At 47.6% G+C, this 115,343-nt stretch carries 101 protein-coding genes and 1 pseudogene (2 of these 102 running past the window's edge); 30 read left to right on the forward strand and 72 right to left on the reverse strand.

Going from position 1 to position 115,343, the window contains the following annotated elements; all coding sequences use genetic code 11:
- The 8 genes from rplB to JS578_02340 all read right to left on the reverse strand — a co-directional run.
- Positions 1-232: the start of a 50S ribosomal protein L2 gene (gene rplB, locus JS578_02305; GenBank protein QRX64113.1), read on the reverse strand. The gene continues 596 nt to the left of window position 1, outside the view; 232 of the gene's 828 nt are visible here — the first part of the coding sequence; the start codon lies at positions 230-232; its stop codon lies beyond the left edge, outside the window.
- Positions 233-237: 5 nt separating this feature from the next.
- The gene (gene rplW / locus JS578_02310) at positions 238-531 is read right to left on the reverse strand and encodes a 50S ribosomal protein L23 (protein QRX64114.1); all 294 of its coding nucleotides are present in this window, start codon (positions 529-531) and stop codon (positions 238-240) included.
- A gap of 3 nt (positions 532-534) precedes the next feature.
- On the reverse strand, positions 535-1,173 hold the full coding sequence (gene rplD / locus JS578_02315; GenBank protein QRX64115.1) for a 50S ribosomal protein L4: 639 nt from the start codon (positions 1,171-1,173) through the stop codon (positions 535-537).
- Positions 1,174-1,176: 3 nt separating this feature from the next.
- Positions 1,177-1,794, reverse strand: coding sequence for a 50S ribosomal protein L3 (gene rplC / locus JS578_02320; GenBank protein ID QRX64116.1), 618 nt, complete (start codon positions 1,792-1,794; stop codon positions 1,177-1,179).
- A 58-nt stretch (positions 1,795-1,852) separates the two neighbouring features.
- Positions 1,853-2,158 carry a 30S ribosomal protein S10 gene (gene rpsJ / locus JS578_02325; GenBank protein QRX64117.1) on the reverse strand — a complete coding sequence of 102 codons (306 nt, stop codon included), beginning with the start codon at positions 2,156-2,158 and terminating at the stop codon, positions 1,853-1,855.
- Positions 2,159-2,187: 29 nt separating this feature from the next.
- Positions 2,188-4,317, reverse strand: coding sequence for an elongation factor G (gene fusA / locus JS578_02330; GenBank protein ID QRX64118.1), 2,130 nt, complete (start codon positions 4,315-4,317; stop codon positions 2,188-2,190).
- 22 nt (positions 4,318-4,339) lie between these two features.
- The gene (gene rpsG / locus JS578_02335) at positions 4,340-4,816 is read right to left on the reverse strand and encodes a 30S ribosomal protein S7 (protein QRX64119.1); all 477 of its coding nucleotides are present in this window, start codon (positions 4,814-4,816) and stop codon (positions 4,340-4,342) included.
- A gap of 163 nt (positions 4,817-4,979) precedes the next feature.
- Positions 4,980-5,393 (reverse strand): 30S ribosomal protein S12, encoded by a 414-nt coding sequence (locus JS578_02340; GenBank protein QRX64120.1) that lies wholly within the window; start codon positions 5,391-5,393, stop codon positions 4,980-4,982.
- A 498-nt stretch (positions 5,394-5,891) separates the two neighbouring features.
- Between JS578_02340 and JS578_02345 the strand changes: the two genes are divergently transcribed.
- Genes JS578_02345 through JS578_02355 form a run of 3 tightly spaced genes read left to right on the forward strand, consistent with a single transcriptional unit; the run spans position 5,892 to position 7,645 of the window.
- Entirely contained in the window at positions 5,892-6,446 is a 555-nt protein-coding gene (locus tag JS578_02345) for a sigma-70 family RNA polymerase sigma factor (protein QRX64121.1), read from the forward strand.
- Positions 6,447-6,479: 33 nt separating this feature from the next.
- On the forward strand, positions 6,480-7,136 hold the full coding sequence (locus tag JS578_02350) for a hypothetical protein (GenBank protein QRX64122.1): 657 nt from the start codon (positions 6,480-6,482) through the stop codon (positions 7,134-7,136).
- Complete coding sequence (locus JS578_02355; GenBank protein ID QRX64123.1) at positions 7,133-7,645, forward strand: DUF4252 domain-containing protein; 513 nt, start codon at positions 7,133-7,135, stop codon at positions 7,643-7,645. The genes JS578_02350 and JS578_02355 overlap by 4 nt, the downstream gene beginning before the upstream one ends.
- A gap of 108 nt (positions 7,646-7,753) precedes the next feature.
- Here JS578_02355 and JS578_02360 read toward each other — a convergent pair whose 3' ends face one another.
- Both JS578_02360 and JS578_02365 read right to left on the reverse strand, forming a co-directional pair.
- Positions 7,754-8,881, reverse strand: coding sequence for a hypothetical protein (locus JS578_02360; protein ID QRX64124.1), 1,128 nt, complete (start codon positions 8,879-8,881; stop codon positions 7,754-7,756).
- Positions 8,882-9,000: 119 nt separating this feature from the next.
- A complete protein-coding gene (locus tag JS578_02365) occupies positions 9,001-11,181 on the reverse strand; it encodes a S9 family peptidase (protein ID QRX64891.1) in 2,181 nt (726 codons plus the stop codon).
- A 222-nt stretch (positions 11,182-11,403) separates the two neighbouring features.
- Between JS578_02365 and JS578_02370 the strand changes: the two genes are divergently transcribed.
- From JS578_02370 to JS578_02430, 13 genes are all read left to right on the forward strand, one after another.
- Positions 11,404-13,422, forward strand: a complete 2,019-nt coding sequence (locus tag JS578_02370; GenBank protein ID QRX64125.1) for an oligopeptide transporter, OPT family — start codon at positions 11,404-11,406, stop codon at positions 13,420-13,422.
- Positions 13,423-13,463: 41 nt separating this feature from the next.
- Complete coding sequence (locus JS578_02375) at positions 13,464-15,677, forward strand: GH92 family glycosyl hydrolase (GenBank protein QRX64126.1); 2,214 nt, start codon at positions 13,464-13,466, stop codon at positions 15,675-15,677.
- Positions 15,678-16,609: 932 nt separating this feature from the next.
- Positions 16,610-17,533 carry a transposase gene (locus JS578_02380; GenBank protein QRX64127.1) on the forward strand — a complete coding sequence of 308 codons (924 nt, stop codon included), beginning with the start codon at positions 16,610-16,612 and terminating at the stop codon, positions 17,531-17,533.
- Positions 17,534-17,665: 132 nt separating this feature from the next.
- Positions 17,666-19,009, forward strand: a complete 1,344-nt coding sequence (locus JS578_02385) for a C10 family peptidase (GenBank protein ID QRX64128.1) — start codon at positions 17,666-17,668, stop codon at positions 19,007-19,009.
- Between the two features lie 18 nt (positions 19,010-19,027).
- A complete protein-coding gene (locus tag JS578_02390) occupies positions 19,028-19,687 on the forward strand; it encodes a hypothetical protein (protein QRX64129.1) in 660 nt (219 codons plus the stop codon).
- A 228-nt stretch (positions 19,688-19,915) separates the two neighbouring features.
- Positions 19,916-20,224, forward strand: a complete 309-nt coding sequence (locus JS578_02395; protein ID QRX64130.1) for a transposase — start codon at positions 19,916-19,918, stop codon at positions 20,222-20,224.
- A 3-nt stretch (positions 20,225-20,227) separates the two neighbouring features.
- Positions 20,228-21,004, forward strand: a complete 777-nt coding sequence (locus JS578_02400) for a transposase (GenBank protein QRX64131.1) — start codon at positions 20,228-20,230, stop codon at positions 21,002-21,004.
- A 29-nt stretch (positions 21,005-21,033) separates the two neighbouring features.
- The gene (locus tag JS578_02405; protein QRX64132.1) at positions 21,034-21,891 is read left to right on the forward strand and encodes a GLPGLI family protein; all 858 of its coding nucleotides are present in this window, start codon (positions 21,034-21,036) and stop codon (positions 21,889-21,891) included.
- A 510-nt stretch (positions 21,892-22,401) separates the two neighbouring features.
- Positions 22,402-22,596 carry a hypothetical protein gene (locus tag JS578_02410; protein QRX64133.1) on the forward strand — a complete coding sequence of 65 codons (195 nt, stop codon included), beginning with the start codon at positions 22,402-22,404 and terminating at the stop codon, positions 22,594-22,596.
- Between the two features lie 64 nt (positions 22,597-22,660).
- A complete protein-coding gene (locus JS578_02415) occupies positions 22,661-23,512 on the forward strand; it encodes a GLPGLI family protein (protein QRX64134.1) in 852 nt (283 codons plus the stop codon).
- 25 nt (positions 23,513-23,537) lie between these two features.
- A complete protein-coding gene (locus JS578_02420; GenBank protein ID QRX64135.1) occupies positions 23,538-24,392 on the forward strand; it encodes a GLPGLI family protein in 855 nt (284 codons plus the stop codon).
- A gap of 67 nt (positions 24,393-24,459) precedes the next feature.
- A complete protein-coding gene (locus tag JS578_02425; protein ID QRX64136.1) occupies positions 24,460-27,060 on the forward strand; it encodes a TonB-dependent receptor in 2,601 nt (866 codons plus the stop codon).
- Positions 27,061-27,180: 120 nt separating this feature from the next.
- Positions 27,181-28,716: a peptide MFS transporter gene (locus tag JS578_02430; protein ID QRX64137.1), complete on the forward strand. Its 1,536-nt coding sequence runs from the start codon at positions 27,181-27,183 to the stop codon at positions 28,714-28,716.
- Between the two features lie 67 nt (positions 28,717-28,783).
- Here JS578_02430 and JS578_02435 read toward each other — a convergent pair whose 3' ends face one another.
- The 16 genes from JS578_02435 to JS578_02510 form a co-directional block, all read right to left on the reverse strand.
- Positions 28,784-29,305, reverse strand: a complete 522-nt coding sequence (locus JS578_02435; GenBank protein QRX64138.1) for a DUF4625 domain-containing protein — start codon at positions 29,303-29,305, stop codon at positions 28,784-28,786.
- Positions 29,306-29,376: 71 nt separating this feature from the next.
- Complete coding sequence (locus JS578_02440; protein ID QRX64139.1) at positions 29,377-31,758, reverse strand: TonB-dependent receptor; 2,382 nt, start codon at positions 31,756-31,758, stop codon at positions 29,377-29,379.
- A gap of 61 nt (positions 31,759-31,819) precedes the next feature.
- The gene (locus JS578_02445; GenBank protein ID QRX64892.1) at positions 31,820-32,227 is read right to left on the reverse strand and encodes a transcriptional repressor; all 408 of its coding nucleotides are present in this window, start codon (positions 32,225-32,227) and stop codon (positions 31,820-31,822) included.
- Positions 32,228-32,464: 237 nt separating this feature from the next.
- Positions 32,465-33,598 carry a GDP-L-fucose synthase gene (locus tag JS578_02450; protein ID QRX64140.1) on the reverse strand — a complete coding sequence of 378 codons (1,134 nt, stop codon included), beginning with the start codon at positions 33,596-33,598 and terminating at the stop codon, positions 32,465-32,467.
- Between the two features lie 11 nt (positions 33,599-33,609).
- The gene (gene gmd / locus JS578_02455) at positions 33,610-34,662 is read right to left on the reverse strand and encodes a GDP-mannose 4,6-dehydratase (GenBank protein QRX64141.1); all 1,053 of its coding nucleotides are present in this window, start codon (positions 34,660-34,662) and stop codon (positions 33,610-33,612) included.
- A 171-nt stretch (positions 34,663-34,833) separates the two neighbouring features.
- Entirely contained in the window at positions 34,834-35,910 is a 1,077-nt protein-coding gene (locus tag JS578_02460; protein ID QRX64142.1) for an OmpA family protein, read from the reverse strand.
- Between the two features lie 9 nt (positions 35,911-35,919).
- Positions 35,920-37,839: a hypothetical protein gene (locus JS578_02465; GenBank protein ID QRX64143.1), complete on the reverse strand. Its 1,920-nt coding sequence runs from the start codon at positions 37,837-37,839 to the stop codon at positions 35,920-35,922.
- Positions 37,840-37,999: 160 nt separating this feature from the next.
- Positions 38,000-38,788: an IS3 family transposase gene (locus tag JS578_02470; protein QRX64144.1), complete on the reverse strand. Its 789-nt coding sequence runs from the start codon at positions 38,786-38,788 to the stop codon at positions 38,000-38,002.
- Positions 38,789-38,805: 17 nt separating this feature from the next.
- Complete coding sequence (locus JS578_02475) at positions 38,806-39,111, reverse strand: transposase (GenBank protein ID QRX64145.1); 306 nt, start codon at positions 39,109-39,111, stop codon at positions 38,806-38,808.
- An 11-nt stretch (positions 39,112-39,122) separates the two neighbouring features.
- Positions 39,123-39,602: a hypothetical protein gene (locus JS578_02480; protein QRX64146.1), complete on the reverse strand. Its 480-nt coding sequence runs from the start codon at positions 39,600-39,602 to the stop codon at positions 39,123-39,125.
- A gap of 343 nt (positions 39,603-39,945) precedes the next feature.
- A complete protein-coding gene (locus JS578_02485) occupies positions 39,946-41,517 on the reverse strand; it encodes a sulfatase (GenBank protein QRX64147.1) in 1,572 nt (523 codons plus the stop codon).
- Between the two features lie 172 nt (positions 41,518-41,689).
- Entirely contained in the window at positions 41,690-43,057 is a 1,368-nt protein-coding gene (locus tag JS578_02490) for a Gfo/Idh/MocA family oxidoreductase (GenBank protein ID QRX64893.1), read from the reverse strand.
- A 128-nt stretch (positions 43,058-43,185) separates the two neighbouring features.
- A complete protein-coding gene (locus tag JS578_02495) occupies positions 43,186-44,484 on the reverse strand; it encodes an ATP-binding protein (GenBank protein ID QRX64148.1) in 1,299 nt (432 codons plus the stop codon).
- 134 nt (positions 44,485-44,618) lie between these two features.
- Entirely contained in the window at positions 44,619-45,335 is a 717-nt protein-coding gene (gene pflA, locus JS578_02500; GenBank protein QRX64149.1) for a pyruvate formate lyase-activating protein, read from the reverse strand.
- A 301-nt stretch (positions 45,336-45,636) separates the two neighbouring features.
- Positions 45,637-47,877, reverse strand: a complete 2,241-nt coding sequence (gene pflB / locus JS578_02505; protein ID QRX64150.1) for a formate C-acetyltransferase — start codon at positions 47,875-47,877, stop codon at positions 45,637-45,639.
- 277 nt (positions 47,878-48,154) lie between these two features.
- On the reverse strand, positions 48,155-48,940 hold the full coding sequence (locus tag JS578_02510) for a formate/nitrite transporter family protein (protein QRX64151.1): 786 nt from the start codon (positions 48,938-48,940) through the stop codon (positions 48,155-48,157).
- Between the two features lie 312 nt (positions 48,941-49,252).
- Here JS578_02510 and JS578_02515 point away from each other — a divergent pair, with 312 nt between their 5' ends.
- A complete protein-coding gene (locus JS578_02515) occupies positions 49,253-50,338 on the forward strand; it encodes a Fic family protein (GenBank protein QRX64152.1) in 1,086 nt (361 codons plus the stop codon).
- A gap of 25 nt (positions 50,339-50,363) precedes the next feature.
- Positions 50,364-51,470, forward strand: coding sequence for an AraC family transcriptional regulator (locus tag JS578_02520; protein ID QRX64153.1), 1,107 nt, complete (start codon positions 50,364-50,366; stop codon positions 51,468-51,470).
- Here the strand turns inward: JS578_02520 and JS578_02525 are convergent, their stop codons facing one another.
- The 18 genes and pseudogenes from JS578_02525 to JS578_02610 all read right to left on the reverse strand — a co-directional run bounded on the left by JS578_02525 (position 51,471) and on the right by JS578_02610 (position 70,185).
- The gene (locus JS578_02525; GenBank protein ID QRX64154.1) at positions 51,471-51,938 is read right to left on the reverse strand and encodes a hypothetical protein; all 468 of its coding nucleotides are present in this window, start codon (positions 51,936-51,938) and stop codon (positions 51,471-51,473) included. It abuts the gene before it with no gap.
- A gap of 162 nt (positions 51,939-52,100) precedes the next feature.
- The gene (locus JS578_02530; GenBank protein ID QRX64155.1) at positions 52,101-53,102 is read right to left on the reverse strand and encodes a hypothetical protein; all 1,002 of its coding nucleotides are present in this window, start codon (positions 53,100-53,102) and stop codon (positions 52,101-52,103) included.
- Between the two features lie 109 nt (positions 53,103-53,211).
- Positions 53,212-53,478, reverse strand: coding sequence for an RES family NAD+ phosphorylase (locus JS578_02535; protein ID QRX64156.1), 267 nt, complete (start codon positions 53,476-53,478; stop codon positions 53,212-53,214).
- A 135-nt stretch (positions 53,479-53,613) separates the two neighbouring features.
- Positions 53,614-54,237: a hypothetical protein gene (locus JS578_02540; GenBank protein QRX64157.1), complete on the reverse strand. Its 624-nt coding sequence runs from the start codon at positions 54,235-54,237 to the stop codon at positions 53,614-53,616.
- A complete protein-coding gene (locus tag JS578_02545; GenBank protein QRX64158.1) occupies positions 54,237-55,178 on the reverse strand; it encodes a sce7725 family protein in 942 nt (313 codons plus the stop codon). The genes JS578_02540 and JS578_02545 overlap by 1 nt, the downstream gene beginning before the upstream one ends.
- Positions 55,179-55,180: 2 nt before the next feature.
- Entirely contained in the window at positions 55,181-56,044 is an 864-nt protein-coding gene (locus JS578_02550) for a sce7726 family protein (GenBank protein QRX64159.1), read from the reverse strand.
- Between the two features lie 193 nt (positions 56,045-56,237).
- The gene (locus JS578_02555) at positions 56,238-56,642 is read right to left on the reverse strand and encodes a hypothetical protein (GenBank protein ID QRX64160.1); all 405 of its coding nucleotides are present in this window, start codon (positions 56,640-56,642) and stop codon (positions 56,238-56,240) included.
- Positions 56,643-56,827: 185 nt separating this feature from the next.
- Positions 56,828-57,205 carry a CPBP family intramembrane metalloprotease gene (locus JS578_02560; protein QRX64161.1) on the reverse strand — a complete coding sequence of 126 codons (378 nt, stop codon included), beginning with the start codon at positions 57,203-57,205 and terminating at the stop codon, positions 56,828-56,830.
- A gap of 183 nt (positions 57,206-57,388) precedes the next feature.
- Positions 57,389-57,631: an ATP-binding protein gene (locus tag JS578_02565; GenBank protein QRX64162.1), complete on the reverse strand. Its 243-nt coding sequence runs from the start codon at positions 57,629-57,631 to the stop codon at positions 57,389-57,391.
- 155 nt (positions 57,632-57,786) lie between these two features.
- Positions 57,787-58,386: a hypothetical protein gene (locus tag JS578_02570; GenBank protein QRX64163.1), complete on the reverse strand. Its 600-nt coding sequence runs from the start codon at positions 58,384-58,386 to the stop codon at positions 57,787-57,789.
- Positions 58,387-58,617: 231 nt separating this feature from the next.
- On the reverse strand, positions 58,618-61,446 hold the full coding sequence (locus JS578_02575; protein QRX64164.1) for a UvrD-helicase domain-containing protein: 2,829 nt from the start codon (positions 61,444-61,446) through the stop codon (positions 58,618-58,620).
- Positions 61,447-61,584: 138 nt separating this feature from the next.
- Positions 61,585-61,890 (reverse strand): hypothetical protein, encoded by a 306-nt coding sequence (locus JS578_02580; GenBank protein ID QRX65020.1) that lies wholly within the window; start codon positions 61,888-61,890, stop codon positions 61,585-61,587.
- A pseudogene (locus tag JS578_02585) lies at positions 61,820-62,170 on the reverse strand (DUF4143 domain-containing protein). The gene JS578_02580 and the pseudogene JS578_02585 overlap by 71 nt, the downstream one beginning before the upstream one ends.
- Before the next feature lie 200 nt (positions 62,171-62,370).
- The gene (gene istB, locus JS578_02590) at positions 62,371-63,111 is read right to left on the reverse strand and encodes an IS21-like element helper ATPase IstB (protein ID QRX64165.1); all 741 of its coding nucleotides are present in this window, start codon (positions 63,109-63,111) and stop codon (positions 62,371-62,373) included.
- Between the two features lie 29 nt (positions 63,112-63,140).
- A complete protein-coding gene (gene istA, locus JS578_02595) occupies positions 63,141-64,694 on the reverse strand; it encodes an IS21 family transposase (protein ID QRX64166.1) in 1,554 nt (517 codons plus the stop codon).
- A gap of 622 nt (positions 64,695-65,316) precedes the next feature.
- Positions 65,317-66,663 (reverse strand): outer membrane beta-barrel protein, encoded by a 1,347-nt coding sequence (locus JS578_02600; GenBank protein ID QRX64167.1) that lies wholly within the window; start codon positions 66,661-66,663, stop codon positions 65,317-65,319.
- 356 nt (positions 66,664-67,019) lie between these two features.
- A complete protein-coding gene (locus tag JS578_02605; protein ID QRX64168.1) occupies positions 67,020-69,374 on the reverse strand; it encodes a polysaccharide biosynthesis tyrosine autokinase in 2,355 nt (784 codons plus the stop codon).
- 1 nt (position 69,375) lies between these two features.
- The gene (locus tag JS578_02610) at positions 69,376-70,185 is read right to left on the reverse strand and encodes a polysaccharide biosynthesis/export family protein (protein ID QRX64169.1); all 810 of its coding nucleotides are present in this window, start codon (positions 70,183-70,185) and stop codon (positions 69,376-69,378) included.
- 253 nt (positions 70,186-70,438) lie between these two features.
- Between JS578_02610 and JS578_02615 the strand changes: the two genes are divergently transcribed.
- Both JS578_02615 and JS578_02620 read left to right on the forward strand, forming a co-directional pair.
- Complete coding sequence (locus JS578_02615) at positions 70,439-71,032, forward strand: hypothetical protein (GenBank protein QRX64170.1); 594 nt, start codon at positions 70,439-70,441, stop codon at positions 71,030-71,032.
- A 47-nt stretch (positions 71,033-71,079) separates the two neighbouring features.
- Positions 71,080-71,511 (forward strand): nucleotidyl transferase AbiEii/AbiGii toxin family protein, encoded by a 432-nt coding sequence (locus JS578_02620; GenBank protein ID QRX64171.1) that lies wholly within the window; start codon positions 71,080-71,082, stop codon positions 71,509-71,511.
- A gap of 88 nt (positions 71,512-71,599) precedes the next feature.
- Here JS578_02620 and JS578_02625 read toward each other — a convergent pair whose 3' ends face one another.
- The 25 genes from JS578_02625 to JS578_02745 form a co-directional block, all read right to left on the reverse strand.
- A complete protein-coding gene (locus tag JS578_02625) occupies positions 71,600-72,577 on the reverse strand; it encodes a glycosyltransferase family 4 protein (GenBank protein QRX64172.1) in 978 nt (325 codons plus the stop codon).
- 56 nt (positions 72,578-72,633) lie between these two features.
- Positions 72,634-73,047, reverse strand: coding sequence for a hypothetical protein (locus JS578_02630; GenBank protein QRX64173.1), 414 nt, complete (start codon positions 73,045-73,047; stop codon positions 72,634-72,636).
- Positions 73,048-73,068: 21 nt separating this feature from the next.
- On the reverse strand, positions 73,069-73,455 hold the full coding sequence (locus JS578_02635; GenBank protein QRX64174.1) for a helix-turn-helix transcriptional regulator: 387 nt from the start codon (positions 73,453-73,455) through the stop codon (positions 73,069-73,071).
- Between the two features lie 44 nt (positions 73,456-73,499).
- Positions 73,500-73,994, reverse strand: coding sequence for a hypothetical protein (locus tag JS578_02640; protein QRX64175.1), 495 nt, complete (start codon positions 73,992-73,994; stop codon positions 73,500-73,502).
- A gap of 141 nt (positions 73,995-74,135) precedes the next feature.
- Positions 74,136-75,083 (reverse strand): NAD-dependent epimerase/dehydratase family protein, encoded by a 948-nt coding sequence (locus tag JS578_02645; protein ID QRX64176.1) that lies wholly within the window; start codon positions 75,081-75,083, stop codon positions 74,136-74,138.
- A gap of 69 nt (positions 75,084-75,152) precedes the next feature.
- Complete coding sequence (gene dgt / locus JS578_02650) at positions 75,153-76,415, reverse strand: dNTP triphosphohydrolase (protein QRX64894.1); 1,263 nt, start codon at positions 76,413-76,415, stop codon at positions 75,153-75,155.
- 17 nt (positions 76,416-76,432) lie between these two features.
- The gene (locus JS578_02655) at positions 76,433-77,881 is read right to left on the reverse strand and encodes a transposase (GenBank protein QRX64177.1); all 1,449 of its coding nucleotides are present in this window, start codon (positions 77,879-77,881) and stop codon (positions 76,433-76,435) included.
- Between the two features lie 260 nt (positions 77,882-78,141).
- A complete protein-coding gene (locus JS578_02660; protein ID QRX64178.1) occupies positions 78,142-78,828 on the reverse strand; it encodes a hypothetical protein in 687 nt (228 codons plus the stop codon).
- A 307-nt stretch (positions 78,829-79,135) separates the two neighbouring features.
- A complete protein-coding gene (locus JS578_02665; protein QRX64179.1) occupies positions 79,136-79,840 on the reverse strand; it encodes a hypothetical protein in 705 nt (234 codons plus the stop codon).
- The gene (locus JS578_02670; GenBank protein QRX64180.1) at positions 79,840-82,857 is read right to left on the reverse strand and encodes an N-6 DNA methylase; all 3,018 of its coding nucleotides are present in this window, start codon (positions 82,855-82,857) and stop codon (positions 79,840-79,842) included. The genes JS578_02665 and JS578_02670 overlap by 1 nt, the downstream gene beginning before the upstream one ends.
- 149 nt (positions 82,858-83,006) lie before the next feature.
- The gene (gene fkp / locus JS578_02675; GenBank protein ID QRX64181.1) at positions 83,007-85,862 is read right to left on the reverse strand and encodes a bifunctional fucokinase/L-fucose-1-P-guanylyltransferase; all 2,856 of its coding nucleotides are present in this window, start codon (positions 85,860-85,862) and stop codon (positions 83,007-83,009) included.
- A 17-nt stretch (positions 85,863-85,879) separates the two neighbouring features.
- Complete coding sequence (gmd, locus tag JS578_02680) at positions 85,880-86,971, reverse strand: GDP-mannose 4,6-dehydratase (protein ID QRX64182.1); 1,092 nt, start codon at positions 86,969-86,971, stop codon at positions 85,880-85,882.
- A 16-nt stretch (positions 86,972-86,987) separates the two neighbouring features.
- Positions 86,988-87,734 (reverse strand): glycosyltransferase, encoded by a 747-nt coding sequence (locus JS578_02685; GenBank protein ID QRX64183.1) that lies wholly within the window; start codon positions 87,732-87,734, stop codon positions 86,988-86,990.
- The gene (locus JS578_02690; GenBank protein QRX64895.1) at positions 87,731-88,693 is read right to left on the reverse strand and encodes an NAD(P)-dependent oxidoreductase; all 963 of its coding nucleotides are present in this window, start codon (positions 88,691-88,693) and stop codon (positions 87,731-87,733) included. The genes JS578_02685 and JS578_02690 overlap by 4 nt, the downstream gene beginning before the upstream one ends.
- A 2-nt stretch (positions 88,694-88,695) precedes the next feature.
- On the reverse strand, positions 88,696-89,805 hold the full coding sequence (locus JS578_02695; protein QRX64184.1) for a glycosyltransferase family 4 protein: 1,110 nt from the start codon (positions 89,803-89,805) through the stop codon (positions 88,696-88,698).
- Positions 89,806-89,815: 10 nt separating this feature from the next.
- Positions 89,816-90,838, reverse strand: a complete 1,023-nt coding sequence (locus JS578_02700) for a hypothetical protein (protein QRX64185.1) — start codon at positions 90,836-90,838, stop codon at positions 89,816-89,818.
- Entirely contained in the window at positions 90,807-92,006 is a 1,200-nt protein-coding gene (locus JS578_02705; protein QRX64186.1) for an O-antigen ligase family protein, read from the reverse strand. The genes JS578_02700 and JS578_02705 overlap by 32 nt, the downstream gene beginning before the upstream one ends.
- 3 nt (positions 92,007-92,009) lie before the next feature.
- Positions 92,010-93,140: a CapA family protein gene (locus JS578_02710; GenBank protein ID QRX64187.1), complete on the reverse strand. Its 1,131-nt coding sequence runs from the start codon at positions 93,138-93,140 to the stop codon at positions 92,010-92,012.
- Positions 93,140-94,303: a glycosyltransferase gene (locus tag JS578_02715; GenBank protein QRX64188.1), complete on the reverse strand. Its 1,164-nt coding sequence runs from the start codon at positions 94,301-94,303 to the stop codon at positions 93,140-93,142. The genes JS578_02710 and JS578_02715 overlap by 1 nt, the downstream gene beginning before the upstream one ends.
- Before the next feature lie 2 nt (positions 94,304-94,305).
- The gene (gene murB, locus JS578_02720; GenBank protein QRX64189.1) at positions 94,306-95,163 is read right to left on the reverse strand and encodes a UDP-N-acetylmuramate dehydrogenase; all 858 of its coding nucleotides are present in this window, start codon (positions 95,161-95,163) and stop codon (positions 94,306-94,308) included.
- 149 nt (positions 95,164-95,312) lie between these two features.
- Positions 95,313-96,611 carry an oligosaccharide flippase family protein gene (locus JS578_02725; GenBank protein QRX64190.1) on the reverse strand — a complete coding sequence of 433 codons (1,299 nt, stop codon included), beginning with the start codon at positions 96,609-96,611 and terminating at the stop codon, positions 95,313-95,315.
- 18 nt (positions 96,612-96,629) lie between these two features.
- Positions 96,630-97,862: a UDP-N-acetylglucosamine 1-carboxyvinyltransferase gene (locus JS578_02730; GenBank protein QRX64191.1), complete on the reverse strand. Its 1,233-nt coding sequence runs from the start codon at positions 97,860-97,862 to the stop codon at positions 96,630-96,632.
- Positions 97,863-97,878: 16 nt separating this feature from the next.
- Positions 97,879-99,162 (reverse strand): nucleotide sugar dehydrogenase, encoded by a 1,284-nt coding sequence (locus JS578_02735; protein ID QRX64192.1) that lies wholly within the window; start codon positions 99,160-99,162, stop codon positions 97,879-97,881.
- 234 nt (positions 99,163-99,396) lie between these two features.
- Positions 99,397-100,371, reverse strand: coding sequence for an SDR family oxidoreductase (locus JS578_02740; GenBank protein QRX64193.1), 975 nt, complete (start codon positions 100,369-100,371; stop codon positions 99,397-99,399).
- A gap of 323 nt (positions 100,372-100,694) precedes the next feature.
- On the reverse strand, positions 100,695-101,096 hold the full coding sequence (locus JS578_02745; GenBank protein QRX64194.1) for a hypothetical protein: 402 nt from the start codon (positions 101,094-101,096) through the stop codon (positions 100,695-100,697).
- A gap of 544 nt (positions 101,097-101,640) precedes the next feature.
- Here JS578_02745 and JS578_02750 point away from each other — a divergent pair.
- The 8 genes from JS578_02750 (at position 101,641) to JS578_02785 (ending at position 109,476) form a co-directional block, all read left to right on the forward strand.
- On the forward strand, positions 101,641-102,795 hold the full coding sequence (locus JS578_02750) for a hypothetical protein (protein ID QRX64195.1): 1,155 nt from the start codon (positions 101,641-101,643) through the stop codon (positions 102,793-102,795).
- Positions 102,796-102,904: 109 nt separating this feature from the next.
- On the forward strand, positions 102,905-103,117 hold the full coding sequence (locus JS578_02755; GenBank protein ID QRX64196.1) for a helix-turn-helix domain-containing protein: 213 nt from the start codon (positions 102,905-102,907) through the stop codon (positions 103,115-103,117).
- A gap of 224 nt (positions 103,118-103,341) precedes the next feature.
- Entirely contained in the window at positions 103,342-104,718 is a 1,377-nt protein-coding gene (locus JS578_02760) for a DNA primase (GenBank protein ID QRX64197.1), read from the forward strand.
- Positions 104,719-104,750: 32 nt separating this feature from the next.
- Positions 104,751-105,923 (forward strand): hypothetical protein, encoded by a 1,173-nt coding sequence (locus tag JS578_02765; GenBank protein QRX64198.1) that lies wholly within the window; start codon positions 104,751-104,753, stop codon positions 105,921-105,923.
- 216 nt (positions 105,924-106,139) lie between these two features.
- Complete coding sequence (locus JS578_02770) at positions 106,140-106,784, forward strand: hypothetical protein (protein ID QRX64199.1); 645 nt, start codon at positions 106,140-106,142, stop codon at positions 106,782-106,784.
- Between the two features lie 149 nt (positions 106,785-106,933).
- Positions 106,934-107,446: a hypothetical protein gene (locus JS578_02775; GenBank protein QRX64200.1), complete on the forward strand. Its 513-nt coding sequence runs from the start codon at positions 106,934-106,936 to the stop codon at positions 107,444-107,446.
- Positions 107,447-107,898: 452 nt separating this feature from the next.
- Positions 107,899-108,492 (forward strand): hypothetical protein, encoded by a 594-nt coding sequence (locus JS578_02780; GenBank protein QRX64201.1) that lies wholly within the window; start codon positions 107,899-107,901, stop codon positions 108,490-108,492.
- A gap of 411 nt (positions 108,493-108,903) precedes the next feature.
- Positions 108,904-109,476 (forward strand): hypothetical protein, encoded by a 573-nt coding sequence (locus tag JS578_02785; protein ID QRX64202.1) that lies wholly within the window; start codon positions 108,904-108,906, stop codon positions 109,474-109,476.
- A 710-nt stretch (positions 109,477-110,186) separates the two neighbouring features.
- Here JS578_02785 and JS578_02790 read toward each other — a convergent pair.
- Entirely contained in the window at positions 110,187-111,443 is a 1,257-nt protein-coding gene (locus tag JS578_02790; protein ID QRX64203.1) for a hypothetical protein, read from the reverse strand.
- Positions 111,444-111,585: 142 nt separating this feature from the next.
- On the opposite strand from JS578_02790, the gene istA (JS578_02795) reads away from it, so the two are divergent.
- Both istA (JS578_02795) and istB (JS578_02800) read left to right on the forward strand, forming a co-directional pair.
- Positions 111,586-113,163: an IS21 family transposase gene (gene istA, locus JS578_02795; GenBank protein ID QRX64204.1), complete on the forward strand. Its 1,578-nt coding sequence runs from the start codon at positions 111,586-111,588 to the stop codon at positions 113,161-113,163.
- Complete coding sequence (istB, locus tag JS578_02800; GenBank protein ID QRX64205.1) at positions 113,129-113,884, forward strand: IS21-like element helper ATPase IstB; 756 nt, start codon at positions 113,129-113,131, stop codon at positions 113,882-113,884. Before istA (JS578_02795) ends, istB (JS578_02800) begins: the two co-directional genes overlap by 35 nt.
- Before the next feature lie 9 nt (positions 113,885-113,893).
- Here istB (JS578_02800) and JS578_02805 read toward each other — a convergent pair whose 3' ends face one another.
- Positions 113,894-114,793, reverse strand: coding sequence for a hypothetical protein (locus JS578_02805; GenBank protein QRX64206.1), 900 nt, complete (start codon positions 114,791-114,793; stop codon positions 113,894-113,896).
- Position 114,794: 1 nt separating this feature from the next.
- Positions 114,795-115,343, reverse strand: partial view of an IS982 family transposase gene (locus JS578_02810; GenBank protein QRX64207.1) — the 3' portion only. It continues 363 nt past the right edge of the window; only the last 549 of its 912 coding nucleotides appear in the window; its start codon lies beyond the right edge, outside the window; it ends in the stop codon at positions 114,795-114,797.

The following is a 115,343-nucleotide window of genomic DNA, read 5'->3' on the forward strand; positions in this document are numbered from 1 at the left end:
CAACGGCCGGGATACCATCTTTTGTTCTCTTGAAGTCGATGATGCGGTAACGTCTTTTGTGTCCGCCACCCAGGTAACCCATGGTCATCTTACCCTGGTGGTTGCGTCCACCCGTTGCCTTCTTTCCAACTACAAGAGATTTCTCCGGTACACTTGCAGTGATTGTTTCAAATGAACCGATAATCTTGTGTCTTTGCCCCGGTGTAGTGGGCTTTAATTTACGTATTGCCATGTTGTTTAAATGTTGCTAAATAGATCGATCGTTTCACCTTTTCGCAAGGTGATGATTGCTTTCTTGTATGCGGCTGTCTTGCCGAAAACGACACCCGATTTGGTGTAACGGCTCTTCACTTTGCCATCATACTTCATCGTGTTCACACTCTCTACATGTACGTTGTAGAGTGCTTCCACTTCGTTCTTGATCTGAACCTTGTTGGCAGAAGGAGACACGATGAAGCCGTAACGGTTTTCATACTTGTCCGTCAGGGCAGTCTGCTTTTCCGTGAATATCGGTTTTACTAATACACTCATCTTTTATTCTCCTTTTGCGTTAAAGAGGTTATCAATCGCAGTCAGCGACGACTCGGTCATCACCAGGCTGCCACAATTCATAATAGCGTATGTGTTTATTTCAGAAGCTGTTATCACATTCACTTTCTGTAAATTTCGGGCCGACAAATATACGTTTTTATTTTGACCTGGCAAAACGAAAAGTAGCTTTTTATCAGTCAGTTGCAGATTCTTTGTCAGCGAGGCAAATTCCTTGGTCTTCGGCGTGTCGAACGACAGGTCCTCCACAACGATGATGCTGTTGTTCTTTGCCTTGAGCGAGAGGGCCGACTTGCGTGCCAGCGCCTTCACCTTCTTGTTGAGCTTGAAGCTGTAATCACGGGGCTTGGGACCGAACACGCGGCCTCCACCCACCAACACGGGTGATTTGATGTCACCCCTGCGGGCACCACCACTACCCTTCTGACGAATCAGCTTGCGGGTACTGCCGGCGATCTCGTTTCTCTCTTTCGACTTGTGAGTACCCTGACGCTGGTTGGCCAGGTACTGCTTCACATCGAGCCAGATAACATGTTCGTTCGGTTCAATGCCGAAAATGGAATCGTCGAGATTCACCTTCTTGTCTGTTACCTCTCCTTTGCTATTGTAGATACTTAATTCCATTTCTTACTTCTCAATTAATACGATTGAACCTTTCGCTCCCGGCACCGATCCCTTCACCAGAAGGAGATTGTGTTCGGGGATTATCTTTACCACCTGCAGGTTCTGAACGGTCACCCGCTCGTTACCCATCTGTCCGGCCATGCGTGTTCCCTTGAATACCTTTGCGGGGTATGAAGCGGCTCCGATGGAACCGGGGGCACGAAGCCTGTTGTGCTGTCCGTGTGTGGCCTGACCCACACCTGCGAATCCGTGGCGTTTCACCACTCCCTGGAAACCTTTTCCCTTCGAGGTGCCGATCACATCCACGTAAACGGCATCATTGAAAAAGTCAACAGTGATTTCGGATCCCAACTTGTAGTCGTCTCCTAATCCTTTGAACTCGGCCAAGTGTCTCTTGGGGCTTACTCCTGCTTTCTTGAAGTGACCCTGTTCAGCGTTGGGGGTGTGCTTGTCTTTCTTGTCCACGAACCCGAGCTGAATGGCGTCGTAGCCGTCATTGTCGACTGTCTTCACCTGAGTAACCACGCAAGGACCTGCTTCGATAACAGTGCATGGAATGTTCTTTCCCTCGGCACTGAAAACGGATGTCATTCCGATTTTTTTTCCTAATAATCCTGGCATTTCTCTGTTGTTTATAATAATTATTCTTAGCTTTTAGCTTTTTAGCTATTCGCTTTTATCACACTTTGATCTCTACTTCCACACCGCTGGGCAGCTCAAGCTTCATCAGGGCATCAACGGTCTTTGCTGTTGAGCTGTAGATGTCGATAAGCCGTTTGAAAGAGGCCAGCTCGAACTGTTCGCGTGACTTCTTGTTCACGAAGGTAGAACGGTTCACGGTAAAGATGCGCTTGTGTGTTGGCAGGGGTATGGGACCACTCACCACAGCACCCGTAGCTTTTACGGTTTTTACGATTTTCTCAGCAGATTTGTCCACGAGGCTGTAATCGTAAGATTTCAGTTTGATTCTGATTTTTTGGCTCATATAATTTTATGCGTAAAATTTGTTTGCTCTTACTTGATCAAATCCACACGTCCCTTCACCTCTGTCAGCACTTGTCTGGCAATCGATGAGGATACCTCTTCGAAGTGAGAGAATGACATGGTCGATGTGGCGCGTCCCGATGTGACGGTACGCAGCGAAGTTACATAGCCGAACATCTCGGAGAGGGGGGTCTTGGCCTTCACCACACGGGCACCCGAGCGGTTCGATTCCATTCCTTCCACCTGTCCGCGACGCTTGTTCAGGTCGGAGATCACATCCCCCATGCTTTCCTCGGGGGTCACCACCTCAACCTTCATGATCGGTTCCAGCAAGACGGGTCCTGCCTTTTCAGAAGCACTCTTGAAGGCCTGCATGGCGCAAATCTCGAACGAGAGCTGATCGGAGTCGACCGGGTGGTATGAACCATCGAGCACGGTCACCTTCAGCTTGTCGAGTGCATATCCTGCCAGCACACCATTCTTCATGGCGCGATGGAATCCTTTCTGGATGGAGGGGATATACTCCTTGGGGATGTTACCGCCCTTCACCTCGTCTACGAACTGCAGATCGCCCTCGAAGTCGGCATCGGCCGGTTCCACGCGCACAATCATATCGGCGTACTTACCACGACCACCGGTCTGCTTCTTGTAGGTTTCACGCAATTCAACCGTCTTGGTGATTGCCTCTTTGTAAGATACCTGGGGACGACCCTGGTTGGCTTCCACCTTGAACTCACGTTTCAGACGGTCGATGATGATCTCGAGGTGAAGCTCACCCATACCGGAGATCACAGTCTGGCCGGTCTCATCGTCAGTCTTCACGGTGAAGGTGGGATCCTCCTCGGCCAGCTTGGCCAGACCGGTCGACAGCTTGTCGAGGTCCTTCTGCGTCTTGGGCTCTACGGCGATACCAATCACCGGATCCGGGAAGTCAATCGCTTCGAGGATGATCGGATTCTTCTCATCACAGAGGGTATCACCCGTACGGATATCCTTGAAACCTACACCGGCACCGATGTCACCCGTGCCAATGAACTCTTTCGGGTTCTGCTTGTTGGAGTGCATCTGGAACAGACGCGAGATACGTTCTTTCTTTCCCGAACGGGGGTTGTATACATACGATCCGGCTTCAATCTCTCCCGAGTAAACGCGGAAGAAACAGAGACGTCCCACGTAGGGGTCAGTGGCGATCTTGAACGCCAGGGCGCTCATCGGTTCTTCCGGATTGGGATGACGTACCACTTCCTTTTCAGGATCGTCGGGCAGCGTGCCGCTGATTGCCTCGGTGTCGATCGGACTGGGCAGGTAGGCACATACCGCGTCGAGCAGTGTCTGTACACCCTTGTTCTTGAACGATGAGCCACAGATCATGGGGTTGATCTGCATGGAGAGTGTTCCCTTGCGGATGGCTTTTCTGATCTCCTCCTCGGTAATCGTGTCGGGATCGTCGAAGAACTTCTCCATCAGTGCATCGTCGCACTCGGCAACGATCTCGAGCATCTTCTCGCGCCACTCCTGAGCCTCCTCCAGCAGGTCGGCCGGGATATCCCTCACGTCGTAGTCGGCACCCATGGTCTCGTCATGCCAGTAGAGCGCTTTCATCGTGACCAGGTCGACCACGCCCTTAAAGGTCTCTTCAGCCCCGATGGGGATCTGGATGGGACATGCGTTGGCACCCAGCATCTCCTTCACCTGGCGAACCACGTCGAAGAAGTTGGCACCCGAACGGTCCATCTTGTTCACATACCCTACACGGGGTACCTTATATTTGTCAGCCTGACGCCATACAGTCTCCGACTGCGGCTCCACACCACCTACAGCGCAAAACGCCGCTACCGCACCATCCAGCACGCGCAGCGAACGTTCCACCTCTACCGTGAAGTCCACGTGTCCCGGGGTGTCGATCAGGTTGATCTTGTATGTCTGGTCGTCATATTTCCAGCTCGTAGTGGTGGCAGCAGAGGTGATGGTGATCCCACGCTCCTGCTCCTGCTCCATCCAGTCCATGGTAGCCGCGCCGTCATGCACCTCCCCGATCTTGTGCGTGAGTCCCGTGTAGAACAGGATACGCTCAGAGGTGGTGGTCTTGCCGGCGTCGATGTGCGCCATGATACCTATGTTACGAGTGAATTTTAATGCTTCTTTTGAACCCTTAGCCATCTTTTTTACCTTCTATCTTATGTTAAAATCTAAAGTGGGCAAAAGCACGGTTCGCCTCTGCCATTCTGTGCATATCTTCTTTCCGCTTGAATGCTCCGCCCTGACCGTTGAATGCATCTACGATCTCGGCAGCCAGCTTGTCGGCCATCGTCTTGCCTCCTCTCTTGCGCGCATAGAGAATGAGGTTTTTCATTGAAACGGATTCTTTTCTGTCGGGTCTGATCTCGGTGGGTACCTGGAAAGTGGCTCCGCCAACACGGCGTGATTTCACTTCAACCTGGGGGGTAATATTGTCGAGGGCAGCTTTCCAAATCTCGAGGGGAGATTTCTCTTCGTTCGGCAATTTAGCCTTTACATTGTTCAATGCGGAGTAAAAGATATCGTATGAGATACTCTTCTTACCGTCATACATCAGGTGGTTAACAAACTTTGTTACCCTCACATCACCATAAACAGGATCCGGGAGGATCTGTCTTTTCTTAGGTTTTGCTTTTCTCATTGTTTAATAAGATTTTTGTGTTGTTTGGTTGCCTTTTATCGTCTTCAACGAACTCCTCTGAGTTCATTTACTCAACCGGTCATAAAGTAGCAATGTCCAAAAATTTCAACAGCGATTTTACAATTTTACTTCTTAAATGAATTGCGTACCGGAAGGAACAAACTTACTTCTTACCTCCCTTTGCAGGTGCGGCATTCTTTGCTCCCGGTTTGGGGCGCTTGGCTCCGTACTTGGAACGTCTCTGGGTACGGCCGTTCACACCGGCAGTATCAAGTGTTCCGCGCACAATGTGGTAACGTACACCCGGAAGGTCTTTCACACGTCCACCGCGCACCAGCACAATAGAGTGCTCCTGCAGGTTGTGTCCTTCACCCGGGATGTAAGCATTTACTTCCTTCGAGTTGGTCAAACGCACACGAGCTACCTTTCTCATCGCTGAGTTCGGTTTCTTCGGTGTGGTGGTGTAAACTCTCACACATACACCCCGACGCTGCGGACAGGAATCCAACGCAGGCGATTTGCTCTTTTCTGTAAGAGTGGTACGTCCTTTTCTTACTAATTGTTGAATTGTAGGCATTTTCTGCTTTCTTTTTTTTAACTTATTCTTGTTTTTTAATCATTTCCCGTAAAGGCGTTCACACACCATCTGCATATAATAATGGCTTGATTATCATTCAATAACCAATCAGTTGGAGTGAAAAACGGCACAAAATTACAAAGAATCAACAAGATATGCAAGTGTTTGAAGATGTTTTTTTCAAAACCTGCGCACGATTATAGGTTATTAGGTTTTTAACGTTATTACGTTATTACGTTATTAGGTTGGTTGATTTATGGTTTGATGTGCTTGGTTCATTTTTCTTAGTTCATGCTTTTATGTTCGATATTCTCGGTTTGCTGTCCGTGCGCGGATATAGTTCCAAGACCTCAGCTTGTTGTCGGGGCACCCGTTCGCTGCAACAAGCGCAACCTGACAAGCTGTTTAAGCGTAGCGAGTTCTTGTCAGGTAGCTTGTAAAAAACAACTATTTTTGCATCAAGCTGTAACTTTTCCCCACTTCATCCGTCATTATAAAATGAAAGTTGATTCTTTTCACACCCTCATCCTGCCGCTCAGGGAGAAGTTGTTCCGTCATGCGCTCGGCATCGTAAGGGACCGCGCAGAGGCGGAAGACATTCTGCAGGACCTGCTGTTGAAGCTCTGGAGCCGGCGTGAGGAATGGGAAGAGATCGACAATCCGGAGGCATACTGCTACAGGGCAATCCGAAACATGTCGCTCGATCGTCTGGCAGTGGCATCGAACAGGAAGAGTGCATGGTCCCCTGTCGAGGAGGAGGAAAAAAACCTGATCGACAGCGAATCACCCCACAGCAGGCTAGTGAGAAAAGAGCAACAGGCGCTGATTGCGCAATGTATCGCACAACTTCCGGAAAGGCAACAAACCCTGTTCCGCCTGCGTGAGATCGAGGAGATGAGTTACCGGCAAATCGCCGACACCCTACAGATCAGCGAGGAGCTGGTGAAGGTAACGCTCTTCAGGGCCAGGAAGAAGCTGCAGGAGCTTTTGTCGGGTGAGGCGTTGAAGGAGAAGAGTCGGATGGGAACCTCACGGGATCAGAACGAAAGATAAAAAAAAGAGCACAAACTGCTGAATCGTCACACAATGGATAAAGAGATGAAAAGGGATCGGATCATCGAGCTGCTCAACAAATATTGGAACTGCGAGACCAACCTGGCTGAGGAGCAGGAACTGCGCCGCCTCTTTGCGGAAGAGGAGCTGCCGGAGGAGCTGCAGCGCTACGCTCCCCTGTTCAGCTACATCGAAGAGGAGCAAGCCCCACGGTTAAGCGCCAATTTCGAGCAGAGGCTGCAGGAATCGCTCCGCAAAGCAGATACTGCGGTCATTCCACAGCATATGCCTCGCCGCACAAGGCTGATGCGCATTGCCGCCTCCATCTTGTTACTGGTGGGCATGGGGGTCAGTCTCTATTTCATCACCCGCCAACAGAACAACCCTCAGTACGCTGAAAAAGGTGTCGAGGAAACAGAGGTGTTGGAGCAAGCCACCGATGCACTGGAGAAACTGGCCGACGCCCTCCGGTTGAGCGAAGAGGCCTCTCGCGAAACCCTTCGCCAGTTAAACGCAATGGAGATCGACTGGGAGATGATAGACTCGCTCAACAGCGAAACAGCAGCGGCAGACAGGGACCCCGATGTTGAGACGGAGGATGCCGGGGAGCTCTTCCCTTCCGGTGACACCATTCAGGAGGGAGTGACGTCAGGATACCCTGAATCGATTAACGAAGAAGAGAAGATATGAAGAAAACAATATTGATTGCCTGGCTCATTGCCCTGCCCACCCTGCTCTCTGCATCCGATTTCGTGACGCTCTTCATGGAACAGTGCGCCGAGGAGAAACGTCCCCTCAACAATGTCAACATTGGCGAAACCATGTTGGAGAAGATGGCTGAGAACGCCCTTGATGAGGAGCTGAAAGAGACCTTCAGCAAGCTCAACAGCATCCGTATCGTCAGCAGCGACAACAGGCGCGACTCGCGTCATTATTTCCGCAAGGCAGACGAGCTGATCAGGGATTCTTTTGCCGATTACCGTGAGGTGGTATCTGTCAACGAAGAGGAGTCACGCATCTCCGTATGGATGAAGGAGGTCAGTGAAAAGGAACAGGATCTGATTCTGCTCTCGCTCGATGAAGAGGGGTTATTCACAGTCATCAACGTCAACGGCGAGATCGACTTCAACTCAATATCCAGGCTTTCCGGCACACTGAAGAATGAACCGGAGCTGTTGAAACAAAATGAAACCGAATAAAGATGAGATAACTGCAAATAACTTTTTTCTTTTTTATATTTAAACGATAAATAGGCAGCCGAACGTGAGTTTAGCTGCCTATTGCCTTTGTATCCGGTTGATCTCCCGTCAGCCCTTATTATCCATGCGGCTGCGGAAGCGATGCGCCAGAAGGATGGTGTTCTTGAGGTATTCAAACTCCAGCTCGAAACACTCCGAGAAGAGGCCTGTTCCCATGTTGTCCTCAATCTGCGCCTCAGTCCACAGCTTCCCGCCGCTGAGACGAAGGCTGTTGAAGAGCTCCTCATCCTCTATATCTGAGACATAGAGGAAGATAAGCCGCTTGGTGCTCTCGTTCTCGAAGGTGTACTTCAGCAGGAACCGCAGGGGGACATGCTTGGTGCCGCACTCACTGCTGATGCTGTTGTGCACGCTCTCATCGATCTCATGGTCGTACTGCATGTACTTCTCGAAGGGATAATCAAGTAAGCCGGGATTAAGCAGTCGCGATTCATCCCGCTCCTTCAGGTAAATCGTCCCCTTGTATATCAGTGCCACCCGCACCACGGGATGCATGAAGCGATTCTTCAGATCCTTGGTGATCGACTTGGCTACCTTTCCTGTCACGTCGCCGCTCTCGTTCACCACCGGCAACCACTCCTCCTTGTGAAGTTTTTTTGTGAGCAGATGCAGCCGTGCGCTCTCCAGCAGTATCACCGCCAGCAGCACCCCCTGTGCGGTGAAGAGGATCCAGCGTTGGTGCAGCCCCTGCGGACCGGCAGCACCCAGCAGGAGCAGCAACATCACCACAAGGAGATGTATGGAGAGCCCGTATTGGGTCTGGAAAGCCACGCGCAGCGTCTCTTTCATGTAATTGCGCGTCAGTACGTTCTCCTTCTTTGCCGAACGTGAGACGATGCGGCTGCGCGAGAGGCGCGCGATGATGAGCGAGAGCAGGAAGATGATCTCCACGATCACGAAGCTGTTCACATGTGTCTGCAAGGTGAAGAAGAGGGAGAGGATGAAGGCGATGAAAAAGGTGATGAGCGATATCTGATAGATGAGCCCCACAGGCTTCTTCACCCAGAGAAATCCCGCGAGCGACAACAACAGGACAGCCCCCGTTGCCAGGGACATCTCCAGGATGCCGGCAAGGAACGAAAAGAGGAGCAACGGTATCAAACCGAACGCCGGATTCCTGCTTATTTTTTGTATGAAGGACAACTCTCCCATATTGATGTGTGGTACACCTTTCATTTATTCCCCTATCATAACAACAAAACCGGTTTTTTGTTTAGCGTAGAAACAACTGATGCCGCCCGGATCATCTCCGAACGGCATCAGCCTGAATCATACCGGGGGCCTCTCCTACCCGCTCAAAGCTCCTCGCTGAAGAAGCGGATCACCTTCTCATAAAGGTACTCCCGCGCGTTGCCTCCCACAATGGAGTGGTCGAAGTCGGGGAAGTAAAACATCTCAAAATGTTTGTTGGCACGGATCAGCGCGCGACTGTACTCAATGGAGTTTTGCAGGTGCACATTGTCGTCGGCGGTACCGTGCACCAGCAGCAGCTTCCCCTCCAGCTGCGGGGCCAGCGCCAGGGCCGATCCCTGCGCGTAGCCGTCATGGTTCTGCCCGGGGGTGCGCATGAAACGCTCGCTGTAAACGGTGTCGTAAAAGCGCCAGTCGGTCACCGGTGCAATGGCCACACCTGCCTTGAACACTCCGTTGCCGCGGCTCATGCTCATCAGCACGTTGTAGCCGCCGTAGCTCCAGCCCCAGATGCCGATGCGGCTGCCATCCACATAGGGCAGGTTCCCCAGGGAACGGGCTGCTGCCACCTGGTCGTCCGACTCCAGGATGCCCAGCTTCAGGTAAGTTCCCTTGCGGAAAGCCTCCCCGCGCGCGGCGGTGCCGCGCCCGTCCACCGCGGCCACCAGGATCCCCTCGCGGAGGAGGGCGTGGTACCAGGAGACGTTGTACTTGTCCTGCACCTCCTGTGAGTTGGGGCCGCTGTACTGCACCATCACAACAGGGTACTGTTTCGCCGGGTTGAAGTCCGCCGGCTTCAGGATCCAGCCGTTGAGCTGTGTGGTCCCATCCGCCGCCGGCAGGGTGATGAACTCACGCTGCGGAATGTTGACAGAAGCAAGGGTGCTGCGCAGGGCACCATTCTCTTCCAGCAGGCGCAGCTGCTTCCCGGTGCCGTCGTGCAGCGTGATCACCGTGGGTGTGCTGGCATCGCTGTGCCGCAGCACGAAGTAGCGACCATTCTTACTGAAGGAGGCGGTGTTGAATCCCGGCTGCGGGGAGAGCTTCTGCGGCTCCCCCTTGTTGATGTTGAGGCGGTAGATGTTGCGACGCAGGGGACTCTCGTCCGCCGCCTGATACCAGACGGTCTGTGAGGCCTCATCCACGGCCAGCAGGTCGGTCACGTCGTAGCTTCCCCGCGTGAGCTGCTTCTGCAGGGTACCGCTCAGCCCGTAGAGATAGATGTGGCTGTAGCCGTCCCGCTCCGAGACCCAAGTGAACGTGTCGCCCATGAAGCGGATGGAGCTGAGCCACTCCGAGTCGACATAGCTGTCGCTCTCCTCGCGGAGGATCAGCTTGGCGACCGTAGAGCGGGGGTTCACGAAGTACATGTCGAACCGGTTCTGGTTCCTGTTGAGGGTCATCACCGCCAGCTGTTCCTCGCTGGGCGTAAAGGCAATGCGGGGGATATAGCCATCCGCGTCGAGCGGCACCTCCATGGTGCGGGTGGTGCGGGCGGCGATGTCGAACACGCGGCACTCCACCGTGGCGTTGGCCTCACCCGGCTTGGGGTACTTGAAGCGGCGGAAGCCGGGGTAGAGCTCCTCGTTGTAGGTCTGGAAGGAGAACTCCTTCACGGCGGTCTCGTCGGTACGCACGAAGGCGAGCAGCTTGCTGTCGGGCGAGAACTCCATCAGCCGCGTCACGGCGAACTCCTCCTCGTATACCCAGTCGGTGGCACCGTTGATCACGCTGTTGAGCGCTCCGTCGTCGGTCACCTGCGACTCGGTGTCGAAGTCGAACTTGGTGAGGAAGATGTTGTTCTCCACCACGTAGGCCACCATCCTGCTGTCGGGCGAGAAGACCGGCACCATCTGCTTTGCCGGCTGATCGCTCAGCCGCCGCACCATGTTGCGCCGCACGTCGTGGTAGTAGTAGTCCGCCCGGAACGAGTGGCGGAAGATCTGCTCCTTGTCACGGTATACCAGCACCCTGTTCTCGTCGGGACTCACCAGGAAGCCCTGGAACGTCTCGAAGGTGCAGTTGCGCGCCGTGCGGGTGTCGAACAGTGTGTCCACTGCCTCGCCGGAGGCGTAGGCAACCTTCACCACCGCCTTGCGCTCCCCGTCGGCCTTGTAGTAATGGTTCCCGTCGTGCGACGAGGTGAAGGTGGCCACGCCACGCTCACTGAACTTACCCCCCACAATATCCTGCAGGGTGTAATCCTGGGCCTGCGTCCTGCCATCCAGCGACTGGAACAAACACATTGCCGCTGCTGTCAGCAGGACAAAAAGAGATCTGCTTATCTTCATATTTTTATTATTTTCCTGAGTGACTCCTTTCAATAGCCGGGGCACCCCATCCGTCTGCCGGGAAGGCTCTCTGTTCCTTCTTTTACGAACATCCCCAATCCGTCATTTTCACGCAAAGTTAACAAAAACGGCTTTCCATATCGGCTTTTTTTTGTATTTTCGTCAAAATTTGAAAACGTTAGCACTGAATATCATTTCAACTGACAACTGATCACTATGCAACCAAACGAAGTAGAAAAGAAAGCAATGGAACTGCCCGGCAACGCGTACAGCGAGCTGCAGCCGGGAGAGGAGTACAAGCCGGTGCTGCCGGAAGACAAACCGGTACAAGAGGTCACCTCCTGGTCGGTGGGCATGGGACTGCTCATGGCGGTGATCTTCTCCGCCGCGGCCGCCTACTCGGGACTCAAAATCGGGCAGGTGTTCGAGGCAGCCATCCCCATCTCCATCATCGCCGTGGGGGCCTCCGCAGCCTTCCGCCGCAAGAATGCACTGGGACAGAATGTCATTATCCAGTCCATCGGCGCCTCCTCGGGCGTCATCGTGGCGGGTGCCATCTTCACCATCCCGGGGCTTTACATCCTGCAGGCCAAATACCCGGAGATACAGATCAACTTCTGGCAGATCTTCTTCTCCTCCCTCTTTGGCGGCTTCCTGGGGATCCTCTTCCTCATCCCCTTCCGCAAGTACTTCGTCAAGGATATGCACGGCAAGCTCCCCTTCCCCGAGGCAACCGCCACCACCGAGATCCTGATGACCGGTGAGAAGGGGGGCAACCAGGCCAGGCTGCTGATCACCAGCGGACTCATCGGCGGGCTGTTCGACTTCTGCTTCTCCGCCTTCCGTCTCTGGAGCGAGGAGATCACCACACGCATCATCCCCGCCGGGGCGGTGCTGGCCGACAAGTTCAAGATGGTGTTCAAGTTCAACGTCAGCGCCCTCATCTTCAGCTTCGGCTACCTCGTGGGACTCCGCTTCGCGGTGATCATCACCGTGGGGTCGCTGCTCTCCTGGCTGGTGCTGATCCCGCTGGTGAATGAGATCGGTGCGCTGGCAGCTGCCAATGGCGGCATGAACCCCTTCGCCGCCCTCTCGGCAGAGGAGATCTTCGCCACCTACGTGCGCCCCATCGGCATCGGCGCCATCGCCATGGCCGGCATCATCGGCATCATCAAGTCCTCCGGCGTCATCGGCAGCGCCTTCAAGCTGGCCGTCAGCAAGAAAGGGGTGGCCGGTGGTGTCAAGGAGCAAGGGAAACGGACGCAGCGCGACCTGGCAATGTCGTTCGTGATGCTCTTCCTCTTCCTCACGCTCATCGCCGTCTTCATCTTCCTCCTCTTCGGCGTGGAGATCACACTGGTGCAGGCCATCGTGGCACTGCTCACCGTCACCATCATCTCCTTCCTCTTCACCACCGTGGCGGCCAACGCCATCGCCATCGTCGGCTCCAACCCGGTGTCGGGCATGACGCTCATGACACTGATCCTCTCCTCCGTCATCCTGGTGGCTGTAGGCCTCGAGGGATGGCAGGGCATGGTGAGCGGTCTGATCATCGGTGGCATCGTCTGCACCGCCCTCTCCATGGCGGGCGGCTTCGTCACCGACCTCAAGATCGGGTACTGGATCGGCACCACACCCGCCAAACAGGAGTCCTGGAAGTTCCTCGGTACCCTGGTGTCGGCAGCCACCGTGGGAGCGGTCATCTTCATCCTGAACGAGGCCTACGGCTTCGTCGCGACCCCCGAGCACCCCAACCCGATGGTGGCCCCGCAGGCCAACGCCATGGCAGCCATCATCGAACCGCTCATGGCCGGCAGCGGTGTCAGCTGGATGCTCCTCGGCATCGGCGCCATCATCGCCATCCTGGTCAACTGGCTCGGCATCTCACCCCTCGCCTTCGCCCTCGGCATGTTCATCCCGCTGCCGCTCAACACACCCCTGGTGGTGGGGGGACTGCTCAACCACTGGATCAACAAGAGCAGCAAGGACAAGGCGCTCAACAACGCCCGTCACCAGCGCGCCATCCTCATCTCCTCCGGCTTCATCGCCGGGGCGGCGCTCTTCGGCGTACTGGGTGCCCTGATCATCTTCCTCACCGGCAACGGCGAAGTGCTCAACCTCAACCTGTGGGCAGACCCACACGGCACCGGTGCACAGGTAGTGGCCCTCTTTGCCTTCATCGGCCTCCTCGCCTACTTCGTCTGGGAAACCAAACGGGCGAAGAAAGAGGATTAGAACGGTAGAACGTTAGAACGTTGGTAAGTTAATACGTTAATATGAAAAAAAATATACTCCTTTTCACTACCCTTCTGCTGGCACTGGCCTGCACGAAGAAGAGCAGCAATTCGACCCAAAATGACGAGGGCGACCTGACGCAATATGTGAACCCCTTTATCGGGACTGCCTTCACGGGACATACCTTCCCGGGTGCCACCTACCCGCTGGGCATGATGCAACCGGGACCGGAGACGGGCAACTTCTCCTGGGAGTATTGCTCCGGTTACTTCTACGACGATGAGCGGATCAACGGCTTCTCGCAGAACCGACTCAACGGCACCGGCTGTGTCGACCTGGGGGACCTGCTCATGCAGCCCTTCGCCGGCGAGAAACGGGCCGACCTGAGCAGCCGCTTCGACAAGTCCACCGAGAAGGCCTCTCCCGGCTACTATGCCGTGGAGCTGCCCGAGAACGACGTGAAGGTGGAGATCACCACCACCCCGCACGTGGCGTTCCACCGCTACACCTTCGCGGAGGGGAAGCCGGCCAACGTGCTGGCCGACTTCCAGAGCGGACTGGTGTGGCAGAAGGAACGGCTCTACACCCATGTACTGGACAACGAGGTGACCATCGAGGGTGACCGCACCCTCACCGGCCACACCCGCCGCACCGAGTGGGTGGAACGCACATACTACTTCGTCATCGAGTTCGACAAGCCGATCCTCACCTCCGAGAAGCTCGACCCGCAGGACCCGCGCGAGAAGGCACCGCGTTACATCCTCACCTTCGACATGGGCGACGACACCACGCTCAACATGAAAATCGCCATGTCCACCACCGGCGTCGAGGGGGCCAAAGCCAACCTGGCTGCCGAGGTGAGCGGATGGGATTTCAATGCGGTACACCAACAGGCAAAGGATGAGTGGAACAGAATCCTCAGCCGCGTGCAGGTGGAAGGGACACACGATGAGAAGACCAACTTCTACACCTCGCTCTACCACCTCTACATCCAGCCCAACAACATCGCCGACGTGGACGGTCGCTACGTGGGACCGAACGAAGAGATCACCCAGTCGCCCACCGGCACCTACTACTCCACCCTCTCGCAGTGGGACACCTTCCGCGCTGCCTTCCCCATGTACACCATCCTCTCACCCGAGATCATCTCCGAACTTGTGAACGCGATGACCGACTACAGCGGACAACAGGGTCACCTCCCCATCTGGGCACTGATGGGCAAGGAGACCTTCACCATGATCGGCAACCACTCCATCCCGATGATTGTCGATGCCTTTCTCAAAGGGTTCACCGGCTTCGACGCGGAGAGGGTCTACGGCGAGATCAAAAAAACACTTACCGGGAGCACACACCACAAAACCAACTGGGATCTCTACGACAAACATGGCTACTACCCCTACGACCTGATTCCGCTGGAGTCGGTATCCCGCACGCTGGAGTGCAGCTTCGACGACTACTGCGCCGCGCTGATGGCCCAAAAGCTGGGGCATGAGGATGATTACGCATTTTTCATGAAACGCGCCGGGTACTACAAAAACCTGTTCGACAAGGAGAGCAACAGCATGCGGCCCAAAGATGCCAACGGCAATTGGCTCTCCCCGTTCGACCCCTATGAGCTGGCACATGCCGACTCCAGCGTGGGCGGCCACTACACCGAGGGGAACGCCCTGCAGTACACCTGGCACGTGATGCAGGATATCCCCGGCCTCATCGAACTGATGGGAGGGAAAGAAAAGACCGGTGAGCAACTCGACTACCTCTTCAACACCACGCAGGCCACCACCGGCAAGCTCTCCGACGTGACCGGCCTCATCGGGCAGTACGCCCACGGCAACGAACCGAGCCACCACGTGGCCTACCTCTACAACTGGCTCGACCGTCCCGAAGAGACACAACGACTGGTACGGCAGATCACCACCGACTTCTACAAGAACAAACCCGACGGGCTGATCGGCAACGACGACTGCGGGCAGATGTCCGCCTGGTACATGTTCTCCGCCATGGGCTTCTACCCTGTGAACCCGGTCAGCGGCGAGCTGGTGTTCGGTGCACCGCAGCTGCCCAAGGTCTCCATCACGGTGGGTGAAGGAAAGAGCTTCACCATGGAAGCGCTGAACCTCTCCGCGGAGAATATGTATGTCGATAAAATCGAGTGGAACGGGGCGCCCTACAAAAAGAATTTCATCACCTACGAACAGATTATGGACGGAGGCACCCTCCTGTTTCATATGACCGACACGCCAAAAGATCGGTAGGCTTGTAAAAAAACAGCAACTTTTGCAGGAGGAGAGAGATTGGATTCGGCAAGGACTGGACTGGTGCCCCTCCAAGCCCACTCCCAGCCCACTCCCAAGCCCCTCCAATAGAAATTGGAGGGGCAGAGGCCGAATCCTTTCCCATGTCTAGCCAAATTGGTAAACAGTTTTATCAGAAACAAAAATCTACATGGGCAATCCAGGTGCACATATCTCCAACACAGGACAGCTTTTTACAGAGCTGCCTCAGTCCGCTTATCGTTCGAAACCCTACAACCCCATCGAGCTGAGTGAATAAGCGTTAAACAAGTCAATATGAATAAAATAGAGTTAACAACAAGAGCTCAACCAGCGTTAAATCCACTTCATTTATTTCTTTGATATTTTGATGCTTAGACATTAATCTCCCGTTAAATTTCAGATGACCTCTTGTGGATTACATTTGGGAAGAATATATTTGTATCACAATATATGTGTGTATGTATTTATTATTTAAGTTTTGCAAGTCGTATGATTTCAACTAGAGCGTTCGTCTGACGATGTTTCGTGACCCATTATAGCTCTCGTTAGCTAAAAGAGAAGAACTCGCTTCGCTCGGACAACTCCTCTTTTTTAACGCTGACTTCGAGCCATGGGTCCCCACGAAACATCCAAATGCCTTCGCTTTAGTTGAATACATATTAAAATTAACATGCGAAACTTGAGCTTGTTACTATCAGATTGCGCAGAATAAAGGATAGGGAGGAGTAAAGATGTAATAAATTTGTTAGAATATATTTTTTGTATTATTTGCGTTGCCTCATTAGATCATAGATATTATTTAGAGTCTGCTGAATAATAGATATTTATTCTGAAAATCAGCAAATTAAACGATATAAAATATGCATAACTGTAAGAAATTGAGTATTTTTACTTCATAAACCTTGCATTTTATGATACGATACAAGAGCTCCAGACAGCTTTCAATATCCGAGTTCAAGATGCCCTTCGAGGCAAAACTGGATGAGAATAACCGATGGGTTGTTCTTTCAAAAATAGTACCCTGGGAAGAGTTTGCCCGGCTTTATTACAAGAACTTCAAGAGCAAGCGTGGTGCCCCCACCAAGGATGCCAGGCTTGTGCTGGGAGTGATCATCATCAAACACATCATGAAGACTGACGACCGTGGAGTGATCGAGATGATACAGGAGAATCCATACATGCAGTATTTTCTTGGACTCGAAACTTTCACTTATGAACAGGTAATGACGCCCTCGCTGCTGGTTTCCATCAGGAAGCGCATTGATCTGGATGTCTTTGAATCATTGACAGATGATTTGATAAGGAAGGGGTTGAAGCTGAAATATTTTTTTGTTATCCAGCATCTGCTGGAACAACAGGAGAGCATGTACAAGAAGAAGAGCCATCAAGTAGAAGATCGCATCGTGAGCATTCATCAGCCGCATGTTCGCCCCATCGTCCGTGGCAAAGCCAAGGCAAAAACAGAGTTCGGGGCGAAGATAAACATCAGCCTGTTGGAAGGAATCCGCTACACCGGGGAGCCACTGGAGCGAAAACCGGTAAAAGAGATCAAGAGCAGATGCCAGAAACGTAAAGAGCGACGAGAAGCGGCTGAACGCAATCAGGTTGAAGGGAAGTTTGGTCAGGGCAAGCGCGGATATGGTTTAAATGATATCCGCGCCAGACTCTCCTCGACGTCAAACAGTTGGATAGGGGCAATCATATTTGTGATGAACCTGATCCGGCACATGAGGGATATTCCCCTTCCTTATTTTGTCTCGTTACTATTGAAACTGATGAAAGTGAGAAATATAAACATTTATCCACTCGGGCCACAAATGAAATTGTGTGCCTGATTGGGATTTAATAAGCAGACCCTATTTAAAATTGAAATATTACATTAACTTTACCGAGTAGTAAGTAAGTTAATTTTTGATCTGATTTGATCAGATATTTAGTCTGTCATTTTTAATTTAAATCGAATTAGCATGAAAAATTTATGTAAGTTATTCATTGTTTTTTTTATTGCTCACTTTATCGCATGTAGCAATGATGAAGTTGATGAAAAGAGTTTCTTTACAGAAGACAGCACTGTCGCAAACGTGTTTAAAGTTTCAGAAGATGAAGCTAAGGAAACGTTAATGTCCTTTTTGGATCAATTTGATTCCAATTCTTCAAATGTGGTGCGAAGCACATCCAAAAGAACAATTAAGGATATTCAGGCTTACAATGTCAATCCAACTACAAGGTCTTCATCAGATTATGATTACGAAATACCTGATGATGTGGAGACATTATTCTACCTGATTAATTTTGATAATGATCAAGGATTCGGGATTGTGTCCGGCGATAAGCGGACTACGCCTGTCCTTGCTGTTGTCGATGAAGGTTCTTTGTCATTAGACACTCTTTCGAGAGTTAAGAATACTGGTTTTTTAATGTTTTTAGACCAAGCAGTAGAAATGCAAATGCAAGAAATAGTAATGATTGAAGACGATGGCGGCGGTGGCGGTAGCGGCGGTTCATCCAATTCTACTCCTACTGTCATTTTGGATCTTCCTATTAGATTGAAAACAAAATGGAGCCAGCATTCACCTTATAATAAGTTTGCTCCTAATGGCGTTAACGGGTGTGTGATGACAGCTGCTGCGCAGGCATTAAGTTTCTTTCAAACAGTAGGGTATGTTCAATGGCAAGACAATAATTCATACGGATCAAGTGTATTAAATTGGAGTCAAATTATTGCAGACTGTGAAGATCTTGATGGATGGTATAGTGGTTATAGTGGTTATGGAAAACTTATAGATTCACGTCATTTTCAATCTGCATTACAAGTTTCTCATTTGATGCGCTTTTTGGGTGTAGTCTTAAATGCTGATTACAAAAGTAATGGACAAACAGGTGCGGATACCGGAGATGCTGTAAAATATTTAAAAAATTGGTGCGACCTTTCATCATCAACTGTTTTATATAACTACGATGCTACTGGAGTTCGCAATGCACTCATACAAAATTCAAATTGTCTTATAATGGCAAGAAGCCATGCCAATAGGACGAATAGATTCTTAGGTATAATATATACATACGAAGACGGGCATGCCTGGATCATTGATGGATTAAGAAGAATACGGTATGGCAGTAGTAGTAGTAGTAGTATAACGGACTACGTGCATTGTAACTGGGGATGGGGCGGCATATGTGACGGATACTTTGTAAGCGGAAGCTTTAACACACAAGTAAACCCTAATTTTTTAGGTCCAAACGACGAAAATATGGGAACTGGAAATTATAATTTTAGATATAATAAGGAGTATGCTGTCCTTTCCAGATAACTTTTAAAAAATGAAACTATGAAATTTAGTAATAAATTTATTAATGGAATATTATTAGCCGGATTACTCCCTTTCTTGTTCGGATGTGACAAGAATGAATCCGTATTTGCGTACGCAAAAGGAATAGGAATTCAATATGTTGATAAGGAAGGGAATATTTTATATTTCGATAAGGATGGAAGTATCTCATATTTTGACAAAGCTGATTATTATTCGCAGAATTTGAACGAAGAAGACTTTTTAAAGACCTGCCCGATGGAGATTATATCATTTACGAACGAAAGTGGTATCCCTATAGAATATAAATTTAGTTATAAAGTAGGTCATTTGTTCGGATTTGGCATTATAGAAAATGAGGGACGGAAAAGAGAATACAGTTATATCGTTAAATATAAAATTCCGCCTATTAGCGGAGAGTCTATCGAAGAATTAAGGGTCACCCTCAAAGAGACCGAATACGGTATTCCGGACGGATGGTTTAACTGCCAATATAATGGTAAAAATATTCGCATTATTACGACAGAAGAACTTTTCCCAGATTATCATAATCCCCAACAAGTTATTGATGAAGAAGAACATACTCACAGATTGATAGAAATGCTGAATAACGGAGATTTGGTGGCGCATGAAGCAGATGGATCTATTCTTATAATAATACCTGTTGATATTGTACAGTAAAAACATTTGTAATGTAGTTAAGAGGGAGCATGAGTTTCTTATAAAAGTGATAAGAAATGCTGGTACACACTATAGATTAATAGTAGATTTGAGTTTTTGATTATAAAGTGGTTTAATTCGGGTCTGCTGAATAATAGATATTTATGCTGAATATCAGCAAATTAAACGATATATAATATGCATAACTGCAAGAAATTGAGTATTTTTACTTCATAAACCTTGCATTTTATGATACGATTCAAGAGCTTCAGGCAGCTTTCAATTTCTGAATTCACGATGCCCTTCGAGGCAAAACTGGATGAGAATAACCGGTGGGTTGTTCTTTCAAAAATAGTTCCCTGGGAAGAGTTCGCCCGGCTTTACTACAAGAACTTCAAGAGCAACCGTGGTGCCCCCACCAAGGATGCCAGGCTTGTGCTGGGAGTGATCATCATCAAGCACATCATGAAGACGGACGATCGCGGTGTGATAGAGATGATCCAGGAGAATCCCTACATGCAGTATTTTCTTGGACTCGAAGCTTTCACTTATGAATAGGTAATGACGCCCTCGCTGCTGGTTTCCATCAGGAAGCGAATCGACCTTGATGTCTTTGAATCATTGACGGACGATTTGATAAGAAAAGGGTTGAAGCTGAAATATTTTTTTGTTATCCGGCACCTGCTGGAACAACAGGAGAGCATGTACAAGAAGAAGAGTCATCAAGTAGAAGATCGCATCGTGAGCATTCATCTGCCACATGTTCGCCCCATCGTGCGTGGCAAGGCCAAGGCAAAAACAGAGTTCGGGGCGAAGATCAACATCAGCCTGCTGGATGGATATGCCAGGGTGGATCATTTCCACTGGGATGCCTTTAACGAGGGGCAGGATCTTCAGGCACAGGTCGAACGCTTTAGGGAGCTGACAGGGAAATACCCGGAGCTGGTTCAGGTGGATAAGATTTATCTCACCCGGGAGAACAGACGGTTTTTGAAAGAGAAAAGAATCCGCTACACCGGGGAACCACTGGGGCGAAAAGCGGTAAAAGAGATCAAGAGCAGATACCAAAAACGTAAAGAGCGACGAGAGGCGGCGGAACGCAATCAGGTTGAAGGAAAGTTTGGTCAGGGGAAACGTGGATATGGTTTAAATGATATCCGCGCCAGACTGTCCTCGACATCAAACAGTTGGATAGGGGCTATCATTTTTGTGATGAACCTGATCAGGTACATGAGGGATATTCCCTTGCCTTATTTTGTCTCGTTACTATTGAAACTGATGAAAGTGAGAAATATAAACATTTATCCAGTCAAGCCACAAATGAAATTTTGTGCCTGATTGGGATTTAATAAGCAGACCCTAATTAAATGAATAAGAAAACAATTTACTTCTTTTTAGTTTTTACAGTAGCAACAACAAAGATTAATGCCCAGTCGCCGGTCGCAGAGGCACAACTGGTGCTGGCTCCCTCTAATCCTTATACCCGACTCGATCACTCCACCATGAGATGTCAATACAGGCAGACAATTGTGAACGACCCCCGGAATCCGGAGAAGTCCACTCGGGAAAATATCATGTTACTGCAGATCGGAAAGGATGTTTCCAGGTATTCCGATATAAAGAAAATAATGGGCGACTCACTGATGCTTGCCTTGGAGAAACAGGGAGCAGACAACAACACCATCATCCGTAAATTACTTCCGCTCGAACGAGGACGTTCTTCCGAGGTGATCCTCAAAAACTACCCGAATGGAAAAATCACTTTTACCAATTACCTGATGGCATCCTACCTCTACGAAGAGGTGTATAAGTCCCCCAATTGGAAATTGGGCCAAGACACCACTACCATACTCGGGTACCCCTGCAGGTTGGCCACCACCAATTTCAGGGGAAGGAACTACAGGGCTTGGTTTGCACCGGATATTCCAGTAGATGACGGACCCTGGAAACTCAGGGGACTTCCGGGATTGATCCTGAAAGCAACGGACGACAAGAACGAAGTTTCTTTCGAATGTATATCCATTGAAAAAGTTAGTTGGCAAGATGATATCTATCTCTCAAATCCGAACCTGGGATATATCAGAACCGCTAAATCGGCCTATGAAAAGCTGGTGCGTGATTTTCAAGAGAACCCGGCCGGATACATCCAGCCTGTTCTGCAAACTGAACTACCGGCAAGTGCAAAGCGAAAAAGGGCCTACAACCCCATTGAGTTGAGTGAATAAGCGTTAAACAAGTCTACATGCGTATAATAGAATTAATAAGAAGAGATCAACCAGCGTTAAATCCACTTCATTTATTTCTTTGATATTTTGATACTTAGATATTAATCTGCCGTTAAATATCAGATGACCTCTTGTGGATTACATTTGGGGAGAATATATTTGTATCACAATATATATGCGCATATATTTATTATTTTACAGACTCAGACTCAGAACCTGTACAATAATCGAAAAGGTGAAATCACTGAGTAGAAAAATGCCTTCCCTTGCCAGGAAAGCGAACAATCAAATTGAGACCAATCAATCCGGGAGTAACACTAAACCAACAAAGAAAGGCACTGCAAAAATAACATAAAAATTGTACCGTTCAACAGATAAAGTATCTGATTTGAATATGAAATGAAAAATGCAATATGGATTATAGCAATATTGAATTGCGTATTCATGCATCCATTACCCTGAATAAATTATTAATTTTATTGTAAAAGCCTTTTTTGATTAAAAATAGAAATGATAAAAAAAAAGATTTCTATTATTTTATTGATCCTTCTTGTTTCTGCACAACTTGGATTTACTGCAACTTATAGAACTGAATGTGGTGTCGTTGTACAAACAATTAGTCGAGTAGAAGCTTATATTGATGGTTGGTCAATGGACGAATTTGAAGAATATCTATTAGATTTGGATGAAATTTTCTGTCCATAAATAATTTTTTACGACACATGTTGAATTAATTTCAACATGTGTTGTTCATAATATATTATAAGTTATGAAACGATTCATTATTTCTATTTGCATTGTCATCACCATCAAAACTGTATCTGCTCAATACAGTGACAATGATCCGATCGTACAACTGAAGAGTAATGAAACCGAAATACTGGGTGAAATAAGCTATCGATTTCTTTATGAACAGACTGAAACACCGGACATATTGGCGCCGGATGAAAAAAACAGGTATGCGATGTATCTTGAGGTGAGCGATGAATCCTCTAAATATGTGGATCAAAGGCGGGTAATGGTCGATTCAATCAGGTATGAACATGCACAGCAGAAGATACATCCCGATAAGACGAGTTCCCTCACGATCCCTCTTCTTAGAAATAGCAATAAAGAGATTATCCATAAGAACTACCCCAAAGGAAAAATCACAACCATCAACCGGATTCCGTTCAATTTCTATATCTTCGACGAGGAGTTCATCACACCGGAATGGAAACTGATAGCTGGTGACACCACCGTTTGCGGTTACAGATGTCGAAAAGCTTCCACCAAGTTCCGGGGTAGGAACTTCACTGCCTGGTATGCTCCCGATATTCCAATCAGTGACGGACCCTGGAAGTTTGCAGGGTTGCCCGGACTCATCATGAAAATTTCCGATAAAAAAAATCATTACTCATTTGTCTGCATTGGAATCGAGAAGTTTAACAAACCCACCAACCTCTACATCAGTATAAGTCCCAACATGATAAAAGTCACAAAGCAACAGTTTTATCAGAAACAAAAAATCTACATGGGCAATCCAGGTGCACATATCTCCAACACAGGACAGCTTTTTACAGAGCTGCCTCAGTCCGCATATCGTTCGAAACCGTACAATCCCATCGAACTGAGTGAATAGCATCTCGCTGCTTAAACAAAATAGTATGAAACGATTATCCACCCTACTATTGCTGCTAACCCTGATTGGTGCCTCAATCGAGGCACAGTCTGTCCGTTTCCCCTATGACCCGCGTCCGGCGAAAGAGATTGTGTTCCCGGTGCTGGATACCACCTTGTTGCGGCTACGGTATCAGATGACCTGGGTGCCCGACACCCTTAAACCTGATGAAACACGGGAGAATATCATGATGCTGCAAATCGGTCACACCATCTCAAAGTGGTCTGATTATCATATTTTTATAGGGGATTCCACATGGAATGCGATGGTGCGCACAAAAAGTGCCCGTTCGGAAGTGTTGACACGCGTCACGTCGATAGAGGCACGTGCTATTCCAATCAAGATATTTAGGAACTTACCAAAAGGAAGAACAACAACGCTCGACAGGATACCATTCAACACCTACCGTTATGAGGAAGATATCCTCGAGCCTGTCTGGCAGTTGAACAGCGGAACAGAGATGGTATGTGGTTATCACTGTAACTTGGCCACCACAACATTTTTGGGTCGGAATTATACAGTCTGGTACACTCCTGAAATTCCCGTTGGTCAGGGTCCCTGGAAGCTGGGCGGACTCCCCGGCATGATCCTGAAGGCTGTGGATGACAAGGGACACTACACTTTCGAATGCATTGCCATCGAACAACCCTCCTGGATCGATCCTATCTACACCATCGACTATACTCCCTTCGACATCCGGAAAGAACAGTTTTTCAGGTTGCAAAAAAGGTATTACGACAACCCTGCCGCACAGGTTGAGAACACGGGCATGATCAAAAGCGAGCTGCCTGCCTCTGCACGCAAAGCACGCCCCTACAACCCCATCGAGCTGGGTGAGTAATTAATCATTGCCACTTGGTTCAAGTAAAACAACGCGAGGAGAGACAAAGCACGGTTAATAGGAAAGCATGATTAGATTCCGATACATACTCCTGCTCTTGCTGATTGCATCCGGTGGGGTGAACGCCCAGACGGTGATCGGCGGCAAGATAGTCGACAAGGAGAACAGAGAGCCGATCAAAGGGGTGGTGATCACCCTTCTCGACGGTGCGGGTGAGATCATCACCTACGACATATCCAAACAGGATGGCTCCTTCAACCTCCGGGTGAAGAGCGACCTTGCCCGCCTCACACTCCATGCACGGCTGTTGGGTTACAACGACGAGAAACGGGAGATTGAGAACAGGGAACAGCAGCTCACCATCGCGATGTCGTTCGGGGAGACGGTGCTGCGTGAGGTGGTGGTCAAATCGGATGCCATATGGAACAGGAACGACACCCTGGTCTACAGCGTGAAGGCCTTCCGCAATACCGGCGACAGGAGCATAGGTGACCTGCTCCGCCGACTGCCGGGTGTGGAGGTGAGCGAGAGCGGCGGCATCAAGTACCAGGGAGAGTCGATCAACCGCTTTTATATCGAGGGGCTCGATCTGCTGGAGAACCGCTACGGCATCGCCACCAACAATGTACCGGTAGATGCGGTGCAGAACGTGGAGGTGCTGGAGAACCACCAGCCGCTCAACGCCCTGCGCGACCTGGTGCCGAGCGAAAAGGCAGCCATCAACCTGCGCCTGAAGAAAGAGCGGATGTCGCGCCCGGCAGGCACTGTCACCCTTGGAACGGGTGATGCTGACGGACTGCTCTGGCTGGCCGAAGCGTTTGCCCTCAGCGCGGGGCGGAACAGGCAGTACATCGTCATGTACAAGGGCAACAATGCTGCCATGGATATAGGCCGGGAGCTGACAGAGCAGTCACTCACCGGTGGTGACGCAGCTGATGCGGCCTCCGGCTACTCACCGGTCACGCTCCTCTCGGCAAGATCGTTCAGTCCTCCTCCGCTGGAGCGGAAACGGTACCTCTTCAACAAATCGCACACTGCCTCCATCAACAACCTCCACAAGACGGGTGAACACAGCCAGCTGCGTCTCAACATCCAGTACCTGCACGATGAACGGGAGGAGAGCATCTTGCGTAACAGCGAATACTACCTCCCCGGTGGCAACCTGCTGATCAGCGAGAGCAGCGCCCTCACCCACCGAACCCACAAGATCGATGCCGCGCTGACATACAGCGACAACAGCCCCGGCCATTACCTCAACAACGCCCTCCGCTGGAGCGGCGGCAGCGACCGATCCGCCTCTGCGATCAACCTGAACGGTATGGGCGTGACGCAGGATTACCGGCTGCCGGCACAGCTGATACGCAACAACCTGCAGTATGTGAAACGATGGGGAGAGCGTCTCTGGGACTTCAGCTCGTTCATGGCCTACTCATCGCAACCGCAACAGCTCACGGTAGAGATTGACACCACAGAGACAGCGCAGCAGCAGGATGTAACCCTCTCCGGCTTTTACACGCGTAACAGCACCTACTACAGCCTGGGCTGGGGCAGCTCCAGCGTCACCCTCACGGGAGTAGCAGAGGCCTCCCTCGACAGGTATGAATCAGCAATTATCCACCCCCTGCTCAGTGACAGCACCGTGGGGGAAATACGATCGTCGCATCTCCTCCTGGAGCTGGCTCCCTCCTACCTCTACCGCGGGGAGAAGCTCACCATTCAGGCCGATCTCCCCCTGCGCAGGCAGGTAATGCAATTTGGTGAGGAGCAGCTCACCTACCTGCATGCCGACCCCTCACTGCGTTTCAACTACCGCTTCAACCCGATGTTGAGAGCACACCTCGCCTACCGGTCGTCACACTCCCTCGGTGATTTCACCGACATGACAGGCCTCTGGCTGTTGTCGGGATATCGAAGCCTCAGCAAGCGGGGCGGGTTGTTGCCGGAGTCGCGACGCTCCTCCTACAGCACGGGATTCCAATACCGCAATCCCATCAGCAGCTTCTTCCTCAACTCCACTCTTGCCTATGCCCCCTCACAACGGAACAGCCTCACCAGTCAACGCTTCATCGGCAACGAGTCGGTCACCGGCATCACCGCCCACTCCACCCGCACCGAACAGTTGCTCTGGTCATTGTACGCCGGCAAGTACATCCCCGCAATCAGGACCAACCTGTCACTCAACATCAGTTACAACAGCATGCAGGGCGAGCGGCTGCAGCAGGGAGTGCTCTACCCCTTTCGTGCAGCAGGATGGGTGCTGATGCCCAAGCTGAGCATCAAACTCTCTGACGATGCCTCCCTCACTTACCAGGAGGCGGCAACCCTTCACACTACCGAGATTGGGACAAAGGAGGAGTCGCTCCGTTCCTCCCTCTGGCAGGTGGTACGACAGCTCTCCGCCTTCTGGCAGGTCGACAAGCGGTGGCAGCTCAACGGGCGACTGGAACACTCCATGAACGAGATACGAGAGGGTGAAAAGGTGAAGCGCTTCTTCGCCGACGCCGGCATCAGCTACCGCCATTCGCGGCTGGAGCTAAGCCTCACCGCCACCAACCTCTTCAACCAGTCCGACTATTCCTACACCCTCTTCAACGGACTCGACCGCTTCGAAACACGCTACACCCTACGGCCCCGCATGTTGCTGCTCAGCCTCAGCTATCACTATTGAAAAACTACAATCAGGAATGTTACAGAGACAACAAGGTGAGATTTGACAATCGATTCTGTTTTTTTGGAAAGTCAATTTTGCTATTTTTGTGCTTGATTGATATTTCACAAAAAACAACACATGAAAGAAGCAGCCACCAACGTACCGCGATATCCCGATCTGTTCGGACACCCGAGGGGACTCTCCCTCCTGTTTTTAACCGAGATGTGGGAGCGGTTCTGCTACTTCGGCATGCGGGGACTGCTGGTGCTCTACCTCACCAAGGCACTCTTCCAGGGCGACGACCAGGCGTTCGCCATCTACGGCGCCTACACGGCGCTGGTATACATGGCACCCGTGCTGGGGGGCCGCCTGGCCGACAGCATCCTGGGTTACCGCATCGCGGTGATACTGGGCGCCGTGATGATGGCCATCGGTGAGTTCCTGATCCTGGGCGGCAGCCAGACATGGCTCTACGTGGGCATGGCGGCCATCATCGTGGGAAACGGTTACTTCAAGGCCAACATCTCCAGCCTGGTGGGCAAGCTTTACGCTGCCGACGACCCGCGTCGCGACTCCGGCTTCACCATCTTCTACATCGGTGTCAACGTGGGGGCCCTGCTGGCCACCCTGGTCGTCGTCTGGGTGGGTGAACGCTTCGGCTTCCAATATGGCTTCGGACTGGCCGGCGTCGGCATGCTGCTGGGACTGCTGATCTTCGCCGCGGGACAGAAGTACTACAAGGAGGAGGGGCGTCCGCCACGACCGGAGAAGCTGCACTCAAAAGTGCTCGGGCCACTCACGCAGCTGCAGCTCACCGTGCTGCTCTCCTTCCTGGCCATCCCGCTGCTCTACCTCCTCATCATCTACAACGGTGTCATGGGCATCCTGCTCATCCTCACCTTCCTCTACGTGGGATATACCCTCATGCGCGAGGGGATCCGCGGTGGCCGCATCCTGCGCGACCGGATGATCATCTTCATCATCCTCTGCCTCTTCAACATCCTGTTCTGGGCGCTCTTCGAACAGGCGGGCTCCTCGCTCACCCTGTTTGCCGACCGCAACGTGAACCGAAACGTCTTCGGCATCTTCGAGATGACTGCCGGGCAGACGCAGTTCTTCAACCCCTTCTTCATCATCGTCATGGGATCGCTCATTTCCATGCTCTGGGTGAAGCTGTCGGAGCGTAACCTCAACCCCAACATCCCCGCCAAGTTCGGCTACGGCATCATGCTGCTCGGCATCGGTTACCTCATCACCCGCTTCGGCCTCTACACCTATAACGAAGCATTCCTGGTACCGCTCTGGATCATCGTCGGCATCTACTTCTTCCACACCGTGGGCGAGCTCTTCATCTCCCCCATCGGCCTCTCCATGGTGACCAAGCTGGCACCCGAGAAGCTATCCGGTACGCTGATGGGTGCCTGGTTCCTCTCTTTCTCCGGCTCCAACTTCCTCGCGGGGCAGCTTGCCAGGCTCACCGGCAGCAGCAAGGAGGTAGTCGAAGCAACTGCAAGCGTAGAGACAGCCGTGGGCACTGCAGGTCCCTCCGCTTTGGAGTCTCTCAGCCGCTATATCGATGTCTACACCAGCTTCGGCCTGATTGCCGTCGCCACCGGCCTCCTGGTGCTGATCCTTTCACCCCGGCTCAACAAGCTGATGCACGGGATAAAATAGCGGTAAGGTATAAGCTTAAAGCTTAAAGCTAAAAGCTTAAAGCTAAAAGCTTAAAGCTGATCCCTTCTCAATGCAGATGCTCCCCCGCCTCATGCGTGATCTCAACCTCGCGGGCGATGAAGGACTCCTGCCCGGAGCTGTCGGTACAGTAGACCGTGAAGTGGTAATGCCCTTCCTTCACCGGGCGGCCCTCAATGCTGTCGGGGATCACCATCAGCCGGTGATTGATGATGACCTGCTGCTTGCCGGCGATCGGCTCCTCACCCTGTGCGATGAACTCACTCTCCATCCAGGTACGCTCAAAGGGGTGTGGCTCCGCATCGGTTGCCCGGGTTAAAGAGGGTTGCACTGCACTGTGCGTATGCCCGTCGAACGCGCCGTGGATGTTCACCTTGTAGGATGCCAGCGCCACGTTGTCAGAGAGGGTCACCACGAAATGAATCGCACTCCCCGGGGCATATGCCTCCTCCTCTGCCGGCTCGCTCAGCAGGATCTGTGGCTTCGCGGTATCAATCTCGTTACTGTCGCACCCGCTGAATGCGGTCACTGCCGCCAGCATCAGCAGTACAATGATATGGTTTGTTTTCATTCTTATTATGTTATTACGTTATTAAGTTAGTATGTTAGTATGTTTACAGGTTTGTTGTTTAAACTGATCACTCACCCAATCGGCACCCGCACGATCAACTGCACATTGCGTCCCGGCTCCGGAATGTTCAACCGCCGGTAGAAGCTCAGGTGGTTGAGGAAGGGCCTGTCGAAGATGTTCTGCACCTGCAGGTCGGTGATCACCCGCCGCCGGCCGATTCGCCATTGCAGGTGCGCAGAGAAGTCCCACAGCGATGTCCCCGCCGTCGCTTCCTCGTTCTTCGCCACCCGTTGCTGATCCCACACATGCCGGTACTGCAGCCGCAGTCGGTATTGTGCCATCGTTCCAGGGCTGAACCCCCTGTAGGAGAGGTCGCCCGTCGCCATGTCGGGCGGAGAGAAGGGAAGGGCGTAGCCATCCTCCAGGTTGCGGTTGCGCACCACCTCCAGGTCGCCCCCCAGCTGCCAGTGCGCGTCGAGACGATAGGTTACGGCCAGCTCACCGCCCCCCGTCACCGCCCTCGCCTGGCGGTAGCGGTAGATCTGCCCCGTGTGGGGCAGCATGGACCAGATACCCGACGGCTCCAGAAAGATATAGTTGCCGAAGTGCGACAGGAAGGGGCTCACGGTCACCTCCCAGCGGTGGTCATGGTAGCGGTACTCCCCGTCCCACTGGATGCCCCGCTCAGGGTTGAGCGTGTTGTTTCCCTGCTCGTGGCGGAAAGCACCATGGTGCACCCCGTTGGATGCCAGCTCGGCGGCCGTGGGGTAGCGGAAGCTCTTGCCGACATTCATCCTGAAGGCATGCCTCTCCGAGGGTCTGTAAACGATTCCCAGGGCTCCGGACCAGTCGCCGAAGCGGCGCTGCAGCGCCTCCGCCCGTTGTGCGTATTGAGCCGCCTCGGCGGCGCTCAGCTGCTGCGAGAGCAGGTAAGCCTCCAGCAGCGGATCATGGAAGCCCTCCACCGTGAGTGAGCCGATATCGTATCGAAGGCCTCCCGACAAGGTGAGCCGATCGTTCACCACAAATTCGTTCATCCACCAGGCGCCCCCCGTGATACGGTCGTATGCCGGCAGCAGGAAGGAGTAGCCCCCCACCCTGTTGTGTTGCAGCTCCGCGGCGATGCCCGCCTGCTTGCGCCACCGCTTCTCCTGGTCCCACAGAATGCTGCTGTTCAGCGTGTAGGTGTTGAGCAGGAACTGCAGCTCCAGATCCGGGTCTACTGCCGGCGGCGGTTGGCTGCCGTAGTGCGTGTGGAAGGGCGACCGCTCGGCGCGGCGGTTCTGCTGCACCCCCAGGTCGGCCTGCAGCGTCGCCCCTTTCAGTTTGATCCTGTTGTTCGATATCAGCTTGAGGTGTCCCGAGCTACTGTAGGGCATATCCAGGTTGCGTACCGATCCGTCCGGCAGCAGGCGATCGAGAGAGGGTATGCCGTGTGCCCCCGGGAAGAAACCGTTTCTGCCGGAGACGTATGAGGCATGCAGCCAGCTCTCCAGGCTGTCTCCCCCGTAGTTGACCGAGAAGGAGAGGTTCTGCTCCCTGCCGGCGGTGTTCTTCATCCGCCGCCCATGCAGCGGCAGCTGGCGCGTGAGGTAGGTCACCGTGTCTGCCGGCACCCGGTAGTCGCCGTAGTGCTGCAGTGTTGCCCGTCCCCGCAGGTACCAGCGTCCGCTCTTGGCGGCAACCGCCGCCGAGACGCCCATCAGGTCGTTGTTGCTCTTGGCGGTCAGCGTCAGGTCGCCCCGCACCCCCTCCTGCTGCGGCACCTGTGGCGGGAGGATCTCGATCACGCCCCCCATGGCGTCGGAGCCGTGGTGGAGCGACATAGGCCCCTTGTAGACCCGCACGTTGTCCACGTCGTACTGGTCGATCTCCAGCCCATGGTCGGCCCCCCACTGCTGGCTCTGCTGCACGATCCCCCTGTCCGACACCGCCACACGGTTGAAGCCCAGCCCCCTGATCACCGGCTTCGAGAAGCCTGCACCGATGTCCATCGAGGCTACCCCCGGCAGCGTGGCCAGCGTCTTGGCGAAGCTCTCACTGTGCTCCTGCATCAGGAAGTGGCGCCCCAGCTCCTCCACCGCCAGCGCGGGCGCCAGCGAAGGTTCTTTCGGCTGCTCTCCCTCAATCATCACCTCCTTCAGGAGCAATGCCGAAGGATGCAGGTGGATGTGCAGCAGGGTGTCCTGTTGCAGCGACAGGGAGAGGGTAAGCGGCTCGTAGCCGATGTATTGCACCGTGAGCAGGTAGTTGCCCCGCGCCAGCTCATCCAGCGCGAAGAAACCATTCTCATCGCTCTGCAGGTGCCGCTCTCCCGGCTGCAGCAGGATGGAGGCCGCCGGCAGGTAATGATCGTGCTCGGCGCAATGCACATACCCCTTCATCGAGACTCCCTGCCCGTTGATACCTAAAACAACTGCCGTCAGCAACAGCAGCAATATCATTTTTTTCATCTGTTCATCGTTATTCCAAAGTGCCCGAAACAGGCTGCTCCTCACCAGGTGTGAGAAGCAATCAGGCATTCACACTGCAACCGGCACAGATCCCTTCAATTACCACGAACACCTCCCGTTGGCTGTACCCTTCCGGCAGCTCCGCCTCAAAGCGGGTCTTGCCGCGCAGGCAGAGCACCTCGTCGCACCGCTCGCAGTGGAAGTGCGAATGGATGTGGGCTTCTCCCTGCTTCTGCCGCGTGAGGGCATACTTCACCGTGTTGTCGTTCAGCACGATGCGGTGAATCACCCCATGCTCCTCCAGCGTTTTGAGGGTCCGGTAGAAGGTAACCCGGTCGAACAGGTCTGAACTCCCCTTCAACTCCTGTTCCGACATCGCCGCCCGGCTCTGCAGCAGCTCTCCCACAATATATTTCCTGCAGGCGGTATTCTTCAACTCATTCTGTTGGAGGATCTCCTCTACGGATATCATAATATCAATTTTAATTGTTCGATATGCGTTTGCATTGAATTACAGTGTCTGGTAACTGCAACGTGCGATTTCATCCTTCAAGAGGAATCTACACACGCAACACACTTTCAAATGCAACAATGTTGCAAATATAAGGCAAAAAAAACAGCCTGCATCATGCAGACCGTTTTTTTAATCTTTTTTCAGTAGTTGCAGTTAGTTGTTATCTAAAAGCTAACAGCTAATAGCTAATAACTACTTCAAATACCACTCGTACATGCGGCGCACCCCCTCGTCAATCTCTACCTGGTGCTGCCACCCAAGGGCGTTCAGCTTAGAGGGATCGGTCAGTTTGCGCATAGTGCCGTCAGGTTTCGAGCTGTCGAAATCGATCCTGCCCTTGTAGCCGACGGTGCCGGCAATCAGCATCGCCAGGTCGCGTATCGAGATCTCGTGTCCTGTGCCGATGTTGATGTGGCAGTTGCGCACCTCCTCTTTGCCGGCTGCGAGGTCGGCGAACTCCACCCGCTCCATGATGTAGACGCAGGCATCCGCCATCTCCTCGCTCCAGAGGAACTCACGCAGCGGCTGCCCCGTACCCCAGAGCGTCACACCCTCAGGTGTCACGCCATATTTCTTTAACAGCTCCAGTATCTGCCGGTCGGTCACCGGTTCAGGCAGATCGGCATGAGTTACCCCTTCGAGCGGACTTATGTCTATAACCGGGCCCTTCAAGCGGGCACCAATGCCTTCAACCGGACGTCGGCGCAGATCCTCCCGTATCGCCTCCATGTCGCCCTCCATGAGGCACTTCGCCAGGTGGATCTTGCGGATCATTGCCGGCAGCACGTGGCTCCGTTCCAGGTCGAAGTTGTCATTCGGACCGTAGAGGTTGGTCGGCATCACCGCGATGAAGTTGGTGCCGTACTGTATGTTGAAGCTCTCGCACATCTTCAGGCCCGCGATCTTGGCGATTGCGTAGGGCTCGTTGGTGTACTCCAGCGGTCCTGTCAGCAGCGTATCCTCCCCCATCGGTTGCGGCGCCTCTTTCGGGTAGATGCAGGTGCTCCCCAGGAAGAGCAGCTTTTTCACGCCTTGGCGCCAGCTCTCGCCAATCACATTGTTCTGTATCTGCAGGTTGCGGTAGATGAAGTCCGCCCGGTAGGTGTTGTTGGCCATGATGCCCCCCACGTGCGCCGCAGCGAGGAAGACATACTCCGGCTGCTCCTCCTCGAAGAAGCGTGCCACCGCTGCCCCGTCGGTCAGGTCCAGCTCCCGCTGCCTGCGTCCCACCAGGTTGGTGTATCCCTTCGCTTTGAGGTTCTCCCAGATCGCCGATCCCACCAGTCCCCCGTGGCCGGCAACGTAAATTTTTGAATCTTTGTTCATGTTATGGTTGATCACTGATAACTTTTCAAATCATGTCGCACCATCTGCCTCACCAGCTCCTCGAAAGTCGTCTGCCGCGGGTTCCAGCCCAGCAGCGTGCGCGCCTTGGTAGGATCGCCCAGCAGCTGTTCCACTTCGGCGGGACGGAAATATTTCCGGTCCACCTCCACCAGCACGCGTCCCGTGGCACTGTCGATTCCCTTCTCGTCGATGCCGGCACCCTCCCAGCGGAGGGTCATTCCCGCCTCGGCGAAGGCCAGCGTGCAGAACTCGCGCACCGTGTGCATCTCACCGGTAGCAATCACGAAGTCCTCCGGGGTCTCGTGCTGCAGCATCCGCCACATGCACTCCACATAGTCGCGCGCGTGTCCCCAGTCGCGCCGGGCATCCATGTTACCCAGGTAAAGCTTGTCCTGCAGTCCGTGGGCAATGCGTGCCGCCGCCAGGGTGATCTTACGGGTGACGAAGGTCTCACCGCGCCGCTCACTCTCGTGGTTGAAGAGGATGCCGTTGACGGCGAACATGCCGTACGACTCGCGGTAGTTCTTGGTGATCCAGAAGCCGTAGAGCTTGGCCACGCCATAGGGGCTGCGCGGGTAGAAGGGTGTCGTCTCCCGCTGCGGCACCTCCTGCACCAGTCCGAACAGCTCGGAGGTCGATGCCTGGTAGATGCGTGTCTTCTTCTCCAGACCGAGGATACGCACCGCCTCCAGCAGTCGCAGCGTCCCCACCGCGTCGGTCTCGGCAGTGTACTCCGGCACGTCGAAGCTCACCTTCACGTGGCTTTGTGCCGCCAGGTTGTAGATCTCATCCGGCTGAATGGTCTGGATGATGCGGATCAGCGAGCTGGAGTCGGTCATGTCCGCATAATGCAGGTTGATGAGCCGGCGCTGTTTCATGTCGCGCACCCACTCGTCGAAGTAGAGGTGCTCGATGCGTCCCGTGTTGAAGGAGGAGGAGCGACGGAGCGTGCCGTGCACGGTATAACCCTTCTCCAGCAAGAGCTCTGCGAGGTAGGAGCCGTCCTGACCGGTGATCCCGGTGATGAGTGCCACTTTGTCCATAATCCAATGTATTACATGTTGTAAAAGAATAGGATGCAGGAAACGATTCAGCTCCAACCAATTGTCTGCTGAGACAGGTCCGGCATCACATAAAAAGAAAAGTTAAAGATAGCACAAAATATTTTCAATCAAGGTGCGTGCGGCAGAAAAAGTGCGACAGCAACGCTTCCGCTATTCAATCCTCACATCCACCCGGCGGCCGTAGCTCTTCATCTCCGACTGCCGATCCACCCCCTCGGGTATCACCCGGATGCGGTCAGTCGCAATGCCTTGCTCACGAAGGAATGCCGCTGCAGCCGCGGCCCGTTGTTTCGAGAGGCGCCGGTTGTAGTCGCGGTTCCCCTCCGGACTGGCATAACCGGTGAGGGAGACCTTCAATGCCGGTTGCTGCTTCAGCAGCGCTGCCACCTCCTCCAGTGCGCCTTCCGCCTCTGTGGAGAGTTTGTCTGAGGCGACCGGAAAGAAGAGCTGCCGCTGATAGAGGGCAGCCAGCATGTCGCTGAAACCTTCCTCATCGCTTTGTGTCTCTTCGGATAACACTGTGGGGGTTGCACCACCCGCTGCGGGCTCACCTGAGGCAGCGACCTGCTCCTCCGCCAGGAAAGCCCGGAAGAGGCTGTCCGCCCGTTGGTTCTCCACCGCGAGGATGCGCGACTGTTCGGCACGCACCTGTTGCAGTCGTTGCATCTCATCGCGCAGCGACTGCAGGCGCAGGGCATTGTGCTCCGTAGCGGTTGTTTCGGGACTTCCACCCTCACCTGCATCCGCAATCTGTTGCTCCAGCAAGACGATCTGCTGCTGCAGCAGCTCCACCTGCCGCTGCAAGAGAGGATCCTCCGCCGGCTGTGCTGCCACTGCCGGATAGACCGGGTAAGGCACCACACTGCTTCCGTCAGGCATCACAATCAGGTTGCGCCGCTCCGTCACTGAAGGCGTGTAACCCAGTCGCCCCGCCATGCCGTAGAGCAGCCGTTCCAGCCTGTCGAACCGCTCCTCGTAGCGCCGTTCTGCAGCGGGCGCACCCAGCTGCTGCTGTGCCGCCATCTCCGCCACCATTCGCTGCAGCTCATTCAGCTGCACCGCGCGGGCGATCTCCTGCAACGCCGCCTGCAGCTCCCGCTCGCTCACCTCAATCGAGTCGCCTGCCGGCGTCCCAATCTCATCCTGCGTCATCCTCTCATCCTGCTGCGCCCGCAACCCCGCAAAGGGAAGCAGCATCAGCAGGGAGGTTAATATCAGCGTTCTCATCGTCATCCCTTAAAATACAAATCGGTAACCCAGTGCCAGCTGGTTCTGTTTGAAGAAGCTGCGAATGGAGTAGTCCGCAAAGAGGGCGCCACTGCCCAGGTTGAGGGTGCTGCCCACGATGATGTTGGTGCCTGTGTGTGTCTCCTCACCGTGGAAGATGCCGAGACCCAACCCCAGGTAGGGTGTGAAGCGTGTGGAGATGCTCTCTAGGTTCCACACCACGTTGCCCGAGATGCCAATGCCGCTCTTGCTGCCCATCGCCGCATAGAACTCCGGCATGAAGTCGAGCGCTGTATTGCTGATCTGCATGTGACCGCGCACCCCGATGTTCCAGGCCGAGAGGTCACCGAAGCCGGGACCGGTATAGAAGGAGAGGCGGTTCCACTTAAAGGTGCGGTTGTCGTTTGCCGACCTGCGACTGCCGGTGTAGCCCGTGACGGGTGATACCACGGGTGTCGCCGTACTGCTCCCCCTGTCGGTGATGACGATGGTCTCACTGGAAGATCCCCCCCTGCGTGAAGCCTCATCAAGACGGATGGTCAACTCATCGAGGCGACGGGCCAGCTCACTGTTCTGCTGCTCCAGGCGGCGCATCTCTTCTCTGCGGAGCTGTTCCTGACGACTCTCCTCCTGCGTGGGCAGAGCCTGCTGACGTGCATCGGCCACCGGCTGCACCCCGTAGTAAGGCACATGGCGGGTCTCGCTCCGCACCTCATCCACCACACGCTCCACAAGCTGTGCCAGATCGTCGCTGCTCATCCGCAGGACCCTGTCACCCCTGTTCGCGTGCAGCTGCATCTGCAGCTCCTCGTCCAGCCGCTCCTCATCGATTGTGAGGTCGCCCACCATGCGGTCGCGTGGCACCTGCCCCTCGTTCTCCAGTACCCGGAGCGCCTGCTCCATGCGGTTCTTCTGCTGCACGGTGCGACTCTGTTCCGCCAGCAGAGCCCTGGCCCTGAGGCTGTCGCCCTGTGCCTCCGCCAGCTGTCGCTCCTCATCGAGAGCCGCCAGCTGCATCTCATATTCCTCACGCATCGCGTTGATCTCCTCGTTCCGGGCCACACGCTCCTCCTCCATTGCGGCGTCGAGACGCGAAGAGAAGAGTTCGTCGGCGCCATTGCGTGCCGAACGACCCAGGTTGAAGCGCAGGCCTGCATTGTAGAGCATGCTCGTCTTCACCTGTGAGGGATGGTTCAGGTCAACCGCCTCCACCCCGTTCTCTGAGGTGAACATGGCGCTGGCGTTCCCGAAGAGCGCCACGTAACGCGACAGCGGGATCTCCAGTCCCACGCCGCCAAAGGCGAACGCCTGGCTCTCTGCGGGGGCGAAGCCCAGTCGCACCGTATAGTCGTCCGCCACCTTCATGTATCCGGCGCCCAGCAGCAGGTAGGGGTTCACCCCGCGCGGCTGGTTGAGACGGGCAATAAGGTTGGCGCCGTAGAGCGATAGCTGGTCTCCCAGGCTGAGCGACATCTTGTTTGCCTCCTCGGTGGAGCGATAGTAGAAACCACGGATCCCCACCAGTGAGGTGAAGTCGATCCCTGCGTTAAGACCCAGCAGGTAATGGTTGTAGAGGGGCGATTCATCGTGGAAGTTCACGTAGGCAGCCGCCGGTTCCAGCACGAACTTCAACCCGCGGAAGCCGTCCGTCAACAGATGCTGATAGGCCTCCGCCACCGATCCCTTGTCGGGGTTGCTACCCCCCAGGTAGAAGTCGAGCGTGGCAGCTGCCGACCAGTTGTTGAGCCTTCCTTCCTCGCCATTCTCACGGTAAGCCGCCGTGAGCAGCGGTGAGTTGTCGTTCATGCCGAAGAAGCTGTTCCTGGCCTCCAGCGAGAGGGCTACCCTGTCGGAGAGGTGGAACTTGGTGCCCACACCCAGGGTGCCGAAGAGCTGCTCTTCCTCAATGGTGAGTATTCTACTCCCCACTTGTCAGACCATAGGATCTCGTTTTTAAGTTTAGTTCGTTTCCATTGTAAACCACTCTCTGTGCCTGGAACGGGTTCTGTCAAGGCCGACCTTTAGGTCGCTTGTCACAGCCTTGACAGGTTCCGGGACAGGCATTACCTTTGTTTGCAATGGAAACGAATCAGGCTGCATACTCATACCAGGAAAAGGGCGTTTTTCTATCAAGGCTTTGATGCTGTCGCCGGTTGTTGTAATAGGTGATAAACTTAATCAACCCCTTTCGCAGTATGTTGCCGTTCCCGGCCGGACAAATATAGACATATTCTTGTTTGAGTGTATGCCAGAAGCGTTCTATCCAGACGTTGTCAAGTGCCCTGCCTTTCCCGTCCATGCTGATGGTGATCTCTTGGCTTTCAAGATACGCTATCCATCCTGGACACGTAAATTGAGATCCCTGGTCAGAGTTTACAATCTCCGGCTTGCCATGCACGGCGATTGCTTTACGAAGCACATTCAGGCTGTTTTCGGCATCCAGCGTATTGTGAATGTCCCAGCCAACAATATACCGGCTATATACATCAATGATAGCCGTCAAGTAAAGGAATCCTTTTGCCATTGGTATGTACGTGATATCGATACACCATACATGATTCGAGTGCGTGACCTCAAGACCTCTAAGTCTGTACGGCTGAATGTATTTGGCCAACCCCAGCTTACTCAGGTTCCGTTTCGGATAAATGGCCATGATGCCCATTTTACGAAGCAATCGGCGGACACGCTTCGGACCTGCCGGGATACCCATTGCACGCAGAAAATCAACCATCCCCAAAACACCTTTTGTTGGATGTTCCATGTATTCTTCGTCCATCAGACGCATCAGTTCGAGGTTTGCAGGATCCTCTACGGCAGGCTTGTAATACTGCATGCTGCGATTCAATCCGAGAAGCTCACACTGGCGTCGTTGGCTCAAATCATCTCTCGGGGATACTATTTTTTTGAGGACTTCAGTATCCCCAATTGCTCTGAGGCCCTCCTGCAAAAATCCACTTCTACCTCCAAACGGCCTATTTTCTCATACAATTCCTTCTCCCGTTTGGCAACCTCCTCGTCTGGGGCCTTGGTTGAGAATATCTCTGCTCCTCGGGCCAGGAACTCCCGTTTCCAGTTGGAGATCATTTGTGGATGCACATCGAACCGCTTGGCCAGCTCGCTAAGTGTTTCAGCTTCCTTGATTGCCTCTATCGCAACCTGGGCCTTGAAAGCTGCACTGTGTTTCTTTCTTCTTGTTGACATAATGAGCAAATTTAATCGTTTTTTATTAAACTTACCCTGTGGTCTGAATTATTGGGAGTATTATAGAGAGCCTCCGGTTCGTCCAGGGCAGGAGGCAGGAGGTGATCCATCTGCTGCACACCACCACCCAGCGTGATGTAGGGAGCGAGGAAGCCCCCCTGCGCAAGGTTCACCCTCATCTCCCCGCCATAGCGGATGAGGTCGCTCTGTCCGGTCGCCGCCGCGGGAAGGATCGACTCCACCGTAGGCATGAAGAGCTGGCTCTCCACGTTGCTGACCCTTTGGTAGAAACCGCGCAGCTCAAAGAGGGGTCCGAAGCCGAAGCCTGCCTTAAGACCCATCCAGCTGTTGTTCTCCAGCGAGAGGTTTTCATTCCACCAGGTGTATTCTGCCACCGGCGACACGGTAAAGGTGATGTCTCTCACCTGTGAGGCTGCCTTTCCGCCCATCAGGGCCAGCAGCAGGGTAATCAGCAATAATCGTCTGTTCATTGTAAGGGTTATGGTTATGGTTTTGATATATTCTGTTTAGGTCGATAAAACAGCTTTGGCCGCTCAACGACACAACAATTCGCGTCGGGTGAGAAATCGGCATCCCCCCGACAGCGCTGTACCGGTAATCGAAAAACAATCCTGACTGTGATTTATCAATAATGATTCTGATTTACAGGTCAAATATACTAAAATTATTTCAACCATGATCCATCCCTGCCCAATCATTCCACAATGTCGTAAGGTTGGGGGGATGATACCGACCACTGAAAGAAAAAACGTCCGGATTGCTCCGGACGTTTCAATCGATGTCGCTTTAAGCCCATCATGTTCTTCTTACAGCTTACAACTCTTCCCTTATCGGATCATCGTACTGCAGCTGAAGCCGTTCCAGCTCCTCGTGCAGCTCGGCGGTGATCTCCTCATACCCCTCCTTGCCGTAGAGGTTCTGCATCTCCGTCGGATCCGTCTCCAGGTCGTAGAGCTCCCACACGTCAATGTCGTCATAAAAGTGGATCAGCTTGTAGCGATCCGTTTTCACGCCGTAGTGTCGCTTCACCGCATGCTCGCCAGGGTACTCGTAGTAGTGGTAGTAGAGCGACTTGCGCCAATCCTTCGGCTCCTGTTGTGCTTCCAGCAGAGGCAGCAGCGACACCCCCTGCATCTCTTCGGGCACCTCAAGACCCGCCAGCTCCAGCATGGTGGGTGCGAAGTCGATGTTCTGCACCAGTCCCTCAATTGCTCCTCTTTTCTTGAAACCCTCCGGCAGCTGCATCACCAGGGGTGTGCTGAAGGACTCCTCATACATGAAGCGCTTGTCGAACCAGCCATGTTCACCCATGTAGAAACCCTGGTCGGAGGTGTAAATGATCACCGTATTCTCCGTCAACCCTTCCGCCTCAAGGTAATCGAGCACGCGCCCCACGTTCTCGTCGAGTGAGCGGATCGTCTTGGCGTAGTCACGCATGTAGCGCTGGTACTTCCACTCTGCCAGCTCGTCGCCCTGCAGGTTCGCCTCGTAGAAGGCATCGATGATCGGCTGGTAGTGGGCATCCCATGCCGCTTTCTGGGCTGAGTCGAGACGGGCGTACTCACCATGGATGTAGGTGTTGGAGAGGCGCGTCTCCACCCCCTCGCGCAGCATCTTCAGGTCGTTCACGATATCCATGTCGTGGTCGCTGGCGATGCTCAACTCCTGTTGTGCCGCCGCGGGGCGACCTGCATAGTCGTCGTAAAAGTTCTCCGGCAGCTCGAACGTCTTCTCCTCATAAAGCGACAGGTGGGGCGTGTCGGCCATCCAATTGCGGTGAGCCACCTTGTGGTGGAGGAAAAGCACAAAGGGCTTCGTGTTGTCGCGACCGTTCTCCAGCCACTCCAGGCTCAGGTCGGTGATGATGTTGGTGGCATATCCCTTGTAGTGAGTCCTTCCCTCTTTGGTGATGAAGTCGGGGTTGTAGTAACTCCCCTGCCCCGGGAGAATCTCCCAATGATCGAAGTGTGTAGGCTCGCAGTCGAGGTGCCACTTGCCAATCATGGCGGTTTGGTAGCCACCCTCTTGCAGCAGCTGCTGTACCGTCAACTGAGCACTGTCGAAGGTGGTATGATTGTCCAGCTTGCCGTTCTTGTGGCTGTGCTTGCCGGTGAGCAGGCAAGCGCGGCTCGGTCCCGAGATGGAGTTTGCCACGTAAGCGTTCCGAAAGATCACCCCATTGTCGGCAATCCGGTCCAGGTTGGGTGTCTCGATGTGGCGGTTGTCGTAGCAACTCATCATCTGCCGCGTATGGTCGTCGGTCATGATGTAGACGATGTTGAGAGGTCTCTCAACCTCTGCCTTTCCTCCACCGGTGCAGGAGGCCAGCAGTGCCGTTCCCGCCAGGGGATAAATAATATTTGAATGAAGTGAAGCTTTATTCATACAGATTTTGAATTAGAATTCAAAAGTACACAAAGAACTTAATATATGCAAAGAGGAAAATGATGAACCGGTTACCACGACTCATCACTCAGTGATGAAAAAAGCGGGGCAAATGTTTCAAACATTTACCCCGCTTCCATCTTAACACTTTCAGCTGATCACTGACAACTGATCAATAGGCAAACTGCAGCCCCTGCACCTTGTTCCAGGCACCACGGGTGAAGTCGGGTATCTCTACCGGCATGCTGCCGTTGTCGAGCGAGATCTCTGTGAGCGGCACCAGGCTGCACCACTCTGCCAGGTCATAGACATCCATATCGAGCGGTAGTCCGTTCTGCAGGCAGTATACCAGGCGATAGTCCATGATGAAGTCCATGCCGCCGTGGCCACCCACCTCCTTGGCTTTCTCCTCCAGCTCCTGGTGGATGGGGTGCTTGTACTGCTCCATGAGCGCCTTCCTCACATCATCGGGAACTAAGCTGTGTGCGTTGAGATCCTCATGATTGGGCGCAGCCTCGGCGGTGAGGTCGGACGACTCAAGCGCGTAACCCTGTACCGGGTACTTGTTGGCGAAACCCTTTGTGCCCGTGAGCTGGTACATCCGAGAGTATGGACGGGGAGTCATCACGTTGTGCTGGATCTGCATCGTCTTCCCTTTCTCGGTGCGGATCATGGTCATGGTGTGGTCGCCATTGCGGAAGTCGGGGGCCTCGCGGCCGGTGAGCTCCTTCACGATCTGGGGACCCATCACCGGCTTGGTGTCAACCGAGACCAGATAGTTCATCTTGTCGCCCCGGTGAATGTTGAGCAGCTGGCAGGCCCGGCCGATGCCGTGCGTGGGATAGACATCCCCGCGGTGATGCTCGTTGAAGTCGAGGCGCCAATTGTCCCAGTAGCTATCCCAGAAGTCGGACAGCTGGTGAATGTACGATCCCTCGGCATGGAGCACCTCGCCAAAGAGACCCTGCTGCGCCATGTGGAGCGTGGTAAGCTCAAAATAGTCATAAACACAGTTCTCCAGCTGCATGCAATGCTTGCGCGTGCGCTCGGAGGTATCAACGAGGCGCCAGATATCCTCCATGGTCATGGCTGCCGGCACCTCAATGGCCACGTGCTTACCCTGCTCCATGGCATAGACCCCCATGTCGGCATGGCTCTTCCAGTCGGTCACCACGTATACCAGGTCCAGGTCGTCGCGCTCCACCAGCTCCTTCCAGGCATCAGCGCTACCGGAGTAGGCGGCCGCCTCGGGTAGGCCTGCCTCACGCAGGATCTCCTGCGCCACCTCCACCCGCTCGGGGCGGATGTCGCAGAGCGCCTTGATCTCCACACCGGGGATGTGGGTGAATCGTTGTACGGCACCGGGACCGCGCATACCGAGGCCGATGAAGCCTACCCGTACCACGGGGATGGGATCGGCTGCATACTGTACCATGTCGGTCTGGCCGGCCGGACGTGCCGGCGCGGGGGTCTGAATCATGCCACTCTCCTGCTGCGGTGAAGCGCAGCCAAAAAGGAGTAGCAGCAGACTGAATAACATCAGTTGAAATGTTTTGGTGTTCATGTTCTCTTCTTTTGTTCTAGTGAATGTATATGTGAATATTCTTGTGTCTGTTCTTTATGCAGACAAAATTAGTAAAAAATATACACGGAACATATTGAATATTTTTATTTTCCTACTGCATTTATCGCATACAAAGGTAAATTGATCAACCAGGATTCCACTTTATAATCAGCCAGGGAGGCACGAATAGCTTTTCCGGGACTGTTTTTCTGACAGAAAAGCCTAAAGCTGTTAGACTTCACATTTACACCCGATTTCACTTCGATTGGGATCACATCATCGTTGGCAGTTTGAATGAGGAAATCAAGCTCATACTTACTGTTACCGAATGTATGATAATAGAGTGACAATTCGCTATCTTGAATCAGTTGCTGGAATACAAATTGTTCTGTCAATGCACCTTTGAACTCCGAGAAAATTGCCTTTCCATCTGCAACCGTTTTGGCATTGAGCTTCGACATCGCCCCCAGGAGTCCCACATCGTTGTGAAATAGTTTGAAGGCGGATAACTCCTGATATGCAACCAAAGGCAAAGCAGATTTGCTTGTGTTGTAAATTTTATGCAGTAGACCAGCATCAGTAAGCCATTGGATGGCTAACTCAAAATCTTTGGCTCTGGCACCCTCTTTTATCACACCGTAGATGAATTTTTTGTTTTCTTTCGATAGTTGCGATGGAATACTATCCCACACCATGTTGATTCTCGGCAAAAGTTCCTTTGGTGCATGTTTTGAAAAGTCGTTCCGATAGGAGTCTATGATTTGATTCTGGATGATGCGCACCTGTTGCCAATCCCGGTTTTCTACAAAATCGCCAACAGCCTCAGGCATTCCACCTATATAGAGATAATAGCGCAGGTAATTGATTAGTTTATTTTTAAAAAAGGAGAGATTTTCAAGATCATTTTTTTCCAGGAGATCAGTGATGCCCGGTTCATCCATAGCCAGCAAGAACTCGTAAAATGACATGGGATACAATTTCATCAACTCCACTTTTCCAACCGGAAATGACTCTTCGGGGTGTATACCCACCCCAAGTAGAGAGCCAGCAGCGATAATGTGATATTGGGGTGCATCTTCATAGAGATACTTCAATGAGGTGATGCCTTTACGTGCCACCTGAATCTCATCGAAGATGATCAAGGTATCCGCTGCATTGATCCTGAGATTACAATATGCGTTCAGCACCGTTACAATCCTGTCAGCATCAAAATCAACTTCAAAAAGATGAACCGGTGCACCCGGTCTTTCAAAATTGATGTAAGCCACCTGCCTGTAATGCTTTTTGCCAAATTCCTGCAGTAGCCAGGTCTTTCCCACCTGCCTGGCACCAAGAAAAACAAGTGGCTTCCGTCTTTTAGAGGTCTTCCACTTAACCAACTCTTCAACCTTTGTTCGATACATATTTACCGGATTAAACAATGTAATTGAACACTTTTCTCCTTAAATAATCCGATAAAAATACACTTTTCTCTCAATATATCAAAGAAAAACTACATTTTTCTCCCATTTTCTGCAGGCACAACCACACTTTTCTCTCACGACACTACAAACCGCTTAAAAAACTCCCTCGCCCGCTCCAGTCGTTCGGGCGACAGCTCCGGGGTGCCCTCCAGGCGATATTTCAACCCCAGCTGTTCATACTTGTGCGCCCCCATGCGGTGGTACGGCAGCAGCTCCACCTTCTCGATACAGCTGTAGGGCCTCAGGAAGTCCGCCAGCTGCTGCAGTCGCCCGTCGTCGTCCGTCCACCCGGGCACCACCACGTGGCGTATCCAGGTGGCAATCTGCTTCTCCTCCAGGTAGTCCAGGCAGCGCAGCGTGTTGGTGATCTTAGCCCCCGTCAGCTCCTTGTGCTGCTGCGGGTCTGCCGTCTTCACATCCAGCAGCACCAGGTCCGCCGCCTCCAGCGCCTCGCGCACCGCAGGCGACCAGAGTGCGCCCGAGGTATCCAGCGCCGTGTGGATCCCCTTCTCGCGACAGAGCACGAAGAAGTCGCGCACAAACTCCGCCTGCATCAGCGGCTCGCCCCCCGTCACGGTCACGCCCCCCTTTGCGATGAAGCTCTTGTAGCGCATCACCTCCTCCAGCAGCTCCTGCGGCGTCATCTGGTAGCTGCCGCTCCCCTTCTCCCAGGTGTCGGGATTGTGGCAATAGAGGCAGCGCAGCGGGCATCCCTGCAGGAACACTACGAAGCGTATCCCAGGCCCGTCGACCGTGCCGAAGCTCTCGAGAGAATGTATATTACCTGTCATACTCTTTATTGTTTGTGGGCGCAATATCCCTTCGGTTATTGCTGATGCATATTTCTGCATCTAGAAATACTATATCAGCTGTGAAGAGGGGATATTTTCTTGCTCCTCAGTTATTCGCTGGGAACCTGTCCGACGAAGGTTATGTGAAAAAGAGAAGTTGCTTGAGCGAAGCGAGTTCTTCTCTTTTCATAACCGAGTCGCTGACAGGTCAGGGAATAAGTGCAGACAAGAAAACATCCCCTTTCTAAAAGCGATAAGCTATAAGCTATAAGCTAAAAGCTATAAGCTTACAGCTAAAGACTCAAAGCTTCTGATTGATCGTCCTCGAGATCACATCCAGCTGCTGTTCACGCGTCAGCTTCACGAAGTTCACCGCGTAGCCGGAGACACGAATCGTCAGCTGCGGATAGTTCTCCGGGTGCGCCATGGCATCCAGCAGCAGCTCCTTGTCGAAGACGTTCACGTTCAGGTGCTGCCCACCGTCGGCGGTGAAGTAGCCATCCAGCAGCCCCACCATGTTCGAGACACGCGTATCACGCTCCTTGCCCAGCGAACCCGGGGAAACAGCGAAGGTGTAGGAGATGCCGTCGTGCGCATGCTGGAACGGCAGCTTCGCCACCGATGCCAGGGCCGCCACGGCCCCCTTCTTGTCGCGCCCGTTCATCGGGTTGGCCCCCGGAGCGAAAGGCTCGCCTGCCGGGCGACCGTCTGGAGTGGCACCCGTCTTCTTGCCGTAGACCACGTTCGAGGTGATCGTCAGGATCGACTGAGTCGGCTTCGCGTTGCGATACGTCTCGTGCTGACGGAGGTACCCCATGAACTTGCGGGTGATCTCCACCGCGATCTGATCCGTGCGGTCGTCGTTGTTGCCGAAGGGCACGTACTCCCCTTCCCGCTCGAAGTCCACGGCGATGCCCCGCTCGTCGCGGATCACCTTCACCCGTGCGTCACGAATCGCCGCCAGCGAGTCCGCAACGATCGAGAGACCCGCGATACCGGTCGCCCTGATGCGCTCCACATCCCCGTCGTGCAGCGCCATCTCGAACGCCTCGTAGGCATACTTGTCGTGCATGTAGTGGATGATCTTGAGCGCATTCACATAGACTTTCGCCAGCCAGCGCATCGAATGGTCGAACTTCTCCATCACCTCCTCATAATCCAGATACTCCGATGTGATCGCCTCATACCTGGGTGCCACCTGCACGCCCGACTTCTCGTCGCGGCCGCCGTTGATGGCATAGAGCAGACACTTCGCCAGGTTGGCGCGCGCCCCGAAGAGCTGCATCTGCTTACCGATCTTCATCGGCGACACGCAGCAGGCAATGCCGTAGTCGTCGCCATAGTCCGGCCGCATCAGGTCGTCGTTCTCATATTGAATCGCCGAAGTGTCCACCGACACCTTCGAGCAGAAGCGCTTCCAGTTCTCAGGGCTCTGCTGCGACCAGAGCACCGTCAGGTTGGGCTCCGGTGCAGGCCCCAGGTTGTAAAGCGTATGCAGGTAGCGGAACGAGGTGCGTGTCACCAGCGTGCGGCCATCCAGCGTCTGTCCCCCCAGCGCCTCGGTCACCCACACCGGGTCGCCCGAGAAGAGCTCGTTGTAGTCCGGTGTGCGGAGGAAGCGCACGATGCGAAGCTTGATGATCAGCTGGTCCACCATCTCCTGCGCCTCGCTCTCGGTGATCAGGCCCGCCTGCAGGTCCTTCTCGATGTAGATGTCGAGGAAGGTCGAAGTACGTCCGATCGACATCGCCGCACCATCCTGGTCCTTCACGGCCGCCAGGTAGGCGAAGTAGAGGAACTGCACCGCCTCGCGGCTGTCGCGTGCCGGCTGGCTCACGTCGAATCCGTAGCCCGCGCACATCTTCTCAAACACCTTGAGCGCCTTGATCTGCTCGCTCACCTCCTCGCGGTTGCGGATGCTGTTCTCGGTGAACTCCTGGATGTCGAGCCGCAGCATGAAATCCTTGCGCTCCTCGATCAGGGCCGTGGTACCGTATAGTGGCACGCGGCGGTAGTCGCCGATGATGCGCCCGCGTCCGTAGGCGTCCGGCAGACCGGTGATGATACCCGACTTGCGTGCCGCCAGCATCTCATCGTTGTATGCCGAGAAGACACCCTCGTTGTGCGTCTTGCGGTAGCGCGTGTAGATCTCCTTCGTCATCGGGTCCAGCTCAAAGCCGTAGGCGTTGAGAGCGTTCTCCACCATGCGGATGCCCCCCTTGGGGAAGATCCCCCTCTTGAGTGGTGCATCGGTCTGCAGCCCCACAATCACCTCGTTCTCCTGGTCAATGTAACCCGGCCCGTAAGTATCTATCTGCTGCGGCAGCTTCGTCTCCGCGTCGTAGACCCCCTTCGCCTGCTCCTCCTTGAACATCTCCGTCAGTCTGTCCCACACCTTCTGCGTCCGCTCGGTGGAGGGTGCCAGGAAAGTGTCGTCCCCCTCGTAGGGCGTATAGTTGTTCATGATGAAGTCCCTCACGTTGATCTCTTTCTTCCAGAGCTCCCCGCGGAACCCTTCCCATGCGTTTTGATTCTTTACCATAATTCTTTATGTTAGTACGTTAGTATGTTATTTCGTTATTACGTTAGTATGTTGATACGTTAGTATGTTAGTATGTTAGTATGTTTGTATGTTAATACGTTTGTAAATTCAATATGCTTGGTTTGATTGTTGATTTGTTAGAGACCTCAGCTTGTTGTCGGGGCACCCGTTCGCTGCAACAAGCGCAACCTGACAAGCTGTTTGAGCGAAGCGAGTTCTTGTCAGGTAGCTTGTAAAGCCTAAAACGGGTCGACAAGAAGCAGCAGTTGAGAAAAAATCAACTTTCAGCAAGATACAACCAGCCGTACACCATCCCTACCAGACCCATGCCGCCGACGATGTTGCCCAGCGTGGCAGGGATCAGGTTCTGCAGGATGAAGGCACCCCAGGAGATCTCCGCACCTGTGTAGATCGCTGCCGGGATGAAAAACATGTTGGCGATGGAGTGCTCGTATCCCAGTGTCACGAAGAGCATGATCGGGATCCAGATGGCGATGCTCTTGCCCGCGATATCCTTTCCCGCGAAGCCCATCAGCATGCCGAGGCATACCAACCAGTTGGCACCGATACCCTTCACGAATACCGGCCAGAACGCCTGGTCCACCTTCGCCCCTGCAAGGTTGTGCAGGTAAGAGTGCCAGGGCTCCTTGTCCAGCATTCCCACGTGTGCGGAGAGCAGCCATGCCACCAGTTGTGCACCAATGAAGTTGAAAAGGTAGGATATCAGCAGCAGCGCAGCCACGCGGCGCAGTGTCAGCTCCTTGCGCAGTAGCGGGAAGCCGAAGCCGGCGCAGTCGCTCGTGAAGAGATCCGCACCGGTGACCGACACCATGATCAGTCCTATGGGGAACAGCGCCCCTGCCATGAACTTCACCAGCCCCGGGTTGGCTACCGCCACGCCCGGCATGCCACCCGCCACCATCACCGTCAGCAGACCGCCGAACGCGATAAAGGCCCCACCCAGCACCGCCATCAGGGCGAACTGCGGGAAAGGCCGCTTCTCTTTCTCAATGGCTGCCCGTCTGAATGCGTCGGCAGCCTCCGTAGGAGTCAAATAGTTCATGCTTGTAACAACCTAAAACAGAGCCGGGGGAACATCCTAAAACCAATCAATCCGAATCACTGATCCGGAACCTCCACCGTGATCTTGTTAAACAGGCTGCAAAGATACGAAACTCTCCCCAATTAAAGAAATATTTCCATAATAAATATCAGGAAATTTGATTCGTTGATTCGTTGATTCGTTGATTCGTTGATTCGTTGATTCGTTGATCCGTTTGTAAGTAATTTTTACCCTCATCATGCAAACGAGAGTAATTTTTTTGTATTTTTGCCCTTGTATTAACAACGAGAGTAATACTTACACTTGAAAGTTATGAGCAAATTTGATCGTAAGCAACCCTATAATAACTTGCCATTGCTACCGCCAAAGGCAGATATTGAAACGAAAGAAATACTTCGCAAAACCATTTCCGCCGGTAGGGCACTGGCACAACTCAACGGTACTTTGTTGAATTTGCCCAATCCCACCCTGTTTCTGGACACGATCTACCTGCAGGAAGCAAAGGCGAGTTCCGAAGTGGAAAATATCATCACAACCAATGACGAACTTTACAAATCTTTTGTAGCAGACAAGAAAGTGGAGAATTCTGCTACGAAAGAGGTGCTGGGTTACAAAGAAGCACTTTGGTCAGGGTTAGAACAGCTCAAGACCAAGCCTTTTATCACCACCAACCTATGCATACGAATTGTGCAGTGTATCAAACAAAACAACGCCTCAATCCGGGTTACTCCGGGTACAACGTTGAGCAATACACAAGGCGAAGTGATTTATACCCCGCCAAGTGGAGAAACCGTTATCCGGGAGAAATTGGCAAATCTGGAAAAGTTTATCAATGGAGATGAAGGTATAGACCCCCTCATCAAAATGGCGTTGATGCACTATCAATTTGAAGCCATTCACCCATTTGCCGACGGTAATGGACGAACAGGCCGTATTTTATTACTGCTCTACCTCAAACTTTCGGAGTTATTAGACACCCCGGCCATTTATTTGAGTGAGTACATCATCAAAAATAAAACGGAATATTACCAAAGATTACGTGGTGTAACTGAAAATAATGAGTGGGAAGAATACATCCTTTTCATGTTGGATATGATAGAACAGACCTCTGCAAAAGGTCTGGAACGGCTAAACAAAATAACAAAATCAATCGATATAACCGCTGAAGAAATAAAAACAAGATTGCCAAAAATCTATTCCAAAGATTTGGTTGAGATATTATTCCGGTTGCCATACACCAAAAGGCAGCACCTGATTGATGAAAATATTGGAAACGCCAAAACAGTCGGAAATTATTTAGCAACGTTAGAAGAAAATGGATTTTTGAAATCGGTTAAAGTAGGAAAAGAAAAATTGTACTTGAATGAAAGGCTGTTGAAGATTCTAGAAGAAAAATAATTACATTTGTGCAAGTAAAAAACACATGCAATCCATCTATTTAGCCACAATCTTTGCCGGAGCGCTGGTATGCCTGCTTTCCTCGTTGTTGTTGATAGCCCGCCGCAAGTCGGGAGAGCGCTCACGCCTCATACTGGCCATCATCGTTTTCTTCTCCGTGTTGAATTACATACCACGATTCATTGCCGTGAGCAAAGGACTGGATCCGGAGCTTGTTGTCTCCACGAAGATGTTGCTGATTGGGAACTTCATGGTCATCTCCTACATCATGTATCCCATCGAAGTGGTCCGTCCCGGGTGGCTCAACTTCACACGCATCGTACAACTATATGCCATTTGGCTGCTGCTGCTCATGCTCTATCTGACCACCCAACTTGCAGGAGTCAACTATGCCTCCTATTCATCGCTTCCGGAGATGATGCTCAATGTGAATCAATTTGATATGTGGTTTACTCTCATTCTTTGCCTGCTACTCTTCGCACCTGTCGTGCTGGTCATCTTCATCAAGCGCATCGAACACAACAGCAACACCGACACTGCCTGGTTGAAGAAATATGCTTTCACTTTCATTATCAACATCTTCGCCTACCTCATGTTGCTCACGTTCAACCATCCACTGGTCCATATCCTTTACTACTATGTCAGTGTCGGATGCAGCCTTTACATCGTCTACATGGAGCTGTTCGACCGGTTGCTGGCAACAACAGTTAAAAAGAAGACTCCTGATGAACCTCTCTTGCAGGATGCATTTTTGAAGCCCACCACTCCCTATGCAACAGCCATCCCGGCATCCAGGAATGTAGTGCTGGCAGAACGGCTCGATGCCTATATGAGGGACAACAGCACCTGGCGCGATCCCGATATCTCCCTTACCCTATTGGCATCCGCGCTCAATACGAACCGCACCACCCTGTCACAAACAATACAGGAGTGCGGGTATGAGAACTACACCCATTACATCAACAAGTTGCCCATCCAGGATTTCATACAGCAGACAAGATCCGGATTATCGTCCAACTACCTTGACACCTTCTTTCTTGTCGGTTTCCGTTCACACAACACGGCCCTCCGCAACTTCAAGCAGATCACCGGCACAACCCTGTCAGAATATTTCTCGACAGCTCATAGCTGACTACCGGAAGGCAGAGCTCGTTCTAATTTCAACCTGCATCCATACCGCTGCATCCGTTGAATCGGTGAAAGTCATTGTATACTTTGTCCACCCTTTCGTGGTTGTTCCCGTAAGAACGCTCCCCTTGTCATCTTTCGGTGTCAGTGTAAGCAGAGGCCAGGAAAAACTATACGCATAACTGGCCGTAGTATCCTTCCTGGCAACATAATCATATCCGGTAAACAAGCAATCAGATTTGTTAAATTCAACCCACAGCGAATACTCATCCGATACACCCTTCCAGGTCGATCCCGAGAGGTTGTTCGTCTGTGGCAGCTCATCGCTACCGTCACCCATGTAATTCGGCCGGGAAGCATCCAGCAGCTCCTCCTCATCACCCGTCTCATCATCCACATCGTCGCAACCGCTCATCAGCAATCCCCCCGTCAACAGGAGCAGCATCAACCAAAACCACTTCTCTTTTTTCATGGTAACTCAGATTTTTCTATTTCACTCATTTCCCCATGCTGATCACCTGACTGGCAACATTTCCCAGGTTGTGAGAAACGAGCACCAATCAACTTTATATGCAAGCATACATCTTCCCCTGCCATTCTTTTCCCATTGGAAATTGATTTTTTAATTAACTATTTATTCTTTCTGTATTAAATTCTCCAAATCATTATTCCATTTCTCTAGCAACAATTGCTTTATCCCTTGGTCTAAGTTATTAAAATCAGACAATTCGTCCCCTAAATAATTCAAAGCTTGTTTAAGAAACAGTGGTTTACTGATGGGCATCTTACATCCATTATTCTCATACAAAATATCTACTTGCTCCGCGAGTTTCAATTTATCTTCAGAAAAATTGAATAGCTTGTTATCAGCCAAATCCTTTAAGAAAAGATTACACTTTGGATCAAACACAGATTTTTCCAATACTTCCTTCATTTCATCTTTAGCGTTTTCCCTGTTACAAAAGTTAATTGAATTGTGTAGATATGGAGTGATCAAACAATTGAAGACCTTCGAAAAATAGGGCTTTGCTGCAGGAAAACCATGTCTTTGAATGAAAATACAAAGATCGAGATCTTTATTGAGTTCTATGATGACATCAGAATATAGCTTCGCCGAAGTAAAGCAATTTACGATGTGTTTTTTATTTCGGATATAAAGTATCAAAAGATATGTACCAGTTTCATCAAAAAAATCATCGTTTTCACATATATATGATGTTTCTCCCGATTTTAATGTTGGAACAAGACATGATTTATTGAAAATATCCATTCTGCGAATTGCGATATTTAATATCGGCTGAAAATCTTCAATCGCATCTGTTCGCACCCACCTTTCTCCTTGACCGTAGGGATTAATGTATTCAGGCTCTGGATTATCATTAATCTTATGCAGAAAGCTGCCATCTTTATGGTATGACATTTCTGCATGACTCACAATTCTCGATTCTTCCAATTCTTCCACGGTATAGTATCCTTTGTCATCCAACGTGCTTTTTGCTATCTCAACAAAATTATTATAAAAACCCGTGATCTTTAAATCCACCTCACCATCTTTACCCAACTGTATTACATTGAATAATTTATAGCATCTACCGTCTCTTTTAAAGTAAATTTTTACCTTTTCTCCTCTTTTCATACTTCGTAAAGAAATATTATTTACTTTCTTTGATTGCTGAGCCTCTCACGTGTCATGTCTAAATCATTGGATAGGCGGTGAAACATTGGATCATCAGGTGGATCGCCAATTAAATTGATATCAAAACTTTGCTAACCTTAACCTTTTCAACCGATTCACAGAGCATGATGTTCTGATCGAAAATAACCATATTGTTTCCTTCTGAATGAAGTGAACTTCTGAATTTTATACCCTGTGCCCCGGAAAAGTTCTTGATGAACTCACAAATAAACTGTGTTGGGATATAGTCAATCTCAGAATCGTACCTCCTCATTGGTTTCGATAAATCGCTACTTATCAAGTCCTTCAATAACTTCTCTTTTATAATATTTGCCACCTCATCAAAATTCTCACCTTGACTGAATATTGAAGGATTTTCAGTGAAGTCAGCAATATCAATTTCATTGCAGACCGATGGATTGACACCAAATGTGCCGATCGAAATTTCATCCAGGTAAGAAGCCCTTATTTCTTACAATACGGTTTCTTTATTATCACATGAATAAAGGAAGGGAATTCCGGCCGGATTGGCTCTACCCGCAGTAGCATTCAATGGCTTTGGTCCATACATTTCTTCTGGAGAGTATGGATCCAAACTTTCCCTATGATGCAAGCGGGCTCTGTAAAACTTCTTTTTGTTGTCTATAGTATTTGTTCTGCTTAGAAGCCTGTCCCATCCTAAATCATCAGTTAAATAGTTGATGTTATGTACATATCTCTTCTCCCATTTTATTATCTCTTTCAGCCTATCCCAGTAATAGACAACTTCTAAAATTTCAGGTGAAAAGTACACTAACTCATAGGCATTATGAAGAGTTGTATCCAGCTGTCGAACAATAAAATTCACCACTGAAGCTCCAACCTCCTCAGTGCTAAAAATGTTCCAATGATATTGAATCAATTTTATAAAGGGTTCTCCTTTTGTTGTGGGCTGGAAATTATTAGTGAGTCCTTTGAAAAAGTCATACAGTTCTGAGATATCTGTTATACCTACATCTGTAGAACCACAAAAATCACATTGCCCCACAGTGGTTGAACGTGAAGTCAGAAAACCTATGATCTCTTTGTCAGAAAAACAGGAACTACAAACCTTCATTACCCAACAATATTCAGATAATCACTTACAATAATCAAATGATTTTTGATTGAAATTTTCTTTACGGTGCCCAATCCGGGGTACTTCTCCATTCCAAAATAGCTCTTCAGCTCAGAAATGGCAGCATTATCACGTCCCTGATTAGTTACGAATCGAATTGCTTTTGATGCCGCTTCAGCAAACTTTAGTTGTACATTAACGATAGAATCGTTCGTGTTGGAGGTGAAATGTCTAACCCAAATTTCATCGTTGGAATCCTCGTTGATATAACTCAAGTGAATGACCACTGCTCTTGGTGTACTTCCTCCATCAACAAATTCACCGGGTAGTACCGTGAAGTCAGAAAAACCGGCAAATCCCTCCTCTTTATAGAAAAGATGCTCTTCAGTAAATTTGTGTGCTTCTATATCAAGATAATCAGCATTTTTCTCTTTTTTATCAAACACATCATCGAGTCGGATATAAAATTTACCAAGTCCTTTTATAAACCTGTCCAGATGTCGGTTTTTATGAGGATTCAGAACCATTATATGACTGATTCGTGAATTCTCACATAGATCACGCAGCTTCCCATCATCCACAAAATCTTCAAGGCAAATAAGCATCACATCACATAAGGAATAATTTGTAATGCAATTTAAAATATAATCAGCATTATTGGTAAAGATCAATGCAGCTCGAAAACAGTTCCCTTCGATGTTACGGATAAAATCCAAAAAATAATTGGTATCGCCCGCCATTTCACCTTCCAACGGATTTAGAATAAGAAAAGGGTTGAAATTATTTTCGTGAAAGATTTTGTTTGCCAGAACTAAACCATTCACACTTTCACGTACCGGTTCAAGAACAGGTACAACATTGTTTTTGAATGTTGGCTCAACAGATAATTCTCTCAAGGCAATCAATTCAAATTGTCGTGCTCTTAAATAAGGGAAATACATGGTTATGAAATTATTTGTCGGTTTAGATTGGTAATCAACAATTCTCGATCTTTTTTATTAAGATTCAATGAAAGGCACACCTGGTTTATCTCACTATTTCTCTTGTTAAAGAAAAGGTTGTGCACCATTCTTAACTTAATCCTGCTTACAAACAACTTATTTAAATCCTCAAGAGGAATCCTTCTAATGTATTGAGAACAAATATCAAATTGGGTGAAATCGGTCATTTTCGGGAGGAAGCCATAATAAGACAAAACAATTTCCTTGTATTCATGGGTATAAAGAACTTCCATGAGAGCCGATACCTCAATTTTGAGAAGAGAATTCGCATTCCTAATCATTTGGAAACTGTTTTCCTGTGAATCGAATGAGATGATTCCCACATCTTTGTCACAATCCAGATAGTTGTTGAGATATTCTGTAGGGACAATCAAGTAAATTTCATTGAAGACCCTCCTGTATGCCTCCAATTGGCCTGATAAGCGATCCATCTTATCCAGCGCTGTTTTAATCTCAAACACCCTGGATGAACCGTTGAACATGGCTAGGTCGGCGATTGCTTTCCCAATTCTGAATTCACTGAAAATTACGGAGTCACTCTTGCCCAGCTCACTCTTGAGCCATTTATTTAAAAACTCGTTCTTAAAGTAGTATTCGTTCTGATAGTGTTTTCCCAGGACTTTATAGAGGTATTTTAAATACTGAAGGTATGTAACATCCTTTTCATAAAGGTTCTTATCATACCTTTCAATCTTCAGATTGATGGAGCTATGATCATTATTCAACAAGCGAAATATCTCACTCCTCATAAAAAGAGTAGAGTAATCTCTCAGCTGATTGGCAGGATATGTTTTTTTAACACGCATATGAGTCAACTTCTTGAAGTGCTCCTTTACAGTGGTAAAATTACTCAATTTGTGGCAAAGACACAACAATGTCACACATCAACTTAAAAATTTAACACCCAAAGCTGATAGCTGATATTTGATTTTAAAATTAGCTGATTCGCAGATTTGTTTACCGCTAACAGCTTATCAGTTACCGCTTACCACTGATTCATTAATCGACTGATGGAAATTCATTTCCCAATCGATGAAAACCTTCAATATTTCTCTGGCGCTGTTTGGCACGAGGCTTCCTATGCTCTGTGGCATAATGGTCCAATTGGTGTTCATTGATACCCGTGATATGAATGAGTGCCGGACGGGTAAGAATACCATCATAATACTTCAGTAGTGCCGAAACTTCCATCTTACAGGTTACATCATACCCGTTTTTCACCCAACCAGGTATTGGATTGCCACTTTCCAGGTGAGCTTCTTTTGAAAATTCCAATGAATCATTTATGGCTGCCTTAGTACCCTCGAATATTTTGGATTTTACCACGATTACTTCGTATGGCAGTTCAACCACTGCGCAGTAATTGTGATCTGCATATCCAATTCTTGCGATTAACTTTTCCATAATTTTGCACCCGGTTGCTTTTTTCTATTTCCACCCTGCCTGTTTCCAGATACTGTTTAAACAAATTGATCAAATACATCGCTGTTCTTGTCAATTACTGTTACAAGACCCTATTTGGCAGGATACTTAAACTGACGATGGCTTCCACTTTGTCTATTGCACCCTGACAACTAATCTCTGACAACTTATTTCCCCATGCTGATCACTTGGCTGGCAACATTCCCCAGGTTGTGAGAAACAAGCGCCAGTAAGATGCTCCCGCTTTTAAGCGTCATCCAAGCCCAGGCGAGACCCAGCAGAGCCGTAATCAACAGGGAAGAGATATTGTATGACAGTTCAAAAGAATCATTCAGATAAAGACCGTGCGCCATACCAAACAGCAGGGCAGTCACATAGATTGCCGGATGAAACAGAGTGCGTCTTGCCGGTTTCAGAATCTTCGTCAACAAACCCAGCATGATCCCCCTGAAAGCGATTTCCTCATACAGACCGGGCATCGTAGCCTGAAACAGCAGCGATTCCAGGTCCCATTCCGTTGGAGAGAGATACAGAAAGTTGAACACCACCTTCACGATTAAGATGATGAGAATGGCAATCAGATTAGAGATAGAAATTTACTCCACAAAAGATCCGTTGCAAAGATAAAAAAAATCATTACATTGATGAGCGTTTACATGCAACATATTGGCACTTACACCATCTCAGTCAAATGATTCCCAACAACCATTTGTATGCCGGCACCAGCGTCACACCCGGCGGCAACACCTCGGGCGATTGGGAATCGCGTTGTCCACGGCATACACTTTGCGTGAGTTCGTGAGTTGTTTTTTGAGAGAATAGTCAAACTTGGTCACATAATAGAACAGGTAACTCGCCTCATAATAGTGCAGGTAGTTTTTCACTGAACTGCTGCTTTTCAGTCCCGATATCGCCTGCAGGGTCGCGTATGAAAAGATCTTACCGATGTTCGATGCCAGGTAGAGAGCCATCTGTTTCAGTTCAGCAACAGCGACCGCTTACTCACCGAGAGAATCATTTTACTTTTTATTCTTTATAAATGAACAGTATCAGACAACTAACAGCTAAAAACGGATTACTGATTTGAGGATGTGCAAATTAGCTTAATGTTAACAGCTGACCGCTGTCAAAAAACCCGATCCAGTTCTTTCATCATGTAGGGCCGTCGTTTATAGGTCTCCCGGAACTGGTTGATCAGTTGTCTGACCACTGCTGTTCCTCCCTCAAACGATTTCATCCAAATCAGTGTCTGGCCGACCCGCTTGTAGGCCTCTTTGTCGGTGATCGTAGCCTGTTGTTGCACATATTGCAGATAGATGGAAAAAAGCTCCTTTCGCCACTCATTCACCGTACCCATCGTCTTCTTTTCCTTTGCAATCTCTATTCCTTCCTGCAGCAACCGGATGGCATCATCATACCGCTCCAGTTGCTCCAATGAGTTATTCAATCCCATGTACTGGTGTTTTTTATCACCGTTCACCTTCTCGTACCAGCTGAATATCAGCTCCATCTGTTCAGTAGTGGGTTCATCGTTCAGGATATCTTCAAGCAGGTCAATTGCTTCATCGTATATCACCTGTACATCCCCCTCGTAGTCGAAATTCTCATCCCAGTAGTCGGGAATGGTATCGATCAGGTTCTGCGCGATGTGTATGGCCTCCTCCCTGTTGTCGTGGCGTAGATAATAGCGCGCTTTTTCGAGCAACGGTTCCAGTTTATTGCTCACGGCTTCGGCTTTGGCTTCGGAGAGAATTTCTCCAGGAAAACGTCTCGAAAATCCGCATGATCGTTTGCGTACTCGTTGACAAACTGTTTCAGTTTGCCGGTGTCGGTGTGTATCAAGATATCTCTCAGTAAGTCGTTGCTTTCCATTGTCATATGCTGGTCTTCGATATAGTGAATGATTCAATTCAAGGATGATTCCTTATTAGCTGATCGCAAAAAGCTGATTATCTGATCACCACCCCCATTTTTCCCTGTTCTTCCTCTCCTTCTCCATCTTTTTGCGAAATGCTTCCATCTCTTTTACCTCTCGCTGCAAGGCATGCTCCCTGAGCTCAACCACTGAGAGGTCACGATGGTTGAAGATATCGACTACGGAGACCCAATTCCCGTCGATCAGGATCGAGAGATCAGGATTCAACTGATAATTCCCCCTGCTGATCCGTTTGAAGATCTTCTTGTTGTAAGGGTTGTTGCTCTCAATCTCATGTTTGGCAAGCAATGCAAGCATGTAGGTGCGTTTCTTGCGATGAGGAGGCAGCACTGCGTCGGAGAAATGTTGCAAGTTCTCAATCAGGTCATCGATCTTCACCGCCATCTCCTCATAAAACGATTTCTTCTGCAGTATCATCGGTTGCACAACCAGGAAGAGGTTAATCAGCAGGTATTCCACCTTGTGAGGGTCAATTTTGATGAGGAACCCATCCGTCTGGATCTTCAAGGCATCGGTAAGCAGCAGGGGATAGATCTCACCCAGTCTGTTCCTAGCATAATCGGACGACAGGAAAGCCTGTTCCAGTGTAATCTGAAGGGGTGTCCTCCTGAAAGTATCCAGGGAGGAGGGACTGGCACCGTGACTGAGCAGTGTTTTGGCAATCTTCACCGCCCCGGCAAAAGCCGCCGCGTGCAATGGGGTGAAGTTATGCTGGTCCCGGTAATCGACCCCGTACCTGTTCAGTAGTGGGAGAATCATCTGCAGGTTATCCTCCTTGTAATGATGGTAATATTTTCTAAAGAGCGATGAACGTTCCGTTTCGAAACGTTCGGCACGTTTGTATTTCAGCTCGGCCAGCTGCCGGATCACCACCTCCTGGTTGTGGAGCAAGGCAAAATCGAAAAGCCTGTCCTTCGCTTTTTTATTGAAGCTTTCCGGGTTCAGCGCTTCCTCTTTTGTGATCCGGTACTGTTCTCTTGTCATCGGTTCCCAGTCGGGCTTCACAGTAGCCAGCATTCCTTTCCTGATGGCATCCACCTGTTCTGTTTTCCCCTGCATCTCCAGGCGGCGTGCTTCCATCTTCCAGTCGTCGGCCGATGAGATCTCCTCTTTCATGATACGTTTCGGTGCATCTTCGGCTATCTCCAGCAGGCGGAGGAGCTTGTGTCCCCCGGTCTTCTCAACGATGAATACATTTTTTACGGCACGCGTCAATGCCACGTACAACGCGTTAATGTAAAACTTGTAGATCTCATGCGATTTGTCGGTTTTGTCCTTACCCCGTGCATAGGTCAGCTCGTCAACCAGCAGGTTGTCGCGGGTCACCCCCTCACACACCGCGTTATATTCGGCAGCGTTATCGGAGATAAAGTTGTAGAGGATCACATTCTCATACTCAAGTCCCTTCAGCTCCTGCACGGAGAAGAGCAGCGGTGTCTTAAACAACTCCCGTGCCTTTGCCTTATCTTCGTTTCGCAGCACCAGCACGGCATATTTGACCGACTGGCGGGTCTTTTGTCCCAGGTCGGCCACCGCATTCCCCACCTGTTCAATGAAAACGGCATCCCCTTTCACCGCCGTATCGGTAGTGAGCAGGTAATTGCTCTCCTTATCGATGGAGCCGAATCGGGCATTCTTGATTTTGAGCAACCTGTTGGCCAGGGTGGTGATGGTTTGACTGTTGCGGTAATTGGCACGAAGTATCTTCACTTCGTTCTCTATCAGGTCGCTCCGGTAAAACATGCTCTTCAGGTGCGACCAGGAAAAGAAATTGGGGTACACCACCTGGTTCGAATCACCACAGAGGATGAAGTTGGTAGGATTATTCAGTGATTTCAGGATGATGTGCAGCTGGATGTTGGTGAAGTCCTGCACTTCATCCACCACGATGTAATCATATACCGGCTTACAGTAAGACAACCACTGGTGTGTGAGGATGTTGACGTCATAGAAGTCATTCTCTTTCAGGAAAAGCAGGTATTTTTCAAAGAGCCGGTACACGGTTTCACGTTCCCGGTCAGGAAAAATCGACTGTTTCACGCCGAGCGCGAGGTATTCATCGAACGAAAGGTATTCTTTGGTGATATCCTGACCGGTGATCACCCCACGATACTCCTCGAAGGTCTTGTGAGCGTCACGCAACCGTGTAGCCTGCCGATGTCGGGCAAACCATGACTCGAAAGTCCTGAAATCGACCTCTTTCCCATCGGGAATCTTCAGTGTCTCCAGGAACTCACGGTATGAAAGGAAATCGATTTCCAGCTTGTCGTTCTCGTAGTTGAACGAATAAAACAGGCGAGCCGAGTTTTCCGCGAGAAAGGGTGAAAGGGTGATGTAGAGTACCCTTCCCGTCAGCGACTTCATCTTTTCAAGCGTGAGAGCCGTTTTACCACTCCCGGCAGAACCAATCACAATGTGTGGCAGGGGCAGGGATAGTACCTCCTCCTGTCTGTCGTCGAACGACAACACCTTATCGAGCAAGTGAAAACGACTGTTCCGGGGGTTCAGGAATGTCAGAGGCACCAGGTCACCCTCAGGTACCTCCTGTTGACTCCTTACCGGGAGCAGCTTAGAATGATCCACCCCGCTCCCACGCAAGAAACGCGATTTATCGTAAGCGTGATTCATGATGATCTCCAGGATCAGCAGACAGGTCTGATCATTGTATCGGCCAAAACGAAACAACAAGCGGTTTTCATAATCCAGCCGTGCACGGTATAAGCCCGTGCCTCTCATTTTTTTCACCTCGGCCGACGCAAAATCACCACGGGAAAGTTGTTCTACCGTTTTATCAAACTGCTTCCGCAGTTTACCCGGCTTAATGTCATTGTATATGAATAGATCAAACATGCTCAGGCAGATTTTGTCATAACAAAAAAAGAAGCGTTATCTCTCAATTGATTGGCAAGTCAACATCTTGAAATAACCACATTCTTTTTTTGACTGGTAAAAATACGCAATTTGTGGAAAGGGCGCAACAAGATCACGTTAGAAATCAAATTTCCGCTTATCAAAAGGAATCGCTCTTACCCTCCCGATATTCTCAAGTATATTTGTGCAAGTACGTTGAAATTTCTTTTTATCGGGCAGATTTCCCCAAAACAGATCTTCCAGTTCCGCATCGTCAGCTTGCATGATCTCCCGGGTCATTTGTTCAGCTTTATCGATGTATTCATCCTCGTTCTTGCAGTCGATGGATAACAACCCATAATGCAGCGTCAGATCATGACTCAGCTTCTCCGCCTCGATGATGATCGCCTTGTAACATTCTCTTGATAAATAATCTGTATCCATTTGATTTGCTGATTTGTCCCGCGAAATCATACAACCCGCCAAACAGGTAGGCGTGAATCTGTTGCAATCCGTACGAACCATTGCGGAAATGGATCACAGCATCGCATTCCAATCCACTACTGTCCCGGTAATGGTAAACCTCACCGCCGAGCGCTTCCGCATAGACCCTGAGATCTCGCATGCATAAAGTTTCAAACAGGAGTCCCATGGTTGCCAGGTCGTTGATTAAATCATTCGGACCTGCTCCCAAAGCGGCTGTAGCTATTGACGGATCCACGAACAACTCTTGAAATATCATTGTTTACGACAGCATCATAATAGTTACCCGCAACTGAAACCGCAATCTCTTTTCGCATCTTCACCGCTTGAGGCCAACCTCTGTGTATTTCGGTCTGATAGTGCCACTCTTTTCGGTCAAACCGTGCCACTATAATTCATAGTTTTTACCTATTTGAAAGATCATTGGCAAAGTTAATAATTTTATTCAGTTGTACTTATTTTTCCTTTCCTAAGGGACTCACCTTTAAGTATTATTCTGTGTGATGAGTTTACTATCCTGTCCAGGACAGCATCTGCTATTGTTTGCTCCCCAATCAGATCATACCAGGCTGATACCGGTATTTGTGAGGATAATATAGTTGATGCCTGATTATGCCTCTCGTCAATAATATCCAGTAATATCTCCCTGGATTGATTGTCAAAGGCATGCAGCCCAAAGTCGTCTAAGATAAGTATATCTGCTTTTATTAGTTTTGACAGCTCCTTCAGGTAAGTGCCGTCTATTTTACTGAGTTTGAGTCTGCCGATAAGTTTGGCGGTGTTTGCATATAACACTTTGTATTCCATTAAACAGGACTGATATCCCAAAGCTTGAGCAAGATAGCTTTTGCCCGTACCGGATGCTCCAGTTATTATGATGTTTTCTTTTCGTTTAATAAAGTCCAGAGTGGCCAGACGGGTAAACATGTTTTTATCCAGATTGCGTTGCTGATTGTATTCAACATCCGCTACACTGGCCTGTTCTCTGAAGCCGGCCTGTTTGATAAGACGCTCTATTTTATTATTCAATCGTTCTTCCCATTGATGATCTGTAAGCAATGCAAGGTATTCATCAGCTGTGACATTCTCTATCCTGTTGTCCTTGATATGCTGATAATGCAATGAAGCCATCGCTCCGAGCCTCATTTGTTTTAATCTTTCGACTGTTTGATTGTTGTTCATTATTATAGGTTTATAATTAACTAATTTGCTTAACTGTAGGATGATGCTCCCCTTATATTGTGATGCAGCGGTATATGCGACTGTGCATTATCGGATTCATCATAAATGATTGATGCCTTATCCATGTTATTCTTCAGGATGTTTTTGATTCGGGTATATGATGGTATCCCTGCATTTAAAGCCATTTTACAGGCTCTATCCAATCTGCCCGAACCATAAGCCTTGTGGAGCTGCAAAAGACCGGTTACACGCTTGTAGCCTATCTCAGGGTAATCTACAGATGCAAGTATATGTTCTACACAACTGACAACATGCTCACCATGCGCTGCAGCTTTATTCTTAAAGTAATCCGGATTCCAACCCAGGTATGATTGATGCGTACTGCTCAGGTGATCCGAGTTGGTGTTATAGCTGCCTGTAGTGTGATTCCTCTGATGTATGGCTATGCGCTGATGATTGTAGTAAACCTCTATATGTTTCCGTGTATAATGTATTTGTGTTTGTTTGCCTATATGGCGGTATGGTACACTATAATAACTCTTATCGGGTGAAAAATATACATATCCCATTTTCTGAACCTTTGCCCTGCGGTACTCTTTTATCTCGTACTGCTCGGCGGGTAATGGCTTCAGATAGCCTCGCTCTATTGTCTGAAACAGTTCCAGTCTACTGGCCTCTTTACGCTTAAAGAGCAGTTTGTTGTATTCTGTAAGCAATCGCCTGATCTCCCTGTTGAGCTCTTCTATCGAGAAGAATGTCATTTCTCGAAGAGGGTAATAGATTCTTTGATAAGTAAGGTGTACAGCATTTTCTACTAATGCTTTATCCTGTGGAGCATACACTCTTGTGGGGTTAATAACACAACCGTAATAACTGGCAAAGTCTTTGAAGCAGCGGTTAATAACTGCTTCATGTTTGCTGGCTCTTGTAACGGCAGACTTTAGATTGTCAGATACGATTGCCTTTGGAACACCGCCATAAAAGTGTAATGCGTTTTTACAGCAACTTATAAAATCATTACGGTTCTGTGTGGCACAGGCTTCAACATAAGTATATTGACTACAGGGTAAAATTGATACGAAGACTTCAATCTGTTTGATCTCACCCGTATCTTTATCTACTATCTCAAGCCTTTTACCGGCAAAGTCAACGAACATCTCATGGCCTGCAATATGCTCAAGCTTCATTGAACCTTTTACTTTACTGTTTTTACGGTGGAAGTGCTCCAAGAACTGAGTGTAGCTGTAGGGGTTGCTTACATTATTTACATACTCATTATAATGGTACTGAAAAGTAAAACCGGGATGACTCCGGGCTGCTTTGATGCGCTCAATATAGCACATTAAATCATCATGCCGGGAAGTGTCGATAGTAGTTTTACCGGTGAAGAGTTCGTTTAAACGAGTCTCTTCAAAGTTTAAAAGCTCGCCAATGCTGTAACCACTTGATTTAAACTGTTGTACATAGCTGTTAACGGTATTACGAGATATACCAAGTGTAGCACCAATCTTGCGGTTACTAAAACCGTCTTTGATTAAGACTAAAATTTGTTTTATATCCATAGGATCAAGTTTATTTGCCATACCGCATCCCTTTTTTAGGGACAAGATAACTTGATCTTTTCAAAGTGGCACAAATCGAACCGTAAAAAGTGGCACGGTTTGAACCGAAAAAGGTGGCACACATAGACCGAAATCACTGGCACATATCAAACCGTTTTATCCAACCTCCCCGACAAATCAAGAATGCAATATCATCGATGTTAAGATGGTTCTCTCCCTCAATCTGGTCAGGAGAGGCGAATAGATTTTCCAAACTAACCTCTCCTGTCGATTCACCGGACTCAAAGAGCGACATAGGTCGCATTCTGAGCCACGAGAAGCGCCCTGTCCCGCTATGGTGTATTTTTGAACGATCAGCAGGAATGGCAGAGCCGGTGAGAATGAATGGAAACTTTAATCTGTCACTTATGGATATTTTATTCGGCTATTTGTGGAATTGATATAAAAGGCATGCTGCTCCCGATCTTCTATAACAGCTGATAACGACGAACGCCCGGATCACTCCGGACGTTCAAAGCTATAAGCGGTAAGCTATAAGCGATAAGTTATAAGCGGTAAGCTATAAGCGGTAAGCTATAAGCTATAAGTCATAAGCGATAAGCGGTAAGCTAACAGCTAAAAGCTTAAAGCTTACAGCTTACAGCTAAAAACTAAACGTAGCCCCGATGGCGCCGGCCATGCTCTTGCGCTCGTACTCCTCCTGCACGCCGATGCCGTTGTAGTTGGCCATTTTCGAATAATCGTCAAAGTTGGTCCACAGCACCCCCAGGTTAAACGCCAGGTTCTCTGAAGCGCTGTACTTCAGACCGCCCCCCAGCGAGTAGCTGCTGATGATGAACCCCGTGTTGCTGTTGTAGTCGTCCGTCACGTCGTAGTTGGTAAGCTGCCCACCCGCGCTCACCGTCCATTTGTCCGTCAGCGCATACTCCGCACCCAGCAGATACTCGGTGGTGTTGCTGTTGATCTCGTTCTCCAGTCCGTTGTAGTCGGCACTCTTGTCGAAGAAGTAGTGAAAGCCCGCCGAAACCTGCAAGACCGATGTCACATCATAGGCAGCGCCCGCCGTCAACAGGGCAGGTTGTCCCATCTGGCTCTTCTCGCCATCCTGGAACCGCGCCAGCGACGGCACACCGCTGAACTGCGCCGGAAACTCGGTCGTCGTGTTCTCCACCTCCACCTTCGACTCGAACTCATACTTGAGCGCCAGGTTCAGCCGCTCCAGCTTGTAATCGAGACCCAGGATGGGCGCCACGCCGAAGCCTTTCTGCTCGGTGTTCAGTCCCAGTACTGTAGGATCACCCCCCAGCGAGTAGCTCACCTCACCCACATACTTCGCCTTGGCCATGAGCAAGCGCGCGCCCGCATAGGCCGAAAGGTTGTCAGTCAGCTTGTAGGAACCCCCCAGCTGCCATCCAAAGAGGAATGTCTGTCCGGTGAAGGAAGAGCCCACCGCAGCCTCGCCCGCCATCGTGTAAGCCGCTGCAGCTGCTGATGCAGGAGGAGCCCCGTTACCCGACATGGTAGCAAACACGCTGCCGTACACCATCTGCCGCACCATCACGTCGAACATCGGCAAGCCGTTCGCATAATCCAGCTTACCGCCGCCGCCCGGCACGCCGAAGTGCGAGCTGATGCTCCATCTGTCGGCCACGTAGGCGAAATGAGCCGAAGGAATCACCGGCGAAGCAATCTTCCCCTCATACAATTTGTTCTCCATCAAAGCGGTCGGCACGAAGTTGTTTGGCTGCAATGTCGCCGTGATGTTCCTGCTTTGAAACGCGCTCTGGTTGTTCAGTCCAAAGTGAAACCCCTTCTTGAGGAACGCCACGCCCGCCGGGTTGTAGTACACCGCATCCAGCTCAATAGTCGCATTGCGCGCCGGGTTCCTGAGGAACGCCGCACTCTGGTTGGTGTTCGTCACAAGACCACCGGCCAGCACGGCCGAAAAAGAGGTTGCCAGCACAACGCAGCACAAGAGTAGTTTCTTCATAATTATTGTTTGGGATGTTAGAATGTTGTTAAGTTTTTGGTTCAATGTTTGAAGCTCGATGTTTGAGGTTCTTGGTTTGATGTTCAATGTGCGATATGCGATGTCTGTGTGTGGATATAATTCCAAGACCTCACCTTGTGGCATGGGGCAAGCAATTGTTGATTCTTTTTTCAAGTACTCTGCTTATGACAGGGGCACCCGCTTGTTAAAACAGGCGTAATATGATAAGCTGTTTGAGCGCAGCGAGTTCTTATCATATAGCCTGTAAAACAGTAGCGGGTCTGTCAGAAGCAGTAAGACGTCGAAAAAAGAATCACACAACTTAAAGCTAAAAGCTAACAGCTAAAAGCTTAAAGCTATTTCTTCTTCTTCTTTTGTTTCCCGTACCCGTAGCCATAACCGCGACCGTAGCCATAGCCATAGGCATGGTGGAACTCATCCACATCGTTCACCACCAGCACCATGTTCTTGAGGCGGTTCTGCGCCATCATGTCGTTGGCAAAGCGCAGGTTCCCCTTGCTCGAGTAATTGGCGCGGCAAACGTAAACCGTGGCATCCGACACGCGGTTCAGGATCAGCGTGTCGGTCACCTGGCTCACCGGAGCCGAGTCGATGATGATGTAGTCAAACTCCTCACGCAGCTTCGCGAAGGCCGCATCCAGCGAGGGACGCGACAGCAGCTCCGCCGGGTTGGGAGGTATCGCACCCGAAGGCAGTGCGAAGAGGTTCTCCGTGATGCCCGAAGGCACGATCAAGCTGTCCAGATCCTTCTCGAAGCCCGAGAGATAACCCGTGATGCCGTCGCGCGTCTCCAGGTTCATGTACTCCCGCAGTCGCGGAATGCGCAGGTCCAGTCCCACCAGCAGCACCCGCTTGTTCAGCAGCGAGAGACTGATGGCAGTGTTCAGAGCCACGAAGCTCTTCCCCTCGCCCGATACGGTAGAGGTGAAGGTCACCACCTTGTTCTCGGCACCCAGTGTCAGCAGGAGGTTTGTGCGCAGCATGCGGAACGCCTCGTCTATGGGGCGTGTCTCGTTCTCCATCACCGCGATGTTCTCCTGCTCCTCGTGCTTCGGCACCTCCGATAGGATCGGCACCTTCGTCACACGGTCCACGTCGCCGCGGGTGCGTATGCGGTACTGCAGCATGTCCATCAGGTAGATGATACCCATGGGGATCAGCAGCCCCAGCATCAGCGCAGCAAGGAGGATGATCATGCGGCGTGGCGCCACCATCCCCTCGCTCGCCGCCTCATCCAGCACCTTCGCCTTGTTGGCGTAAGCCGCCAGCGCCAGCGCGTTCTCCTCCCGCTTCTGCAGGAGCATCAGGAAGAGGCTCGCCTTGATCTGCTGCTCGCGCGACAGCTCCATGAACTCCCGCTCCTGTGTCGGCACCGCGCTCACGCGCCCCCCGAAGAGGTTCGCCTGGTTGCGTGCCTCACGCCGTTGAATCTGCAGCCCCTGCTGCACGCTGTTGATCGAAGCGCCGATGCTCTCGCGCAGGCCGCTAATCTGCTCGTTCAGCCGCTTCATGGCAGGGTTGTCGTCCGTCATGCTCTGCGAGAGGCGCTCCCGCTCCAGCAGCAGGCGGTTGTATTCCGATGTGGTGGCCGACAGCGTGGGATCCTGCACCCCGATGTTGCTCGGTATCGTCTTGTTGCTGTTGGCCGGGTTGTCCAGGTAACTGTTCAGCGAACTCACCACGTTCAGCTGCGTCTCCACCTCCACGAGGCGCTGTTCGTACTGGCTCCCCATCTGCATGTCGCGTTGCAGGTCCGTCTGCAGGTCGGTCAATCCCTCCTCCCGCTTGTACTCCTCCACGTTCTGCTCCGCGGTGCTCAGCTCGTTGTCGATGATGGCGATACGCTCCTCAATGAAGAGCTGCGTGTTGCGTGCCTCCTGGTTCTTGTCCTCAATCGCCTCGTTGTTGTATACCTCAATCAGCGTGTTGATGAAATCGCGCCCCTTCTCCCGGTAGGGCGTGTTGAGCGCCAGGTTGATCACCGTGGCCTGGCGCGATGCCTGTGTCACCTCCAGGTTGCCCCGATAGGTGCCGATCACCGCGTCTGGATGCTGTATGGAAATGTAAAGCAGCCTGTTGTCAGGCTTGATCTCATGGCGACGGGTGAAGCTGATCGCCCCCACGTCGGTCAATATCACCGCCGGCAGCTGGGTGAAGATGGTGTCCAGCGCGTTGCCCGCCACCGTGCCTCTTATGTGCACCCGCTCCTCGCTCTCCATCTGCATCTCGAAGTGGATGGTCTCGCGCAGTCGGTCCAGGTCGCTCTGCGCCATGTCCACGATCACCGGGCTCTGCGTGTAGAGGTCGACACTCTTGATCCTACCCTCCACGATGTAGGAGGTATGCAGGTCCAGGCGGTTGATCACCGAGCGGATCATGGAGCGCGATTTCAGGATGTAAAGCTCGTTCTCCACGTTGCTCACCGAACTCATCATGGCAATCTCCTCCAGCGTGCCCGGCATGGCCGAGGGTCCACTCCGCCCCTCCTCCTTCAGCACCACGCTGCTGGCCACTTTGTAGACCGGGGTGGTGTAGCGCAGGTAGACGAACGCTGCCGCCAGTGCCACCAGCAGCCCCAGCACGATCCACTTCCAGTGCTTGATGAACAGCGTCGCGATCTCCATCACGGAAATCAAATCCTCTTTCTCCTCCCCCTGCATTCCCTGCAATTGTGTATTGTTGTCAGTCATATCATTTAAGTATGTTGATGAGCAGTGTCGCCACTGAAATCATGATCGAGGTCGCCGAGAGCCAGATGCCCGTTGCCGAGCCAATCTCCGAGTTCTTCGCCTTCACCTTGTTCGGCTCCACGTATACCACGTCGTTCTGCTGCAGGTAGAAGTCCGGGTGAAAGATCACGTACGGATCGTTCAGGTTCATCATGATCACCCGCTTGTTGCCATCCGCATCCTCGCGCAGAATCTTCACGTTGTCGCGCCGTCCCCATATCGTCATGTCGCCCGCCATTGCCAGTGCCTCCATCACGTTCACCTTCTCGTTCTGGATGGTGAAGGTGTTGGGACGCGCCACCTCGCCGATCACCGATATCTTGTAGTTCACGAAGCGCACCGTCACCACCGGCTCCTCTTTGAGGTAGGTCATCAGCAAACCCTTTATTTTATTCTCCGCTTCGCTCTTGGTCAATCCCTTCACGGTGATCATCCCCACCACGGGAAACTCCACCTGGCCGTTGTTGTCGACCAGGTAGGTCTGAAGCTGACCGGAATAGGTAGAAGCAGTTACTGATGTCCCTCTTGAAATCGTTGGCGTCACCAGGTTAAAAGGCCTGGAAGCCTCCGGGTCTGTGGTGCTCACAATAATCGTCAGCAAGTCCTTCGGCATGATGCGCGCGTCGTAAAGGGTGGTCGCTACGGCAAACTCCTCGGCACTCATCCGTTCGGTACCCTGCAGATAAGCAATCTTCTCGCTCGATCCGCAACTCGCAAAAAAAGCAGTGATCAGCAAAGCTGCAATCCAGTATAAAGTCTGTTGTTTCCTCATAAAAATCGTTGTTACGTTTTCAGCCCGTAAAGGTAGGCATAAATCTACTTTATAACGTTATCAGAAACGCTTTGTTTAATGAGTGTGAAAATATTCCATCACCTCATCCAGCTTGTTTAACCCGATCACCCCTTTCGGATAAAAGGCGGTAACCATGATCCGTTCAATAATGTTAGGAAATCTATTCCGCATATTATTTGGACAAATCAGCGTTATTTCATAGTTTTGTGAACTGAACATTGAAATTAATCCAATGAATAGTTCTCGAAATAAGGACTTAATTTTGTCTGTTTTCAGCGATACACGAACTGTGTTCTCGCTGAACGATGTTTCCATGCTCATCGGAGAGAGCGAATTTAAGAAGCTGAATGAGCGATTGAATTATTATGTCCGCAAAGGGAAGCTGCTTCGTCCGCGAAAGGGCATTTATGCCAAACACGGATATAAACCCGAAGAGTTGGCCTGTACGCTTTACACTCCATCTTATATCTCGCTTGAATATGTACTGCAAAAGGCCGGCGTTGTCTTTCAATATGATGAACGGATAACCGTGGTCAGCTATTTGAGCCGGAGTGTAGATATCGAAGGCCGCATTTATGCCTATCGAAAAATCAAGGGAGAGATCCTGATTGTCACGCAGGGTATCATCCAAACCGGTAATGTGAACATTGCTATACCTGAACGTGCCTTTCTGGACATTTTGTATTTGAATAAGGAATACTATTTCGACAACCTGACTCCCCTGGACAAAAATTTAATAACCAAACTTTTGCCGGAATATAATTCCAAAACACTTACGACAAAAGTAAAAAAACTGTTCGCCAATGGTTCATATCAACAAACATAAATTTTTTCTGATGCAGATACTCAAAGATATCTACTCCGATTATCGTATTGGATTATGGCATCGGCGAACGGAAATTGAAAGTGGAAATATCCAACCGGCAGTGGAACAACCGGTACGAAATAAAGAACTTGCTGGGTATCAACATGCAGGTAATGGTCGCTTCAGACATGTTTGCCCATAAACTCTGCGCCATGCTTGACCGTGGAGAAGTGACGAATCGCGATATCTTCGACAGTTGGTTTTTCATGCAGAAACAAACACCGATAAACAAAGATATTGTTGAGACACGTATGGCAATGCCACTGGCCGACTATATACAGAAATGTATCGGGCATCTCGAAAGCATGAGTGACCGGGGTATGTTGAATGGCTTAGGGGAATTAATGGATGAGGATATAAAGAAATTCGTTCGTTCCAAACTACGGACTGAAACTATATCCCTGCTTCAATTCTATAAAGAATTTCCGATTCTCGCATAGTGTGAATGAACATTCCTATAACAGGATGATATCCTCCGGCCCCAGCGGCATATAGGGCCCATCCTTCACATCATCCAGTAAATGATCATCAATCAGCATCAGCAATCCTTTTAGCGTCCATCATCCTAAATTTAAACAAGTAGAGTCCCATCAAGAGCAACAACAATATCACGAAGATACCCCACCCCATCAGCGGGTACAGCTGGATAATCAACGCCGAACAGAGCAGCTGCAGCCCGAAGTAGATCACCGACACCACCCTGTGCGGCATCTTTTTCTCGTTCACCAATATCTGGTAAAAATGAAGCCGGTGCGCCTCCATGATATTCTGTTTCATATAGAGGCGATGCACGATGGTCATCACCGCATCCACCCCATACACCATCAGGAAGCCCAGCCATATCAGGTTCTCCGTCTTCACGATCAGCAATAACAACAGCGTCACAATCCAGAAGGCGATGGCCACGCTCCCCACGTCGCCCGCGAAGCACCTCGCCCTCTTCCTGAAGTTGAAGAAGAGGAACACCACCGACGCCAGCATCGGATACCATATCAGGTCCGGATGCACGAAGTTGCCGTAGGTCATATTCACAACCTGCAGCGATGCCAGCACCGCGATGCTGTATAGGCCCGTTATCCCGTTGATGCCATCCATGAAGTTATAGGCGTTCACGATGCCGATGAAGACGATGTAACCAATCACGATGGCCCACCAGGGATAGATGCCGAACACCCCCGCCAGGTAAAAAGCGCAGCTCATGGCCAGCAGATGAAACAACAACCGTACCCGCTGCCCCAGGGACACGATATCATCCACGAAGCTCACCCCCGCGATCAGTGTGATGCCCGCGAAGAACCACAACCCCAGGGAAGAGAAATGAAACAGCAGGAACAGCAGCGCCGCCACCCACCAGATGATCCCCCCACCCCTTATGGTAATGTAATTGTGCGAACTCCGCTCGTTCGGTTTGTCAATGATGTTAAACCGATCAGCGATCCTGAAATAAAAAAGTTCTGCTGCAAGCAGCAAAACCAGAACAATCACATACGATAATAATGTACCCATACTTTGTTTTTACCTGAAACTATCCCTCATTCATAAATATATTTCAGATAGTTATTTCACTTCTTTTTAAAATCCGAAGGATTGATTATTGGTAAAATTGCACTATGTAAAAATGTGCCTCTAAATAACATAAATAGAATTCCTCTACTTGTTGACAACGACAATGAATTTATGGTAGTAATAAATTCACCCGGTATTGTGATGTCATTACCGTCAATATACTTACTCATCTCTAATATATTGAAAATGCAACTTACACTTGCCCTTCCAACATCACCTTCTATACCTTCAATGAAAATCTTAAAGTTCGAAATTGCAATAATACGGTTGTTTTGTATGTCAAATCGATGTTCAATGTTGATGTCAAAATTAAAAACAGCTTCGCTAGGAATCTCTTTATCCTTTCCAGATAAAGAATAATCAAGCAATTCTATTGTATCTATTTTGAAAGAAATTTTGTTATTATCCATTATCTGGTTTACTTTGATGCACTAAGAATATAAGGGATTTACAATCTCGTTATGGAATGGATTTTTATATCCGATAGATGATGCACTTTTCACGGTAATGTGATAGACATGTGTAACCGGTTCCTGTATTTGTTCTGCTACATTTAATAGCTCAATTCCCAACACAGAGCTTAAATCAGAAAGTAAATCTAAAGTGAAGTTATGGGTACCACTAAGCCAACGGGAAATTTCAGATGCATTCTTTTTTCCCATTGCGTTCATCAAATCTTTTTTCTTCCATCCCTTCTCTTTTAAGGCTCTGGATATTTTAGAAGCAATCATCATTCTCGTCTCAACTCTTTTTGCCTCAAGAGGGGAAACTGAACTTAATACTTTGCTAATAATGTCCACATTTTCTTTCATTGCCATTTTATATAATTTCCAATAGATTACAGTAATAGTGATGGTAATAGTTATTTTTTAATAGTAAATTCCAGTTCTCCTTCGAATTCTAATCCATCATCAGAATAGCAAATATTTTTATCAATTATGTTTTTAGTGATGGCTCTGGATATTTCTCTCATCAAATAGTTTTCTTTTGTGAGCTTAGGACTATCCTGAAATGCCCTTGTTTGTTTTGTTTTTATACCACCGCCTCCAATAATAATTATTTGCGAACCGTAGCGGATACAATAAACCCTTAATTTTGAATTTGGCACATCATATAAAGCACATACACCATCTCCATACCTACCCTCGTGAATTTTTAAGAAATCATCTATAATGCCGACTTTCTGTCCCATAGTTTTTATTCTTAATAAGATATTTGTCAGTTCATTCAGGTGTAGCTCCACATGTTCTTTTATAAACAATTCAAAAAGAGTGTCTTGACATTGATCTATTATAACAGAATAAACAGATGCTTTATTTCCGCTTAGGTGAGGTATCTTTTTAAGCCTGCATTTCATATTTTAATTCATCGTACAAAGATAACTAATTTCACTTATAAGCAAAATATTAATGTGTGAAATATTTATCCCTACCTAAATTTCGCTTATTAGCGAAACATCGCAAAAGATCTTGCAGTCTGAGTAAAAACGTCAGTATGTTTACTTAAAACTATCCAGTGTTATTCTCATCCCCTCCTTAGCCGATACCGGCATCTTGTCGATACCCAGCGCCTTCTTTATCTTGGCATTGCTCACCACATAGTTCTCCGTGAGCTTCCGCAACCGCTCTTTGTTCAGCGGCAGCTTCAAAGCCCCGCCAATGGCAGCAGCAGCATTCATCAACCCTTTCGGCAATTGCCAGATATGTGACTTTCTACCCACCGATTCACCAATCAATCGGATCAGTTCATTGGTCGACAACGACTCATCATCACCCACGTGATAGATCCCGCTCTCAATGTTCTCCTTCACAATCAGCTGCTCCACCACATAGGAGATGTTATCGATGGAACAGAAGGAACGACGGTTCTCATAGGCACCCAATGGCCATGGAATCCCCTTCTTCACCACGCTGTACAGCAGGTTCAGGTTCCCCTTGTTCCCCGGCCCATGAATCATACAGGGCCTCAAAATATATACTCTTTTAGCTAATAGCTGATCGCTAACAGCTGAAAGCTTGTTTAAGATATACTCCTCCGCCCTGATCTTCGATTCACCGTAGGGACCCACCGGCGCCGGTACAACCTCCTCCGTCAGCACATCACCCGGCACACTGTCCGCAGCTGCTTTCACCGAGCTGAAGAAGATAAACGTCCGCGCATCCGATTGCAGGAAGTAGTCGAATATCTTTTGCGTAAGGGCGGTATTCACATCAAAGTAAACCTGAGCCTCGCTCCTGTTCTTCGTGTCATGCGCTTTACCCGCCAGGTGCACAATTGCATCCACCGGAGGCACCTTACCCAGTTCATCCCAACCGAATATGCGTTTCACACCCTCCTTTTCAGGCTGATGAATATCCAGACCAAATATAGTATGGTTCCTGAACCAGCTGTTTGTGAAGTTGGTACCCACGAATCCGTTAATACCAGTGATGAGAATTGATTTCATATCATGTTATCAACTGATTGAAAAACTAAATCCATTTCTTGTTTGTATATGGTGTTGTAATTTTATAGATTACTCAAGCCCTAGTAGTTCGTGATATAATGTTAACGCATATGTATCAGTCATGCCACTTATATAATCAGTCACAAGCATAAGTCTGTTATATATATCTTTAGAGTATTTAGATTGGTTGTATCTATACTTATAATAACCAGAAATTAAATTAAATAATTTTCCATTCTTTGTTCCACTATCAAAACGATCTTCAGATAATACTGCACTTACAAAGATTTCTAATAAATAAGTCAAAACATTTTCACCCAATAGTTCCATTTTGGCTACACTCTTACTATTGAAATTATATTTAGCGATTTCTTTAGTAAAGCATCTTAACAAATGTGAGTCTGACTTTTCTAATAGTTCGTTTGTAAATTCTCCATTCAATATTTTTTCATGATTATCCATAAATACCTTGATAATATCTGGTATCATCTGTATTTGTATTTTAATCCTACATTCTTGTGCAATCAATAACAATTTTGAGGGAAATTTGCTGTTCGTTAATTCTTTATTTATTTCTTCTAATTCAGATGCTAATTTTTTGCATTTATGATCCGACTCATATTGTTTGGATTTCAATGTATCCATAAGAATTTCCCATGTGATTGTGCCTTTTTTACAACCATCTTCGATATCAGAAACCGAATATGCTATATCATCTGCGGCTTCTAATAAAAATACCAATGGATGCCTTTTTCCATCAAGTTCTAATTTGATATTGATATCATTAAATCTATCTTTATCAGATTGAAAATAACCATACTTTGTATTTGAATTTGAACCATCTATATTGGTTGAAGCATAAGGATATTTTATAATGGACGATAATGTTGGAAAAGTAAGGTTATATGAGTATTCATCTTTGGTTAAGCCAAGACGTAACAGTATTCTTAATCCTTGAACATTCCCATCAAATTTTTCAAAATCTGCTCTTTCTTGTGGGGTCAATTTGTCATGAAAATCTATAGGTGCATTATTTTTGAACAAATTCTTAAAGAACAATTTTATTGTATCCTCACCAAAATGACCAAATGGAGGATTGCCAATATCATGTATCAAACCAGCTACTGATAAAATTGAAGGTATATGTCCAATTTTGTCAGAAACGATATAATCCTTTTTATGAAGAATATTTTCAACACTAACTCCTATGCTTCTGGCTAGTCCTGATACTTCAACAGAATGTGTCAGTCTCGTCCTAGCAAAGTCGTTCTTTTCTAAAGGAAAAACTTGAGCTTTGTCTTGGAGTCTTCTAAAAGGAGAAGATAATGTAATTCAAGTTTCGCAAGTTGCTAACTTGCCAATTTTAGTTCATAAAAGTTGATAAAGTGAGCCAGATTATCCGATTTGTTAATGATTGCATCGAAGATCTCTTCCTCTTCAATGGAGAAGATCCCGGTCATGATTTTCACCATTTCGAGGATAATACCCCATATCCTCTCCGTTACAGAGAGCTCCATGCCAGAGTGTTGCACATCCCTGAAGATTCCGCCAATGGTCTCATAACTGGTAAACCTTTTGGCCAGGGAAAGCAAATTGTATTGCAAGGCCGTGATCGTGGTTGCGGCAAGCTGCGCTGCGAAGTTCCGGGACTGGCACTTGCCCATACCCAGCAATCCCTTGGTTTCCTTGAAGAAGACCTCGAGGGACCAGCGCATGGCATAAATCCGATAGGCTTCCAGGAACTCCAGGGAGAGGTTGGTCGTCATTATTCCATTCCAGGACTCCTTTTTTCTCTTCACAAAATAGATACGTACATCTGTGCCCGCAAAGCGAACGTCAGCGGTAATATACTGACAACCAAGCTTGCGGCTCCTTCTGGCTTCACCCCTGGCTTCAAGCAGATTGATCAGTGCCCGGGCGGTGAGTTCCTTCCCTTCAAAACCGTATTTTGTAACTCCCTTCTTCCCGATCTTGATCATACCCAGGTAATGGCACTTGATGTGCCGGGCACGTATGAAGCGAATCACCTCCGAGCAGGTGAACCAGCTGTCGGCAAGCAGGTAGTCAAAGCGGATGCCCTTTCTAATGGCTCGCTTTATCATGGTTATCATCAACTGGATCTTGCTCTCCCCGTACTCTTTTGCCCGCGTTACAACGGGGGAGGCTTCATCTCTATCCCTGGAAAACCGCGATTCGAGCTCCTTGTCGCTCATGCTGAAGTTGTTCTTCTTGCCCTTCTCCCCGAGGATGGCGAAGTCGAGGATGAACTGGCTCTTGCCATCCGTGATGCCCAGAAAGAGAGATTTGAAACCAAGGATCGTCTTGTGTCCCAGGTGGGAATAGACCCTGCCGATGTTTTCAATACGCCTTCCCGTCTTGGGAAAGTCGGTATCGTCCACCATCAGGCAAACAGTTTGATGCTTGTGGTCACTTCTCACGCGAACCTTGTTCCATATTTGAATGGTGAAGTGGTAGAGTATCTTGCGCCAATCATAAATTTCGTTGTTCACAAAACGGTAGAAAACATCCTTTTCGCAGCCAAAGAAGCCGCTTAAGGATGATCGACAATAATTGTAAGGATTCTTGATCATGAAACAGGGGAACATAATCAGCAACTCGAGCACCTGCAGCAGGGAATACTTGCTGTTGCATTTGCTCCTGCTCCCGAAGAGGACCTTCTCCGACATGTTGAAACCTTTTAGCATATCCGTCAGGGTAAAAAGGGCACTGTTTGAATCATCTTTCTTGAAAAAAACGCTGATTTCTGATAAAATGGAGTTACTTTTGTATATCGGCATAGGGCTGTTAGTATTTTTGGTTTTGACGCTTAAATATACTAATAATCTGTGAATTACAGAAGCCTCTATGCCGTTTTTTTATGCGATTATTTTTACTGAATTTTTACTTGCGAAACTTGAATAATGTAATTCTTGAAAAATCACTATCAAACGGATTTCGAGGATATTTATCTTCCTTATAATCTACAGTTTTATTACCTTTTGAATCTCTGAAACGTTCGGGATACAATAAAGTCTCCCATCTTTCCCGAATTTCTCTGTCAGTCATGATTTAGTTTATGAATTAAATGTGGAAGGATATTATGCTTATATCCAATTCTTAATGATGATGATTTTTCCAAAAGTTGATGTGCAATCCAAGCTCTATCTATTATGGGTGAAAATAATAGCGATCGAGAAAGAAGATTTAATAATTCCTCATCGCCTATAAGATAATCCCCGATAAAATGATAAGATTCTCCACTCTCCAAAATATATCCACTAGTAAAGCCCAGATGTTTAAGGACTTTAATTACAATTTTTACATTTGTCAATCCAATAGGAATGTGGAAATCTAATAATGGTAAATGCTTAATCTGTCCATTAATCAACTTCACCTTCGAATTTAAGGCTACATTTCTGGATGGGAAATTTTCATGAGAGAAATCATTGAGTTGGTACAAATTTTTAATCCAAAACTCATCCACTGCTTTATTATGATCCAACGCACTCCCTAAAATTTTATTAGATACTATTTCTCTTCCAAAATACGTAAGCATAATAGAGTCCCAAAAAGGCAATTTATATTTACTCCTAATAGCCATTGCCTCTTTGTATTGGATATTTTCAATGGCACCAAAATTTATCCTATCTTGTAATAATATTTGCTTTGGAAAATAATGAAATAACACTTCATTAATTTCAGGTATATTAGAGTAAATTTCTTGTAAAACTTCAATTGTGTTCATAAAACTAATTAAACTTCCCTCTCTCTTTAAAACAACTTTTATTCAAAAATAAATCAGTTTCTTGAGATCGGCGAATTGACTGAATTCAAGAAACAAAGCGGCCGCCTGTTATATTTCCCACTGGTCTTTTGTATTATAGTCCTTGGCTACCAGGATCCTGAATCATACAGGGTCTAAGAATAAATACGCTCTTTGCTGAATGCCGATCTCCCAACGTTGAAAGCGATCATCCTGTTTTTTTTTATAGACCTTGGCATGAAGCTTCGACCATGGATAATGTATTGTATCAAGATCTGTAACTTTATGTTTAACTGAGAGTAAGATCTATCCATAGATGCTTTAAATTGATATTATCTCCATTCAGCCTGCTAGAAACAGAATTGTAGCACGTTAATTTTCTCTTTGTATAATCCTTAACAAGTAAATCTTCATTTTTCCATATCAGCTTGCTATCACTGGCCAATTTTATCTGTTCTTTTATCCATTCGTTCACTTTTCTGAACCAGTATGCAGAAGAGTCAGTCTGTATGTATCCAATCAATCCTGCATATTTTACGTCCCTACCGTGACGTCCATTTTTAAAACGTTCAATTCCTCCAGAATTACTAATACATATTGTCTCTTGATACTCACCGTGAACATACTCTTTTTTCCTTTTCTTCGGCAGCTTTGAATTTAGTCTCTTTGCCTCAAATTTAACTAACGCCGGATAATCATCGCTCCAGATATCATGATCCTGTGCATAAGCAGAAGTTCCGAAGACTGCAAAGTCCGTAGATGTTTCTTCTTTTGTACTTTCTTTATTTTGATGATGAAAGTAAAACGGATACTCACAAGGTTTGTGGAAATTCAGACATTTACAAAGACTGTTTGTGATTGTGTTTTCATTTTCATCTATTTTAGCATCAAAGGAAGATAGAGTTATAACAATATATTCAAAAATCTTATTGACGATAGTATGATCCTGTGCACTGGAAAGTTTTCCAAAAGTGTTATCAAAGGTTTTCTCCATTACTTCCCCTGTTTATATAAATCCAAAAAAGTTTCATCGGCATCCCTTATAGCGATGGAACGGAGCCAGTATCTTTTTTGGTTCGGTTTATAAATGAATATCACATTCTTATGGTAAACCTTTACGATTCTTCTCACCCAAATATTATATCCCTGCCTGCTTTCCATCAGATTTCCCAATTTGACCTCTATTTCTTCAATACTTGCGGGAATATCCGTCTCCGGTTTATCTCCCAGAACAAACGGGTAAGCGACAAACTCATTTCCAACGATGGGCTTAAACGGTTTAAAAGCGTCATAAACTGAATTCAGAATGCTGCAGAAAAGAACACCATACGCTTCCAAATCATATTTATCCGGACGGTTTAGCACGACACTTTTTTCTCCAAGTTTTCTGAATTCAGAATAATAAACCGATATATCGGAAAGTAATATTTTTTCAATCGCATCAAATTCTATTTCTTCTTTGGGGTAAGGAAGTGAGAGGATATCATTTTTTAATGGAACACCTTCTCTTGTCGTGATAATTTTACCGCTTAACAGCCATAACAACGCAGCATAAGATTGATTATTCTTGTACCTTTCTTCAATTTTCTTTAAAAATAACTTGTCCGATACCGGTGCGTGAATACCAAAAATCCCGTCTTTGAAAGTTAAATAATCGTCCCTGTATTCAAGAGGAATAGAATTTACCCCAACTTGCTCTTTAATTAACAGATGTGGAGGTTGAAATATCTCTTTATTCTCCACTCTGGGCCACAAAAAATACTTGCTTTCACACGTCGTTACTGATCTAATTCCTTTTTCAGTGAAACGACCTGTTTCTACATAATTAAACCCGGTAATCCAATCTGCTTTATGTTTTTCTTCAAGAAGTATAAACTCCCTTTCTTCGTTATCTGTTCTGTTCCCTTTCAGAGATAATTGCTTAACACGTCTTACGCGTTCTGAATCAGAGGATTCCTGCCATCCCTCTCCTGTTTTCCAACCATGATTCTGTTCCTTCTCATCGAGGTATTCTCTCAAAGTCCTCTCCTTGCCAATTTTATCCAATAAATTATGCAATCTTCCACCACCCATGAAATTGGCCTGCCATACGCTTGCATTGTTAATGGCAGAGACATGTGACACCTTATGAATATCATAGCGATCTATCTCGAAGTAAATTTTTTCTCCTGATACTTTTGTTCGTCTAAAGATATAGTGAAAACAAGGCCTGTTTTCAGGTTCACTCTTCTCAGCAAAAAAAGCAACAACAGGGGGTTTTGCTGCCGAACTGCTTCCAATGAATAACTTCGCTCTAAGGGGGGAAAAATCGAATATGCGCTTCACGTGGTATCGTTCCATTAAAAACCGTCTGAAATCATGAGAACCAACATTATACAATGTGGGGCCGGAAGGTAGAATCAGACAACAATTACCCCCATTTACAAGTAATTTAAATGATTGTTCCAGAAACAACAACGCTAGTTGATTATCCGGTATGATGGGACGCCCTGGAGAGTTCTCTCTCTCACTTTTATCAACTTTGTCAGCCCAATATGTTAGTTTAGATTCAAAAGGAGGATTACCAATAACAAGTTGAAAATCAATCTTTAAATTCCCTTCACCTAAGGATTTAAAGAAATCTCCTTTGAGCAGGTTCGTACCCACAAGATTATCAAAATGCACATTCCCCCATATCTCTTTTGGTGATAAAGAATCCAATAACGCCAGGCTCAGGCTGAAGTAAGTCAGCGTAACTGCCTCATCCTCTATATCACATCCATAAATATTATTCTGTAAAAGCTGTTTTAATTCTTCGACATCCTCTTTCCCTGGTTTCTTCCAATTGTTTTCCAGACGCCACCACTGGATTATTCTTTTGTAGGCACCCACCAGAAAAATTCCAGATCCGCAAGCAGGATCCAATATTGTAAAATGTTCTTTCGGAACATCCAACGGCATGCATTGGTCAATCAATAATTGAACAAGGTATGGTGGTGTATAGACAACTCCTTTTTTCTTTTGTCCGTTCTCATCAGCCAGAAAATCTTCATAAATATGACTGATCAGCTCAATAGGAAGATAGTTAAACTGATACAGTTTCCAAAGGCTCATCTGCCCCACACTCTGACTTTTTTTTGAGAAAATTTCCATATCACCCATCACAAAATGCTGTAAAAGGGTGAGATCAATTCTCTTTTTGAGTGTTTGTTGTTCTGTGTCACTCAACTGAAAAATTTGTCCGTTAAAATTCTCTTTCTTAGAAAGCTCATTCAATACAGCCAGGAAAGTATCAGGGTTGTCTAAGACCCCCTCCAGGGTAGGATTTTCAGGGTTAAAAGTCCGATAGAATTCAGCCGGATTTAATGCCCCTTTCCCCTCATCATCCACTCTCTCTTCCAGATATTTGATGAGGATCAACATCATTAACAATCTCTTCACCAGAGAGGCATGCTCCTTTCCCACATGAGAAATAATAATTGATTTTACATTACTTAACTGCTTCAACAACTGTTGATATGCACTATCCTGATAATTAAATTTCTTTCCTTGCTCAGACTCCCAAAATAATCCCGAATCAAATTTCCGTGCGTTGTAAAGATCTAATTTCTGTTGTGCATCACTCAGTAAGTTTATCAGATCATGGTGTGATGTAGTAAAATTATTTGAATCGTTTGAAGAGGGCTTCTTACTACAATTAAAGACCAGCACCTGAGACGCTCTGAAAATAAAACAAAAAGGCACTACTCCGGCATTCCAAAGTTGATGATGAATATCTGCATCAGAATCATTATTCCGTTCCACGCCGGATTTATCGTAGAGATAGATTTGCGGTTTTGGAGGTCTGTTGTCCTCATAAAACCGAAAATAAACAGCAGTAGCCCCAAACTCATCAGCCTGTTCTAACGCTAGAAAAAGATCCGGATTTTTCTCCTCTTTCCTTTTAGAGACAAAACGCAAGCCAATGGATTCATTGTCCATTCCTAATTTAGACAAAGCATCGTTGAAAGTTAGTTTCTCTTTGGCACTCATTTTACGCTTCTATTTGTTTTATCACATCACCTGCATTTTCGTTGTAAACTTAATACTTTGCTAACTAAAATCCAATTATTTATCTAATATTTATCCTTATTAATAAAACATACTCAGAGTCTTTTTCTATGTAATAGCTGAAAGCGACATTACGACCTCGACACCTGGAAACCTTTGTGGGAAAGTTGCATCTCCACAAAACGGGCTTTATCGTTCGGCCGGTTCTCCTCTAAAATCTTACGGATCCGCAACGCAGCGTCCGGATCTTTGGCAACCATATAGATGTAGCCCCCACCGCCGGCACCGGGTAGCTTGTACCCAAGGGTATAATCTTTGATCAGATCAATGATCTGTGCCACACCCGGGGGATTGGTCCCTTTGTCCAGCGCATTGTTCTGCTGCCAGCTCTTCAGGATCAGTTTACCGTAAAGGTCAAAATCCCCCCGTTGGATGCACTCCGCCATATCCAGGGCATGTGCTTTCATCTCATGCAGGATGGAGAGATGATACCCTTCGTTCAGGAACATGGACCGCACAATCTCACCCAGGATATTCTTTGCCACACGGGTGATGCCTGTATAGTACAACAGGTGACAGGGAGTCTGCAATGAATCCCTGAAGATGGATTCCGGCAACCAACTCACCTGTGGTTGTTGCAGAAAACCACTCTCCGATTCAAGTAACTTCACACCATGCAAGATGCCGCCATACTGATCCTGCCAGCCACCACCACTGGTGAGCAACTGTTCCAACACCAACGTGATCGTTGCAATCTCCTGTTTGTTCCATTGCAGGCCACAGAAGTCGTTCAGTGCACCCAACACCGTCGCCGCCAAAATAGAACTGGTGCCCAAACCCGACCCTGCAGGGATGGCTGAAAGCAGGGTAACCTCTATCCCTGCACCAAAAGCTTTCAGTTGTTGCTCCAGTGAATCATACCGTTCACCCGCGAACTCAGGCAGAAAGCCACAAAGTGCCAATGCTGCCCGGGGAATGGAGAAGGGTGAGCCCAGCTTGCGGTAGTCCCGCAACTCCTCAAAAGTCTTCACCACCTCCGTTGCACCCATATCAATGGAGCGCAACACGATGTGATGCTCGGCACAAGGCTTCACATAGACCTGCAATGGAGGCTGTCCGTTCAGTTCTATGGCCATGTTCACAACACTCCCACCCGCGTAGAGCGAAAAAGGAGGCGTATCGGTCCACCCTCCGGCAAGATCAATTCTCACCGGACTCCTGCCCCAGACAATCTGATCGGGAAGCGCTGCCAACTTCGGAACACGCTTCTCTCCCGTCACGGCGTTGATCAACCCGTTTCGCAGTAGCGAAAAAGCTTCTGACTCCTCCTTCTCCGCATTCAGGCTGTCGCCCCGCGACGAGAAAAGACGGGAACGGAGCATCCTGTTGTGAATCTTTTGCATGCTATCCGTCTCTTCGTGAAGAGCCCCGGGCACAGGCAACTGCAAACGCGCATAATCTTCCGCAACATCAGAAAGATCGAGCTGATAAAACACACTCTTCTCGTAGTTCTGATCCAACATCGGATAGTTCTTACGTCGGTATTCCGACCGTTGGGCATATAATCGGGACAGTGATGCCCTATCCATCAACGCATCGGCTGAAAAGCGTGTGGAGCGAAGCCAGATATCTTTACCTTCAGCGGATAAGGGTTCCATCCCGATCATCCACTTAAGCACTTGCTCCATTTCTTCTTTTGATTCCAAACAGGGGAAAAGCGGACATTGCTGGAGATCAATCCCGTCACCCCCCAGCAGGTCGGAAGTCAGTTCTCTTTCTTCCAACCACTGACCAATCGGGCGACCCATCCAGATCGTCTCCCTGCTACCGACACTCCCATTGAACGCATCATTGATTCCATAGGGACGAACCACATAACCTGTTTCATCCACCGGTACCATGTCGATGCAGATCCCCTCCGGAAGGTTCACCTGCCAGTCGTTCTCCGGCACCCCTGTAATCACATGATCGGCCGAAAGTCGCCAATGCTTCCCGACGCAAGCATTCTCAATCCATATGTTGCGATTGCTTTCCGTGAAGGAGATATCCACCAACGCGTTCTGGGTGAAGATGGCAGGGTTGGGCTTAATCTTACGGTGCATGATCAGTCGCTGGTCATACACCTTGTTCTGAAGCGCCAGGGTAGATGAGATCATCTCACGACTGGTGCCGTAATGGTAAAACTCACCGCCATTCAGGGGTAGAATCTTTACCGAAAGGTTGTTGATTGCTTCATCTTTGATGGAAGGACGATTACCCAATGCCAGTCCAAACTCGCTGTAAAGGTCATAGAACTGCATCTGCTCTCCATCCCTGTAAGAGCGTTCCCGCAAAAGCTGTACCGCCCGGTCGCTCAGCAACCAGAGGCCGATGTCCATCAGGAAAAAGTGGGAATGCGATAGATCCTCCAAATCACGCAAGGAGGGTTTCTGAAGCATGCAATCCAGTTCTTCAGGGGTCTCTCTTCGTGCAGCGAACACTCCGTGGCGTGTTGCCAGTGAAGCATCCACCCACAGACCATAACAGATCACATCCGCTTCCGGAATCTCCTGCAAGGGCTTCTCAACATGAATGTACACGTCACCGCTCACCACCAGCGTACGCAGTGAAGCGGGCGACTGCTGCATGATCTTCTCATAAAGCGGCAGTTGGAGACTCAGCAGGTCCTGCGACAATCGTTGCCCCCTTGCCCAACGAAATACCGGCACAGGGAGACTTATCTTCCCCGTCACCGCATAGGCAGGGAGGCGACGACTCAGACCACCGGCATGAATCAGGATACGCTTCTCTGCAGACAGCCAGTCGTTAAAATCTACACCCGGATTTTCATCCCGGTAACACTCTTCCAGCAACCAGGTCGTACCACTCCCCGATCCCAACCGTTTGTCCCGAGGGTCCGAGGTATAAAACCACTCCTTCCCACTTCGGTGGTGAAGTTGGTGATAATCCTTTACGGCATTGGGGGGAAGAGAAAGCAGTCGTCGCATCGCTGGTTCAACCAAATTTATTGTAAATCCTCGTCAATCTCCGCTTTCAGTTTCAGCTTACGCACGAAACGCATATCGTGTGCCACCATCTTCTGTACCAATTCGGGGAACGAGGTCTTGGTCGGGTTCCAACCCAACAAAGTTCTTGCCTTAGTTGGATCACCCAGCAGTTGCTCCACCTCGGCCGGGCGGAAGTACTTCTTGTCCACCTCTACCAGCACCTTACCGGAAGCTGCGTCAATCCCTTTCTCGTCCACCCCTTCACCTTCCCAACGCAGGGTGATGCCCGCTTCAGCGAAAGCTAGTGTACAAAACTCCCTGACCGAATGCATCTCGCCGGTCGCAATCACAAAGTCCTCCGGTTCGGGGTGCTGCAGAATCATCCACATGCACTCCACGTAATCCTTCGCATACCCCCAGTCACGCATTGCATCCAGGTTACCCAGGTAAAGCTTGTCCTGCATCCCCTGAGCAATTCTCGCAGCCGCGATGGATATCTTCCTGGTAACGAAAGTCTCACCCCGTCGCTCACTCTCGTGATTGAAGAGGATGCCATTCACAGCATACATGCCGTACGACTCACGGTAGTTCTTCGTAATCCAGAAACCGTATAATTTGGCCACACCGTATGGACTGCGCGGGTAAAAAGGAGTCGTCTCCTTCTGCGGTACCTCCTGCACCAGACCGAACAGTTCTGACGTGGAAGCTTGATAGATACGGGTACTTTTCTCCAGTCCCAGGATGCGCACCGCCTCCAGCAGACGCAGTGTACCCACCGCATCCGTTTCGGCCGTATATTCAGGCACATCAAAGCTCACTTTCACGTGACTCTGGGCAGCCAGGTTGTAAATCTCATCCGGTTGAATATTCTGTATTACCCTGATCAGAGAACTGGAGTCTGTCATATCCGCATAGTGCAGATTGATCAAACGTTTCTGATGCATATCCCGTACCCACTCATCCAGGTAAAGATGTTCAATCCTACCCGTATTAAACGAAGAAGACCGCCGCAGCAGTCCGTGAACTTCGTATCCTTTTTCCAGCAGGAATTCCGCCAAATAAGACCCATCCTGTCCGGTGATACCTGAGATCAATGCTTTTTTTGTCATAATATTATTGGATCAATTATCTTTTAAGTTCAAAAATTTTGTAGAGATACTTCAGGCTCAGCATAAATAGATTGGTATAGATACCATATTTCCTGCAAGCTCTTACAATCTCCTTGTTTAATGTAACGCGACTATTGAAATTCTCCGTGCTAACCCCACCGGTACGCATGGTCACGAAATCCTTTTTGATGTATTTATATTTTATCTTCTCCTTATACAAATAGCGAATCAATAAGTCGTAATCCGAAGCGATTTTGTAATCCAACGCATACAAACCATATTTGTCATAACACTCCTTTTTCATGTAGAAAGAGGGATGAGCCGGCATAAATCCAAATCTAAACAACGAAGGTTTGAATACCGATGAAGAGTAATAGCGTACGCTTTTAGATAGATTATCAGGAGAAACAAAATGCACATCTCCATAGAGGGCGTCAATATCGTTGTTCTTGAACGAATCTACAACTGTTTGAATTACATCATCTGAAGTAAAAAAATCATCTGAGTTCAATATCCCAATCACATCCCCGGTTGCAGCTTGAATCCCCTTGTTCATTGCATCGTAGATGCCTTTATCCGGTTCCGAGATAATTTTCTCTACTCTGTTTGGAATACCATTCACAATCTCGAGCGTATTATCCTTCGATGCCCCGTCAACGATGATATGCTCAATATCATGATAGGTCTGATTGTTTATAGACTTCACACAATCCGCAATATGTGCTGAACTATTGTAGGTTGTTGAAATGATGGAGATCTTCATGGATTTTGTTTTAACCATTCCAACGTTTTCTTTATTCCTTCTTTTCTTGTAAACGGGAGATTTGGTGCCAATTCCTTAGTATTGGATAAATCCAGTACATTATCAGTGGTCATATTTTTTAAACGAAATGATGTCATTGGAAAATTAACACCCACTTTTTTCAAAACATCTCCACCTAGTGCTGCTATTTTTATTAACGAATATGGGATTGTTTTAATTTTTATTCCCAATTCTGTCCCAATCTCATCGGCCCAGGTTCTAATGTTTGTGGGATCATAATCGCCTAAATAAAAAACTCCACTCTGAATATTTTCATAAGGTGCATTTAAAATTGAGTCGATTTGATAGACTATATTTTCAATGTATCCGTAAGTTTTTGTGCAAGCTGTATGGCCAATATGAAAATAACGTTTATCAATAACCATATCAAAGAAATTCCTATAAGGTACACCAAAACCAGGCCCCCATATTGATGTTGGCCGAACAATTGCCCATTCAAAGTTAAGTTTTTCTCTTCTAATAATATTTTCCATTTCAACCTTACTTTGACCATAAATGGTTGAGGGGTCATAATCGGTTGGATGATTTGGAGAGTACCCTGGTTTACATACCAACATAGAAGATGTGAGAATCACCCTTTGTATTTGTTTTAATGTGTTACAAGACTTTATTAAATTTAATGTTCCATATGTATTTGTTTTATATTCGTTTAAAGATTTCCCATTTAAATCAGTCCTTGCTGCCAGATGTAATACATAGTTTGGATTAAAATTTATTACTTCTCTCTCGAGTTTTATTCTATCTGTTATATCTATATTCTTCCAGTATATATTTTGATTTAAGATATTTGGAGCATTTAAATCAAGATTTAAAATATCGCAGTTTTTTTTTGCAAAATGTTCTATTAAGTTTGATCCAATAAAACCTGAACCACCTGTTATTAATATTTTATCTCTCATCATTAAATTTTTAATATTGCAAAATAATAGTTTTCATATTCAATAGCCATTTTTCTAGCATTAAAATGATTTTTAATTGTATCAATGCAATTTGACGAAAGTTTATTATAGTCACTATTTAATAGTTCTTTATATGAAAGAAAAAAATCATTATAATTGTTATTATCAAAGATTTTCCCTATTTCACAATTAGCCTTTTCAAATATTTCCTTATGTGAAGGAATATTAGACAATAAAACAGGAGTTCCAACTGCCATTGATTCTAAAACAGCATTTGGCATCCCCTCGTGTAGTGATGCAGAAATAAAAAAATTACTGGCTTGCAAATAATCTTTAAGGTTATTAATTTTTCCTACAATAATTATATTATCATATTTTGAACACTCTTGTACAATTACCGGATCAACAAAACCTGCAATTATTAAATAACTATTTAATAATGAATTTGCTTGAAATGATTTAATTAAGAACTCAATGTTTTTTCCTTTAAGTTGACTAGAAACAGTAATATTGATTGTTGCTATAATTGGAAGATTAAGCAATTTTCTTTTTTCAGTTATTAATTCAAAATTAAGTCTTTCAGAAATTATTTCTGTATCTAAACTATTTACGATAGTATACGATTTAATTAATAATTTTCTCAGATAATTATGCACTGCGGTTGAACATGCTATTATGCTATCAAACTTCTGGATATAATATCTATGAATATTACCAAAGATGGTACCAAGAAATGAACCCCAAACCATTTTCCAATTGAATAACAAGGTATTTCTAACGGTTGTAATTTTGAATACATTTATTAGTTTACTAGATATAATATCTGATCTAAAGCCAAAACTTTGAATTATATCTATATTATTATCTGTAATTATTTTTTGTATCTCAGTATGAGCAAAGAGGATGCTTTTAACTTCTTTAAGTTTTAAATCGAAAATTACTACCCCCAATTCGAGAAATTTAGAATGGAGTGATTTATCAAAAGAGGTCTGAGATATAGTAACGATATATGGCCTAATTTGTTCTTTGTTGATATATTTGCACAAATATAATAGTTGTCTCACTGGACCTTGAACATTTAGGTTAGAAATCACATATAATACCTTAATCATATAATAATAATTAAATGATATTATTAATAAGATCTTCGATCATCCAACCTTGTGGATTAAATTTTCCAACATGCCATTTGAGCTGATCATCCCAGTAACCAGGACAATAATCATATGCATCTTGAAAAAAACCATAACTAATTTCGGCTATAAGAGGCTCTTTCTTAATATCATATAAGAAATCGAAGGTCAAACAATTGGTATTAAGTTTACTTACTACATCAAATGCAATTCGAATACAGCGTTCATCTATTTGATTTTTTTCGTATATTATATTTCCACTACCAGATGCCCTGAAGTCGTTTGATCGGGACATACGTTTTATTCCAAATGCTTTTTGTCCTATTACAACGATACGAATATCAAAATCATTATTCGGAAGAAATTCTTGAAAATAAACATAACCATTATCTTTTCCTTTGACTTTTTCGTAAGTGGATTTTTTGAACATTTTTAAGAATGCTATTGATACATCTTTAGCTTTGCTTTTTTTTGCTTTCCATTTTTTCAACTCATATATAAATAGTTCTTTTCGATTAAACTGCCTAAACCCCGTATTAAATGATTTATTAATCAGTTTCCTTGCATGAGAGGAATTTTTTACTAGTTTCACATTAGCTGAGCCAGCTCCCCCTTTTAATTTAAAAACCTTTGGAAAAGATGTATTCCTCATCCATTGTAATGCCTCTTTTTCTGAATAAAAAACCCACGATTTTATTAAAGGAGCTTCAATAGCTTCTAGTAAATATTTTTGAGCAACCTTATCATCGAAATGCCAACATGAATTTAAATTAGGTACAACTTTTTTATTCGCTGCCTCCAGAGAAGCAATTAACTTTATACCTATTTGATAGTCTATATGATGAGCATGTGAAAAATGCCAAAGCAAACCATCACAGTCTTTAAGATTATCTACAATATCATTAGAATGGCAATTTACTATTTTGAATGGTATATTATTAATCTCACAATATTCAATCCATCGTTTGCTGAAATATCCCTTAGTATTTGTGTAATGTATTGCTAGCTTCATTATTTCGGATATTATTTTTATTAAAAATAGGATTACAACTAATTATAGCAAAATATGCCCATACTAATTTTGAATTTAATCCTCCACCAGCTTTAAACCAATGTAATAAAAGAATTATTAAAATAACTACAGGTAAAACTGTTCTCCAAATATTTCTGTTCTGAAAAACACTTCTAGTAAGTCTTATTAGTAATATGATAAATGGTATAAAAGCAACAATCCCGCCAGTTGCAAGAACATAAAGGTAAACATTGTGGGGTTCATTTGATCCTATAAATGGAGAAGGTAAATGCTCTAAGCCATTCTCTCCAACACCAATTATTGGAAAATTTCTGAATGTTTGTAAAGCAAAAAACCATCTTTCAGATCGTCCTGTCGTATTGCCTGTTTCAATAAATTCGTTCCATCTTGTAGATAAAACTTCATTTTGAAGAAGATATTGATAAATAAAAAAGAAAGCAATTAATCCTACAAAAAATAATGGAAATTTAAATTTGAATTTCTTTTTCATTATTAGTAAATAAGCCAAAAACCCTATCATTAACAAAAGAAGTGCACCTTTTGAACCCGTTTTAGCAATAGTTTGTAGAAGTAGCGGCAAAAATAATATCAAAAAAAATCTTTTATTAGAGTAACCTAGAGGATTATCAATTAATATTGCAACAATAATCAACATAGAAATAACAGCTGACAATCCTATTATGTTAGGATTGTTCCCTAATAAGGATTCCCTACCCATATATCCAATATCAATACCAATCTGAAAAAAAGACATAAGTGATAAAAATATGCCGTTAACAATGATAATTAAAACAAGCGTTTTTATCAGTTTAGGTTCCTTATATATATCATTATATATGAGCCAAAATGAAACAATACAAGCTAGCAATGTATAATTTAGTGAAAACTTTGCGTTTGGAAATTTGAATGAATATAAAATTGAAGAAAATGTTATAATTAGCCATAACGCAATTGAAGGATAGATAAATTTTTTGGTATATCGCAAACTAAAATTTCTTGTCAATCCAAAAAGAGAAAAAATAACATACAACATTGCAAAAATCAAAGCTGGTCTGAATAAATCAGTACCTCCACCCCACGGTGACCAGTTTTCAAAACTTAGACTAAATAAATATATATACAAAAAAATCAATCGCAAACGTTCCATTTGTTATTTTAATTTATTTCTCAATATTATCCTCATTGCATCTAAATGTGATTCGCATCTCATAAGATTTAATATATTTTTATTAAAACTCTTAGTAACCAGCATTCTACTAATACCCAGCTTATTAAAAACTCGCCTAACAATATTATTTCCAACAGCGACTGCAGGTGAACATGAATTTAAATATTGATCAGAATATTGTTCGAGAAAAGTTTTCCAACATTCGTGCAATTTATGATTTTCTTGTATTATATCATTAAACTCACTTATTGAACGAAGCATTTTGTCTATTTCATTACCCTCTGACATGGAAACACAAAAGTTATTATCATCCTGATTTACATGGTATAACTTAAATGATATTGGTTTGCTTTTTTCTATTTCTAATTGTATTAATAAACCAGTATACCATTCTTTTTTAGTTGAAGGCAATGTAAAAAGAAAATTCCCTAAACTATATATAATTGGTACTCCTTTAAACATTTCGTGTCCACTAATGCAATGGGTATGATGACCAACTATAATATCAGCACCTTGTTCTGCATAGAAACGATACTGCTTTTGCATACGTGGACTCGGTAAATTATAATATTCGTGACCCCCATGCACAATCACAATGACTTTATCGTGAGATGATTTAGCTTCTCTAATCTGATTCGTGTTATCTATAATATCCATCGGATTAGCACCGGGTGAATCCTCTTCTGCAATTGACCACTCACTTTCACAGAAATTGATAATGGCTATTTTCAAACCATCTTTTTCGATTGACAAGTTTTTTCTTGCTTCTGTTAAATTGTTGCCGGCGCCAACGTATCTAATATTTTGTTGGATCAATTCACTAAAAGTATCAGTAATACCTTTGGCTCCATAATCCAAGATATGGTTATTAGCCATAGTTAGAGCATCAATCTTCAATTGGTGCAAGTATGGAAAGACTGTATTAGAAGACATTCTCAGGTGAGGTCCTGTCTTTGTGATTTTATGATGCGGATTATTTGGAGTAATAGGTGCCTCCAGGTTTATAATCCGGAAATCAACTTCATCAAACAAATCTTTTACGGATTTATTGATAAGTTTATTATTTTGAAAACGCTCATCAATAAAGAAATCACCAGCTATTAAAATTCTCATTAACTATTACTTTTATGATAACTTTTAAAAAATCCAATAGCACTTTTTAATATAATCGGTAAATCATTTACAATCTGTCTATTTCCTGTTTTTGCTTGAGTATAGGCCAATGTATAATGATCTGAAACTTTATCTAAGCTGAAAAATTCATTGAAACAATCAATAGAGAATTTAGAATTCATCGAATAAGACTCTTTGTCATATATTAACTTTTCGATGTTTCTTATGTTTCTATCGTTATTTAGATTCTCAAATGTGTTGCGTTCTGAAAAGTTCGTCTTGAAGGCATCTGTAAAACTCTCCTCATTAAGCAACACTGGAATATCTCCATTTTTATCAATCGCCAATATGGGTTTTCCCAATGAAGCAGCTTCCATCAGACCACGACCAGTACCAATTACAGCGTCTGCGAGATAAAGCATCTTTGAAGCCTCATTCGTAAATTCAGCATCAACTAAAAAAACAACTTTACCCTTCTTTACAAGTTCATCTTCTTGTAATTCAAGGAATATATTTTTGTCTTCAACAACCCCAATAACAAATAATTTCACATTAATACGTATTGAGTTTAAAACACGGATAAGGTTAATAGAATCATTTATACTCTTTTTATAACCAATCCCAATTCTGCAAATACGAATAAATACAAAATCATTAATTTTTTTTTCAATGGGCCAAAAATTATCATCCAATTTTAATGATCTGACTCTGTTAGGTATTAAATGAATATTAGAATTATTGTAATTAGAATTATTATTAAACCAATTTTTGTTTTCAATACTAAATAATATAAGATTATGAATATGGGGATAATAGTTTGGATTAGGACCACCACATTTATTAAGTATTATTTTATTTCTTCGGGTAGAAACGATTAATCTTACAATATTATAACCACCAACATCAAAGCAATGATAAATATCGGGATTGAATTCTCTCCTTGCTTTATTTATATCTTTCGATAGGGTTATAAGGTTAACTCCGTTAAAGAAAAAATGCTTGTAAAAAAATGGGTTTGATTCTATGATATCACTTCTGCCGGGTCCAAAAGAAATAATTTTAACATCATGTTGCTCTCCAATTTTTCTGGATATGTGATTTAAACTATGAAAATGGCCACCACGTCCATGTCCATGAACAGAAATGAAATAAAGTATTTTCATCCTCAAATAATTCGTTGTTCAACTTCTAAATCAACTCCAAATCTTTCTTTTACCCTTTTTTGTGCTTCCGCAATGATGGCTAAAATATCCTTGCCTGTTGCATTTCCTGTGTTTACTATAAAACCACTATGTTTTTCAGATATCATAGCTCCTCCAATAGAATATCCTTTTAAACCAAGTTCATCAAGCATTGGTCCAACAAAACGTCCTGGAGGACGTTTAAACACGCTTCCACAGTTGGGGTATTCGCGTGGTTGCTTTCCCCAGCGGACTTGTTTGGTTTCTTCCATTTTTGCTTTTACTTGTTTGGGATTTCCATTTTCCAGATTGAACCAGGCTTTAAGTACAATTTTATCGGTGTTTTTTTGAAAAAAACTATTACGGTATTCAAACCCAATGTCCTCTTTGGATATCTCTTTTATTTGCATGTCGTACAAATCGAGGTAACGTACATTTATTAAAATGTCCTTTATTTCGCCCTCTTTGGTACCAGCATTCATCACAACAGCACCTCCAACAGAACTTGGTATATCGTAATAAATTTCCATCCCAGACAAAGAAAAATTTAAAGCAACTTCGCTAAGTTGCTTTAACGTGGCTCCAGCTTCAGCTATAATTGAAGTTCCTTCTATTTTAATTCTATCAAAACAACCATTTAGAATTATGAATTCCTCCTCGTAATACTCTTTACTTAAGATAATATTATTACCGTTTCCAAGTATTACTTTTTCTGAAACAGAATTCAAATTATATAGATCTTTGAAATCTTCTTCATTTTCTGGAAACCATGCTTTGGAACAGACTGCATCAATATTGTATGCATTATAATTTTTAAGATTGAATTCTTTTATAAACTTCATCAAACTAAACTTTTTTATTAAAATAATCCATGATAGAGTCTGCTTTAAAATGTCCGATATGAAAGAAAACCATTATGTAAAAAACTGAACATCATGTAGTATTTTTGTTAATTTTTTATGAAAAAGATAAATTCAAGTGGACTCAATATTTAATTTTTTACATTAGGTTTGACCAGTTTGAGAACTCTTAGAACTAAAAATAGATAATAAAAAGATAATAATAAACTGTAGATACCAATTGTATATATAGGAGTTAATTCTAAATAACCACAGATTACAAAAACAAGAATAACCAAAACAACTCTAAATATATTTAGACTTAACTGGATATCCATTCGTTCATATACATTGAAAATATTTGCTACTGGAGCAGATAGAAAAGCAAATAAAACATATATTGAAAGTATTCTTGCATACAATCCTGCATCGGACCATTCAGCACCAAAGACTATTGAAAAAATCCATGGTCCTAGTAAAGCTATTAAAGCAATTGGAATTATACCGACTTTTAATAGCCTTATTATTAGTGTCACAGTCAGATTGTATATTTTTCTTGGATTCTCTTTTCCAAACTTTGATATCTCTCCAAAATACACTTGTGATACCGATTGACCTACCAAATCCATTGGCAAACGAATCATCGTATTTGCAAGTCCAAAAATCCCAACTATTTCTGCACCATGATAAAATCCAAGTAATAAGACAGGCAATTGAGCACCTGCCGAAAGCAATAACTGTGACCATGATTGAACTAATGGGAAACGTTTATATCGAATTGCAGCACTCTTAATTGCCGGAAGAGATAACTCTTTAAAGAACTCTGGTCTTGTTTTAATCAGTTTAGAAAAGATATTGGCTACTCCAGCAGTCTCACTAACGATATGACCAATCAATAATCCTAACGGTTTAATATTCAAAAGTCCTAAACCGATCTTTACAATTGATGAAGAAACACTCTGCGTTAGTTTTGTTCGCGTTATTAATTTAAAATCTCTATATCTGACAGCCCAGTTAGTTAGAGCTTCATAAATACCTTTTCCGAAAAAAACAATTGGCATTAACCATAAAAAAGATTTTAAGCCTTCTGAATCAAAATGAATCGAAATATATTCACCGAAAAGTAATATGAATAATAACCATAAAAGACTTAAAGTTATGGTAATAATAAAGCATAATTTTAAAAGATTATCGGCTAATTTTTCATCTCTTGCAACAGGTATGGTTACTGAATATCTTAAAGTTACTAATGCACCAGTTATGCCAATTATTGACATAAATACACTATAAATTCCATAATCAGCAGGTGAATAAATACGAGTTATTACTGGGGTTAATAAAATTGTTATCAACCTTGCAGTTATATTACCACTTGCAACAATTGCTATGTTTCTATAGAATGTATTTGCTTTAAGTTTTTCCCAGAATTCTATTAAATACTTCGTTAACATTGCAAATACATCTCCTTTTTATAGATAATTTAGTTTATTCAATTTCAATTTAATATCTTCGTATCCTCTTTCAACTTGCCAAGCATCTTCAATAATAGTTTCTCCTTCAGAAACTAATGCAGCAAGAATTAATGCCATACCTGCTCTTAAATCAAGAGCCTTAACAGTGGATCCCTTTAGAGTATTTCCACCATGTATTTTTAACAAGTCTCCATCAATAGTATACTTCATTCCCATTTTAGATAACTCCTCAACATATCCATATCTGCCAGGAAATCTTAAGTCTACGATTTTTGATTCTCCACTTGAACAAGCTCCATAAACTGCGAATAATGGTTGCATATCAGAATTTATTCCTGGATATGGACCAGTACTTATTTCAATCGGGTATGGTGTACCACCTCTTACTATTAAAGAATTATCCCCTTTAAAAAACTTCATTCCACTTTCACGTAGAAACACCAATGGCACTTCTAGGTGTTCAAATGGGAAATTTATAATTTCAATATCGCCATTTGTAATAACCGAGGCAATGGCCCATGTTATTGCCTCCATATTATCAGGTATCACTGTATGTTGAACTCCTCGTAAACGTTCAACCCCTTCGATAACAATACACTTTTGACCATACACCTCAATTTTAGCTCCCATTTTTTGAAGCATTGTTATTAAATCGAGGATCTCAGGTCTAATATGCGGATTCCAAACTGTAGTAATACCTTTTGCCAATGTAGCACAAAGAATAGAATTTTCTGTTGCACCCGTTGATCTTATTGGCAAATGTATATCACATCCTTTTAATCTACCTTCTGATTTGGTACATATATACCCATCTTCTTCCCATACTTTTACACCCATTTGTTCAAGTATCATAATATGTAAATCAAATTTCCTATCACCTAATTTACATCCACCGGGAAGTGGTACTTTTCCTTCGCCAAATCTTGTAGTAAGAGACCCTAAGATTAATAATGAGTTACGTATAGAACGCTCATCCCACAAGAGCTCATGACTAATTTCTTGATTTTCTTCGATACGCAAATAATTATCCCCCTCAAAACAGTTCTTACCCATTTTTTGAAGCATACCAATATGAACCTGCATATCTAATAAGCCATTGGGTGAACGGTATAGTTCGATAGGCTCATTAGTCAAAACTGACGCAGTCAAAAGCTTTAGTGCCGAATTCTTGGCACCACTTAATTCTACTTGGCCAACAAGTCTAGATTTATGTATTTTTATTGAACTCATTCTTAACTAAAATATTTTACAACTTCCCGTCAATCACCTCTTCACTCAACATCCCTTTCACATCATACACAACCTTCACGCCATTTGTGATTTGATTGATATCCAAATTTCGGAACTCGTTGTGTGCAACGGCTAAAATGACTGCATCAAAGGCTTCCTGGGGAAGTTCATTATGCAGCTCCACACCATATTCATGCTTTGCAATATCCGGATCAGCCCAGGGATCGTGAACGATTACTTTGGCATTGTACTCTTCCAATGTTTTGATGATATCGATCACCTTGGTGTTGCGCACATCGGGGCAATTTTCCTTAAATGTGAAACCTAATACCAACACTTTGGAACCAAGTACCTGAATCCCTTTCTTGAGCATCAGCTTCACCACCTGGTCGGCCACATACTCTCCCATCCCGTCGTTCATCCGTCTTCCGGCAAGGATGATCTCCGGATTATACCCATACCGTTGTGAAGCTTGGGCTAGGTAATAGGGATCTACACCAATACAGTGACCGCCTACCAACCCCGGTTTAAAGGGAAGGAAATTCCACTTGGTGCCGGCTGCTTCCAACACATCCTGTGTGTCGATGCCCATCTTGTTGAATATCTTGGCCAGCTCATTCACAAAGGCAATGTTGATATCTCTTTGGGAGTTCTCAATCACCTTGGCGGCTTCGGCTACCTTGATGGTGGGGGCCAGGTGGGTGCCGGCTACGATCACGGAGGAATAGACTTCATCTACGATCTTGCCGATTTCAGGGGTGCTGCCGGAGGTGACTTTCAATATCTTCTCCACGGTGTGTTCCTTGTCACCGGGATTAATCCGCTCGGGACTGTATCCGGCAAAGAACTCTTCGTTGTATTTCAGTCCGCTCACTTTTTCTACTACAGGGATGCACTCATCTTCGGTGACACCGGGATAAACGGTGGATTCATAGACAACGATGTCTCCTTTGGAGATCACTTTGCCCACTGTCTCGCTGGCTCCGTAAAGGGGGCGAAGATCGGGATTGTTGTTCTTGTCCACCGGAGTGGGTACTGCCACTACATAGAAGTTGCAATCACGAATCGCTTCAATATCGGTGGTGCAGCTGAAACCGTTTGCCAACGCCGACTGGAGCAGTTCATCTTCTACCTCGAGGGTGCTGTCGTGACCGCTCATCAGTTCATCCACACGCGACTGGCTCAATTCGAACCCAACGGTTTTATACTTTGTACTGAAAAGTCTTGCCAGCGGCAAGCCTACATATCCAAGACCGATCACGCAAATGCGTGGTTCAAAATACAATCCTTCTTCTTCCATTGATTATAATATTTTGCTACGTTTTAATTATCGATTTGATTAAGTTTAATTTCAGTATAATTTTTCTTGTTTGCATCTATTCTTTCATCCACAACTACTCATTCACTATATGATTTGAAACTCACTTCGTTCAAACAACAAATCATATTTAACGCTCATTTCATAGAGTGGATCCTGAAAGAATAGCTGAGACTTCGAAAACCAATACTGAAATTATTTAAAACTAAATAAAACCTACAGATTGTTCCAATACCAACTAACAGCCGCTTTCAATCCCTGTTTCATGGAGAACTGCGGATCATAGTCCAGCAGGTTGCGGGCCTTGTCGATATTGGCCAGCGAGTGGGGAATGTCGCCCGCACGGTTGGGACCGTGAAGGATCTCCACCTGGGCGATCTCCGTATCGAACTCCGAAAGATATTCTTTCAGATATCCCACAAGCTGATTCAGGGTTGTGCGCTCGCCATAGGCGGTATTGTAGACGGTATTGAGGGCCGCCGGATTGGCGGTCTCCATGGCGAGGATGTTCATCAGGATCACATTGTCGATGTAGGTGAAGTCGCGACTGTACTCACCGTTGCCGTTGATGACGGGCGACTCGTGCGCCATCAGCTTCTTCACGAAGAGGGGAATCACTGCCGCATAGGCGCCATTGGGGTCCTGCCTCCTGCCGAACACGTTGAAATAGCGCAAGCCGATGGTCTCCATTCCGTAGGTTTTGGAAAAGACATCGGCATAGAGCTCGTTCACATATTTGGTGATGGCATAGGGTGAGAGGGGTTTCCCGATCACATCTTCAACCTTGGGGAGCGACTGGCTGTCGCCATAGGTGGAGGAGCTGGCGGCATAGATGAACCGCTTGACGCCGGCATCGCGACTGGCCACCAGCATTTGCAAAAAACCCGACACATTTACTTCGTTCGATGTGATCGGGTCTTTGATGGATCGGGGTACCGAACCGAGGGCCGCCTCATGAAAAACATATTCTATCCCCTCGGTGGCTTTGCGGCAATCCTCCTGGTTGCGAATATCGCCTACCTGCAAGGTAAGCGTTTCGGGATATTTTTCCAACAGGGGAAGCAGGTTCTCGATCTTGCCGGTGGCGAAGTTATCGAGTACTTTTACATTGTGACCTCGCTCCAACAGCGCTTCAGTGAGGTTGGAACCAATGAATCCGGCACCGCCGGTAACCAATATCTTATGTCTCATTTAAACACACTTCGTGACTACCGGTCACAGGATTCAATCCGCGCGGCAGTCCATTTTTAATCCAAAGCAGTTGCAAAAATAGTGATAAAACCGTTCCGATGTTTTATTCTGTAAGAAAAAAACCATTTCCGGGAATTAATCTGCAATGCTTTGTCATGAAACGCAGTTGCTGCGGAATTGTTTGCGGAGGATATTAAGTTTTTGCAACATTTTTTCGGGTTGGGGTTGAAAGCGGGAGGGCCCGTCGTCACGACGGGCCGGTCTCCCTATAAAAAACTAGTCGCCATGCAAGGCCTCAATCGCAGGCCTTGTATCGTCGGGGTTCAGGGCGCTGCCCTGCCCAGGTAGAAGCTGTCGGACTGCTTCTTCAGGTCGTACGACAAGAGGTGGAGCCAGAAGTGGACCTGCTCGGCCTGCCAGTGGTCGGGCAGCCGGTAGCTGAAGCTGCCGCCACCGCGGTTGCCGGCTGTGAGGATATGCACCTCGGGGAAGCTGCCGGCATGAAACGCGATGACATGCACGATGTCGTTGAGGTTCCCCTTGTATTCGAGGGTGTCGGGCGGCACCTCCCAGCTGAACTGCGCCTCGCGTGTGTCGGGTTGGTAACGCATGCCCGCATTCGCGGGCAGCTGCAGCGTGCCACGGCAGAGCTGCACCTTGCCGTAGTTGAAGCGGTAGTCGGGATACTCCCCTTCAACCGCCTCTTTCGTGGCCCGGCCCACCACCTTGTTGTAAGCGTTCGGAACGTTGCCATAGCCCTGCTGGATGATGTGGCTCAAGTGCTTGAGCGAACTGCTTGCGATTCCAAAACGGCCGCGCCCGTCCTTCTGCGCCGGCGTGTTCGGGTTCTTTGGAATGACGTGCGCACGGCAATGCTGGATGCCGTCGGGGGTGACATAATAGACCACCTCGCCCAACTTGCCCTTCAGCTGTCCCAGATTCGTTGGATTTAATTGTGCCATGTTGAAAAAAATTTATGGGTGAAAAAAAATAATTTGGAAAATATTTGGGATAGGAATGGGCAAGACATCGGCCTCTGCCACTCCGAAAAATATTGGAGTGGAATTGGAGCGGTATTGGAGGGGCTTTGGAGGGGCACCGGCGAAATACCGGTCGTGAGGGGGACCGTTCCTTTCCGATTTTTATTTACATCAACCTGATTCATAGCGATAAAAATCACGATTTCGCTGCAATTTAACAAAATATTTTTACTTTTGCAAAATATGTTATAATCAATAAATGTTTAACACAATTAAAAGTTGGATTGCGATGCGTACAAGTGAATACCTTGAAATTTCCAGAAAGCAGATCTACTACTTTGAGTTGATTGAAAGAGCGGTAGCGGGGCTTTATCCCCTGAGATTGGATCGGTGTAAGACGTATGAGTATTTGAACCGCTATCTTTTTGCCGATGCACGAAAGCGGGTGGAGAAGGACTTTCGGTTGCGCGAGGGGGAGGTGGACCCCATTGACGCCCAGGGGGTGAGACTGGAGTTGATAAGGGTGCTCGCCGGGGATGACACCTTCATCTACGCCCACAACATCCTGGCGGAGGGCAGGAACAGATTCTGGAACCATCCCGTGTTGAGCATCGGGAAGGTGAAAGATGTGAATGAAAACACGCTGCAGGAGATTGAGGAGCTCTACAAAATACTGAAGGAGGATTACCCGAAGGATAACCTGGCCGACTACCTGCTGGACGACAAAAACAGACACTTTTACGACGAAAAGAGACATTTGGTGAACCACGACGAGGTCTGGTGGCTCGATGCCTTCAACCGCGCCTACCGGTTGTTCGACCGCGTGCGGGTGAAGAACGACAACCCCTTCGAAGCGAGGCTGCTGGTGACCGAGTCCGCCACGGGGGATGAGGAGAAGGATCAGATGGTTGTAGACATGGTCTGCAACCTGGCGGAAAACTTCGATTTTGGCGAGGAGGTGGAGCAACGGAAGAAGATGGACTTGCTGCTGGGGTTGCTGCGCGACGAAGTGCAGCAGGAGGATAAAGTTGAGGTTCAGAAGGTGATTGCACGGCTGGAGGAGGAGCTGAAGGAGAAAGAGCGTATCATCGCAGAAAAGGATGAGGAGCTGAACAGCTTGAAAAGCAAGACGAAGGCCACCGCGGGGCAGGTCATCATCTTCTTCTACTACCTCCTGCATGCAGTGGGCCTGAATTTCAACAATTCAGACAAGACCAAATGGGCCAGCGTGATCGCCTTCGTGAGCGGTTACAACAAAGAGTACATCAGAAACAAACTGGAATTCAGGTTCGAAAACGATACCGTAAAGCAAAACCTCATGATCGTGGCGGGCTATATGAATGAATTGCTGCCCAAAATAGCGTTGCAGATGCAGTACGATTTGGATGCGGAGGAGGAGAAGCAGAAAGAGAAGCAGAAGCAATTTGCAACATCATCTGCCTAGGAGCTTGCTACTGGCAACACCCCTAAATCCCGTTTTTCCCGCCTTATCTTTGCGCCACTACCTCACGCTCGAGGTGGTGGTGCTTTGTTTTAACAGAAAGGAGGCCGCGATGACGAAGATTGACCTGACGGAATGGCCGGACTGGATTGACGGGCAGGATGTGATGACGAAGCTGCACATCACGCACCGCACGCTGCAACGATGGCGCATCAACGGGATGCTGCCTTTCTCGAATGTGAACGGGAAGTTTTACTACCGCAAGTCGGACATCCTCGCACTGCTGCAAAGGCATTACAACGGGGAGAAAGGAGAGGAGCAATGAACGCACAAAAGGGTTTCATGGAGCTGCTGGAGCGCGATCTGCAGGCGTTCCGCGAGCAGTTCGACGGGGCGGGCGATCCGTCCCAAACGGCGGCCGGGTCGCAAGGGGCGTTGCCGCACGAGGCGCTGCCCGAATTCATCTGCGGAGAGACCGCGACGGTGGACTTCCGCGCGGAGGCGGGCCTGAAGAGGAGCGACGCCAGGCTGGCGATGCGCCACCTGCTGGTGACCTGCACCGAGAAGGTGATGGAGACGGTGCAGCGCCTCCACCTGGGGATCTGCTGCCGCCACAACATCGTCTACCTCTACAACGGCGCCTACTGGCAACCGGTGGAGCCGCGGGTGCTGGAGGCCTTCCTGGGCAAGGCGGCGGAACGGATGGGACTGGATCGCTTCACGGCGCGCCACTACCTGTTTCGCGAGCAGCTGCTGAAGCAGTTTCTCGCCACGGCACCGCCCCCGCCGGTGCGGGAGGGCGACAGCGTGCTGATCAACCTGCTGAACGGTACCTTCGAGATTGAGGGGGAGCGCATGGGCCTGCGCAAGCACCATCGGGAGGATTTCATCACCTACCGCCTGCCGTTCGCCTACGACGAGGGGGCGGCATGCCCCCGCTTCGACGCCTACCTGGAGAGGGTGCTGCCGGAGCCGGGACTGCGACTGATCTTGCTGGAGTATCTGGGCTACCTCTTCGTGCGGCCGGCACAGCTGAAGCTGGAGAAGACGCTGATACTCTACGGCAGCGGCGCCAACGGCAAGTCGGTCTTCTTCGAGATCGTACAGGCTCTGCTGGGGGGCGACGACAACGTGAGCCACTTCTCGCTGCAGAACCTGACCAACGAGAGCGGTTACTACCGCGCCATGCTGGGGGGCAAGCTGGTGAACTACGCCAGCGAGATGAACGGCAAGCTCGACGCGGCCATCTTCAAGCAGCTGGTCTCGGGCGAGCCGGTGGATGCGCGACACCCTTACGGCGAGCCTTTCACCCTGTCGCACTACGGCAAGCTGATCTTCAACTGCAACGAGCTGCCCCGCATGGTGGAGCACACGCACGCCTTCTTCCGCCGCTTCCTGATCATCCCCTTCGAGGTGACCATCCCGGAGGAGGAACAGGACAGGAACCTGGCGCAGACGATCATAGACAGCGAGCTGCCGGGGGTGCTGAACCGGGTGCTGGAGGGGCTGCGGCGCCTGATGCGGCAGCGTGGCTTCACCGCGAGCGAGGGGGTGGCGCAGACGTTGCAGCGCTACCGCGAGGAGAGCAACAGCGTGGCGCTCTTCCTCGAGGAGCAGCAGTGGGTCCCCTCGGTGGAGCGGCACATCACGGTGGTGGAGCTCTACGCGGCCTACCGCACCCATTGCCTGGAGAGCGGCTGCTGCGCGGTGACCAAGCGGCACTTCACCAACCGCCTGCGCGACATGGGGATGGTGTTCGAACGGAAGGCACCGGGCATGACGGTACGCCTGCAGAAAAAGGTTGCCGAAACTGCTACATTTGCACCATCAACTACATCTGCACCATCTGCACCATCTGCACCATCTGCACCATCGCAGCAGGCAATGCAGCAGAGGATTGAGATGCAGGGTATGCAAGGTATGTAGGGTATGTAGGAAATGTAGGAAATTTGCATAACATGTTGTTGAAACAACCCTACCTGGAACCTTATCACGGGCCGGCGAGCAGGCACAGCTGCCCCGCCTGCCGCAAGCCGCGCTGCTTCACCCGCTACCTGGACGGCAACACGGGCCGCCCCATTCACCCTACCGTGGGGCGCTGCAACCATGAGATCCACTGCGGGTACCACTACCCGCCCCGCCAGTACTTCGCCGACCACCCGGAACTGCATCAGCAGTCATCCTCAGAACATTTATCCACAAAAGGGCATCAACAGGCATCATCCAAACCTTCATCTGCAAACAGTCATCTGCAGTCATCCTCAAAACCGGCATCCCCAAACCTGCATCAGCACTCATCCTCCCAACCGGATCCCCAAAACCTGCATCCACAGTCATCCTCCAAACCTTCATCTCCAAACGGGCATCCGGAGTCTTCCTCCAAACCGGATCCCCTTCATATTTCCGCGCCGCTGCATCTCCCGAAAGGGATCCTCAACCCTGCCCCGCTCCGCAAGCCGCCCGAGCGACTGGATTTGATCCCCCTGCAATACCTGATAGACTCTACCTCCTTCAACTCCAACTTCGTACGCTTCCTCTGCGACTACTTCCCGCGCGAGCGGATTGAGGAGGCGATGGAGCTCTACGCCCTGGGGGCCACGCGCGACCGCAAGGTGATTTTCTGGCAGATGGATGTGAACGGCCATGTGCGCACGGGCAAGATGATGCAGTACGACCCGCTCACGGGGAAGCGCCTGCGCGACCGCCACGGCTCGATTGACTGGGTGCACAGCTGCCTGAAACGGCGCCACAGGCTGCCGGCGGACTTCAACCTGCGCCAGTGCTACTTCGGCGAGCACCTGCTGCGCCGCTACCCGGAGCGGCCGGTGGCGCTGGTGGAGGGGGAGAAGACGGCGGTGATCGGCAGCATGATTTACCGCGATTTCATCTGGCTGGCGGCGGGCAACCTGAACGGGCTCACGCCGGAGAAGTCGGAGGTGCTGCGCGACCGCCACCTGCTGCTCTACCCCGACGCGGGCTGCTACGACAAGTGGGCGGCCAAGATGTGTCGCCTGCGGGAGCAGCTCTCCTGCCGCGTGGAGATCTCGGAGCTGATTGAGCGCCACGCCGCCCTGCACCAACACGCCGCCGGCTACGACCTGGCGGACTATATACTGGAGGAGATGCGGTAGGGGGTGCCATACACTTTCCATACAGTTCCCATACATTTCCCATACCATTTCGCGCACTTTGAGGAACTTCCCATACACTCTCCATACACTTCCCATACCGTTTCGCGGACAAAGAACGACTTTGAGACCACATCGCTTGATCCACGAAAAGCTTGCCCCACCTTTGCTTGCGGATAAGGCCAAATCCGTATGTATAACGTTTAAAATTTTTCAATTATGGGAACAATTAAGAAAGGAATCCTGGGCGGCTTCTCCGGTAAGGTGGGGAACGTGGTCGGCGCCTCCTGGCGGGGCATCGAATACATCAGGAGCATGCCTGCCAGCGTGCGCAACCCGCGTACCGAGGCACAGGTGACACAGCGCACACGGTTCGCGCTCATCGGTAAGATGATGAAGACCCTGATCCCGATCATCCGGCTGGGTTACGCCGGCAAAGTGGGCAAGGGCAAAAGTGCCTTCAGCGAGGCGATGAAGTACAACGTGATCAACGCGGTGATCGGGCTCTTCCCCGACTTCGAGATCGACTTCGAGTCGGTGAAGATTACCACCGGGAAGCTCTACGGTACCGGCAACGCCTCGGCGACCTGCGCGGCGGGGAGCCTCTCCTACGTGTGGGACACGGACCTGCTGAACAACGCGGTGGCCACCGACAAGGTGATCCTGGCGGCGTTCAACTCGGTGAAAAATGAGTCGGCCTTCGACATGGAGGCGGCTACCAGAGCCGACGGCAGCGGGACACTGGATTTGCCGCCCACATGGGATGGCGATCAGGTGGACACCTACCTGGCGCTCACCTCGGAGGATGGCAAGATGGTGTCCGACTCGCTCCACACGGGCCGGATGGAGGTGACGCTGGTGTGATCTCTCTGCGGAGCCGCCTCTACGGGGACGGCTCCGTTTTGACGTAAACGGGCTTGCCGGAAGCCTGAAGGCGCCGGTTTTGGAGGGGAGGTTTGTGGAGGATTATCTTGACGACCAATAGCCAAATGAGGTTTAACTTGGTAATGACGATGGAATTGACAACGATGACGATGATGACGATGTGGATGGATATGCTGCCGGTGAACGGCGAATGGCTGGTGACGTTGAGCTCTTTCCTGGGCGGGGGCGCACTGGGGGGATGGATCTCGGCGGTGGTGAACCGCAAGGAGAACAGGCGCATCAAGCGGAGCGAGGCGGTGCAGAGCGAGGCTGCCGCACGTCGCGAGGATGCCTCGGCGGCGACGGAGATGATGGGACTGCTGGAACGTACCGTGGCCCACATGGAGCGGATGAACGCCTACAACGAGTCGAACGCGGAGAGCCTCCTGCTGATGGTGCGCGAGCGGGATCAGCTGAACGACCGCCTGAAGAAGGACCTGGAGCTGCTGCAGCTGCAGCGCACGGAGGATCACCGACGCATCAGGGGCCTGGAGAAGACGGTGGCGCGGGAGCTGGCCTGGCGCAAGGAGAGCGAACGGCACTACTGCGCCCGCGAGGAGTGCGAACGGCGCATGCCGCCGCTGGGTTCTTTGAAACGATGAATTGTTTGCAACTAAATCCTCAGCTGACGATGTTTTGTGACCCATGTTTGCCCTCGTTCAGCGCTGAATCTTCGACTGATCATGTTTTGTGACCCATTGCCGACTCACAGGCTATCTGATAAGAAGTCGCTGCGCTAACTTATCAGATTACGCCTGTTTCATCGGATGGGTCCCCACAAAACATGAATAGGTCTCAGATTTCAGCGCTTCGGAGAAGCATGCTCGGCTATTTATCCGGTTAAAAGGAATCCCTCAGAAGAGCTACAGATCGCATCACCGGAAAGAATCATCCGGTTGAAAGGAATCCTGCAAGAGATCCGCAGAACCCTTCGCCGGCTGCAATCATCCGGTTGAAAGGAATCGCGCAAGAGATCCGCAGACCGCATTGCCGTCTGCAAACCTTTCGCAAGCGAGTATCATCTGAAATTGAATGAACAAAAACATGAATGGGAATGCTTGACAGAAATCGATTCTTTGAGGAAATTGAACGGCGGCTCTGCAAAGGCAGTCTGACGGCTGAACAGCGGCGGGGCGTGGAGGTGAAACTGAATGCTTTTGAACGGTATGGTATTGCTGATGACAGATGGCGGGCTTATATGCTGGCAACCGCTTACCACGAGACGGCGGGAAGCATGCAGCCTTGCGAGGAACGGGGACGCGGACGCGGAAGGCCTTACGGCGAGAAGCGTAAGCTTGATGGGTCGGTTTACGATCTGCCCGACAGGATTTATTTTGGTCGTGGTGATCTGCAGCTGACATGGTACGAGAACTACGAGCGGATGGGACGGATCTTGCAGCTGCCGCTGCTGGAGCAGCCGGAGCTGGCATTGCGACCGGATGTATCGGCACGGATCATGATTGAGGGGATGACGCGGGGGCTCTCGGGGCGGGGCGACTTCACCGGACTGTCGCTGGAGGTTTTCTTCAACGACCGGCGCGACGATCCGCTGCAGGCGCGCAGGATCGTGAACGGCATGGATTGCGCGGCACGCATCGCGGGATATCATTTGTTGTTCCTGGCGGCCTTGCGCCTTGCTTCCCGTTAGGTTGCAACGCGCTGCTGAGGCATTCTCAGCTGCCACTGACTCATTGCCGGCTGCTGCTGAGGCATTGCCGGTTGCATCCTCGACTGATCCTGTTTTGTGACCCATCTTCGCTTCACAGGCTATCTGATGAGAACTCGCTCCGTTCACTACGTAGATATTTGCTCACCATGGCATAATCCAAGCAAGCTTGTCTTCTGCTCATATGGCTTATCGCAAATATTCAAACAGCTCATCAGATCACGCCTGTTTCATCGATGGGTCCCCACAAAACAGCATAGGCCTCGGCTGCAACCGGCAACTGATCAGCATTTACTGACAAATGATAACCGGCAAGATGGCAGCAGCTTGAAATGAAACGAAGCAGCAGTTTGAAACGACTAAATTTCAGAAATGACCAACAGAGATTGCGAAATGAAAACGGAAAAAGTGATGGTGATTGCCCTGACAGCGTTGCTGCTGGCGGGATGCAGGCCGGGGCGACTGGCGACGGAGCGACTGGACATGGTGCACGACAGCACGGCGGTATGGGTGAAAAGGGATAGCCTGGTGATACAGTCAAACGAGTCAATAGCCCTGAGAAGCGATTTAAGGCGCCTGAGAGACGAGAACACCTCGCGGTGGACCGAAGGGCTGCACCACGTGATAAAATACGACAGAGGGGCTCCAATTGACTCGACGACGGGTAGACCGCCGGTGGTGAGCGAGTGGTTCTCGCTGCTTCGCTCCGGGCAGGAGAATTCAGTGCAGTTGGAGGAGTGGCGGCAACAGGAGTGGTCGCGGGAGCGGGAGAGCTTGCTGCGCGCCAACAGCAGCCTGCAGCGCTCGGTGGAGGAGCTGACGCGCCTGAACAGGGAACTGAAGGAGCAAACGGTCTCCCCCACCCGATTCAACATCAAATCGCTTCTCACGGGCGTTCTCGCTGCTTTTTGCGTGGGTTGCTTCGTGGGTATCCTCATGATGCTTCGCCTTCGGTCCCGGAGATAAATGTTCGTCTAAGAAGATGCACTCCTCGGACCGGACGATATGTTTTTTGGACCGTACAATCTAATTTTTAGACTGCGCAGATGATTTTTTGCCTCAGAAAATGAATTTTCCTGGTTTCGTAGTTGGTTTTTTCTGTCCCAAAAGTAAATTTTTCTGTCTAAAAGTTAATTTTTGGGGTCCCGAAGATGAACCTTTCGACTCGTTTAATTATTTTAACACATGAGATTTTTTCCGAATTTTCTGCCGATCGATTTTTCAAATTTTTTTTCGGCAAAATTTTTCATTTTTTGGAGCAAATTGATCAAAATGGCCCCTTTTTGCATTATTTAGTTTTCTTTAACACATAATACCCACTCTTTTCGGCCCCATTTTTTGCTTACAAATCGTAACCACAGGTTCACATTTCCCCTGTTTACATCAAAATTTATGTAATTTCTTCACTTCCGTTTTTGGCGCTCTTTCACTTCCGTTTTTGGCAAATTGATTTTCAAAACCTCTACCCCCTGCCGTTTTCAATGCTTCTGATCGTAATTTGAGGACAATCCACTGACAACTAACAATCATTGTCTCCAAGTCCAATTTCAAAAATGTCGAACGGAAAAAGATGACAAACTCTGTTGCATAAGGCATACCGAGGGATTCAATTATGCTACGACTAGAGTATTAATCAAATAATACTTTCCAAAACACACTAAATGAGTTGTGACCGATTATCTAAATCCAGAAACCTTGAATACACTTTTATGACTACTCCAATATTTATTCTCAACATCCCATTCAATGGCTTCGTTATTCAATTGTAGCATAGCATCTTCTACATCTTCTTTTTTAGCATTGATGTCCCATATTGCATCAGGAATATTAAAAGACTTCGTGTATTCTTCCAGGATTTGCTTAATGAATGGTATAAACAATTTTGAGTCAATATCACTTTTATAGGCCTTTATAACTGATACAAAATTATTTATACAACTGTTTAACCCAGGATTGGTTTTGGAAGCAATCCGATTTACTATAACCAAATATTCTGATGTATATTTTTCAATTCCAAAGCTATCTACTTCGTAAACGAGTTTCTGTATACTCTCACGCACTTTATAATCATCGTTTGACATAAGGCCATCCATGATAGAATTCGTTTTATTGAGTTGATAGTATGCTTTCTCTACAAGTTGAGAGATCTTATCATAGTCTTTCCTGAATTGGAGAATAGATTGATTTGTCCTTAGAAACAATTGCATCTCCAATAAAAGCTTTGACCAATATGGTTCCATAAAGGGTGGAACAGGTTCTTTTTCATTCGAACTTTTAATTACATTCACTATGTCGGCGAACGACTTTTTTAATTTGGTGAACAACTTATTAATCGTGGAATCAACAAAATTGAGATTTTCTTGTAGTCTGGTGATTTTTAGAAATCCGCCACCATGTGCAATAATTCGCCTGTGATTCTCATAGAAACTTATACCATTATGCCACAACAACTTGCTTTCAATTATTACATCTTCTATCGAGTTAGACAGGGATGAGTATTCTTTTGCAATTCGAGATGAAGCTTCAAACATATTCTCTTCATGACAGTTTTTGAAATCGAAACCAAGAAGACGCAAAGCGACTTTATCCACTTGCTCTTGTGAAAGTAAATCTTTCAAATTAAAAAGTACAAAATGTTGGCTAACCTGTTCTGCACTTTCGATTAACTGATCTATGTATTTAGATTTAACCTGTCGTTTATAACTTTTGCTCAGATTACTTAAAGCTGCGATCAAAATTCGATTATCAACTTCATCAATCTTGTTACCCAATGATAATATTTTATTTGTAATATTAAGTTTTAAGGGCTGACTACTGGTATGTAATAAACCTGCACGTAGAAAATAATTTTCAGGATTCCCAATTTCCCTGTTAATGTCACGTTTTTTTAGCTCAAAAGTCTTAACTATTTTTCCAAAATCTTCTTTCCACAATTTAGAGTGAACTACTTTGAAGAATAACGGAGTAAATGAAAGAATATGTATATATTAATTAAAAAGTACCCCACATTTCAATTTAAAAGTATACCACTTACAACTATGAATGGATTTTATCCGTTCTTAACAAATGATAAGTATGTATACAAAACAGGAAATCATTATTAGCAGCTATCGTGATGGTAAAAGCCAGCGTACTATAGCCCGCGAACTGCAGATCAGTCGTAAGACTGTCAATAAGTACATTCAGGAGTATGAAGCAACTTTAGAATCCTCTGATTGCAAAGAGACAGCCGGTGCATTATTTTTATCCGGCAATCCAGTCTATAAGATGACTGTACCCCGCGGTAAACTAAAGCTTACAAACGATGTGCAAGAGTTTATAGATAAACTGCTTTCTAAAAACAAAGAGAAGCTTGAGCAGGGATTGCAAAAGCAGCTGATGAAAAAGAAAGACATCCATGATGCACTGCTTGATCATGGTTTTGATGTAGGATACACCACGCTGTGCAACTACATAAGGCTTAAAGAGAAGCAGCAGTCATCTAAAGAGGCATATATCCGTCAGGCTTATGCACCTGGTGATATATGTGAATTTGACTGGGGTGAGATTAAACTTTTGATTGGTGGTAAACGCACAAGCTTACAACTTGCTGTTTTCACCAGTGCCTACAGTAACTGGCGGTATGCTTTTATCTATAATCGTCAGGATACACTCGCGTTTATGGAAGCTCATACACGCTTCTTTGAGAAGATTGGCGGTGTATACCGTGAGATGGTTTATGATAATATGCGGGTTGCAGTAGCAAGGTTTGCAGGTAATCATGAGAAAGAGCCCACTCGCGCTTTACTGGAGCTTAGAGGTCATTATCAGTTTACTCACCGCTTTACCAACTTCTATCGCGGGAATGAGAAAGGTCACGTAGAGCGCAGCGTGGAGTACGTGCGCCGTAAAGCCTTTGCTCCCAAAGATGATTTTAACTCTGCCCATGAAGCTCAACGGTGGCTTGATTCCACTTTAGAGAGGCTTAACGGGGTTAAACAGCAGGGTACGGGCAAGAGTGCCAATATGCTTCTGGAGGAAGAGAGAAGAGTTCTGGGCAAACATCCGGTATCAGTGATGATTTGCAGTGAACAGATCCAGCTAAGAGCAGATAAATATGCAACCGTCAGCCATCAGGGCAACCGTTACTCTGTACCCGATCATCTGGTAGGCCTGTTTGTTGATGTGAGCATCAGAAGCAGAGAGGTATATATCTTCTTTGAAAATAAACGGGTTGCCATTCATTCCCGTAGCTACAAGCCTCATGACTGGGTAATTGATATAGAACATTACCTTGGCACATTCAAGAAAAAGCCGGGAGCTCTTGCCGGAAGCAAGGCTCTGGCAGACAATAATTATCTGAGAGATCTTTATCTCAACTTCTTCCAGGATGAGCCTCGTGAGTTTATTGAACTGTTATCTTACTGCCGTGAACAGATGGTTAGTGAAGAGAAGCTGGAAGAATCAGTAAAGCGATTACTTGGCACCTGTGCTGACAATGTTACTGTCGAGAGGCTGCTAGCTCTTATTGGTAACAAGCATCCTGTAACACCAATAACAGAGACCACAGATAATATAGCCATTAAAGCTAAAGAACAACTAACCTGGATTACCCAATTAATGCATCAAACAAACAACAATGGACAATATAAATCAGCAAATAGCAGAATATAGCAAAGCTCTCAGACTGCCTGTTTTCAGACGAGATTACAAAGAGCTTGCAGCAGAGGCTGCTAAAGAGAGGATCGATTATGAAGAGTACCTTCTAAGACTCATGGAACGTGAGTGGGAAGTTAAGCAGGAGAACCGTAAAAAAGCTCAGATAAGGAATGCCAGGTTCCCTTCCAAAATGTATCTGACTAACCTTGAGCGAGATCAATTGCCACAGGGTGCAAAGGAAAAACTGCCTCTGCTTGAAAGACTGGATTTTATAGCATCATCACAAAATGTGATACTATCCGGTAACCCGGGTACAGGCAAAACACACATAGCGATAGGGATTGGACTTAAAGCCTGTATGCAGGGATACAAAGTATTGTTTACAACCGTACACAGACTACTGACTCAATTACGTGAATCGCAGTCCCAAAAGACTTTAAAACAGGTTGAAAATCAATTTGAAAAGTATGATCTGGTAATATGTGATGAGTTTGGATATGTATCTTTCGATAAGCAGGGAGCAGAGTTGCTGTTTAATCACCTCTCTTTAAGAGCAGGAAGAAAATCAACCATCATAACAACAAACCTTGGCTTTGACCGGTGGGAAGAGATCTTTGGAGACCCAGTACTTACAGCTGCTCTTGTAGACAGGCTAACCCACAAAGCACATCTTGTAAATATGAATGGTGAATCGTACAGATTAAAGGAAACTAAAAAAATGATGAATGAAAAATGAAAATAACAGTCAGAATAAGAACGCCTGTTTCCCTGTTGTTGGCGGTACCGCCAACAACAGGGAAACAGACTTGGAGATTAATTTAAAATGGTATACTTTTGGATTGAAATACCGGTATACTTTTGGGGTGAAATAAACAAGAATACCCATTTTAATATTTTGCGGTGTATGTTCCATTGAATATGCTCTCAGACAATATGATAAAATATCAGTGTGAATGTCTGATAATTCATTAGAATACACATAATCTTCAGCGACTCTTCTCATGAAATTTTCTTCAGTGCCAAATTGCAACGAATAGAAAAGGCAAGGGTACGGATATAGGGTATAAATATTTTTGAATACAAGATACCATTCTTCTTTTTTGAGAAAATTGATACGAAACTTACAAAGAGGCAGTCCGATTTCATTTATCACCTGAAGGTACTGAATAGAATACTCCAAAGCCATCTGCCCCCCAAAATGATATGTGATGTTAGTGTTTCCACGCGGAGTAATCTCTACTTTTTGTTTGGATAGTTTTTCGATTAGATATTGAGTATTTTCATCCAACCTGTTCAGTTCCTTGTTTATACCTTCTCTTTTCCCATTGTAGTTCAAATAAAAAATATCAGTTTTATAAAACCATTCTACACCAAATGATGCATTTAGAATAGTGTCCAGATAATATCTATATTCTTGAATATTTGTTTCTGATGATTTTTCAATATCATTGATTGAGGCGTCATTTTTTAGATTGAAATAACTATTCAAGGCAATTACCCTGCTCTTCCAACTCAATTCTTCTGGGCTCCATTGATTAAGCTGCTGATACATAGAATCAAAATCTAAGTGAAAAGCAGCGCTTAATAACGATTCATAAATTATGGCATCAGTAGTATTGTTACTAACGTGAGTTCGGGATAACATATTATCCCCAAATGGTTAATTGACTTGACTTTTCCACTTCAAATTTGATTGAAGGCTTTTTGGGAAAGAAACAATATGCCACCAATGCAGCAATTATGTTCATGATGAAATTATGTGTGGAACGATGCCTTGAATGTTCTATCTGGCAGATATTCTTCAGTTCATCATTGATGGACTCAATTACAGATCTTTTGCGTAAGAGAATCTTGTCGCGGAATGACATCAGGGAATTTTTCATATTTGAGCGTATACCGGTCACTAAATGAACACCCTGGTCAAACAGCATCTCGAAGAGCTTTGTGCTGATGTAACCCTTGTCTGCATATAGTTTACCGAAAAGATCTTTGGTAAGAACATTGATTACGTCAGGGTTTCTATCGTCGACATTGCCTTTTGTGAGAGAGAAATTCAGCAATTCACCCTTTTCGTTACAGACCAGATGAAGCTTGAATCCAAAAAACCAGCCCATCGTACTTTTCCCTCTTTGTGCCAGATCCCTGAATACTTTATTCGAGTGTATACGCTTGTTATGACATACTTTAATGGGAGT

The organism is Dysgonomonadaceae bacterium zrk40, from assembly GCA_016916535.1.
Taxonomy (GTDB): domain Bacteria; phylum Bacteroidota; class Bacteroidia; order Bacteroidales; family Dysgonomonadaceae; genus Proteiniphilum.

Excerpts from the sequence above, each read along its gene's own strand:
- rplW (QRX64114.1), bottom strand. The coding sequence starts at position 531 with ATGAGTGTATTAGTAAAACCGATATTCACGGAAAAGCAGACTGCCCTG.
- rplD (QRX64115.1), bottom strand. The coding sequence starts at position 1,173 with ATGGAATTAAGTATCTACAATAGCAAAGGAGAGGTAACAGACAAGAAG.
- rplC (QRX64116.1), bottom strand. The coding sequence starts at position 1,794 with ATGCCAGGATTATTAGGAAAAAAAATCGGAATGACATCCGTTTTCAGT.
- rpsJ (QRX64117.1), bottom strand. The coding sequence starts at position 2,158 with ATGAGCCAAAAAATCAGAATCAAACTGAAATCTTACGATTACAGCCTC.
- fusA (QRX64118.1), bottom strand. The coding sequence starts at position 4,317 with ATGGCTAAGGGTTCAAAAGAAGCATTAAAATTCACTCGTAACATAGGT.
- rpsG (QRX64119.1), bottom strand. The coding sequence starts at position 4,816 with ATGAGAAAAGCAAAACCTAAGAAAAGACAGATCCTCCCGGATCCTGTT.
- JS578_02340 (QRX64120.1), bottom strand. The coding sequence starts at position 5,393 with ATGCCTACAATTCAACAATTAGTAAGAAAAGGACGTACCACTCTTACA.
- JS578_02345 (QRX64121.1), top strand. The coding sequence starts at position 5,892 with ATGAAAGTTGATTCTTTTCACACCCTCATCCTGCCGCTCAGGGAGAAG.
- JS578_02350 (QRX64122.1), top strand. The coding sequence starts at position 6,480 with ATGGATAAAGAGATGAAAAGGGATCGGATCATCGAGCTGCTCAACAAA.
- JS578_02355 (QRX64123.1), top strand. The coding sequence starts at position 7,133 with ATGAAGAAAACAATATTGATTGCCTGGCTCATTGCCCTGCCCACCCTG.
- JS578_02360 (QRX64124.1), bottom strand. The coding sequence starts at position 8,881 with ATGAAAGGTGTACCACACATCAATATGGGAGAGTTGTCCTTCATACAA.
- JS578_02370 (QRX64125.1), top strand. The coding sequence starts at position 11,404 with ATGCAACCAAACGAAGTAGAAAAGAAAGCAATGGAACTGCCCGGCAAC.
- JS578_02375 (QRX64126.1), top strand. The coding sequence starts at position 13,464 with ATGAAAAAAAATATACTCCTTTTCACTACCCTTCTGCTGGCACTGGCC.
- JS578_02380 (QRX64127.1), top strand. The coding sequence starts at position 16,610 with ATGATACGATACAAGAGCTCCAGACAGCTTTCAATATCCGAGTTCAAG.
- JS578_02385 (QRX64128.1), top strand. The coding sequence starts at position 17,666 with ATGAAAAATTTATGTAAGTTATTCATTGTTTTTTTTATTGCTCACTTT.
- JS578_02390 (QRX64129.1), top strand. The coding sequence starts at position 19,028 with ATGAAATTTAGTAATAAATTTATTAATGGAATATTATTAGCCGGATTA.
- JS578_02395 (QRX64130.1), top strand. The coding sequence starts at position 19,916 with ATGATACGATTCAAGAGCTTCAGGCAGCTTTCAATTTCTGAATTCACG.
- JS578_02400 (QRX64131.1), top strand. The coding sequence starts at position 20,228 with ATGACGCCCTCGCTGCTGGTTTCCATCAGGAAGCGAATCGACCTTGAT.
- JS578_02405 (QRX64132.1), top strand. The coding sequence starts at position 21,034 with ATGAATAAGAAAACAATTTACTTCTTTTTAGTTTTTACAGTAGCAACA.
- JS578_02410 (QRX64133.1), top strand. The coding sequence starts at position 22,402 with ATGATAAAAAAAAAGATTTCTATTATTTTATTGATCCTTCTTGTTTCT.
- JS578_02415 (QRX64134.1), top strand. The coding sequence starts at position 22,661 with ATGAAACGATTCATTATTTCTATTTGCATTGTCATCACCATCAAAACT.
- JS578_02420 (QRX64135.1), top strand. The coding sequence starts at position 23,538 with ATGAAACGATTATCCACCCTACTATTGCTGCTAACCCTGATTGGTGCC.
- JS578_02425 (QRX64136.1), top strand. The coding sequence starts at position 24,460 with ATGATTAGATTCCGATACATACTCCTGCTCTTGCTGATTGCATCCGGT.
- JS578_02430 (QRX64137.1), top strand. The coding sequence starts at position 27,181 with ATGAAAGAAGCAGCCACCAACGTACCGCGATATCCCGATCTGTTCGGA.
- JS578_02435 (QRX64138.1), bottom strand. The coding sequence starts at position 29,305 with ATGAAAACAAACCATATCATTGTACTGCTGATGCTGGCGGCAGTGACC.
- JS578_02440 (QRX64139.1), bottom strand. The coding sequence starts at position 31,758 with ATGAAAAAAATGATATTGCTGCTGTTGCTGACGGCAGTTGTTTTAGGT.
- JS578_02450 (QRX64140.1), bottom strand. The coding sequence starts at position 33,598 with ATGAACAAAGATTCAAAAATTTACGTTGCCGGCCACGGGGGACTGGTG.
- gmd (QRX64141.1), bottom strand. The coding sequence starts at position 34,662 with ATGGACAAAGTGGCACTCATCACCGGGATCACCGGTCAGGACGGCTCC.
- JS578_02460 (QRX64142.1), bottom strand. The coding sequence starts at position 35,910 with ATGAGAACGCTGATATTAACCTCCCTGCTGATGCTGCTTCCCTTTGCG.
- JS578_02475 (QRX64145.1), bottom strand. The coding sequence starts at position 39,111 with ATGTCAACAAGAAGAAAGAAACACAGTGCAGCTTTCAAGGCCCAGGTT.
- JS578_02480 (QRX64146.1), bottom strand. The coding sequence starts at position 39,602 with ATGAACAGACGATTATTGCTGATTACCCTGCTGCTGGCCCTGATGGGC.
- JS578_02485 (QRX64147.1), bottom strand. The coding sequence starts at position 41,517 with ATGAATAAAGCTTCACTTCATTCAAATATTATTTATCCCCTGGCGGGA.
- JS578_02490 (QRX64893.1), bottom strand. The coding sequence starts at position 43,057 with ATGTTATTCAGTCTGCTGCTACTCCTTTTTGGCTGCGCTTCACCGCAG.
- JS578_02495 (QRX64148.1), bottom strand. The coding sequence starts at position 44,484 with ATGTATCGAACAAAGGTTGAAGAGTTGGTTAAGTGGAAGACCTCTAAA.
- pflA (QRX64149.1), bottom strand. The coding sequence starts at position 45,335 with ATGACAGGTAATATACATTCTCTCGAGAGCTTCGGCACGGTCGACGGG.
- pflB (QRX64150.1), bottom strand. The coding sequence starts at position 47,877 with ATGGTAAAGAATCAAAACGCATGGGAAGGGTTCCGCGGGGAGCTCTGG.
- JS578_02510 (QRX64151.1), bottom strand. The coding sequence starts at position 48,940 with ATGAACTATTTGACTCCTACGGAGGCTGCCGACGCATTCAGACGGGCA.
- JS578_02515 (QRX64152.1), top strand. The coding sequence starts at position 49,253 with ATGAGCAAATTTGATCGTAAGCAACCCTATAATAACTTGCCATTGCTA.
- JS578_02520 (QRX64153.1), top strand. The coding sequence starts at position 50,364 with ATGCAATCCATCTATTTAGCCACAATCTTTGCCGGAGCGCTGGTATGC.
- JS578_02525 (QRX64154.1), bottom strand. The coding sequence starts at position 51,938 with ATGAAAAAAGAGAAGTGGTTTTGGTTGATGCTGCTCCTGTTGACGGGG.
- JS578_02530 (QRX64155.1), bottom strand. The coding sequence starts at position 53,102 with ATGAAAAGAGGAGAAAAGGTAAAAATTTACTTTAAAAGAGACGGTAGA.
- JS578_02540 (QRX64157.1), bottom strand. The coding sequence starts at position 54,237 with ATGAAGGTTTGTAGTTCCTGTTTTTCTGACAAAGAGATCATAGGTTTT.
- JS578_02545 (QRX64158.1), bottom strand. The coding sequence starts at position 55,178 with ATGTATTTCCCTTATTTAAGAGCACGACAATTTGAATTGATTGCCTTG.
- JS578_02550 (QRX64159.1), bottom strand. The coding sequence starts at position 56,044 with ATGCGTGTTAAAAAAACATATCCTGCCAATCAGCTGAGAGATTACTCT.
- JS578_02555 (QRX64160.1), bottom strand. The coding sequence starts at position 56,642 with ATGGAAAAGTTAATCGCAAGAATTGGATATGCAGATCACAATTACTGC.
- JS578_02565 (QRX64162.1), bottom strand. The coding sequence starts at position 57,631 with ATGGCTCTCTACCTGGCATCGAACATCGGTAAGATCTTTTCATACGCG.
- JS578_02575 (QRX64164.1), bottom strand. The coding sequence starts at position 61,446 with ATGTTTGATCTATTCATATACAATGACATTAAGCCGGGTAAACTGCGG.
- JS578_02580 (QRX65020.1), bottom strand. The coding sequence starts at position 61,890 with ATGGATACAGATTATTTATCAAGAGAATGTTACAAGGCGATCATCATC.
- istB (QRX64165.1), bottom strand. The coding sequence starts at position 63,111 with ATGAACAACAATCAAACAGTCGAAAGATTAAAACAAATGAGGCTCGGA.
- istA (QRX64166.1), bottom strand. The coding sequence starts at position 64,694 with ATGGCAAATAAACTTGATCCTATGGATATAAAACAAATTTTAGTCTTA.
- JS578_02600 (QRX64167.1), bottom strand. The coding sequence starts at position 66,663 with ATGAAGAAACTACTCTTGTGCTGCGTTGTGCTGGCAACCTCTTTTTCG.
- JS578_02605 (QRX64168.1), bottom strand. The coding sequence starts at position 69,374 with ATGACTGACAACAATACACAATTGCAGGGAATGCAGGGGGAGGAGAAA.
- JS578_02610 (QRX64169.1), bottom strand. The coding sequence starts at position 70,185 with ATGAGGAAACAACAGACTTTATACTGGATTGCAGCTTTGCTGATCACT.
- JS578_02615 (QRX64170.1), top strand. The coding sequence starts at position 70,439 with ATGAATAGTTCTCGAAATAAGGACTTAATTTTGTCTGTTTTCAGCGAT.
- JS578_02625 (QRX64172.1), bottom strand. The coding sequence starts at position 72,577 with ATGGGTACATTATTATCGTATGTGATTGTTCTGGTTTTGCTGCTTGCA.
- JS578_02630 (QRX64173.1), bottom strand. The coding sequence starts at position 73,047 with ATGGATAATAACAAAATTTCTTTCAAAATAGATACAATAGAATTGCTT.
- JS578_02635 (QRX64174.1), bottom strand. The coding sequence starts at position 73,455 with ATGGCAATGAAAGAAAATGTGGACATTATTAGCAAAGTATTAAGTTCA.
- JS578_02640 (QRX64175.1), bottom strand. The coding sequence starts at position 73,994 with ATGAAATGCAGGCTTAAAAAGATACCTCACCTAAGCGGAAATAAAGCA.
- JS578_02645 (QRX64176.1), bottom strand. The coding sequence starts at position 75,083 with ATGAAATCAATTCTCATCACTGGTATTAACGGATTCGTGGGTACCAAC.
- JS578_02655 (QRX64177.1), bottom strand. The coding sequence starts at position 77,881 with ATGCCGATATACAAAAGTAACTCCATTTTATCAGAAATCAGCGTTTTT.
- JS578_02660 (QRX64178.1), bottom strand. The coding sequence starts at position 78,828 with ATGAACACAATTGAAGTTTTACAAGAAATTTACTCTAATATACCTGAA.
- JS578_02665 (QRX64179.1), bottom strand. The coding sequence starts at position 79,840 with ATGGAGAAAACCTTTGATAACACTTTTGGAAAACTTTCCAGTGCACAG.
- JS578_02670 (QRX64180.1), bottom strand. The coding sequence starts at position 82,857 with ATGAGTGCCAAAGAGAAACTAACTTTCAACGATGCTTTGTCTAAATTA.
- fkp (QRX64181.1), bottom strand. The coding sequence starts at position 85,862 with ATGCGACGACTGCTTTCTCTTCCCCCCAATGCCGTAAAGGATTATCAC.
- gmd (QRX64182.1), bottom strand. The coding sequence starts at position 86,971 with ATGACAAAAAAAGCATTGATCTCAGGTATCACCGGACAGGATGGGTCT.
- JS578_02685 (QRX64183.1), bottom strand. The coding sequence starts at position 87,734 with ATGAAGATCTCCATCATTTCAACAACCTACAATAGTTCAGCACATATT.
- JS578_02690 (QRX64895.1), bottom strand. The coding sequence starts at position 88,693 with ATGAGAGATAAAATATTAATAACAGGTGGTTCAGGTTTTATTGGATCA.
- JS578_02695 (QRX64184.1), bottom strand. The coding sequence starts at position 89,805 with ATGATTAAGGTATTATATGTGATTTCTAACCTAAATGTTCAAGGTCCA.
- JS578_02700 (QRX64185.1), bottom strand. The coding sequence starts at position 90,838 with ATGAAGCTAGCAATACATTACACAAATACTAAGGGATATTTCAGCAAA.
- JS578_02705 (QRX64186.1), bottom strand. The coding sequence starts at position 92,006 with ATGGAACGTTTGCGATTGATTTTTTTGTATATATATTTATTTAGTCTA.
- JS578_02710 (QRX64187.1), bottom strand. The coding sequence starts at position 93,140 with ATGAGAATTTTAATAGCTGGTGATTTCTTTATTGATGAGCGTTTTCAA.
- JS578_02715 (QRX64188.1), bottom strand. The coding sequence starts at position 94,303 with ATGAAAATACTTTATTTCATTTCTGTTCATGGACATGGACGTGGTGGC.
- murB (QRX64189.1), bottom strand. The coding sequence starts at position 95,163 with ATGAAGTTTATAAAAGAATTCAATCTTAAAAATTATAATGCATACAAT.
- JS578_02725 (QRX64190.1), bottom strand. The coding sequence starts at position 96,611 with ATGTTAACGAAGTATTTAATAGAATTCTGGGAAAAACTTAAAGCAAAT.
- JS578_02730 (QRX64191.1), bottom strand. The coding sequence starts at position 97,862 with ATGAGTTCAATAAAAATACATAAATCTAGACTTGTTGGCCAAGTAGAA.
- JS578_02735 (QRX64192.1), bottom strand. The coding sequence starts at position 99,162 with ATGGAAGAAGAAGGATTGTATTTTGAACCACGCATTTGCGTGATCGGT.
- JS578_02740 (QRX64193.1), bottom strand. The coding sequence starts at position 100,371 with ATGAGACATAAGATATTGGTTACCGGCGGTGCCGGATTCATTGGTTCC.
- JS578_02750 (QRX64195.1), top strand. The coding sequence starts at position 101,641 with ATGCGTACAAGTGAATACCTTGAAATTTCCAGAAAGCAGATCTACTAC.
- JS578_02755 (QRX64196.1), top strand. The coding sequence starts at position 102,905 with ATGACGAAGATTGACCTGACGGAATGGCCGGACTGGATTGACGGGCAG.
- JS578_02765 (QRX64198.1), top strand. The coding sequence starts at position 104,751 with ATGTTGTTGAAACAACCCTACCTGGAACCTTATCACGGGCCGGCGAGC.
- JS578_02770 (QRX64199.1), top strand. The coding sequence starts at position 106,140 with ATGGGAACAATTAAGAAAGGAATCCTGGGCGGCTTCTCCGGTAAGGTG.
- JS578_02775 (QRX64200.1), top strand. The coding sequence starts at position 106,934 with ATGGAATTGACAACGATGACGATGATGACGATGTGGATGGATATGCTG.
- JS578_02780 (QRX64201.1), top strand. The coding sequence starts at position 107,899 with ATGCTTGACAGAAATCGATTCTTTGAGGAAATTGAACGGCGGCTCTGC.
- JS578_02785 (QRX64202.1), top strand. The coding sequence starts at position 108,904 with ATGAAAACGGAAAAAGTGATGGTGATTGCCCTGACAGCGTTGCTGCTG.
- istA (QRX64204.1), top strand. The coding sequence starts at position 111,586 with ATGTATACAAAACAGGAAATCATTATTAGCAGCTATCGTGATGGTAAA.
- istB (QRX64205.1), top strand. The coding sequence starts at position 113,129 with ATGGACAATATAAATCAGCAAATAGCAGAATATAGCAAAGCTCTCAGA.
- JS578_02805 (QRX64206.1), bottom strand. The coding sequence starts at position 114,793 with ATGTTATCCCGAACTCACGTTAGTAACAATACTACTGATGCCATAATT.